The organism is Streptomyces vilmorinianum (assembly GCF_005517195.1).
In the GTDB taxonomy this organism is placed as follows: Bacteria; Actinomycetota; Actinomycetes; order Streptomycetales; family Streptomycetaceae; genus Streptomyces; species Streptomyces vilmorinianum.
In genome coordinates this window covers 337,820-453,162 of sequence record NZ_CP040244.1, presented here as the reverse complement: position 1 = coordinate 453,162, position 115,343 = coordinate 337,820, and the positions used below count along the sequence as shown (strand labels likewise).

Here is a 115,343-nt window from a genome sequence, read left to right as displayed (position 1 = left end):
AGAGCCGCGCCGGGATCGCCGCGCCGGCGAACTTGCCGGCCACCGCCGCCACCAGGACGACCAGCAGGGCGAACAGCCCATCCCGGCCGAGGCCGCCGATGTCGACGGAGAGACCGGTGATGACGAAGAAGACGGGCAGCAGCAGGGAGGACGCCTTCTCCAGCGGGACGGCGACCTGCCGGTGCAGCTCCGGCCCCGCCGCGCGCGGCATGACCAGGCCGAAGGCGAAGGCCCCGAAGATGGCGTGGATGCCGATCCAGGAGGTGGCGTACGAGGAGAGCAGCACCCCGGACACGATCAGGACCAGCCGTACGCCGGTCTCCTGCCGCCCCCCGGCGGCGGAGCGCAGCGCCCGGTGCAGCAGGGGCCGTACGACGAACAGCATGCCCGCCGCGTAGGCGACGGTCAGGGCGATCACCGTGAAGAACCCGCCCGTCCCGGCCCCCTTCCCGGCCCCCGCGCCCGCCAGCGCCACCACCAGGACCAGGACGCACCAGGCGACCACGTCCCCCGCCGCCGCGCAGGCCATCGCCGTCGAGCCGACCCGGGTGTGACCGAGCCGCCGGTCCCGGATGATCCGGGCCAGGACGGGGAACGCGGTGATCGAGAAGGCCGTCGCCATGTAGAGCACGAACATGTCGGCGCCGACCCCGTCGGGGGCCGTCGAGCGGTACAGCAGCGCCGCCGCCCCCGCACCCACCGCGAACGGCACCGCCATGGCCAGGAAGGCCGTCGAGCCCACCGACCGGGTCCGGCCGCGCAGCGCCCGCAGGTCCAGCTCCCAGCCCGCCGAAAACATGAAGAGCGCGAGGCCCAGTTGGGCGAGTGCCGACAGGCCGGGCCTGGCCTCGGGCGGGAAGATCAGCGCGGGCAGGTCGCCCGGCAGCAGCCCGAGCAGACTGGGGCCGAGCATCAGACCGGCCGCGATCTCGGCGACCACCGGCGGCTGGTGCAGCCGCCGGCCCAGTCTCACCATCACGGCGCCGACGACGAGGACGACCGCGACGTCGGCGAGGACGATCGCGTCCAGCGGCACACCTTCGGAGGCTGCCATCGTGTCCCAGCCCCTAGATCAGGACGCGGCCGGCGGCGGTGTCCCGGGTCTCCCGGGACTTGCGCAGATCGCGCGTGATGATCGCCTTCTGCAGCCACCGGTCGGTGCCGTCGTACCGGGCGGTGAACGCCTTGCGGCCATGCACGGCCAGGTAGTTGTCGACGACGAGCAGGGTCCCGGCCTCGACCACCACGTCGTGGGTCGCCGCCTCCAGCTCCCGTACGAGCTCCTTGAGTGCCTGCTCGGCCGCGGAGTCGCCCTCCACACAGCGCATGAAGAAGGGGTCGATCCGCAGATACGGCGAGTCGGGCGCGCCGAACAGGACGGCCACGGGCTCCGGGGTCTCGCGCATGGCCCGCATCCGCAGCAGGCCCGGGTGGTCGGGCTGCTGGGCGGCGAGCTGCCGCAGGTGTTCGTCGTCCGGAAGAATGTAGAACCGCGGTTCGCCGAGGATCTTGCGCGTTTCCGCACTCAGAGTCACATCGCGTATGGACGCGACCGTCGTCGGCACCCGGTCGTGGTTCCGTATTCCGAAGAGGGCGAGATAGTCACAGCGATAAGGGTGAAAGCCGTCCTCGGTGTGCCATTCGAGCAGGACGTCACTGCCGTGACCGCTCTGCTCGTTCTCCTCGCCGGCGATCGGCAGCACATTCTGGATCATTCTTCCGGATTGCAGCGTCGGCCAGCTGAACACCTCCCCGAGGCACTTGCCGATCAGGGAAAGGAAGAGTTCCTCACGCCGCGTACGCAGGGAGGCGGCGGCCTCCGCCCAGTTCCGCGGGGTCGGTCCCACGGCGGTGTCGTCGACCGTGAATCCCCTGATCTTGAACGCCGCGGCCGGGTCGTCGCGCCGGAACTCCGCGAGGAACTTGCGCAGCCCGGCCGGCAGCCGGGAGGCGAGGTCCCAGGCCTCGTCGTGGAAGAGCGGGTCGCCCGGGTCGTAGCCCGCGTCCTTCAGCCCGGCGATCAGCGCGTCCAGCTCGGCGACCTCGTCGGTGGACAAGTCGTAGTGGAGTACGCCCTGGTCAATGGTCACGGATTCGCCCTCTCTGGCGTTGGGGTGTGGGGGCCGCGGAGGGTCAGTCCCAGCCCCAGCTGTCGCCGTCGTCGTTGGTCGTGGCGCCGACGGTGGTGGTGACGGCCGTGTCGGCCTGCGCGGCGGGGGCCGCAAGGACCGCCATCGTCACGGCCGCGGCGCACGAGATCAGGTAGCCGAAAGCCTTGCTTCGCATTCGCGTCCCATTTCGTCGAAGTGGCGTGAGGGAATTACCCATTTCCGCAGGTGGGCCGGTGAACCGCCTTTGTTTTCCAGGCGCTTCACCGGCTGCCGCTGAGTAATCTGCCAGCGCTCGAACGGGCGCTACAAGAACTTCGCATGGCACCAAGGTGCAGTGGCTGCAAGTGGCCACGCCCCGCGGTCGGGGGCGGTGGCCGGGCCACCGTCAGAACGCCTTGCGGTGTTTCCCGCCGCGCTTGCGTTCGTACATCTCACGGCCGGCGGCCTCCCGGCGCCGCCACTCCCGGCCCAGTTCGGCCCGTAGCCGCGCGTCGGTGCGCGAGGCGATCCAGGCGGCTTCCCTGAGCAGCTTGCGGTAGCTCTCGAACCGGCGGTGCGAGAGCGTGCCGTCCTCGACGGCCGCGAGGACCGCGCAGCCCGGCTCGGCGTGGTGTTCGCAGTCGTGGAAACGGCAGTGCGTGGCCAGTTCCTCGATCTCCGCGAAGACCTGGGAGAGCCCTTCGTCGGCCTCCCACAGGCCCACCCCGCGCAGCCCGGGGGTGTCGATCAGCAGCCCGCCTCCCGGCAGGAGCAGCAGATCGCGGGTGGTGGTGGTGTGCCGCCCCTTGCCGTCGCTGCCCCGGACCGGTCCCGACTCCTGCTCCTCGACGCCCAACAGGGCGTTGAGGAGAGTGGACTTGCCCACGCCCGACTGTCCCAGGAGCGCGGAGGTACGGCCGGCCAGCTCGGCGGCGAGCGCGTCGAGGCCCTCGCCGCTGACCGCGCTGACGGGGAACACCGCGGCTCCCGGGCCGGCCCGCTCGACGTCGGTGACGAGATGGGTGATGTCGGGGACCAGGTCCGTCTTGGTCAGGGCGACGACCGGCTGGGCGCCGCTGGACCAGGCCAGGGAGAGGAAACGCTCCAGGCGGCCCAGGTCGAGCTCGACGGCCAGCGAGACGGCGATGACGGCGAGGTCGATGTTGGCGGCGAGGACCTGGCCCTCGGAGCGGGCGGAGGAGGTCGAGCGGGTGAAGCGGGTGCGGCGCGGCAGCAGGGCGCGTACGACGGGTCCGCTCGCGGGCGTGGTGTCCACGGCGGCCCAGTCGCCCGTACAGGGGGCGTCCCGGGGGTCCGCGGAGAGGACGGGCTCGGTGTCGGCCCGTAACGTACGCGTACGAGTTCCGGTACCGGCGCTGGCGCTGGCACCGGCACCGGCACCGGCACCGGCGCCGGTCGTCGTTCCGCCGTCCGCGACGACGAGTTCGCAGCGGCCGCGGTCCACCCGGACGATACGGCCGGGCACGAGACCCGCCCCCTCGTACGGGGCGAACGCGTCCGCCCAGTCGGAGTCCCAGCCATAGGCCATGAGCGTCATCGGCTTCCCCTCGGTCGTGCCGGTCGGGGGCCATTGTCGGCACCGGGGCCCGCGCGCACGGACCGGCTCACCGTCGTCGCCGTGAGCAGCAGCCCGTCCCTGACCAGAAATCCCCCCTCGAAGCCGGTCAGCCTGACGCCGTCGACCAGCGGTCCCTCGACGAGCAGCCGGGCCGTGAACGTCTCCGTACGCGGCCGGAAGGTGACCGTGGCCTCCGTGAAGTCCAGCCAGCGGCCGGTCAGCGGGGACCAGGCCTTGAACACGCTCTCCTTGGCGCTGAACAGCGCCCGGTCCCAGTGGACATCGGGCCGCAGCCGCGCCAGCTCGGCCAGGTGCGCCCGCTCCTGAGCGCCGGTGACCATGTGCAGGACGCCGTCGTGCTCCAGCGGGCCGTGCGGTTCGGCGTCGAAGCCGAGGGACGCCAGGTCGGTCGCCCGCGCCACGGCGGCGGCGCGGTAGCCGGTGCAGTGCGTGATGCTGCCGACGACACCGTCCGGCCACACGGGCGCGCGGTCGGCGTCGTACGGGATGGCCACCGGCGGGACGCCGAGCCGCCCGAGCGCACGCCGCGCGCACGCCCGCGCGGTGGTGAACTCCCGGCGCCGCGCGGGCACGGCGTGGGCGAGGAGATGCTCCTCCCCGGGGAAGGGCACGGGTGGCCCCGCCGGATCGCCGAACGCCTCCGCGGTCGTGACCGGCCGCGGCAGCAGTTCCTCGATCATCTCCCCCGCTACCCCGCCTTCTTCATCGCGCCGTCCCCGGCCTCCCACCAGGGGATGTGCCGGTCGATCGGCTCGATCGGCATGACGGACTTGAACATGTCGTTCTCGACGTTGGCGAGAGGGGCGTCGTACGGCCTGCCCACCGCCGTGAACGCCCGGTGGATGCGCTCCCTGCGCCTGTCGATCGCCTCCGCGTTCCGCTCGAAGGTGGAGGCCGGCTGGAGCAGGAAGTACGTGTGCGGGCTGCCGTGGTTGTGGCGCGGGGAGTGCTCGGGATAGCAGGGCGCGAAGGAGACGACGAAGAAGCGCTCGCCCTCGATCATCGCGTACCAGGTCTCGTCCGGCCGGGGAGAGTCCTGGATGTAGACGCCCGGGTACAGCGCGCAGAGCGTCTCGAAGAACCGCTTCGTCAGCCGTGTCAGGGAGTCCAGGCTCGCGCCGAGGGTCTCGTCCTCGAAGGTGATCACCATGCCGTCGAGCTCGTCCGCCCGGGCCGTACGGAAGAAGTCCGCGATGGCGGTGCGGTGTTCGCGCAGCTCCCGCTCGACGTCGGCCGACGCGACGGTGAGCGGCGGGCCCATCTTCGAGGTCCTGGCGAACGGGCAGAGGGTCTTCTGGACGATCTGGTCGAAGCTCATGGTCACCTCACGGATTCACTTTCTGCGCGTCGGTACCGACGGCGGTGGTGGTGGCGGGTGCGGGGGCGCGGCAGCCGAGGACGTAGAACCACCAGCCGGCGATCACCAGGGCGATCAGCGCGGCGAACATGGCGGTGGGCGAGGCGTGCACGAGCAGGAAGCCGCAGATCACCGGCCCGATGGCCACGCCGATGTGGACGAGGTTCTGGGCGCCGAAGTAGCTGCCGCGCAGGTTCTCGGGGGCGATGTTGTCGATGAACATGTACTCGGCGGGCACGACGATCACCTCGCCGAGGGTGAAGACGACGATCGCGGCGACGATGATCCAGGCCTCGGTGGACAGGGCCATGCCGATCAGTCCGAGGACGAACGCCCCCGTGCCCCAGGTCAGCCAGCGCAGCAGCGTCTTCTCCTTGAGCCTGCTGCCGATCACGTACTGGGTGGAGATGACGACGATCGCGTTGGCGGCGGAGATGTAGGCGACGAGCTGGTAGGCGGTGTCGCGGGACTCGACCGTGACCAGGTACTGCGACATGTAGGTGAGCAGCGGGCCGTAGACGACGATGCTGAGGATGCCGCCGAGGGTGAAGAGCCCGAGCCGCCGGTCGGCCCGCATGACCCGCAGTACCTCGCGGAAGTTCATCGACTCGGAGTCGTCCTGCGCGGCCTCGGCCTTCTCCTGGGCCTCCTTCTCCTGCGCGGTGGCGGCCCCGGTGAAGAGCCGGCGGAAGACCAGCAGCGGCAGCAGCGCGGCGAAGATGACGGCGGCGGAGAGCACGAACGGACCGCCCTGGCCGGCCTTGACCGTCCAGACGCCGAGGAACGGGCCGACGGCGGCGCCGATGTTCTGCAGCGAGTAGCGCAGCGAGAACACCTTGGCCCGGTTCTCCGAGGGCAGCAGGTCGGCGAGGAGCGCGTTGGCGGTGACGCTCATCGACGAGGAGGCGATGTTGGCGACGAGCAGGACGCCGATGACCAGGACGGGCGAGCCGATCAGCGGCAGCCCGCCGTACAGGACCGTGAGCACGACGTCCAGGGCGATCATGAAGTGGACCTTCACGAACCGGTCGGCGAGATAGCCGCCGTAGACGCTCACGACCGTGCCGACGATCAGGCAGCCGCCGAGCACATAGCCGATGGTCGCGCCGTTCATGTCGAGCGCGTCGTGCAGATAGATGGGCAGATAGGCCAGGATCGCGAAGAAGCTGACCGCGCGCGCCATCGCGCACAGCAGCAGGATCCGTACGGGGATGGGCAGTTCGCGGATCAACCGGAAGAAGCTCTTCATGCCGAGCCCTCCGCGGCGATCGCCTCGATGATCTCGATGAGGGATTCCTTGATGGTGTCGATCCGCCGCTGGTCGAACAGATCGGGGTGGTAGCCGAAGAGGATCTCCAGCCGGTCTCCGGGCAGGACGGTGATGCCCAGCGGATAGTGCGAGACGCCCTTGGCGCCCTCCGTCCGCTCGGTCGCCCTCAGCTCGCCGGTCCCGGCGGCCGGGTCCTCCTGGTCGGGGTAGTTCTGGAAGACGTAGTACGAGTCGAACAGCTCGCCCGCGCCCGCCAGGCGCTGGATCTCGGTCAGCCCGAGATGGCGGTGCGGGAACACCTCCAGCTGGGCGGACTGCACCCGGCGCAGGGTCGCCGCGAGCGGTTCGCCGGGCTCCGTCCGCACCCGTAGGGGCACGGTGTTGATGAGCAGGCCGACGACGGACTCGATGCCGTCGATCTCGGCCGGCCGCTCCGAGACGGTGGTGCCGAACACGACGTCTGCGCTGCCGGTGAGGCGCCCCAGCTGGAGTCCCCAGGCGGTCTGCAGCGCCGTGTTCAGGGTGATGCCGAGGCGGGCGGCGGCCCGCTCCAGGTCCCGGGTCAGGCCGGCCGGCAGGACGGCGGAGGCGGTGCGCGGCAGGACGTGCGGGGAGAGCCCCGGGCGCCCGATCCTGGTCGGCCCGCCGACGCCGGTCAGGTACGCCCGCCAGGCCTCGGCCGCCTCCTCCCTGTCCTGCTCGGCCAGCCAGGCCAGATAGTCCCGGAACGGGACGACGGGCGCCGGTTCCCGGCCCGCGTACAGGTCGAACAGGTCGCGCCAGACGACCGGCATGGACCAGCCGTCGAGCAGGATGTGGTGTTCCGCGACGAGCAGTTCGTGGCGGGTCTCGGAGAACCGCAGCAGCGAGAAGCGGAGCATCGGGCCGGTCGCCAGGTCGAAGCGGAGCGCCGCGTCCTCCGCGGCGATCCGCTCACGCTCCGCGGCCTGCTCCTCGGGACCGAGACCGGACAGGTCGTGGGTCCGCCACGGCACGTCGACGGAGTCCCGCACGATCTGGACGGGTGTCTCCAGGCCCCGGACCGCGAAGCACGCCCGCAGGTTGTCGTGGCGCATGAGCAGGCCCTGCGCGGCCCGCCGCAGCCGCTCCGCGTCCAGCGGCCCGGCCAGGTCGAAGACCGTCTGTCCCTGGTACGGGTCGGCGTCGGTCTCCGGGTCGGCGGCGCTGACGTGCAGCAGCAGGCCCTGCTGGAGCGGGGCGAGCGGCAGGACGTCCGTGAGGCCCGGGTAGGTCCGTTCGAGCTCGGTGAGCGTGGACTGCTTGAGGCTGAGCAGGCGTACGTCGGAAGGGGTGAGCCCGCCGAGCTCCGGGTGGCCGGTCAGGGCGGCGAGCCCGGCCAGGGTCTGGATCCACCGGTCGGCGAGCGCCGTGATGTCGTCCTCGTCGAAGAGGGCCGTGTCCCAGCGCCACACCGTCTCCGCCTTGCTCCCGTTCTGCCGCCGTACGTCGACCAGCAGCGGGTACGCCTGCTCCGGGGCCTCGGCGGTGTCGTGGCGGAAGCAGACCTGTGAGGGCGCGTACGCCGCCAGCTGCCGCCCCGCGTCGCCGCCGCCCTGCCGCAGTTCGCGGTAGTTGCGGCCCTCGGCCGGCAGGGACCGGATCTGCTCCTTCACCCGCTTGAGCGCGCGGGCCAGGCCGCGCGGGTCGGCGAGGCTCTTGTCCAGGTTCGCGAGGCCCGGTGTGAGCCGGACCGGCACCGGGTATCCGTCCGATCCCGCGGTCGCCAGGTCGACGCGGAGCGCGGACCGGTCGGACGGGATCCGCCGCCCGCGCCACTCGATGAGCGCCGGGGCGAGCGCGGCGAGCGCGATGTGCTCGGGACCGGCGTGGAACATCCGGGGCAGCGCGGTGAGCAGCGCCTCCGCGAGCTCCGCGGGCACCGGACGGACCAGCTCGGCGTGGACGCCGCCGGGTTCGCCGGGTTCGCCGGGTTCGCCGGGTTCGCCGTACGAGGGGTCGGGGGTCTCCAGCGTCTTCAGCCAGTGCGGCAGTTCGCCGGCGGCCACGACCGCGGGGTCGAGCGTCTCGGCCTGCTGGGCGGCGCGGACGATCAGCGCCTCGACGGTCTGGTACTGGAAGACGTCCCGAGGGGTGATCACGAAGCCCTCGGCGCGGGCGCGGCTGACCAGCTGGATCGAGCGGATGGAGTCGCCGCCGAGGTCGAAGAACTGGTCGTCGACGCCGACGGTGTCGAGACCGAGGACCTCGGCGAAGAGCCGGGCGAGGGTGATCTCCCGCTCGGTGCGCGGCGGGCGTACGGCACGGGAGGTGAAGTCCGGGGCCGGGAGCTGCCGGGTGTCGAGCTTTCCGTTCGGGGTGAGCGGCAGCCTGTCGAGCAGGACGACGGCCGCGGGCACCATGTGCTCGGGGAGGTGGCGGGCGGCGTGCCGGCGCAGTTCGAGCGCGAGCTTGCGGCCGTGGTCCTCGGCGCGCGGGTCGTTGCCGTGCTCGTACAGGGACTGTCCGGGCGCGGCCTTGTGCAGGAACAGGTCGGTCAGGAGCGGGTGCTCGGCCGCCGGGTCGCCCGCGTCGACGAGGAGGACGTCGAAGAGGTCGCCCTCCGAGGCGTCGGTCCAGGTCGCCCTGGCGCGGTAGCCGAGCTGTTCGGCCAGCGTGTGCACCGCCTCCGGGTCGACGCCCGGGCGTTCGCGGGCATCGAGCCCGAGGTCGCGTATCCGGGCCGCCGACTCCGTACGGACACGGTGGGCGGCCTCGATCTCGGCGGCGACGCGGTGGTTGGGGATGCCGGTGACGCGCAGCATCGCAGGGCGCTGCGCCTCCAGCCGGTCCCGCAGGGCGTCCAGGCCTCCCGATTCCTGCCAGATGAGCTCGGGCGCCTCCCGTACGGAGCGCAGCTCGGCGCCCCGCTTGTGGAGGACGACCTCGTAGCGGAAGTCCGTCAGCTCGTTGCGGTGGTGGCCGCGCTTGAGCTGGATGTCGACGCCCGCGACGTCCGTGATCTCCTCGCCGATCCGGCTGAAGAACGCGGGGTCGAGGAGGAGCTCGCTCTCCAGCTCCACGGTGTGGGCCACCAGGTCCCGGACGGCCGCGACAGGTTCGTCGGCGTGCGCGCCGCCGTGCAGGGCGGTCGCGGTGAGGAAGGGGTGCAGCAGCCGCAGATGGCGGATGTCGCCGAGGAAGATCCGGCCGCCGGGCTCCAGGAGCTCCATGGCCTGCTTCAGGACGTCGATCAGGTAGTGGACGCTCGGGAAGTACTGGGCGACCGAGTTGATGACGACGGTGTCGAAGCGCCGGCCCGCCAGGTCCCCGATCTCGTGCGCGGCGAGGCTGCGCAGCAGCACCCGGTCGCGCAGCTCCGACTCCTCGACGCGGGCGCCGAGCGTCTGGATCAGGGAGGGCGAGAAGTCGACGCCCGTGTACGTGTCGACGTGCGGGGCGACCTGCCACAGGATCAGGCCGGAGCCGACGCCGACCTCCAGGACGTGGCGCGGGCGCAGGTCGAGGATGCGGCCGACGGTCGCGGCCTGCCACTCGCGCATCTCCTCCAGCGGGATCGGCTGGTTGTCGTAGCTGCTGTTCCAGCCGGTGAAGTCCTGCTCGACGCCCAGGTCCTCCTGTTCGCTGTAGCCCTGCTCGTGGATCTCCTGCCACTTGTCGACGTGCTCGATGTCGTCGGCGAGGTCACGGGCGGCCGCGTCGCCGGCCTTGGGTACGACATAGCCGACGAGCTGCTTGTGGTCGGCGGTGTCCTCGCGGACGACGACGACGGACTGGGCGACGCCCTCGTGAGTGTCGAGCACGGCCTCGATCTCGCCGAGCTCGATCCGCATGCCGCGGATCTTGACCTGGTCGTCGGCGCGGCCGACGAAGTCGACGACCCCCTCGCCGCCGGGCAGTGTGCGCCACTTCGCGAGGTCGCCGGTGCGGTACATCCGGGTACCGGGCGGGCCGTACGGGCAGGCGACGAACCGTTCGGCGGTCAGACCGGGGCGGCCCAGATAGCCGCGGGCGAGGCCGTGGCCGGCGATGTACAGCTCGCCGGTGACGCCCGGGGCGACGGGCCGCAGCGCGGCGTCCAGGACGTAGACCCGGGTGTTGTGCAGGGGGCGGCCCACGGGCACCGAGTCGGCCTCGAACGCGGGGCCGGCGCTGCCGCACTCCCAGTACAGGGTGTCGACGGTCGCCTCGGTCGGCCCGTACGCGTTGATCATCGTGCGGCCCCGCGACCAGGTCGCGGCGAGTCCGGGCGGGCAGGCCTCGCCGGCCACCATCAGGTTCCGCACGCCGGCGAGCGCGTCCTCGGCCATGGAGCCGAGGATCGTCGGCGAGAAGGTGATGTGGGTGGGCCGGTGGCGGGCGGTCAGCGCGCGCTGGCGGTCCGGGGAGAGCAGCTCCTCGGGCGAGGTGAGGACGACGGCCGCGCCGGAGAGCAGGGTGCAGCACATCTCGCAGAACGTCGGATCGAAGTTGATCGAGGAGAACTGCAGGAAGCGGGAGTTCTCGTCGAGGCCGTACCGTTCGATGTAGCTGCGGGCCAGGTTGGGGATGCCGCGGTGGGTGACGGCGACACCCTTGGGCCGGCCGGTCGAGCCCGAGGTGTAGATGACGTACGCCAGGTCCTCGGGCCGCAGCGGGGCGAGCCGTTCGGCGTCGGTCGGGGCGTGGTCGGGCATCGCCGCCAGCTCGGCCCGCGCGTCCGGGTCGTCGACGTCGAGGCGGAGGACGCCGTGGGCCTCGGCGGGCAGCTTCGCGAGCACGTCGCCCGTGGTGAGCAGCACCTTGAGGCGGGTGTCCTCGACCATGAACGCGAGCCGCTCGGGCGGGTAGTCGGGGTCGAGCGGCAGATACACCCCGCCGGCCTTCAGGATGCCCAGGAGGCCCGCGAGGAGCTCGGGAGAGCGGCGCAGCGAGAGGCCCACGACGTCGTCGCGGCCGACGCCGCGCGCGATGAGCCAGTGGGCGATCCGGTTGGCGCGCCGGTCGAGTTCGGCGTAGCTCAGCTCGGTGTCCTCGTGGACGAGGGCGAGCCCGTCGGGGGTGCGGGCGACCTGCGCCTCGAAGAGGGCGGGGAAGCAGTCGCCGGGCAGGTCGAGGGCGGTCGCGTTCCAGGTGTCGAGGAGCGACGTGCGCTCGGGCCCGTCGAGGAGGTCGACGGAGTCCAGCGGGCGGGCGGGGTCGGCGACGACCGCGTCGAGGATCCGCAGCAGATAGCGGGCGAACCGTTCGACGGTCTCCCGGTCGAAGAGGTCGGTCGCGTACTCGATCTCGCCGCGCAGCCCGTCGGGCGCGCCGTGCTCGTCGAAGCGCTCGGTGAGCTCGATCGTCAGGTCGAACTTCGCGGTGTGCGTGGGCACGGTCTCGTGCGCGGCCGCGAGCCCGTCGAGCCGCCACTCGGGTTCGACGTTGTTCTGCAGCACCAGCATCACCTGGAACAGCGGGTGGTGGCTGGTGGTGCGGGCCGGGTTGAGGACCTCGACCAGGTACTCGAAGGGCAGGTCCTGGTGCTCGTACGCGGCGAGGTTCGAGGCGTTGACGCGGGCGAGCAGCTCGGTGAAGGCCGGGTTGCCCGAGGTGTCGGTGCGCAGCACGAGCGTGTTCACGAAGAAGCCGACGAGCTCGTCGAGCGCGCTGTCGGCGCGGCCGGCGAGGGGGGAGCCGAGCGGGATGTCGGTGCCCGCGCCGAGCTTGGTGAGCAGGGTCGCGGTGGCGGCCTGGAGCACCATGAAGAGGCTGGCCCGCTCCCGCTGGGCGAGGGACTGCAGCCGCTCGGTGAGCGCGGCGCCGACGTCGAAGCGGACGACGTCGCCGCGGAAGCCGGCGAGCGCCGGGCGCGGCCGGTCGGTGGGCAGGTCGAGCAGCTCGGGGGCGCCGGCGAGCCGCTCGCGCCAGTAGCCGAGCTGCCGGGACATCGGGGAGTCCGGGTCGTCCGTGGAGCCGAGCAGCTCGCGCTGCCACAGCGTGTAGTCCACGTACTGCACGCCGAGTTCGGCCGTCTCCGGTGCGGTGGCGGCGCGGTGGGCGTTGTAGGCCTCGCAGAGGTCCTTCACGAGCGGGGCGAGGGACCAGCCGTCGCTGGCGATGTGGTGGATGCACAGCAGCAGGACATGGTCCCGGGGGCCGGTACGGAAGAGGTCGACGCGGGTCGGGATCTCGGCGGCCAGGTCGAAGAGGTACCCGGCGGCCCGGTCGACCGCGGCCTGGAGCGCCTCCGCCCGCAGGTCGTGGACGGTCACCTCGACGCGCGCCTCGGCGGCGGGCACCACGATCTGCTCGGCGCCGTGCGGGCCCTCGGCGAAGTACGTCCGCAGGCTCTCGTGGCGGGCGAGCAGATGGTCCACGGCGGCGCGCAGCGCGGCCGGGTCGAGTTCGCCGGTGAGCCGTACGGCGATGGGCAGGTTGTAGGTGGTGCTCGGGCCTTCGAGGCGGTGCAGGAACCACAGGCGCTGCTGCGCGTACGAGACGGGGATGTGCTCCCCGCGTGCCATGACCCGGGGCGCGGGCCGGGCGGGGGCGCCCTCGTCGAGGCGGAGCGCGAGCGCGGCGGGGGTGCGGTCCTCGAAGACCGTACGGATGGGGAGTTCGACGGCAAGCGTGGCGCGGACCCGGGCCAGGAGGCGGGTGGCGAGCAGCGAGTTCCCGCCGAGGTCGAAGAAGCTGTCGTCGGCGCCGACCCGCTCGACCCGCAGGACCTCGCGGAAGAGCTCCACCAGGGCCCGCTCGCGCTCGCCCTCCGGTGCGCGGTACGGGGTGGAGTGCGCGAACTCCAGGGGCGGCAGCGCCGCGCGGTCGACCTTGCCCGCCGGGGTCAGCGGGAAGCGGTCGAGGACGGCGATGCCGGCCGGGACCATGTGGTCGGGCAGCCACGCGGTGAGCGCGGCACGCAGTGCGGCGGGCTCGGGGGCCTGACCGGGGGCGTGACCGGGGGTGGGCACGACATAGCCGGCGAGCCGCGTGAGGCCGTCGTCGTCGGCGCGGACGACGACCCGGGCCTGGGCGACCTCGGGCAGCCGGCGCAAGGCCTCCTCGATCTCGCCGAGTTCGATGCGGTAGCCGCGGATCTTGACCTGCTCGTCGACGCGGCCCAGGAAGTCCAGGGTGCCGTCGGGGCGGCGGCGCACGACGTCGCCGGTGCGGTACATGCGGGCGCCGGGCGGGCCGAAGGGGCAGGCGACGAACCGCTCGGCGGTCAGCGCGGCCCGGCCGTGGTAGCCGCGGGCCAGGCCGTCGCCGGAGAGGTACAGCTCGCCGGACTCGCCGGCCGGCACGGGCTCCAGGCGCTCGTCGAGGACGTGGGCGCCGGTGTTCCACATCGGGGTGCCGATGGAGACGGGCTCGCCCGCGCGCACCGGGGCCACCAGGGACCAGATGGTCGTCTCGGTGGGGCCGTACAGGTTCCACACCTCGGCGTGGCCGTCCGCGGAGAGGAAGTCGGCCAGGTCCTGCGGCAGCGCCTCGCCGCCGCACAGCACGCGTGTCCCGGCGGCCAGTTCGGCCGGGGTCCAGCCGGCCTCGCGCAGCAGCTGCCACAGGGCGGGCGTGCCCTGGATCAGGGTGGGGCGGGCCCCGGCGAGATGGCGGCGCAGCGCGGCGCCGTCGACGGTCGTGGCGCGCGGCACGAGGTGCAGCGTGGCCCCGTTGACCAGCGGGAGGTAGAGCTCCAGGCCCGCGATGTCGAAGGAGACCGGGGTCGTGGAGAGCACGACGTCACCCGCGTGCACCTGGTGGTGCGCGGACATGAACGCGAGGAAGTTCGCCAGCGAGCGGTGGGTGACGACGACGCCCTTGGGGCGGCCCGTCGAACCGGAGGTGTAGATCGTGTACGCGGCCTGGTCCGGGCCGGTGAACCGGCCGGCCGGGTTCGGGGCGTGGGCGTCCGGGGCGGACCCGGTGCCCTCCTCGCCGGCGTACAGCGTGGCGGCGTCGACGGGTCCGAGCCCCGCCTCCACCTCGGGGGTGGTGATCAGCGCGCGGGGGCGGGCGTCGGCCGTCATGTAGGCGAGGCGCTCGGCCGGATAGCCGGGGTCGAGCGGCAGATAGCGCGCACCGGACTTGAGTGTGCCGAGGAGGGCGGCCACCAGCTCGGGCGAGGACGGCAGGGCGACGGCGACGGTGTCCCCGGGTCCGACGCCCCGGGCGATCAGCCACCGCGCGATCCGGTTCGCCCGCTCGTTCAGCTCCCCGTACGAGAGTGTGGCGTCGCCCCACCGTACGGCGACGGCTCCGGGGGCCCGGCCGGCCTGTTCCTCGAACCGGGCGACGAGACCGGAGGTCCAGGTCCCGATGTCCTCGGCGTTCTCGAGCTGTGCGGTCATGAGCGGGGGTCCTGTCCCTGAGAACCGGCGGGGGCGAGCGCCGTCCAGTGCTCCTCGACGTAGCCGAGGCAGGCGGCCCGGACGTCGGGGCCGAAGGCGGTGTCCCAGCCGTCGGGGACGGGGACGAAGTCCGGCCACAGCGAGTGCTCGCCGGCCGCGTTGGTCAGGACGCGGTAGACGCCCGACTCGTTCTCGAAGGGGTTGGTGCCCTGCTGGTCCCTGCCGTTCACGTCAGCACCCTTCGCCCACGAAGTCGTCGATGCGTGCGGCGATGTGCGCCGCTTCGGTCACGCACAGCCGCAGGCCGTGCTCGTCGGAGTCCATGACCTCGGCCGTCAGCTCGCCGGTGATCGCCTCGCGCCAGTCAGGGAACGTCTCGTTGTCCTTCGCCAGGAGCATCAGCGCGTCCACGTCGAACGGCTCGGGCCGGTAGGTCTCCAGGGCCCGCGCGGTCGTACGGAAGGCCTTGTGCAGCCGCTCGGCGAAGCGCAGGGCGCCGTCGCCGTGGGCCTCCCAGCCGGCGCCGAACAGGGCGGCCGCGATCTCGCGGTAGACGCCGTCGGGGGTGGCGTCGGCCGGGGCGAGCGGCGGGTGCTCGGTGTGCGGGGCGGCGATCCGCAGGACGTCGTCGCGGTACTCGACGAGCCGCTCCGCCTCGTCCACCTCGGGGGCCGAGCCGTCGAGATAGCCGTCGACGATCACGAGCTTGCGCAGCCCGAGCCCGCGCTCCTCGGCGATGCGGGCGATCTCGTAGCCGATCACCCCGCCCGCGCAGGCGCCGACGAGATGGAAGTCGTCCTCGCCGAACTCGTCCTCGATCAGGTCCGCGTAGAGCTCCGCGAGCTCCCGCATGTCGTCGGGCACGTCCACAGCGCTGATGTGCGGGGACTGGAGTCCGTAGCAGCCCCGGTCGGTGCCGAGCAGCCGTACGAGGCGCGCGTAGCCGTCGACGAGACCGAGACCGGGGTGGATGAACAGCAGCGGGGTCCGTGAGCCCTGGTTGCTCATCCGGATGATGGCCCGCTCGGTGTTCGCGGCCTGCGCCGACGCCTTGTGGGCGCTGAGCGCGCCGATCGTCCGGTGGCGCAGCAGGTCGCCCATGTTGAGCGCCCAGCCCAGGCGCTGGTTGATCTGCTCGATGGTCACCAGGGCGAGGAGGGAGTCGCCCCCGATCGTGAAGAAGTCGTCGTCGAGGGCGACGGACGGCCGGTCGAGGGTGGTCTTCCAGATCTCGACGAGGGTCTGCTCCACCAGGCTCTGCCCCGGCGCGACCTCGGGCTCGTCCGTCTCGTCGGGCGCGATCTGCCGCGTAGTCACAGCGAACTCTCTTTCGCGTGGGTCGGGTTCGGGTCGAATGCGGGTCGAATGCGGGTCGGATGCGGGCCTGGGGCAGCAGGTGTGCCCTAGGGGGTGTCCGGTGGATCAGGGCCGGACAGGACGCGGCGTCTGGTGCGGTGCATCGCAAGGCGCCGGAATGACCTAATAGCGGAGCTATTCGGGCTTTTCGGCAACGCGGCCAGGTGCCGTGCCAGGCGTCGCGGCCCCGGCCAAGATCCGCCGGACACCCCCTAGGCCCAGCCGCCCGTGAAGTGGATGACGTCGCCGGTGAGGAAGTCGGCGGACCCGCTGCCGAGGAAGACCACCAGGTCGCCGATCTCCTCGGCGGTGCCGAGCCGGCCCGCGGGCAGCAGGCCGCGCAGCTTCTCCCGGCCCTCGTCCGTCTCCCACTGCTCCGGCGGGTAGTACGTCTCGCTCCGCAGGAAGTTGGGCGCGATCGCGTGCACGGTGACGCCGTACGGGGCGAGTTCGCGCGCCGCCGCCCGGGCGTAGGTGGAGGCCCCGGCGCGCAGCGAGCTGTACACCGAGAACCCGGTCTCGGGTCGCAGCGGGGCCGCCGAGGTCAGCACCACGATGTGCCCGCTCCCCCGGCGCTTCATGTGCGCGGCGGCCTTGGCGATCACCGTCGCCGGGGTGACGAGCAGCGCCTCGGCGGCGCGCCGCAGCTCGGCCGGGTCGGCCTGGTCCACCGGCAGGTAGCGGGCCGGGTGGACGTCGTTGCTGACGACCAGGTCGAGCCTGCCGTACCGCTTCACCGCCTGCCCGACCGCGCCGGGCGCGGTCCTGGCCGCGCAGGCCACCGCGCCGTCGCGGCCGTCCTCGAAGGCGGCCCTCGCGGTCTCGTCGAGGAAGCTCTCGTCGTGGCAGAGGACGGTGTAGCCGGCCTTGCGCAGTGCGTCGACGGAGCCGGGCCCGGCGTAGCGCGTCGCGTGGGTGACCACGGCGACGCGCTCGGCCGGGGCGGCCCCCGGGGTGTCGGCGCTCACGCCCGCCCACCGCCGATGAACGCGCGGATCATCGTGTAGATCTCCTGGTCGGGGATCAGGATGTCGTGATGGGTGCCGGACTCGCGCTCCGCGACCGTCACCTCGCCCGCCACGAGCGAGCCGAAGTGGTGCGCCGTCTCCGGGTGCGTCATCCGGTCCGTGCGGCTGGTGGCGATGAGCACCCGCTGGTGGATGCGGCGGGCCGCCTGGTTCGCGTCGTACGCCATGAGCGCGTAGTTCTGCTTGGCGTACCGGTGGAACAGCTCCACGTCGCCGTACGGGTAGAGGATGAACGGGGCGAGCCGCGGCTCGACGCCGAACAGCATGTTCGGGTCGAGGAACAGGTTCAGCGTCTCGCGGGCCCGGCCGGGGCCGGACGCGGCCCCGGCGAGCACGCTCTGGAACTGCTTCTGGAACGGGGTGCGCATGACCCCCTCGCCGAAGTTCAGATCGGGGTGGAGGACGGTCAGCGTCTCCACCCGGTCGCCGAACTCGGCGGCCGCGGCGAGCGCGACCGGCGCGCCGCCGCAGATTCCGACGAGGTGCGCCCGCCGCAGCCCGTACGCCGTGAGCAGCGCGCCGGCCAGGGCGGTCTCCTCGGCGAAGTCGCCCTCCGGGGTGTCCAGGGAGCGCCACGACCCGAAGAGGTACGGGTTCTCGTACGTGATGACGAGACGGTCCGTGGACAGCTCCTCCAGCCAAGGCCGGAACAGGGCGGCCGGCACCCCGGAGGGCAGGACGAGGACGATCGCCTCGTCACCGGCCGGCCCTGCGGGCTCCGCCGGCCCGGCCGAGAAGGCGTCGAAGGCGGGTACGCCCTCGGCCTCGATCCGGCGGCGGCCGGGGAGGGAGGCGAGCCCCGCCGGGCCGCCCGCCGACCTGACCCACTCCCCCGAGCTGTCGGCCACCGGCCGCCAACTGCCCATCTCCAGGTCGCAGTAGGTGCTGAGGGCGACCTCCAGGCTGGACGGCCGGTCCGGGGCGGGCGAGACGAAGCGGGGGACCGTCAGGCCGTACGAGGAGCCGATGGCGGCCAGGACCTCGTTGCACCGCGCGACGGCCTCCGGCCCGTACTCCTCGCCGGCCCGCTCGCCGACGGGGAAGACCCGCAGGGTCTGCGCGGCCGCGCCGAGCAGGGGCTGGCAGAGCTCCAGGACCTCGGCCACGCTCAGGGTTGTGGTGGTCATCTCAGAACTTCATCCCGCGGGTGGTCTCGGTGACCATGCGGTTGCCGGGGTTCCTGTTCTCGCCGCTGACCAGGACGCTGCCGTAGCGCTCCAGGCTGATCCGGCCGCCGTACTCCTCGATGTGGTCGCTGCCCGGGTAGACGGAGACCGAGGAGGGCACGTAGCGGGAGGCGAAGCCCATCCGCATCTCGTTGGTGAGACCGTCGTGCGGGTGCGAGGCGTGCATCAGCGTCGACCAGAAGATGATGAACTGGCCCGGCTCCATGATCTGCGAGACGGCGGCGTCCTCGTCCGGCTTCCAGTCCGGGTCGACCTGCAGCTCGCGGTAGTCGTAGCCGAAGAAGCCGCGGCGCACACCGTCCTTGTCGACCCCGTTGATCGAGTTCGGGTCGTAGTGCATCTTCTTGGTCTCGTCGTAGTTCATCTGCTGGTGCGTGCCGGGGATGAACTGCAGACAGCCGTTCTCCACCTTCGCCTCGGTGAAGGCGGACCAGACGGTGATGGTGCCGCCGAACTCGGCGTTGTCCGGCCACAGGATCTGCGGGGTGCCGGAGGCGTTGGCGAAGGTGTCCGCCTGGTGCCAGTCGGTGCCCTCGTCGCCGGGGTGCTTGGGGAAGAACTCCGTACGCCAGCAGATGACGTCCGGGCCCAGGATGGAGGCGACGCGGTCGACGATCTCGCGCCTGCCGATGTGGGCGGCGAGGAAGTCGTTGTCGAGGTGGCGGTCGTAGTTGGAGATGTTGGTGGCGCCGGAGAGCTCGTCGTCCGGGTAGACCGCGTGGCTGCGGTCGAGCATCTGCAGCCGGGTCCTGCGCCAGATCTCCCGCATCTCGTCGGGCTGGTAGAGCGTGAAGGGACCGATGAATCCCTGCCGGTGGAAGGTGGCTATCTCTTCCTCGGAAAGGGCGAACGACTTCTGGGCCTCGGTGGTCATTCCGCTACTCCTAGTGGGAGACGAGGGCGAGCTGGTTCTTGACGGCGGCCGCGAGGGCGGCGATGTTCGCGCCTTCCGCGAGGGTGCCGACATTCAGGCTGAGCTTGAATCGGTCGTTGACGACGCTGAGCATGTGAATCAGCGAGAACGACGTACCGCCGAGGTCGAAGAATTCGTCGGTGTCCGCGATGGCGTCGGTGCCGAGCACCTCCGCCCAGATGCCGCGCAGGGTCTCCTCGACCGACGTCGTCCGCTGCTGCTGGTGCTGGGCGCTGTGGGCGGTCTCGGCGAGCCTGAGCTCGAGCCGCTTGCGCAGCACCGACTCGTCGAGCTTGCCGTTCACGGTGACCGGAAGCTCGTCGATGGGCAGGTAGGCCGAGGGGGCCATGTAGGCGGGCAGCGCGGCGGCGACGGCGTCCTTCAGCTCCTCGGCGAGCCGCTCGCTCGCGGCGCCCGCCTCGGTGACGGGGTAGGCGACCAGGCGCGGGTCGCCGGGGCCGAAGTCGGCGGCGAGGACGACCGCGTCCCGTACGGCCGGGTGCTTCTTCAGTACGGTCTCGATCTCGCCGGGCTCGACGCGGTAGCCGCGGATCTTCAGCTGGCGGTCGGCGCGGCCGGCGTAGGCGAACACGCCGGGGGCGGTCTGCACCCCGCGGTCGCCGGAGTCGTACCAGCGTGACGTGGTGCCGTCGGGCTCGGTGCGCTCGAAGAAGCGCTCCGCGGTGAGCTCGGGGTGGTTCAGATAGCCGCGGGCGACACCCGCGCCCGCGACGTGGATCAGGCCTTCCTCGCCGAGCGGCAGGGAGTTGCCGTCCTCGTCGAGGATGTCGACCCGTAGGTCGGAGATCGGCTCGCCGATCGGGCTGAGGCCCTCGCCGGCCAAGTCGGCGGCCGAGATCCGCTTCCAGGTGACGTGCACGGTGGTCTCGGTGATGCCGTACATGTTGACCAGGGCGGGCGTGTCCAGGCCGTGCCGGTCGGTCCATGGCGTGAGCGCGCGGTAGTCCAGCTTCTCGCCGCCGAAGACGACGTACCGCAGGCTGAGCGCCCCGGCGTCCGTGTCCGCGTTCACGAGGTTGCGGAAGGCGGACGGCGTCTGGTTGAGGACGGTCACCCGCTCGCGGCGCAGCAGCGCGTGGAAGGCCCGCGGGTCCCGGGCGGTCTCGTTGTCGACGACGACCAGGCGGCCGCCGTGGAGCAGGGCGCCCCAGATCTCCCAGACGGAGAAGTCGAAGGCGGCGGAGTGGAAGTTCGACCAGACGTCGGTCTCGTCGAAGCCGAAGACGGGTGCGGTGGCGGTGAAGAGCCGGACCGCGTTGCGGTGCTCGACCAGGACGCCCTTGGGCTCGCCGGAGGAGCCCGAGGTGAAGATCACGTACGCGAGGCTCGACGCGTCCGCGGCGGTGTGGCCGGCGGGCGTGGCCTCCGGGGTGTCCTCCGGGGTGTCCGCGTCGGTCTCGGGCAGCGCGTCCACGAGGACGGCCGTCCGGCCGCCGGTCAGCGCGGCGGTCGCCGTGCTCGCGACGACCACACCGGCGTCGCAGCTGCCGAGGACGAAGTCCCGGCGCTCGGCGGGGTAGGCGGGGTCGACCGGGACGTACCCCGCGCCGGCCTTGAGGATGCCGAGCAGACCGACGACGAGATCCGTCCCGCGCTCCACGCAGAGTCCGACCCGCTGGTCCCGCCCGGCGCCGGCCGCGCGCAGGGCCCGGGCCAGCCGTCCGGCGCGCGCGTCGAGTTCGCGGTACGTCAGCTGCGACCGGCCGTCGGTGACGGCCACCGACTCCGGGAATCGCGCCGCGACCCGCTCGAAGTTTTCGTGCAGGGTGAGCGAATCGTCGAGCGATTCGCTGGAAATCGCACCAGGATTCATAGACGTGGAGCCTTTCCCAGTCATGGAGCGGAAGTTGTTCGGAATTCGCGGCAATCTCGGTATTCCCGACCGCCTGTCGCCCTCATGAATGTGTCAGCCGACGAAGGGGCCCTTCAAGGGAATCCCCTGGCACCAAGGTGCAGTGGCTGCAAGTGGCCACGTGGCTCACGGCCGGTGACGGTCGTCGACGACGGAGACGACGCCGTGGCAGAGCCCCACGTCCCGGCCCTCCCGTGGCACCCTCAGCTCGACCCTGACCCGGCCGGCCGGGGGCCGCAGCAGGAACCGGACGGCCGCGAGGACGCCCGTACCGGCCTCGGGGGCGGAGGCGGCGGAGACGAAGACGACGGAGCGCTGGTCCGGTTCCTCCGGCAGCCTGGGCCGGTAGACGTGCTCCACCTGACAGCTGGAGACCTGGGGGACCACTCTGGCCAGCTCACCGGGATCGATCCGCGCCTCCCCGAATTCGCCGGGCGGGACCTCGAGATGGATGGCGTACATGGCAGAGAGAATCCCAGCCGATTCCCCCGGTACGTCCTGAAGATCCGGGCAGCTTGGTGCCATGGCAGCAAAGGGCCCGCCGGACACGAAGCCGTGGGAAAGGCAGAGCCGTCAGAGCCAGCCGGCCCGTTCCGCGAGAACGCCCGTCTCGAAGCGGCTGCGCGCGCCGAGCCGGTGCGAGATGCCCGACATCATCCGGCGGGTGGTCCGCAGCGACAGACCGAGCTTGCGGGCCGCCACCTCGTCGGTGTGCCCCTTCTGCAACAGCCTGAGCAGCTCGATCTCCTGCTCCGACGGCGCGTCGGCGGCGGGCCTCGGCCGCCCGTGCAGCGGGGTGGCCCGCTCCCAGACCATCTCGAACAGGGCGAGCAGCGCGGTCACCACACCGGGCGCGCGCAGGATGACGGCGCCCGCCCGGGTGTCCTCGGGGCTCACCGGCAGCAGCGCCACGGACCGGTCGGCGATCAGCATGCGCAGCGGCAGCGAGGGCATCGTGCGTATCTCGCCGCCGAGTTCGGCCAGCCACCGGGCGTACTCGGTGGTGGCCCGGTCGTTGCGCACGGAGTCCAGATAGATCGTCCGCAGCTTCACCCCGGCGGAGAGCGTCTGCTCGTCGAGCGGACGGCTGGCCTCCAGCGCCTCGGGGCTCTGCGCGCCGCCGGGCATGAAGGCGAGGATCTCGGTGTCGGCGTGCCGGGCGAGTTCCGAGAGCCGGGCCCGTACCTCGTTGACGCCTTCGAGCTGCTCGAGACCGGCGTTGTGGTGCCGGGCGTGCTGCGAGGCGTAGATCGCGGTCAGTTCGGCGGTGGCCGCCCGCATGGCCGCCAACTCGAGTTGCCGGGAATGGATTTCGGTTTCCCGCCGGTGAATGTGAGCGGCGAGACCGACCTCGGGACTTATGGGCGCGACATCCGTGGCGTCCTTGGTGGGATAGAGCATCGAGAGCTCCGCCAGCTTGTCCAGACACTCCCGGACCGCCGCTTCCTCGACACGTAGCTCCTCGGCGATCTCCGCGAGCCCCCAGCGCGGCTCGCTGATCACCAGGCGGTAGACGTCGACACAGGTCTGGTCCTGCCCGATCAGCGCCGCCAACGACGAGAAGTCCGTGACCGGTCGCGTCCCGCGGCACGGGTCGGCGAAGCCCCCCATTGTCCCCATCCTCACTCAACGGGTCGATACGCGCTCGAATCCTTTAATCGCCCCGCATCATTCGGCGCCGGACGGTCGATTCCGGTACGGAGATCAGGGCACCCTTTCGGGTGAGTGACGTTACAGGACGGCAGCGGGAATGGGCACTGCACCAAATCAGGGTTTTGCAGGCGGACTTCTGGGAAACGCGGACACCTGATGGAGGGCGAAGGAAACGGGCCGGTCGGGGACGCCGAGGAGAGCGCCGGACCGGCCCGTGCTTCGACTTCGAATCCGTCAGGTCGTCACGGGGGCGGGCGTCGTGTTCGTCTCGCCCCCGGTGAGGACGAGCCCCGCGCGGTCGGCGACATGGGCCGGCGGTTCGATGCCCGCCGGCAGGACCGGGTCGGCGAGCGGGGTGCCGAAGGTGGTGACGACCGGCAGCACCCCGGCCCACAGCCCCAGTTCCGCGTCCGGGCTGTCGCCGTCGTCCGGCGGGCCGCCCGCGGTCTTCACTGAAGCCTCGGTGAGGTCGAGGGCGAGCAGCGAGGTCGCCGCCAGCTCCTTGCGGCTGGGCTGCCGGGCGTACTCCCACTGGCCCGGCGCACACTGCTCGGTGAGCGCCCGCAGCCCGCGCAGCTTCTCCTCCGGGTCGGTGACCAGGCGCGGGACGCCGTAGATCATCGCGCAGCGGTAGTTCACGCCGTGCTCGAAGACGGAGCGGGCGAGGACCAGTCCGTCGACGTGCGTCACCGTGACGCAGACCGTGGCGTCGGGGGCCTGGACCAGGCTGCGGCTGGCGACCGAACCGTGCAGATACAGCCGGTCGCCGTCGGTGCCGTACGCGGTCGGCACGACCATCGGCGTGCCGTCGACGGTGACGCCGAGGTGGCAGAGGAAACCGGCGGCGAGCACCGCCTCCAGATCGGCGCGCCGGTGGCTGCCCTTGTGACGCATCCGGCGCAGCCGGGTCCGCTCGGTGGGGGCCAGTTCGTCGGGGGCGGTGCTCATGGTGTCCTCTTCGTCGTGTGCTGAGTCTTCTTCCGGGTTCTACGGGCTTCAGCCGCGCATCGCCACCGGTGCCCGCCTGTCGGAACGCCGGCCCGCGGCGAGCGAGTCGCAGATCTCGCCCGCCCGTACGGCGGCCATCGACAGCAGGTTCGCCGTGATGCCGTGGCTGTGCTCGGTGCCGCCCATCAGATAGACGCCGGCCTCCAGCTCCGGTCCCGTCCGCACCCGGTAGTCGCGCCGCACCCGCAGGCGCCCGTCCTCGTCGCGCTCGCAGGCCGCGTTCAGTTCGCCGAGCAGCCGGGCCGGGTCGGGCTCGGTGTAGCCGGTGGCGTATACGACGGCGTCCGCGGTCATCGTCTCCGTCTCCCCCGTGGCGAGGTTGCGCACCTGGACGCGCACGCCGTCGGGGCCCTCCTCGACCTCGGTGAGCCGGGTGACGCCGAGGATCCGCAGGCGCTGCTCGCCGCGCACCTTCTCCTGGTACGAGCGGCGGTAGAGCTCCTCGATGAGGTCCATGTCGACCACGCCGTAGTTGGTGTTGCGGTGGTAGTCCATGAGCGTGCGGCGCACGGACGGCTCGGCCGCGTGGTAGAGGTCGACGGCCTCCGGGTCGAAGATGCGGTTCGCGTACGGGCTGTCGTCGGCGGGGCTGTAGCCGTACCGCGTGTGGACGGCGACGATCTCGGCGTTCTCGTACGTACGGTGCAGGTGGTCGGCGATCTCGGCGGCGCTCTGCCCGGCCCCGGCCACGACGAAGCGGCGCGGGCTCTCGGTGGGCAGCGCGGCGAGGCGGTGCAGGAACTCGCCGCTGTGCCAGAGGCGTTCGGAGGACTCGACCCCCTCGGGAAGCCGGGGCACGAGACCGGTTCCCAGGACCAGGTTGCGCGCCCGGTAGGTGACCGCCTCGGCCTCGCCGAACGCGGCGACGTCGACCTCGACGACCGGGCCGGCCTGGGCGGCGGGGCGGATGGCGGTGACCTCCAGGCCGTAACGGACCATGTGGTCCACGCCGTCGGCTGCCCACCCGAGGTAGTCGTGGAACTCCTCGCGGGTCGGGAACAGCACCTTGTGGTTGATGAAGTCGACCAGCCGGCCCCGGTCGTGGAGGTAGGGCACGAAACCGAAGCGGCTGCTCGGATTGCGCATCGTGGCCAGGTCCTTGAGGAAGGAGACCTGCATGGTGGCGTCCGGGATCAGCATGCCGCGGTGCCAGCCGAAGGACGGCTGCTTCTCCAGGAAGACGGCGGTGAGCTTCTCCTCCGGCGCGGCCTGCTCGTTGTACTCCTCGATGGCGATGGCCAGGGCGAGGTTGGCGGGGCCGAAGCCGACGCCGACGACGTCGTAGACGGGCGTGGTCTCGTTCATGGCGGTGGGCCTTTCGGGTCGGGTCAGCGGGTGGAGGTACGCCGGTGGGTGGCGGCGGCGCAGCCGGCGGCGAGGAGCAGCGCGAGGAGCAGGCCCGTACCGGCGAAGGAGAGGAAGACGGCGGCGATCACCAGCGTCACGACGGCGGTCGTGCGCAGGGCCCGCCCGGTGCCGCGGGCCCGCAGGGCGGCGCCCGCCGCGGCGACGTACAGCAGCAGGAACGCGCTGCTGGTGACGATGAGGACGAGCTCCTCACCGGTGCCGGTGAGGGTCAGCGCGCCGAGGACGCCGGTGTAGGCCAGGGCCAGGACGACGGTGGCGGGCACGGGCCGGTCGGCCAGGGCGCGGGGCAGGATGCGGTCGCGGGCGGCGGCCCGTACGACACGGGTGGCGCCGAGGACCCAGGCGTTGGTGGCGACGACGGCGAGGCCGAGGGCGAGGAGGTCACCGGCGACGGCGCCGGCCTCGCCGAGGGAGGCGCCCAACAGGGCGGTGATGACGACGGGTTCGTCGCCGGGCACGGCGAGGTAGGCGGCGGTCACCGCCGCGTAGAGCAGTCCGACGATGGGCACGGCCCAGCGGATCGCGCGGCGGTAGCTGCGGGCGGGGTCGTCGACCTGCTCGGCGAGGGTGGAGACGTTCTCCCAGCCGAGGAAGGAGAAGAACGCGGTGACGACGGCGATGCCGACGCCGCCCCAGCCGTGTGTCAGGAACGGGGTGTACTCCCCGGTGTCGAACCGCGGCACGGCGAGCGCCACGGCCCCGCCGAGCCCGAGCAGCAGCACGACCAGCGACGCGGCCTGCACGCGGGCCCCGGCGGTGAGGCCGATCAGCGTGAACGCGGCGGACAGGGCCATGAACCCCATGGCGACCGGATACACGGGTCCGTCGGGCTGCCCGAGCAGGCCGAGCAGACAGCGGGCGGAGACGATGCCCATGACCGGGTTGCCGATCACGTACGTGGCGACGAGCAGCAACGAGGCGGCCCGCCCCGGCCGCGGCCCGAACCCGGCGCTCACCATGGCGGCGAGACCGGAGGCGTCGGGCCGCCAGGCGGACATCTCGGCGAAGAACCGCGCGAACGGATACGAACTGAGCGCGAGCACGACCCAGGCGACCAACGAAGCCGGCCCGGCCTGCCGCTCGGTCAGCCCCGGCACCAACAGGATGCCGGTCCCGACGAGACTGCTGACATAGAACACGACCAGGGCCCGTACCCCGAGGGGTCGGGCACCGGCGACGCCGGCCGCGGAAGGCGCTGACGCGGATGGGGCGGGGCGGGCCATGAGGTCCGTCATGGGTGTCACCTCCGGTGGGAAGGGGGTGGGCGGGGGGGCAGGGGTGCTAGGCGGTGCGGGTCGGCCGGCGCCGGCCGGAGGCCGGTGGTGGCCGGAGGCCGGTGGTGGCCGGAGGCCGGTGGTGGCCGGAGGCCGGTGGCCGGTGATGGCCGGAGGCCGGTGGTGGCCGGAGGCCGGTGGTGGCCGGAGGCCGGAGGCCGGTGGCCGGAGGTGGCCGGAGGCCGGTGGCCGGAGGTGGCCGGAGGCCGGAGGCCGGTGGCCGGAGGTGGCCGGAGGCCGGTGGCCGGACGTGGCCGGAGGCCGGTGGCCGGAGGTGGCCGGAGGCCGGTGGTGGCCGGAGGCCGGTGGTGGCCGGAGGCCGGTGATGGCCGGAGGCCGTGGCGCCCGAGCGTCCCGGGGCCGCCGGGCCGACGGCCCGCGCGGTTCCCGGCACGGCCGGGGTGGTCACGGTGCGGTGGTTCCGACGCGGACCGTGGCCGTGACGCCCCGGCGTCACGGGGTCGCCGGGCGGCAGCCCAGGCAGGCGCACGGTGGGGTTTCAGGTGCCCGCCAGGGCGTCCAGGGCTTCTGCCGCGGCGAGTTCGGCTGCCGCCGGGGCCGTTTTGAAGCCCGCGCCGGACCAGCCGGTGGCGAGGACGATGCGGCTGCCGGAGCGTTCGCGGCCGAGGTGGGGCAGGGAGTGCGGGGTGTACAGGTCGACGCCCTGGCGGCCGCCCAGGAAGCGGGTCGCCGGGTCCGCGAGCCAGGGCCAGCGGGTGGACGCCCCTTCGCGGATGTACGCCACGTGCTCGTCGGTGAGGGTGTCCTCGCCGCCCGCGGGTACGTCCCACTCGTCGACGGGGCGCCCCGCCATGTACCCGCCGGCCGCCTCCCCGGTGACCTGGGGCCGCCCCCAGACGCCGGTCACCATGTCGACTACGGTCGGCAGTCCGGCCGTGTCGGGGTGGTGGAAGAACCCGTACCGGATGCTCTTGGTGCGCCCCGCGTCCGAGCCGCTCAGCCGGTGCCCGGCGATCGCCCCGGTGCCGCTGCCGGCTGCCAGGACGACGGCCAGGGCATCGACGGGCCCGCCGGGTTCCAGCAGGACCCGTACCCGGTCGGCCCCGGGCGGCGCGACCAGTTCCCGTACGCGCGCCGGCAGCAGGACGGCCCCGTGGGCGAGGGCGCGGTCCCGGTAGACGCGGGCGGTGCGCGGCGGATCGGCGTAGCCGCCCTCCGGTTCCCACACGGCCGCGGTCACCCCGTCGACCGCGAGCCCCGGGAACCGTTCCCTGAGCGTCCCCGGCGCCAGCAACTCGGCCGGGACACCGGCCCCGTTGAGCTCGGCGACCCCCTTCTCCGCCTGGTCCAGGTCGGCGTCGCCGCAGAGCACGAGCGACCCGGTCGGCACGAAGCCGTACGGTCCCGGCACGAGCGCGGCCGGCCCCCAGGCCAGCTGGTGGCTGCGCAGGGCGAGCCCGCGCAGGTACGGGTCGGCCTCGAAGGCCCGTACGAGCCCCCCGGACCAGGCGGTCGCATGGTCCCGGCGCCCGTCCATCGGCGCGACGAGCGCCACCCGCGCGCCCTGCCGGGCGAGTGCGGCGGCGGTCGCGGCGCCGACGACTCCGGCGCCGACGACGAGCACGTCATAGGCCCGGCCCTGGTGACCGCCACCCCCGCTCGGGGCGCGCGGCGGGGGCGGGACGGGGCTGATGTCCCAGCCGACGCTTCCCTCGACGGGCTCCCCGAGCGCGGTGAACCCGCGGTCGGCGTGGGCGCGTACGGCGGCGAGCAGCGCGCGGCCGGTCCGCTCCGGGTCCTCGGCGAGGGCGCGGGTGGCCGCGGCGAAGGCGGCGGTGACATGGACCTCCGGCCCGCCGCGCATCCGGGCCACCTTGGCGGCCCGGCTCGCGTCCCCGAGGAGCTCGGAGAACTCCTCGACCGCGCAGTCGTCGGTGAAGTACAACTCCCCACCGAACCCGCCCGCCCGCCACTCCCGCCCGACCCGCGCGGCCCCACCATGGGTCCCGCACACGACGAGCGCGCTGAGGCCGGTGAGGTCGGTGAGGTCGGCTGCGTCCTGCGGCCCGTCGACGATCTCCGGCACCGGCGCTGGCGCCGACGCCCGTACCGCTCCGACCGGTCCCCCGCGCACGACGAGGGCCGACTCGGCCGGCACGGGCACCGGGCCCTCGACGCCGCTGGAGGCGGCGGTGACGTCCGGGCGGCCGCCGCCGTACGAGACGACCGGCACCCTGTCACCACCCGCCGATCCGGCCGGGTCGGCCTGGGCATCCCGCGGCCCCGCGAGGCTCGCCGCGAGGCCGGTCACGAGGCCGGTCACGACACCGTCCGGCACGGCGCCCGTCGCCGGGCCGCTGCCGTCCGAGACCACCGGCCCCTTCGGCAGCGCCACCGCACCGGCCGCGAGGCCGGAGCCCGGGCCCGCACCGGCGGTGGGCCCCGGCGCCCGGCCGCCATCAGAGCCCGGGCCCGCACCGGCGGTGGGCCCCGGCGCCCGGCCGCCATCAGAGCCCGGGCCCGCACCGGCGGCAGCCGCCACCCGTGCCCCGGCGTCCCCGGGCCAGGCCTCCCGGACCAGTCGCGCCAGGCCCTCCCCGTACGCCGTGCCGTCGTGGGTCACGGCGATCCGGGTGTGGCCCGCCGAGCGGACCGCCGCCAGCAGGGAGGTCGCCTGGGCGCGGTCGTCCGGGCACCAGCGCAGGACCGTGCCCGCGCTGTCGGTGAGCAGGTCCGGCGTCGTGGCCAGGGGCAGCAGGACGGGCAGTCCGCCCGCCCGGTAGACGGGCAGCGCCGCCCGCGCGCCCGCGCTGTTGAAGTGGCCGATCACCAGCGCGTGCCGGCCCTCGGCGACCACGGCCTCGGCGATCCGGCGGGCCGTCTCCGCCTCCCCGCGGTCGTCGTACAGCTCCCAGTCGACGGCCCCGTGCACCGCGGCGGCCCGCTCCAGGTGTTCGCCCCAGGCGGCCCGGGGGCCCGAGAAGGGCCCCACGACCGCCCCGCGCGGGCGGGACTCAGCCACTGAAGACCGCCCCGGGCCAGGCCGCCACCCGCGCGCCCGCCGCCATCGGCGTCAGGGACGCCGCGTCCACGGGCCGTACCGCCGGGAGGCCGAGGAGTTCCGCGAGCCGGGCGGAGCCGTACGGCAGCGCGGGTGCGGCCCACGCCGACAGGGCCGACGCGACGGCGAGCTGGGCCGCGAGCGCGGCACGGTACGCCGGCGCGCCTCCCGGACGCTCCTGCTCGAAGCCGTTGACGTGGCCGAAGTCCTCGGCTAGCGCGACGACTTCGTCGAGCAGCGCGACCGCGCGCCGCGCGTCGTAGCCCTCGACGCCGTACGCCTCCCGCAGCTGGCCGACGGTCTCGGTGAGCCGGGCGCGCAGCCGCTCCCAGGCCGCCCCCCGCGGCGCCTCCGCCGGGACCACGCCCCCCTCCTCGGCGACGGCGGTGAACAGCCGGCCGAGCCAGCCGTCCCACCGGTCCGCGAGCCGGGCGCGGCTGATCTCCAGGGCGGCCGAACCGAAGCTGGTCTGACGGCCGTTGGGCCGGTCCGACAGGACGTGGTAGCGCAGCACGTCCGCGCTCGTCCGGGCCAGCTCCTCGTGTGCCCAGATGGCGTGCCGCCGGCTCGTGGAGAACTTCAGCCCTTCGAGCCGGTAGAACTCGTTGACCACGAACGCCTTCGGCAGCGCGATCTCCGCGTCGTACGCCCGGAACGCCGCCGGGAACAGCAGGGCGTGGAAGTAGCCGTTGTCGAAGCCGAAGAACTGCACGGGCGCGGGCGCGGGGCCGGTCTCGCCTGCGCCGGTCCACTCCAGCAGATAGCCGGGGGCCATCTCGAACCACACGTAGATCCGCTGCTCGGTGAAGCCCGCGACCGGCACCGGCACGCCCCACTCGGAGGGGTGGCTGACGGCGATCTCCGGCAGCCCTTCCTCCCGCATCCGCTCGCACAGCGCCCGCAGGTGCGGCGGCATGTCCACGTCCTGCCAGAAGGCGTCGAGCCGCTCCTCCCACGGCGCGAGGGGGAAGTAGAGCCGTTCGCAGTCGCGGAGTTCGGGGGTGGCGCCGCAGGCGGTGCAGACCGGGTCGGTCAGGTCGGCGCAGTCGTTGGGGCGGCCGCAGGGCTCGCAGGCGTTGCCGTTGGAGCCGGAGCCGCAGTGCGGGCAGTCGCCCTTGAGGTACGCCTCGTACAGCCAGCGCTCGCAGCCGGTGCAGTACGGCAGCGGCCGCGTCCGGGCGACGATGTGCCCGGCGTCGTACAGCCGCTGGAAGAACTCCTGCACGGCCGACCGGTACCCGACGTCACGGCGCGGGCGGACGATCGCGTCGAAGTCGGCGCCGGCCTGCCGCCAGACGGACTCGATGGACGCGCCGTAGCCGTCGGCGACCTCCTCGCCCTTGCGCCCGCCGTCGCCCAGGCCGCGGACGGGGACATAGCTCTGGTGGTCGTCGAGGCCGGTGGTGTACCGGACGGTGCCGGTCCCCTCGGCCGCCAGGAAGCGGCGCAGCACGTCACCGGCGAGGTACGGGCCGGCGAGGTGGCCGATGTGCAGGTCGCCGTTGGGCGTGGGCGGGGTGGCGGTGATCCAGTGTGTCGCGCTCACGCGGCGACCTCCTCGTTCTCGGTTGCGGTACGGACGGCGGGCTCGCGCAGGGGCCAGTAGAGGGAGACCCAGCTCAGCTCCTCGTCGCCGGTGTTGTGGACGACGTGCTCCTGGTTACGGGGCAGGACGACGATGTCGCCCGCGCGGAACGGCGGTTCGAGCGTGCCGTCGAGGGTCACGCTGCCGGTCCCGGAGAGGACGATCATGACCTCGTCCTGGTTGTGGCAGTCGGGGTCGGAGTCGCCGCCGGGCGCGAGGAAGCAGGCCATGGCGCCGACCGGCGGCTCCTTGTCGCCGCCGGGCCACGGGATGAGCCGCTGGCAGGCGAGGCCGAACTCCTCCTGGGCGGAACTGCGGTCGATGCGGAAGCGGTTGGCCATGGCGGCTCCTGTGCGGTGGACCCGCCGGGCCGGCGGGGTGGCGGGGGTGGCGGGAGTGGCGGCGGTGGTGGTGCCGTACGGAGTGACGGCGGCGGCCGGCTCACCCGGGGGCAGGATCGGTGCGGTGAAGGGCATACGGGTCTCCTGGTCAGGGCGACGGGTACGGCGACGGGTACGGGTTTGCCTCAGCCGGCGTCGGCGTGGGGGTCGAGCCCCCGGACCGCCGCCAGCGGGATCCGGGACAGACCGGCCATGACCTGGCGCGGCCCGGCGCCCCAGCCGTATCGCCGCTTCAGCGGGGCGACGTGCGTGGCGATGAGTTCGAGGAGCGGGCCGAGGTCGGCCGGCGCGGTGCCGAGCAGGGCGAGGAGCTGCTCGGTGCGGGTCATCCCCGCCCCCGGGCCGATCCCGTGCACGGCGGCGTCCTGCCAGGTGGCGCCGGCGCTGCGGGCCACCACGGTGTTGTGCAGGGCGAAGCCCTGGTTGTCGTGGGCGTGGACGCCGACGGGGGCGGGCACCGCGGCGCGGGTGGACTGGACGAGCTCGATCACCCGCTCGGGGCGGAACGAGCCGAGCGAGTCGACGAGGAAGACGGCGTCGAGCGGCCCGAGTGCCGCCGTCTCGCCGAGACAGCGGTCGAGCTCCGGGTACGAGGCGAGGTCGATCTCGGTGAGGAGCAGACAGACACCGAACCCGGCGTCGCGCAGCCGCCCCAACGGAACGGCGGCGCCCGCCACTTGGTCGTAGCGGACGGCGACGCGCACCAGGCCGACGGGCAGCGGGATGCCGGCGATCCGATCGGCGATCCGGTCGGCCGCCGCCGCGGCGGCGCCGTCGCCCGCCGGGAGTTCGGCCGCGTCGAGCAGGACCGCGAACCGCGGCCCGTACCGCGCGACCGGGGTGGCCGGGGCGGGCGGGACGACGGGGAAGACGTCGGGCGGCAGTTCGGCGCAGGGCGGCCGGCCGGCCGGATCGTGGACGCGCCCCAGCTCGATCACGTCGATGCCGAGCCGTGCGCAGACCGCGAGGTAGTCCACGACCAGCCGCGGTGACGGTCTGCCGCCGGTGAGCTGCCCGGCGGTGCGCAGGGTGCAGTCGAGCAGCGTCATACGGTCATCCCCAGCCGGTGTCGTTCGTGGCGTTCGTGCCCGCGCCGGGGGCCGGAGCGCCCCAGCCCGTGTCGTAGGTGCCGCTGACGACCGAGGCGCCCCAGCCGGTGTCGTCCGTACCGGCGGCGCCGTTGCCGGCGAGCTGCGCCGCGGCGACGGTGGCCAGGCCCGCGAGGGCGGTGGTCAGGGTGGCGAGCACGGTGTTACGGATCCGCCGCTTCATGTCGTCTGCTCTCTCTTCCGCGATGAGTAAGTCCGGGTGACTTCAGGCAATTTCAAGGGATTTCAAGCGTGATGCGCGGCTCGCGTGCTTCACGAGCTCTGTGAGCTTTGACCTTGTGGGCGGTGAGATGAACGTATCCGCGTTCGCATGCCTATGGGGATCGCCGTATGGATCATTAGGCTGCATGGCAGGAAGAGGACGGCGTCGCAAACAGGGGGATCCATGGATGCACCGGACATAACGCAGAGGGGGGAGGGCCTCGCGCCCGAGGATCCGCTGGCCCGCGTGTACATCTGCGCGCTGGGCCGCGATCCCGCGCACCCCGCGCACCCGGCGGAGCTCGCCGAGGAACTCGAACTGCCCCTCGCCCGCATGGAGTCCGCGGTGGCGGCCCTGCTCGACATGGGCCTCCTGCGCCGCACCCCGGAGCGGGCGCTGCTCCCCGTACCGCCGGACGAGGCGGTGCAGCGCACCCTCGGCCCCCTGGAGCGGGAGATGCGGGCCCGGCGGCTGCACCTGGAGCGCACCCGGGAGCAGCTCATGGCCTTCATGCCGCTCTTCGAGTCCCGTCTCGCGCAGCTGACGCACCTGCGGCAGGCGGAGTACATCGAGGTCCTCACCGACCTGCGGGCCGTGCGCGAGGCCATCACCGAACTGGGCCGCACCTGCGAGCGCGAGGTGATGACCGCCCAGCCGGGCGGCGGCCGGCGGGCCGAGGTCCTCGAAGAGGCCGTCGCCCGCGACGAGGAACTCCTGCGCCGGGGCGTCCGGATGCGCGTCCTCTACCAGCACACGGCCCGCTTCTCCCCCGGAACCTGCGCCTACGTCGAGCGGGTCGGCAGACTGGGGGCGCAGGTGCGCACCCTGGACGACGAGTTCATGCGCATGCTGGTCTTCGACCGCAGCACCGCCGTCATCCCGGTCCCCGACGACCCGCACGCGGCCGTCCTCGTCCGCGAGCCGAACCTGGTGTCGTTCATGACCGGGGCCTACGAACGGCTCTGGCTGGAGGCGCTGCCGTTCGAGACCGAATGGGACCGGCAGACCATCATGGACATCTCCGACGAGCTCAAGCAGACCATCGTCCGCCTCCTCACGGAGGGCCTGACCGATGCCGCCATCGCCCGCCGCCTGGGCCTCTCGGTCCGCAGCTGCCGCCGCCACGTCGCCGACGTGATGGCCGCGCTGGGCGCCGAGAGCCGCTTCCAGGCCGGCTACCTCCTGGCCCAGCAGGAACGGGATGTGCCCCCGGCCACGGCCACGCCCGCCAAGGCCGCGACCGCGACCTAGACCACCGAGACCTAGGCCTAGACCGCGACCTAGACCGCGACCGCGACCGAGACCGAGACCGAACGGTGACCCGGCCTCCGCGACGGACCGGCGACCCCGCCCCGTAGAGCCGGTGACAGACCGCCGCACCGCCATCCCGGTGCGGCGGAGGTGTGACCGGGAGGGGGCCGACGGATGGTGTGGCAGTTCGCGGGACGGATGCGCAGGGGCGTGACGGGTACGGCGGTCGCTGCGGCGGCCATGGCGGCGCTCACCGCGTCGCAGGCACCGGGCGCCGTGGGGCGGGCCGCCGCCCCGCACGCCGAGAGGCCCGACACGCCGCCGGGGCAGGCGATTTCAGGCGATACGACCTACTTCACCGCGCTGCCTCCGCTGAGGACGGCGGCCGGTGGGCCGGGCGCGCCGGCGCCCCGGGCTTCGCGTGACACCGCGGTGGCGAGCGGCGGGGCCGTTCCGGCCACGGTCCTGGACGCGTACAGGAAGGCGGAGACGGCGCAGGGCAGAAGCGCGCCGCGCTGTCGTCTGTCCTGGCAGCTGCTCGCCGCGATCGGTCAGGTGGAGTCCGCCCAGGCCCGGGGCGGGCGCGTGGACGCCGAGGGCACGACGTACACGCCGATCCTGGGCCCGCAGCTGAACGGCAGGGGGTTCGCCATGATCCGCGACACCGACGGCGGCGCGTACGACGGCGACACCGTCTACGACCGGGCCGTCGGTCCGATGCAGTTCATCCCCTCCACGTGGGCCGTCTGGGGCGCCGACGGCAACGGAGACGGCCGCGCCGACCCCCACAACGTCTACGACGCGGCCCTCGCGGCGGGGCGCTATCTGTGCGCGGGCGGGCGCGATCTCTCCGATCCGTACGACCTCGACCGCGCGATCCTCGGCTACAACCACTCCCGGGAGTACCTCCACGTCGTCATGTCGTGGTTCGCGTACTTCCGGAGCGGCCACCACGTGGTGCCGGACGGCGGCGGCACAGCTCCCCGTACGGAACCGAGGCCGTCTCGCAGCTCCTCCCCAGCCGCTCCGTCGCCTTCGCCCTCGCCCACACCCACGTCGTCGCCTGCCCCCTCGGCCTCACCGTCACCGTCATCCTCACCGTCGCCGACGGCCGAACGACCGGGCGGCGCAACGGAGTCCGGCCCGCCCCTGGTCACCGGGCCCGGCACCGGCGTCGAGCTGCCGGACGGCGGGCTCCTGCCGACCGCCGGACCCCTCACCGGCAACGGTTAGGACTCACTGGACTCCACCCCCTCCACACACCGGATACCGGGCGGTAATGTCGCCGCCGCCCTGCAATCGGGTGTGAGCGCAAAGGGGCCCTCATGGCGACAGACAGCTACCCGGCCCACGAGGCCGGGCCGGGTGACGAATCGGCCCAGGTGCGATGGCAGCGCATGTGGAGCCACCGCGAGCAGCTGCTCAAGGTGGCCCGCCGGCGGTCCATGAGCGCCGAGGACGCCGAGGACGCCGTCCAGGAAGCGATGCTGCGTGCCGCGGAGAACCCGCACCTCGACGACGCGCGCCTCGGCGCGTGGCTGACGACGGTGACCATGCGCCTGTGCGTCGACCGGTACCGGCAGGTCAACCGCGATGCCGAGGTACGCGTCCTCCCGAAGCTCAACCCCCCTGGCCCGGTCCCCGTCGAGGAGGCGGTGTGCGACCGGGCGGAGGCGAAGTGGCTGGCGTTCCGGAGCCGGGAGCTGCCCGCACGCCAGGCGGAGGCGCTCCGGCTGAAGGCGCAGGACCGGGACGTGGAGCAGGTCGCCCAGGAGATGGGCCTCAGCTACCGGGCGGTCGAGTCGCTGCTCGCCAGGGCCCGGCGCACGCTGCGCGACTCGCTCGCCGCCACGCTGGGGCTCGCCCTGTGGCTGGCCGGGCGCGGTGGCCGTACCCCCTCGGGCGGCCATGTCCAGGCCGTGGCCGCGACCTCCGCGGCGGTCACGCTGGCCGTGGTGGGCCTCGCGCTTCCCTTCTCGTACGAGCCGGACCGGGGCGGGGCGCCGCGGCCCGCGCTGTCCGAGGAGGTGGACGGGGCGAACGCGGCCGGTTACGAGATACCCCCGGCCACGCGCCCCGGTCCCGGCCCCAGCGCCGGACCCGTCGACGCGGACGTCGACGCCGACGGTCGTACCCCCGGCTCCGCCGCCCCGACGGCCGACCCCACGTCGCCCATCGCCGTCCCGACGGTCCTGCCCGAGCTGCCGGCCGTACCCGAGGTGCCGGAGGTGCCGGAGACGATCAAGCTGCCGTCCGTACCGGCACTGGTACCGGAACTGCCGGTCGCCACGGAAACGCCTCTGCCCGAGCTCCCGTCCCTACAGGTCCCCGTTTCGGCACCCGTTTCGGCACCCGTTTCGGCTCCGTAAAAAATCTCGCGTTCTCCGCGACGGACGCGCCGCCCTTCCCCGTAGAGCAGATGTCGGAGCTGCTCCCCGCTGAAGGGTGAACCGGATGGGTGTCGAGATCTGTGTGGAAGGGTTGACCAAATCCTTCGGCCACCAGGTCATCTGGCAGGACGTCTCGCTGACGCTGCCCGCCGGGGAAGTGTCCGTCATGCTCGGCCCCTCCGGCACGGGCAAGTCGGTCTTCCTCAAGACCCTCGTCGGCCTGCTGAAGCCGGACCGCGGGTCGATCCGGATCGCCGGGACGGACATCACCACACTCCGCGAACACGACCTGTACGAGGTGCGCAAGCTCTTCGGCGTGCTGTTCCAGGACGGCGCGCTGTTCGGGTCGATGAGTCTGTACGACAACATCGCCTTCCCGCTGCGCGAGCACACGCGCAAGCCGGAGAGCGAGGTCCGGCGCATCGTCCTCGAGAAGATGGACATGGTCGGCCTGATCGGCGCCGAGGAGAAGCTCCCCGGCGAGATATCCGGCGGCATGCGCAAGCGCGCCGGTCTCGCCCGCGCCCTGGTCCTCGACCCCGAGATCATTCTGTTCGACGAACCCGACTCGGGGCTCGACCCGGTACGGGTGGCCTACCTCAACCAGCTCATCGTGGATCTGAACGCGCAGATCGACGCGACGTTCCTGATCGTCACGCACGACATCGCCTCGGCCCGGCAGGTCCCGGACAACATCGGACTGCTCTTCCGGCGCGAGCTCGTGATGTTCGGCCCCCGCGAGGAGCTGCTCGCCAGTGACGAACCGGTCGTACGGCAGTTCCTCAACGGCCGGATGCAGGGACCGATCGGCATGGCCGAGGAGAAGGACGCCGCCCAGGTCGAGGAGGAGCTCGCCGGCCTCGACGGCGGGGACGACACCGTTCCCGACCTGACCCCGCGCCTGCTGCCGAGCCCCGGGGTGACCCGGCCGCCCCGCTGGCAGGCGATCGCCGACCGCGAGAAGCGCCCCAAGGACGCGGAACCCGCAGCCGAGGCGCCCGAGACGGCCGCGGCACCTAAGGCGGCGGAGGTGGCGGAGGTGGCGGACGCATGAGTCTCTCCCCCACCGGAGCGCTCCGGCACTCCGGCAGCCTCTTCGCGATGGCCCTCGACGTCCTCCGCACCCTCCCCCGACGCCCCTTCCAGGTACGGGAGTTCATCCAGCAGGCCTGGTTCATCGCCGGCGTCACCATCCTGCCCACGGCCCTGGTCTCGATCCCCTTCGGCGCGGTCATCGCGCTCCAGATCGGCGGCCTGACGCGGCAGCTGGGCGCCCAGTCGTTCTCCGGCGCCGCCTCGGTCCTCGCGGTGCTGCGCGAGGCCTCCCCCATCGTCACGGCGCTGCTCATCGCCGGGGCCGGCGGCACCGCGATCTGCGCCGACCTCGGGGCGCGCAAGATCCGCGAGGAGATCGACGCGATGCAGGTCCTCGGCATCGACCCGATCCACCGGCTCGTCGTCCCCCGCGTCCTGGCCACGATGGTCGTCGCGGTGCTGCTCAACGGCCTGGTGTCGGTGGTCGGCGTGGCCGGCGGCTACTTCTTCAACGTGGTGCTGCAGAACGGCACCCCCGGCGCGTACCTGGCCTCCTTCACCACGCTCGCCCAGCTGTCCGACCTGTGGGCGGCCGAGGTGAAGGCGCTGGTCTTCGGCGCCATCGCCGCGATCGTCGCCTCGTACAAGGGACTGACCGCGAAGGGCGGCCCGAAGGGCGTCGGCGACGCCGTGAACCAGTCCGTGGTCATCACCTTCATGTTGCTCTTCGTGACCAACTTCGTGATGACGGCCGTCTACTTCCAGCTCGTTCCGCAGAGGGGATGACGAGGATGACGATGGCTCCGCTCAACCGATTGAACCGATCCCTCGAAGAGCTTGGCGGCCAGCTCGTCTTCTACGGACGCTCGCTGGCCTGGACCGGCCGCACCCTGCGCCGCTACAAGAAGGAAGTCCTGCGCCTGCTGGCCGAGGTGAGCTTCGGCCGCGGCGCGCTGGCCGTGGTCGGCGGCACCGTCGGCGTCATCGCCTTCCTCTCCTTCTTCACCGGCACCGAGGTCGGCCTCCAGGGCTACGCCGCGCTCAACCAGCTCGGCACCTCCAACTTCGTGGCGTTCCTGTCCGCGTACTTCAACACCCGCGAGATCGCCCCGCTGGTCGCCGGACTCGCCCTGTCCGCGACGGTCGGGGCGGGGTTCACCGCCCAGCTCGGGGCCATGCGGATCAGCGAGGAGACCGACGCGCTGGAGGTGATGGGCGTCCCGTCGCTGCCGTTCCTGGTCACGACCCGGATGATCGCCGGATTCGTCGCCGTGATCCCGCTGTACGTGGTCGGGCTGCTGTCCTCGTACTTCGCGGCCCGGACCATCACCACCGGCTACTACGGGCAGTCCGCCGGCACGTACGACCACTACTTCCAGCAGTACCTGCCCCCGGTCGACGTGCTGTGGTCCTTCGGCAAGGTGATCGTCTTCGCCGTCGTCATCATCCTCGTCCACTGCTACTACGGCTACTACGCGAGCGGCGGCCCCGCAGGGGTCGGTGTCGCGGTCGGCCGCGGGGTCCGTACCTCGATCGTCGCCATCAACATTCTCGACTTCTTCCTCAGCCTGGCGATCTGGGGCGCCCACACGACCGTACGGATAGCGGGGTAACGCGCCGATGCGAACCACGACCACGCGCCCGCACCTCCGCCCGCACCTGCGCCTGCGTCTCTACGGCGTCGTCTTCATCGCCGTGATCGCCCTGCTGCTCTCCCTGACCGTCGCCGTCTACCAGCAGGTGTTCACCCCGGTCGTACGGATCACCCTGGAGGCGGACGCGCTCGGCAACCAGCTGGAGCCGCGGGCCGACGTCAAGCTGCGGGGCCTGCTCGTCGGCGAGGTCCGCGAGGTGCGGGCCGACGGCGAGAAGGCGACGCTCTCCCTCGCGCTCAAGCCGGAGCACGTCGCCCTGATCCCGGCCGGCGTCCACGCGCGGCTGCTGCCCAAGACCCTGTTCGGCGAGAAGTACGTCGACCTGGTCGCCCCGAAGGGCGCCCCGGGCGGCGGTCGCCACATCCGCGCCGGTGACGTGATCACCCAGGACCGCACCACCGTCGGCATCGAGGTCCAGCAGCTGCTGAACGACCTGCTGCCGCTGCTGCGCACGGTGCAACCCGCGAAGCTGAACGCGACCCTCTCCGCGTTCGCCACCGCCCTCGAAGGGCGCGGGGAGGCGATCGGCGACAACCTCGTACGCCTGGAGGGCTATCTGCGGCAGCTCAACCCGCACATGCCCGCCCTCCAGGAGGACATCGCGCGGTTCGCCGACGTGGCCGAGGTGTACGCCGACGCCGCCCCCGACCTGATGCGGATCCTCGACAACACGCTCACCACCAGCCGCACCCTCGTCGAGAAGCAGGCGCGGCTGGCCTCGGTCCTGACCTGGACCGCGACCGCCGCGGACACCGCGGAAGGCGTCCTCGACGAGAACGCCGACCGGTTGATCACCCTGGGCCGCGTCTCCCGTCCCACGCTGGCCCTCTTCGCCCGCTACTCCCCCGAGTACCCCTGCCTCCTCGACGGTCTGGTGCGGCAGGAGGAGGCGTCCGAAGAGGCCTTCAGGGGCGGGGAGATGCGCATCACCCTCGAACTCGTCCGCTCCAGGCCCGCTTACGAACCCGGCGAGGAACCGCGCTATGCCGACCGCTCAGGACCCGACTGCAGAGGACTGCCCCACCCCCATGTCCCCGCGCCGGCGACCAAGCTCGACGACGGCACCCGGCAGACACCCGCGTCCGGTACGGCCGCCGAGCAGCAGGCCGTCGCCGCCCTCGTGGCCCCGGCGATGGGCGTACCCGTCGACGCGGTGCCCGCGGTCGCGACCCTGCTCTTCGGCCCGATGGCACGGGGGACGGCGGTGAGCGTCGCATGAGCAGCCGTACGCATGCGCGGACGACGACGCCCCAGCTGATCAAGTTCAGCGTCTTCGCGGTGGTGACCGTCCTGGCCACGGCCGTCCTCGCGGCCACCATCGTCAATGTCTCCTTCAGCCCCCAGGACACGTACACCGCCGTCTTCAGCGATGTCACGAGCCTGGAGGAGGGCGACGACATCAGGGTCGCGGGCGTCCGGGTCGGTGAGGTCGAGAGCATCTCGCTGAGGAAGCAGAAGGACGGCACCCGGGCCGAGGTCACCTTCAGCGTCTCCCGCGACCGGCCGCTGCTGACCAGCACCCGCGCCGTCATCCGGTACCGCAGCCTGGTCGGCACGCGGTACATCGCGCTGACGGAAGGCGCCGGGGACGGCACACGGCTGCCGCCCGGCGGCCGGATCCCGCTCTCCCGTACCGAGCCGGCGCTCGATCTCAACGCGCTCCTGAACGGCTTCAAGCCGCTGTTCGCCGCGCTGAGCCCCGAGGACATGAACCGGCTCGCCGACGAGATCATCAAGACCCTGCAGGGCGAGGGCGGCACGGTGAACAGCCTGCTCGCGCACACCGCCTCGCTCACCACGACGCTCGGCGAGCGCGACAAGCTGATCGGTTCGGTGATCGACAACCTCAACACCGTACTGACCACCGTGAACACGCGCAGCGCCCGTTTCTCGGAGCTGATCGAGCAGCTGCAGCGGGTCATCTCGGGCCTGTCCGCCGACCGCAAGCCCATCGGCGAGTCGCTCGCGGGCATCAACGGCCTCACCGAGGCCACGGCCGGCCTGCTCAAGGACGCCCGCCCGCCGCTGAAGACCGACATCGCGGAGCTGGCGAAGCTCGCCGGAACGCTGAAGGACAACGAGAAGACCGTGGAGGGCGTCCTGAAGCGACTGCCGAACAAGCTCGAGAAGTTGACCGGCACCGCGTCGTACGGCTCCTGGTTCAACTTCTACCTCTGCGACTTCGACGGCCGGATCGTCCTCCCGGCGACCGTCGCCGGCCGGCCGCCGCAGACGATCACCCCCGAACTCCACGTCGCCCGGGCGAGGTGCGGCGCATGAAGCAACGCATGAAGCAGCGCATGAGACAAGGGATGATCCCCTTCCGTGACCGCAACCCCGTCGTCATCGGCGCCATCGGCCTCACCCTCATCGCGGCGCTCATCGCCACGGCCTTCAACGCCGACAGACTGCCCCTGATCGGCAACGGCGATTCGTACAGCGCGGCGTTCTCCGAGGCGGGCGGGCTCAAGCCCGGCGACGAGGTCCGTATCGCCGGCGTCAAGGTCGGCAAGGTCGACGACGTCGACCTGGACGGCGACCACGTCAAGGTGACCTTCCGGATCAAGGGCGAGCCGCGGTTGGGCACCCGCACCGGCGCGTTGATCCGGATCAAGACGATCCTGGGCGCCAAGTACCTCGCGCTGGAACCGAAAGGGCCCGGGCAGATGAAGCCGGGCAGCGAGATCCCGCTGAGCCGGACCGTACCCGCGTACGACGTGGTCCAGGCGTTCAGCGACCTGACGACCACCACCGAGCAGGTCGACACCCAGCGCCTCGCCACGGCCCTCGACACCGTCTCCACGACGTTCAAGGACTCGCCGGCCGAGGTCAGGGCGTCCATCGAGGGGCTGTCGAAGATCTCCCGCACCGTGGCCTCCCGCGACCAGGCGCTGCGCGAACTCCTCGACCACGCCAACGGCGTCACGGGCGTGCTCTCCGCGCGGACGGGCGAGTTCAGGAAGCTGGTCAAGGACGGCGACAAGCTCTTCAAGGAGATCACCGAGCGGCGCGAGATCATCCACGCCCTGCTCACGAGCTCCGCGGCCCTCGGCGTCCAGCTCTCCGGCCTGGTCCGGGACAACCGCGCCCAGATCGGTCCGGCGCTGACCAACCTGAACGCGGTGGTGCGGATGCTGGAACGCAATCAGAGCAGCCTCGACCGGAGCATCGCGCTCCTCGCCCCGTACGTCCGGGTCTTCACCAACACCCTGGGCAACGGCCGCTGGTTCGACAGCTACATCCAGAACCTGGTCGTGCCGGCCCCGGTGACCCCCCGGACGGGAGGCTCGCGATGAAGCACCTCCTGAGGCGCAGGCTGAAGCACCTCCTGCGGCGCCGCCTCGTCCGCCGTATCGCCCCCGTCGTGGCGCTCGCGCTCCTCGCGGGGTCAGCCGTGGCGCTCTGGCCGCGATCGGACGGCCCGGTCCGGATCACCGCCTACTTCCCCCGTACGGTCGGCATCTACCCCGGCTCCGACGTGCGCGTCCTCGGCGTCCGCATCGGCGAGGTCAGGTCGATCACGCCGGAGGGCACGCGCGTACGGGTCGAGATCGAGTACGAGAGCGAGCGCAAGGTCCCGGCGGACGCCCAGGCCGCGATCATCAACTCCTCGGTGGTCAGCGACCGTTACGTCCAGCTCCTGCCCGTGTACCGCGAGGGTCCCGCGATGAGGAGCGGCGCCGTCATCCCCGAGCACCGGACGGCCGTGCCCGTCGAGCTCGACCGCGTCTTCGACAGCCTCCGTACGACCGCCGACGCGCTCGGCCCGCGCGGAGCCAACAAGGACGGCGCGCTGTCCCGGCTCCTCGCGGTGAGCTCGGACAACCTCCAGGGCCAGGGCGCGCGCCTGCACCAGACGGTCGAGGACCTCTCGCAGGCCGTCACCACGCTCTCCGGCGGCCGGCAGGACCTGTTCGGGACCGTGAGGAACCTGCAGGTCTTCACGGCCGCGCTGGCGGCCGACGACGCGAGCGTCCGGTCGTTCAACACCAGCCTGGCCACGGTGGCCGATCAGCTGGCCGGGGAGCGCAAGGACCTCGCGAAGGCGGTGAAGTACCTGGCGGCGGCCCTCGCCGACGTGGCCGAGTTCGTACGGACGAACAAGAAGGCGCTGACCGCCGACGTGAAGGGCCTCGCCAACGTGACCCGGGTGCTGGTCACCCAGCGCGCGGCGCTCGAAGAGCTGCTGGCCGTGGCCCCGGCCGGACTGTCCAACCTGCAGAACGCGTACAACCCGTCGTCCGGCACGCTCGACACCCGCGGCAACCCCGAGCAGCTCCAGGACCCGGCAGCGATGCTGTGCTCGCTGCTCAGGACGACCGGGGAGAAGGCCGACTGCGGGGAGCTGAAGGCCCTGTTCGACTCCCTTCCCGCTCATACACCCACCTCGGTCGACCCGACCCTCGGCGGAATCCTGGAGGCCGGCGCATGACAGCAACGACCAGGAGGACGGCGGCGCGGACGCCGGTGCGGACCGGGATGCGGACCCCGGCGCGGACCGGGATGCGGACGCCGGTGCGGACCGCGGTGTGGGCGGCCACCGCCTCCCTACTGCTGACCGGCTGTGAGTTCAACGGTCTCTACGACGTCCCGCTGCCCGGCGGCGCGGCCGCGGACGGGCATGCCTTCCGGGTCACGGTCGAGTTCAGGGACGTACTCGATCTGGTGCCGCAGTCCACGGTGAAGGTCGGCAACGTCACGGTCGGCGCGGTCGAGGAGGTCGAACTGGCCGGCTGGCACGCGCGCGTGCGGCTGCGCGTCTCCGACGACGTGAAGCTGCCCGCCAACGCGGTGGCCGAGCTGCACCAGACCAGCATGCTCGGGGAGAAGTACGTGGCGCTGGCGGCGCCAACCGACGTCGCACCGGTCGGCAGGCTCACCGACGGGGCGAAGATCCCGCTCTCGCGCAGCGGGCGCAACCCCGAGATCGAGGAAGTGCTCTCGGCCCTCTCGGCGCTGCTCAACGGCGGCGGGGTGGCCCAGCTCAAGACCATCACCACGGAGTTGAACAAGGCCCTGGCGGGACGCGAGAACCGGGTGAAGGCCCTGCTCGCCGAGTTGGACACCTTCATCGGCGGCCTCGACCGGCAGCGCGGGGAGATCGTCCGCGCGCTGCGCGGGATCGACAAGCTGGCCGCGACGCTGAGGAAGGAGAAGGCGACGATCGGCGCGTCCCTCCAGACCCTGCCGCCCGCGCTGAAGGTGCTGGCGGACCAGCGCGCCAAGCTGACCGCGATGCTGACCTCCCTGTCGCAGCTCGGGAAGACGGGCGGTGCGGTGATCCAGGCGTCGCGGAACGACGTGGTCGCCAATCTGCGGAGCCTGCAGCCGATCCTGCGCCAGCTGAACGCGGCGGGCGCCGATCTGCCCAACGCGCTGGAGATCCTCACGACGTATCCCTTCCCCCGCAATGTCGTGGACGCGATCAAGGGCGACTACGTCAACCTCAAGGTCACCGCCGATCTCGACTTCGCCGGCCTCTACGGCAACCTCGCCGGCAGCCCGAAGCAGCCGGCGCCGCCGGCCGTGCCGGGCCTGCCGGGAGTGCCCGGACTGCCGGGGGTGCCGGTCGTGCCGGGGGTCCCGGGAGTGCCGGCCCCCACGCCCCTGCCGAGCGACGCGCCGCCCCTGCCGGACTCCCCCACCGCCCCGTCCGCCCCGCCGACGAACGGCGGCACGCTCTGTCCCCCGGTCTGCACCGGCAGCCCCGTCTCGTACGGCGGCACGCGAGCCACAGGCTTCGACGTCGCGCTCGCGGAGCTCATGCTGAAGGGGATGGGGCTGTGATCACCCGTACGGTCAAGGCCCAACTGGTCGCCTTCGCCACCGTCACCGCACTCGGGGTGTCCTACGTCGGCAGCGAGTACACCGGGCTCGCCGACCGTGTCCTGGACCGCGGCTACACCGTCCTGGCGGACTTCTCCGACTCCGGAGGCATCTACACCGGCGCGGAGGTCACCTACCGCGGGGTGCCCGTGGGCCGCGTGGGCGAGCTGCGGCTCTCCGGCGCCGAGGGCGTCTCCGTGGAACTGCTCGTCAAGGACGGTCCGCGCATCCCCGCGGACACGGTGGCCGTGGTGGCGAACCGCTCGGCGGTCGGCGAGCAGTACGTCGACCTGCAGCCGCGCGCCGCGAAAGGGCCGTATCTGCGGGACGGCAGCACCATCGCCCGCCACAACACCCGGGTCCCGCTGCCCACCACCGAGCTGATCCTCAGCCTGGACCGGCTGGTCGAGTCGGTGGACAAGGGGGACCTGCGGGTCACGGTCGACGAACTGGGCCAGGCGTTCGCCGGCACCGGACCGCATCTGACCCGTCTCGTGGACTCGGGCAACGCCCTGGTCGAGTCGGCGACCGAGTCCCTCCCGCAGACGATCGCGCTGATCGAGGACTCGCGGAAGGTCCTGCGGACCCAGGCCGAACAGGGTTCGTCGATCACCTCCTTCTCCCGCGATCTGGCGGCCCTCACCGCCCAGTTGAAGGCGAGCGACAGTGACCTGCGCGCCCTGATGGACAACGGCACCACCGCCGCCCATGAGGTGAACGCCCTCCTCCAGGACAACCGGCCCCATCTGCCCGTCCTGCTGGGCAACCTGATCACCGGCGGCCAGATCACGCTCGCCCGGCTGCCCGGCGTGGAACAGGCCCTGGTCACCCTCCCGTTGACGGTCGCGGGCAGCTACACGGTGATCCCGGGCGACGGCACGACCCACTTCGGCCTGGTCGTCAACGCCGACGACCCGCCGCCCTGCCGCCAGGGCTACGGGACCCGGCACCGCGACCCCGCCGACACCACCGACCGCCCGGTGAACACCGACGCCCGCTGCACGGCCCCGCGCGGCGGCGACACCTCGGTCCGCGGCGCCCAGAACGTCCCGGGCGCGCGCGGGCCGGTAGAGATCCGCTCGACGGGCGGAGCACAGAGCACGTTCGGAAAGGACTCCTGGCAATGGCTGCTCGTGGGACCCATGGCATGACCCGCGCACTTGTGATCCGCGCGTCCCTCGCCGTCGCGGCGGCCGCGCTGACGGCTTCGACCGCCTGGCTGGGCACGCTGCTCCACGGCCACCACGCGACGGAGCAGCGGCACCAGGACATCCTGGCCGCGGCACGCCAGTCGGCGCTCAACTTCACGTCGCTGGACTACCGCCACTACGACCGGGACAGCAAGAACGTGCTGACGGGCGCGACGGGCGACTTCAAGAAGCAGTTCTCGGCGCAGACGGCGGAGCTGACGAAGCTGGTCGCCGAGAACAAGTCCGTCTCCGAGGGCCAGATCCTGGACGCGGGCATCGCCCGGGCCGACGAGCGCACCGCCCGCGTCCTCGTGGTCGCCGACAGCAAGGTGAACAACACCGCCGCGCCCGAGGGCACGGCCCGTACCTACCGGCTCCAGCTGGACCTCGTGTTCGAGGACGGCCGATGGCTGACCTCCGACGTCGAGTTCGTCGGCTGACCACCCCCGCAAGGAGAACCATCGTGGCGAACCAGAACGTCCGAGTGGCAGCGGCCGCCCGCGCCGCGTCCAAGCGAGCCGCGAAGGCCCGCCGCCCGATCTCGTCCCCGACCCTGACGGTGCCGGTCGAGAGCGACGGGCCGGAGCCGAAGCCGGAGTCGAAGCCGGAGTCGAAGCCGAATGCGCAGCCGAATGCGCAGCCGCAGCCGAAGCCGAAGTCCGGGACCCCACCCCACTTCCGCCGGCCGGCCCTGCTCACCGCCGCCCTCGCGACCCTCGTCCTCGCGGGCCTGACCGCGACCACCGCACTCGGCCTGCAGTACCGCGACTCCACCCGCACCACCGAGGCCCGCACGTCCGCCGCGGCGGCCGCCCGCAAGGCGGCGCCGGCGATCCTGTCGTACGACTACCGCCACCTGGACACCGACTTCGCGACGGCCCGTACGCACCTCACACCCCCGTTCCTCGACGAGTACACGAAGACGACCACCACGGTGGTGGCGCCGACGGCCCGCCAGTACCAGGGCGTGGTCAAGGCCACGATCGCCAAGCCCCCGGGCGCCGACGCCTCGGCCTCCGTGTCGGTGGTCTCCGCCTCCCCGGACAAGGCCGTGATCCTCCTCTTCATGAACCAGGTCACGACCAGCACCCGCATCTCCGGCCCCCGCGTCGACCTCAACCGCGTACGGATGACACTGGTCCGCACACCTCAGGGCTGGAAGGTGAGCGCCGTCGACGCGCTGTAGTCGAGGACGAGCCGTGACCGCCGCGCCACCTGCCTCCGTCCCCGAACCGGCACGTGAGTAGGCTCGACCTCGCTCATCACAGCCCCGGGGGGAGATCGCGCGTGGAACGGCTGCGCCATGACGACCCCCCACGGACCGGGCCCCACATCACCCTGGCCCGGCTCGACCCGGAGTCCGAACAGGCCGTTCCCGAAGGCCGCTTCATCGCCCGCGGCGCCGACGGCGACCGCACGTTCCTCGCCCGCCTCCCGCGCCCCGGCGCCGACCCGACCCGCTGGCCATCGAGGCAGAGGGCGCCCGTCGGCTCTCGATACCGGGGTTCCTGCCGGTCGAGGAGGTCGGCGGCACGGCGGCCCAACCCTGGTGCACGACGCCGTACGTCCCCGCCCTCCCGCTCCCCACGGCCCTGCGGGCCCACGGCGGTCCCCTGCCCGAGCCGGTCGTCCGGGCCCTGGGCGCCGCCCTCGCCCAGACGCTGGCCACCGCCCATGCCCACGGCGTGACGCACGCGGGCGTGTCCCCCGCCGCCGTGCTGCTCACCACCGCCGGCCTTATCTGGCAGCAGGCCGGGGCCCCCACGAGAAGACCGGCTTCCACAAGGACCAGACGTGGTTCCTGCCGGCCGTCGGCGCCCGTTCGGGCAGGAAGCTCTGGGAGATCCAGCAGGTCCTCGGCCGGCGCGTCGGCCCGCCGGCCGACGTCTTCTCCCTGGGCGCCGTCCTCGTGTACGCGGCGAGCGGCCGGCACGCGTACGAGGGTTCGTACGTCGCCGCCGTGCAGTACGAGGTCGTCCACGGCGCGCCGCGCCTGGACCGCGTGCCGCCCCCGCTCCAGCCGCTGATCGGCGCGTGCCTCGCCCCGGACCCGGCGTCGCGGCCCCTGCCGGACCAGATCATCCAGTCGTCCGCCCCGCCCCGGGGCGCCGAACGCGCCTGGCGGCACGGACTGATCGCGCACGACATCACCACCCGCGAGCACAGCCTCGGTTTCCCCTTCCGTCTCGACCTCCGCAACGGCAAGCCGACCGACTGGCCCTACACCGGCCTCTTCGAATGCGACCCGCCCAGCCCCCTCGTGGTCCAGGGCAACGGCCTCTGGTCGGTGGCGGTCAACGAGAAGCAAGGCGGCATCGACGTCATCGACCTCTCCCCGCAGGGCCGCCCGCCGTGGGTCTTCCCGATCACCAAGACCCCCGACCTCTACTGGATCACGGGCGACGCGAACCGCGTCTTCCTCCTGGACGGCCCGTCACTCACGGCCCTGCCCGTGTTCTGACCAACCCCGCGGAGCCCAAAGCGGCCGGCGGCCGGCCGGACGCTCCCCCCACCCGCCGGCGCGCGCGAAACCGGTCAGCCCGCTTCGACTTCGAGGCCGGCCTCGACCCAGTCCTGGATGCCCTCACGGTACTTGCGCACGTTGCCGTAGCCGAGGGCGGCGAGCCGCTCGGCGACCTGACTGCTGTTGGAGCACGCCGGGTTGGAGCAGTAGGTGACGATCGCGGCGTCGCGGTCAGGGAGCAGGACGGACGCCTGGGTGTCGACGTCGGCCGGGGCCAGGGCGAGCGCGCCGGGCAGGTGCTGCTGGGTGTAGTAGGCCCCGCCGAGCGTGTCGACGACGGTCACGGCGCCGGCTGCGATCGCAGCCTTCAGCTCGTCGCGGGTGATGAGTGCGGTCATGTCACTACCTCCGAGAGAATCGGACTACAGTCCTCTTGTGACTCAAGACAGTAACGGACCGCAGTCCGGTTCTGCAATGCCGTTGGAGCTACTGCGGACGACGCCCCCCAAAGAACGCGCGGACGCGGCACGCAATCGGGCCGCCGTACTGGAGGCGGCGGCTCGGCTCTTCGCCGAACACGGCGTTGAGGCGGTAACCATGGATCAGGTGGCCGCGGCGGCCGGCGTCGGCAAAGGAACCCTCTTCCGCCGCTTCGGCGACAAGTCCGGACTGGGCTCAGCACTGCTGGACGCCCGCGAGCAGACGCTGCAGGAGGCGATCCTGCACGGACCGCCTCCCCTGGGCCCCGGAGCACCGCCCGATGAGCGCCTCGCCGCTTTCCTCAACGCCTACTTCGACTACCTGCTCGGGCATCTCGCCCTGGTCCGCATGTCGGAGACCGCCACTCCCGGCGCCCGATACCGGATCGGGGCCTACCGGTTCTGGCACCGCCACATGGCGATCCTGCTCGCGACCACACCCGACCCGGACCACGCCGCCCACGCCCTGCTCGCTCCGCTGGCCGCCGACCACGTGGCCGCGCTCCTGCCCGAACTCGGCGAACAGCGCATGCGAACGGGCCTCCTCCGCCTCGCCCACTCGGCGCTACGAGAACCCCGCCCCGAGAGCCGGCGCTGAACCCGCCTCGCGACACCCTGCGCATCTGCGCCAGAGCCGTTCGTCCGGCAGGCCCGTGGCCGCCGGTCCACGAGAAGTCGGCCCGGCCCCTCGCACGATCGACCGGAGTGGGGCCGTCCGCCGACATCTCCACCGAGGAGTCGACCCCACAGCCCGAAAACGAAGAAAGCGCACGTCACTTGGAGTGACCTGCGCTTTCCTGTGGAGCCGCCTTCGGGATTCGAACCCGAGACCTACGCATTACGAGTGCGTTGCTCTGGCCAACTGAGCTAAGGCGGCACGCCGTGCTTCCCCATGGTGGGTGCAGCAGCGACGCCAAGTCTACACAGTTTCCCGGGGTGCTCCCGACCACCCTCCGCGTGGCCCACGCCACCCCTCACGTGCAGCGCTTGCCGTCCTTCGGGACGGTGCCGTCGAGCAGGTAGGTGTTGATCGCGGTGTCGATGCAGTCGCTGCCGCGGCCGTACGCCGTGTGGCCGTCGCCCTCGTACGTGAGCAGGGAGCCGGAGGACAGCTGGTCCGCGAGGGACTGGGCCCACTTGTAGGGGGTGGCCGGGTCGCGGGTCGTGCCGACGACGACGATCGGGGCCGCGCCGTCGGCGGTGATGCGGTGGGGGCGGCCGGTCGCGGGGGTGGGCCAGTAGGTGCAGTTCAGGGCGGCCCAGGCGAGGCCCTCGCCGAAGACGGGGGACGCCTTCTCGAAGGACGGGACCGCCTTCGCGGCGTCCGCGGGGCCGGCGAAGGACGCCGGGAGGTCCAGGCAGTTCACGGCGGCGTTGGCGAACATCAGGTTCGCGTACGAGCCGTCCGGCTCGCGCTCGTAGTAGCTGTCGGCCAGGGCGAGCAGGCCCGAGCCCTCGCCGCCGATCGCCCGGGTCAGCGCCTCGCGCAGCTGCGGCCAGGCCCCCTCGTCGTACATCGCGGCGATCACCCCGGTCGTGGCCAGGGACTCTCCCAGCGCGCGGCTCTCGCCCGTCGGCACGGGATCGGCGTCGACCGCGCGGAAGAAGGCCTTCAGGTTGTCGGAGGCCGCGGCGACGGACTTCGTGCCGAGCGGGCAGTCGGGCTTCGTGACGCAGTCGGCCGCGAACGCCCGGAAGGCGGTCTCGAAGCCGGCGGTCTGGTCACGGTTGAGGTCGACCGCGGGCAGCGAGGGGTCCATCGCCCCGTCCAGGACCAGCCGGCCGACTCGGGCGGGGAACAGCTCGGCGTAGGTCGCGCCGAGGAAGGTGCCGTACGAGGCCCCGACGTACGTCAGCTTCTCGTCGCCGAGCACGGCCCGCACGATGTCCATGTCCCGGGCCGTGTCCACCGTCGAGACATGGGGAAGGATCGCGCCGGATCGCTTCTCGCAGCCGGCCGCGAAGCTCATGAAGGAGGCGGCGAGGGCGCCGGTCTCGGCGGCGTCGTCGGGCGTCTGGTCGACCTGGGTGTACGTGTCCATCTGCGGGCCCGTCAGACAGTCGACGGGCTCGCTGCGGGCCACCCCGCGCGGGTCGACGGCGACCATGTCGTACTGGGCGCGCACGGGGGCGGGGTAGCCGATGCCCGCGTACCCCTGGAGGTAGCCGACGGCGGAGCCGCCGGGGCCGCCGGGGTTGACCAGGAGCGAGCCGAGGCGCTTGCCCGGGCCGGTGGCCGCGACCCGGGAGACGGCCAGCTTGATCTCCCCGGCCTCCGGCTTCGCGTAGTCGAGCGGGGCGCGGAGCGTGGCGCACTGGAACCTCGGCACGCCGCAGTCGCGCCAGGCCGGCTTCTGCCCGTAGTAGGTCCGCAGCGCGGGATCGGGCGTCGCGGCCGTCGCGGCCCCCGACGGCGACGTCGCGGAGGAGGGCCCGGCAGGGGCGGCGGCGTCGCTCCCGCCCGTGCAGCCGGAGAGGATCAGCCCGGCGACCGCGAGGGCCGTGGCGGACGTACGGAGCAAGCGCCTGGAGTCCATGTCCGGAGGGTATCCGTACGGGTACGGACCGTGTCCAATCAGTCTCGTAGGGCCATGGTCATCGCCTCCACGGCGAGCAGCGGGGCGACGTTGCGGTCCAGCGCTTCCCGGCAGGCGAGCACCGCCTCTATCCGGCGCAGGGTCCGCTCCGGGGCGGTGTCCCGGGCGATCCGCTCGACGGCGTCCCGTACGTCCTCGTTGGCGATCGGCGTCCGCGCCCGCAGCTGCAGGGCCAGCACATCGCGGTAGAACCCGGTGAGGTCGGTGAGCGCGAGGTCCAGGCTGTCGCGCTGCGTACGCGTCTTGCGGCGCTTCTGCCGCTCCTCGAGCTCCTTCATCGCGCCGGCCGTGCCGCGCGGCATCCGCGAGCCCTGGCCCCCGCCGAGCGCGGCCCTGAGCTCGTCGGTCTCCTTGGTGTCGATCTCCTCGGCGACCTGCTTGGCGTCCTCGCCCGCCGCGTCGATCAGCTCCTGGGCCGCCTTGAGGCAGCCGCCGATGTCCCCGACCCGCAGCGGCAGCTTGAGGACGACGTCCCGGCGGGCCCGGGCCCGCTCGTCGGTGGCCAGCCGGCGGGCGCGGTCGATGTGGCCCTGGGTGGCCCGGGCGGCCGCCGCGGCGACCTGGGGCTCGATGCCGTCCCGGCGTACGAGCACGTCGGCGACGGCGTCGACCGGGGGCGTGCGCAGCGTCAGGTGGCGGCAGCGGGAGCGGATGGTGGGCAGCACGTCCTCCAGGGACGGCGCGCACAGCAGCCACACCGTGCGCGGCGCGGGCTCCTCGACCGCCTTCAGGAGGACGTTCCCCGCGCCCTCGGTGAGCCGGTCGGCGTCCTCCAGGACGATCACCTGCCAGCGGCCGCCGGCGGGCGACAGCTGGGCGCGCCGTACGAGCTCACGGGTCTCCTTCACACCGATGGAGAGCAGGTCCGTGCGGACGACCTCCACATCGGCGTGCGTCCCGACGAGCGCGGTGTGACAGCCGTCGCAGAACCCGCACCCCGGCGCCCCGCCCAGCGCCCGGTCCGGGCTCACGCACTGCAGCGCGGCGGCGAACGCCCGCGCCGCCGTCGCCCGGCCGGAGCCCGGAGGGCCGGTGAACAGCCAGGCGTGGGTCATCTTGGACCCCTCGGGGTCCGGCCGGCCGGCGGCATGGTCGGTCACGAGCGCGTCGGCGTCCCGCGCCGCGGCGGCGAGCTGCTCCTCGACGCGGGCCTGTCCGACCAGGTCGTCCCATACGGCCATGTCTGCCCCTCCTCAGGTACGCCCTCCATTGTGGGGCAGCCCACCGACAAGCAGCCGCCAGGAGGTCCTGTCACCGGCGGCGGCGGCGCCCGTCGTCCTCGTCGTCGTGCGGGCCGAGCAGCTCGTCCGCGAGGGTGGGGAGGTCGTCGAGCGGGGTCTCCTCCGCCCAGTCGGAGCGGCGCTTCGGGCGGCCCTGCTCGTCGACCTGGGGCAGCTCGCGGGTCCGGTCGTCGGCGCCCGCGGGCTGCTCGTCGCGGAAGATGCCCCGCGGCACCCGGTCGACCGGATCGGCATCCCGTACGGGCGGCAGCACCGCCGTCTCGTCCGCGTCACGCACCGGCGGCAGGACGGTCGTCTCCTCCTCGGGCCGGACGGCCTCCGGCTTGACGATCGGAGTGGGGACGGTGACCTCGTTCGCCGACACGGTCGGCACGGTCTGCGTCACGTCGTCGGGCATGGCCTCCGGCTTCACCAGGGGCGTCGCGATCGTGATCTCGTTCGCCGACATCTCCGCGGCCCTGGCAGCCTCCGCGGCCTTCGCGGCCTTCGCGGCCTCCGCCGCCTTCGCGGCCTCGGCAGCCCTCGCCGCGGCAGCCTTCTCGGCCGCCGCCTTGTCCGCCGCCACCTTCTCCGCGGCCGCCTTCTCCGCCGCTTCCGCCGCCGCCTTCCGCGCCGCCTCCTCGGCGGCCTTCGCCGCGGCGGCCTCGGCCAGGCGCCGGGCCTCCTCCGCCCTCAGCAGGGCCTCCTCGGCCTTGCGCTGCTTCTCGAGGCGGCGCTCCTCCGCCTCCGCGCGCAGCCGGGCCTCTTCCTCGGCCTGCTTGTGGCGCCGCTCCTCCTCCTCGAGGCGGGCCTTCTCCTCGGCCGCGCGGCGCTTGCGCTCCTCCTCGGCGGCCAGCCGGGCCTCCTCGGCCCGCCGACGGGCCTCCTCAGCCTGCCGTTCGGCCTCGCGGCGCCGCGCCTCTTCCTCCTCCTGGCGCTTGCGCTCCTCCTCCTCGGCACGGAGCCGGGCGAGCTGCTCCTGGCGCTCGCGCTCCAGCCGCTCCTCCTCGGCCTTGCGGGCGGCCTCTTCCTCCGCCCGGCGCCGGGCGTCCTCCTCGGCCTTCTTCCGCGCCTCCTCCTGGGCCTTCACCTCGGCCTCGGACAGCGGCAGCATCCGGTCGAGCCGGTGGCGTACGACGGTGGTGACGGCCTCCGGCTCCTGGCCGGCGTCGACGACCAGGTAGCGGCCTGGGTCACCGGCGGCCAGGGCGAGGAAACCGGCCCGCACGCGCGCGTGGAACTCCGGCGGCTCGGACTCGAGACGGTCCGGGGCCTCGGTGAACCGCTCCCGCGCGGTCTCCGGCGAGACGTCGAGCAGCACGGTCAGGTGCGGGACGAGCCCGCCGGTCGCCCAGCGGTTGATGCGGGCGATCTCGGTCGGCGACAGGTCGCGCCCGGCGCCCTGGTAGGCCACGGAGGAGTCGATGTACCGGTCCGTGATCACCACCGCGCCCCGTTCCAGGGCGGGCTTGACCAGCGAGTCGACGTGCTCGGCGCGGTCGGCGGCGTACAGCAGCGCCTCGGCGCGGTGGGAGAGCCCGGCCGAGGACACGTCGAGCAGGATCGAGCGCAGCCGCTTGCCGATCGGGGTCGCCCCCGGCTCGCGGGTGACGACGACCTCGTGCCCCTTGGCGCGGATCCACTCGGCGAGCGCCTCGGCCTGGGTGGACTTGCCGGCGCCGTCGCCGCCCTCCAGGGCGATGAAGAAGCCGGTCGGGGCGGGTGCCTGGACGGGGTCGGCGCCGCGCAGCGCGTCGCGCAGATCGCGGCGCAGCGGCACGCCGGCCCGGTCGTCGGTCTTGGCGAGGACGAGCGCGGCGACGGGCAGCAGCAGCGCGCCGACCAGCATCAGCGTGAAGGCGGCGCCGCCGTGTGCGAAGACGAAGCTGCCGGAGGCCAGGCGGTGCGGACCGATGGCGGCGGCGAGCAGCGGCGCGGCGAGCGCGCCGACCGCCATGGCGACCCGGGCGACGGCCTGGAGGTGTGCGGTGACCCGGGGACGCCGGGCCTCCTCGGTCTCCTGGTCGATGAGGGTGTGGCCGGTGTTGGCGGCGACACCGGCGGCGTACCCGGCGAGTACGGCGAGGAACAGGACCGTGGCTGTGTCCGGCACGAGGCCCATCGCGAGCAGCGCGACGCCGGTGAGGGCGATCGCGAGGGCGAGGAGCCGGCGGCGGGAGAGCACGGTGAGTACGGAGCCGGCCGTCCGGATGCCGACGCCGGTGGCTCCGCTCAGCGCGAGGACCAGCAGCGCGAAGGTGACCGGGCCGCCCTCGAGGTCGTACGCGTGCAGGACGGAGACCGCCGCGGCGGCCGCGACGGCTCCGGCGACGGTGGCGCAGGCGAACACGAGGAGCGGGACCGCTCCGGTGCGCCCCTTCTCGGCCGCGGGGCGGCGCAGGCCCTCCAGGGGCGAGCGCGGCCGCGGGGTCTGTCCGCCGGGCAGCTCGATGGCGGACAGGACGGAGACGGAGGCGGCGAACAGGCCGGCGGCGACGTACGAGCCGAGGGCGGCCTGGTGCAGCGAGAACCACTCGATGCCCGTGCCGAGCAGGTTGCCGACGAGCGTGGCGACGAGCAGCACGGCGGCCGCGGTCGGAACCGCGAGGAATCCGGTCCGCAGCGAGAGCCGGCGCAGCGCGTCGAGGTGGTCGGGCAGGGGCCGCACGGCGGCGCCCTCCAGCGGCGGCGCGGGCAGCAGCGCGGGGGCCGCGCCCTCGCGGGCGACGGTCCACAGCCGCTCGGCGGCGCCGACGACGAAGGCGGTGCCGAGGAGGAAGCCCAGGGCCTTGTCCGGGGTCCAGTCGATCCACAGGGGCGCGATCACGAGGAGCGCGATCCGCAGCCCGTCGGCCCCGATCATGGTCCAGCGCCGGTCGAGCGGGCCGCTCGGACCGGTCAGCGTGGTGAGCGGTCCGAGGAGGACGGCCCCGAACAGCACCGAGGCCAGCAGCCGGGCGCCGATCACGGCGGCGACGGCGAACGCGGCTCCGCGGACTCCGCCTCCGAGGGCTCCCCCGATCACGGCGGCCTGGAATCCGAGGAGCAGCAGGACCAGCAGGGCGAGGGCGTCCCCGGTCCCGCCGACGAACTGCGCGCTCCACAGCCGTCGCAGCGGTTGATGGCGCAACAACGCCCGTACGGCACGCTCCCGGGAGTCTGCGACAAGCGCGACGTCGGAGTCTGGCTGCTCTGCTCGCGTCATCCGTCCACCCTATCCGGACCCCTTCACTCCCCGTGGCCTCCGTCCGAACAAACGTCGGGCAGAGCGCGAACACGTCAGGGGCGGGGGTCCATGGACCATGGACCCCCGCCCCTGCCACGGCACGCGCTGTTACTCGGGCTTCGCGCCGATACTCGGGCTTCGCCGCGTTGCTCGGGCTTCGCCGCGTTACTCGGGCTTCGCCGCCGCCGTCTTCTTGGCGGCGGTCTTCTTCGCCGCGGCGGTCTTGGCCGTCGTCGTCTTCTTCGCGGCGGTCTTCTTGGCCGCCGTCTTCTTCGCCGGCGTCGCCTTCTTGGCCGCCGCCTTCTTCGCGGGCGCCTTCTTGGCCGCCTTCTTCGCCGGCGCCTTGGCCCGCTTCTCGGCGAGCAGCTCGAAACCGCGCTCCGGCGTGATCGTCTCCACGCTGTCCCCGGTCCGCAGGGTCGCGTTGGTCTCACCGTCCGTCACGTACGGACCGAAGCGGCCGTCCTTGACGACCACCGGCTTCTCGCTGACCGGGTCGACGCCCAGCTCCTTCAGCGGCGGCTTGGCGGCCGCCCGGCCCCGCTGCTTGGGCTGCGCGTAGATCGCGAGCGCCTCCTCCAGCGTGATCGTGAAGAGCTGCTCCTCGTCCGTCAGGGAGCGCGAGTCCGTGCCCTTCTTCAGGTACGGGCCGTAGCGGCCGTTCTGCGCCGTGATCTCGACGCCCTCCGCGTCCGTGCCCACCACGCGCGGCAGGGACATCAGCTTGAGCGCGTCCTCCAGCGTCACCGTGTCGAGGGACATCGACTTGAAGAGCGAGGCCGTCCGCGGCTTCACCGCGTTCTTGCCGGTCTTCGGGGTGCCCTCGGGCAGGATCTCGGTGACGTACGGGCCGTACCGGCCGTCCTTGGCGACGATCTGGTGCCCGGTGGCCGGGTCGGTGCCCAGCTCGAAGTCGCCGCTCGGCTTGGCCAGCAGCTCCTCCGCGAGCTCGACCGTCAGCTCGTCGGGCGCGAGGTCGTCGGGGACGTCCGCCCGCTGGTGGCCCTCGGCCTCCTTCTCACCGCGCTCGACGTACGGGCCGTAGCGCCCGACGCGCAGCATGATGCCCTCGCCCACCGGGAAGGAGGAGATCTCCCGGGCGTCGATCGCGCCGAGGTCGGTGACCAGCTCCTTCAGACCGCCGAGGTGGTCGCCGTCGCCGTTCCCGGCGTCGGCGGCGCCGCCCGAGGCACCCTCCGGGCCGCCCTCGCCGAAGTAGAAACGCTTCAGCCACGGCACGGCCTGGGCCTCGCCCCGCGCGATGCGGTCGAGGTCGTCCTCCATCTTGGCGGTGAAGCCGTAGTCGACGAGCCGGCCGAAGTGCTTCTCCAGCAGGTTGACCACGGCGAAGCTCAGGAACGACGGCACGAGCGCCGTCCCCTTCTTGAAGACGTAGCCGCGGTCCAGGATCGTGCCGATGATCGACGCGTACGTCGACGGGCGGCCGATCTCGCGCTCTTCCAGCTCCTTGACCAGCGAGGCCTCGGTGTAGCGGGCCGGGGGCTTGGTCGCGTGGCCGTCGGCGGTGATCTCCTGGGCGGACAGCGCGTCGCCCTCGGCGACTTGCGGCAGCCGGCGCTCACGGTCGTCCAGCTCGGCGTTCGGGTCGTCGGCCCCCTCCACGTACGCCTTCATGAAGCCGTGGAAGGTGATCGTCTTGCCGGACGCGCTGAACTCGGCGTCCCGGCCGTCCGCGGAGCGGCCACCGATCTTCACGGTGACCGAGTTTCCGGTCGCGTCCTTCATCTGGGAGGCGACGGTCCGCTTCCAGATCAGCTCGTAGAGCCGGAACTGGTCGCCGGTCAGGCCGGTCTCCGCCGGGGTGCGGAAACGATCACCCGAAGGGCGAATCGCCTCGTGCGCCTCCTGCGCGTTCTTGACCTTGCCCGCGTAGACGCGCGGCTTCTCCGGCAGGTAGTCGGCGCCGTACAGCTGCGTGACCTGCGCCCGGGCCGCCGCGACGGCGGTGTCGGACAGGGTCGTGGAGTCCGTACGCATGTACGTGATGAAGCCGTTCTCGTACAGCTTCTGCGCGACCTGCATGGTCGCCTTCGCCCCGAAGCCCAGCTTGCGGCTCGCCTCCTGCTGGAGGGTCGTCGTACGGAAGGGGGCGTACGGGGAGCGGCGGTACGGCTTCGACTCGACGGACCGGACCGCGAACGAGGTCTCGGCGAGCGCGGCGGCGAGCGCCCGGGCGTTCGCCTCGTCCAGGTGGAGGACCTGCTCGGACTTGAGCCGGCCGTCCGCGCCGAAGTCACGGCCCTGCGCGACACGCCGGCCGTCGACCGACGCCAGGCGCGCCACCAGGGACGACGGGTCCGAGGAGTCACCGGCGCGGCCGGTGGAGAAGGTGCCGGTCAGGTCCCAGTACTCGGCGGAGCGGAACGCGATGCGCTCGCGCTCCCGCTCGACGACGAGGCGGGTGGCGACGGACTGGACGCGGCCCGCCGACAGCTTCGGCATGACCTTCTTCCACAGGACCGGCGAGACCTCGTAGCCGTAGAGGCGGTCGAGGATACGGCGGGTCTCCTGGGCGTCGACCATGCGCTTGTTCAGCTCGCGCGGGTTGGCGACGGCCTCGCGGATCGCGTCCTTGGTGATCTCGTGGAAGACCATCCGGTGGACCGGGACCTTGGGCTTCAGGACCTCGAGGAGGTGCCACGCGATGGCCTCGCCCTCGCGGTCCTCATCGGTGGCGAGGAAGAGCTCGTCGACCCCGGCCAGCTGCTCCTTGAGCTTCCTGACCTGGGCCTTCTTGTCAGCGTTGACGACGTAGATCGGCTGGAAGTCGTGCTCGACGTCGACGCCGAGACGGCGCACCTCGCCGGTGTACTTCTCCGGCACCTCGGCGGCGCCGCTGGGGAGGTCGCGGATGTGCCCGACGCTCGCCTCGACGACGTAGCCGGGGCCGAGGTAGCCCTTGATCGTCTTCGCCTTGGCAGGCGACTCGACGATGACGAGTCGGCGGCCGCCCTGTGCGGTCTCGCTGGTCGGGGACAACTTCGCTCTTCTCTCCGGTCGACGCTCGGTGGCACGTACGGCGCTGGCACGTACGGCGGCGGCACGTGCGGTGACGCTGCCGTCGCTGCGGAGTGTGACGGTACAACCCGCCCCCGTGTCAAACGGCAAAAGCCCGCAACGGCCACTCGAACGGTAACCCGACTCCTGGCATTCCTGCCGCCCGGACTCCCGGTCCGGTGCGGCGGGGCCGCGCGGAACGACCTCGTCACAGCCGTCCTCACAGCCGTCCGAAGCACCACATCCCGAGAAGAAGGAAGGCGATTCCGAAGATCGTCGTCAGCGTGGCGGCGGCCCGCGTGTCCACCCCGTGCGCGACCGGCTCGCGGTGCGCCACCCGCACCCCTGTCCACAGCAGCAGCGCGGCTCCGAACAGCGCGAACGCCGTTCCGGCGAAGATCGCAGGCCCGCTCTCCATGCCCGTACCCCGTTCCCATCACAGGGCCCCCGTGGTCCCTGAAGGCCGAGGCTGGCACCTCCCGGCGTCCTCGGCGCGAATTCCGGGTGAACGACGCGGACGCTCCCGTACGGGTTCACGAATATGGCCGGTAGTGCCCCCACCTTCTTTCTTCTCGTTCGTCACATCACATCGAGCGTGGCCCGTCGCCTGCTGCCCCGCTCGAAGAGGGCGAGCAGCGTCACGGCCAGGACCGCGTACCCGGCCCCCACCGCCAGCTCGGCGCCGAGCAGCGCCCCGTCGAGCCCGCCGCCCGCGGTCAGCCGGCGCGCCGCGTCCGCCGCGTGCGTCAGCGGCAGCAGCTCGCCGGCCGTCCGCATCCACTCCGGCAGCGTCTGACGGGGGACGGCGGCGCCCGTCATCAGGAGCAGGACCGAACTGGCCACGTTGGACACCAGGAACACGTCCCGGAACCGGAGTCCGAGCGCGCCGAGCGCGAGCCCGAACGCCGCACAGGCACCGGCCGCGACGAGCAGCACCAGGGCGAGCCCCGGCAGCGCGCCCGCGGGCACCGGCAGTCCCAGCACCAGGGCGGCGGCGGCGAGGACGAAGGCGCTGACGAGCAGCCCGTTCAGGACGTACGGGAGGGCGCGTCCGGCCCACAGGGGGACGCGGCGGCGCGGCGAGAGCAGGACGGCCCCGAGGGTGCCGAACCGGCGCTCGTTCGCGATCGCCATGGTGCCGCCGTACACGCAGGAGGCGGAAGCCGCGAGCACGGCGTTGCCGACCAGATGGAACCGGTCGTCGGCGACACCGAGTTCTCTGCCCAGGAAGACGAAGAAGAAAACCTGGAGCAGCGGCCCGACCAGCAGGGTTCCGATGAACATGGGCGGGGTCGTCCAGTTGAACAGCGCCCGGTAGGAGAGCGCTCCGCCGACGAGGACGAGCCGCGCGGAGGACGCGGAGGAGAGGAAACGGAACATCTCTGGTGGCCTTTCAGGCGAGGGCGAGCGTGGCCGCGGCGCGCGCCCGCCGCTCCACCCGGCCGAGGACGAGGACGGCGGCCAGCGCGTATCCGGCGCCGAGCGCGACGGCGGCGAGCAGCGGTGTGAGGACGTCCCCGCCGGAGGTCGCGGCGTGCACGGCCCGCGCTCCCCAGGTGGTCGGCAGCGCCCAGGAGAGCGGGTGCGTCCAGGCGGGCAGCACGCCGATCGGCACGAGCAGCCCGGACAGCAGCCAGACGGGGGTGTCGAGCGGGTTGGCCAGCGCGTTGGCGTTGCGCAGCAGGACGAAGGTGGCGGCGAGCAGCAGCCCCATCATGCCGAGCGCGAGCACGCACACCGGGACGGCGACGAGAAAGAGCAGCGGGTGCGCGAAGTCCAGCGGCACGCCGAAGAGCAGCATGCCCCACAGGACGGTCGCGCCCATGGCGTACGTGCCGATGACGGCGGTCGCGAGCGTGATCGGGAGCAGGACGAGGGCGAGCGGCGCGGGCGCCACGACGAGCGTCTCCAGGGTCCCGAGCCAGCGCTGGTTCTGCACGGCGCCGCCCGAACCGAACAGCACCGAGCCCCAGATGCCCATCAGTCCGGCGCCGACGGAGGCGGTGAGGAGACGGTCGGGGTCCCCGGCGGCGCGGAACAGGTAGACGGCCAGGGTCGCGTACACCAGCGGGACGAGGACGGCGAAGGTGATCTCGATGGGCGAGCGGGACATGTACGAGACATGGGTGCGCACACCGACCCCGATCAGCCGCAGGACGCGCGTCACGCCGGCACCTCCTGGGGGGCGTCCTCGGTCGCGGCCTCTTCCACGATCGCGATGTAGGCGTCCTCCAGGGAGGGTTCGCGGCTGGCGACCCGCCCGATCCGTACGCCGTCGACGGCCGCGAGGACCCGGGCGTGCGGGACGGCGCCGCGGTCGCTCTGCACGGTCACGGTCTGCGCCGCGCCCCGCTCCTCCACCGACGCGCCCCGGACACCGGGCAGTTCGCGGATCCGGGCCAGGTGGTCCTCGCCCACGCCGTACGCCTCGATCTCCAGCACGTCCCGTTCCCGGACGCGGGACTTGAGGCTCTCGGGGGTGCCGAGCGCCCGGATCCTGCCACCGGCGATGACGGCGAGGCGGTCGCAGAGCTCGTCCGCCTCGGCCATGTAGTGGGTGGTGAGCAGCACGGTGGTGCCGGCGGCGGCGAGGTCGGCGACGGTACGGCGCAGGTCGCGGGCGGCGACCGGGTCGACGCCGATGGACGGCTCGTCGAGGAAGAGGACGTCGGGGTGGTGGAGGAGACCGCGGGCGATGTGGAGGCGCTGCCGCATCCCGCGCGAGTACCCCTCGACCCGCTCCTTCTCGCGGCCCGTGAGGCCGACCAGGTCGAGGAGTTCGGCGATCCTCCGCTTCTGGGCGCGGGCCTCGACGCCGTACAGCTCGGCGAAGTAGCGGAGGTTGTCGAGCGCGGACAGCCGGTCGTACAGGCCGCGGTCGCCGCCGAAGACGTAGCCGATCCGGCGGCGTACGGCGACGGGGTCGCGGGCCACGTCGTGCCCGAACACCCGGGCCGTGCCGGAGGTCGGCAGCAGCAGGGTGTTGAGCATCTTGATGGTGGTGGTCTTCCCGGCGCCGTTGGGGCCGAGCAGCCCGAACAGCTCCCCGGGCGCCACGTCGAAGGTGACCCCGCGCACGGCCTCGGTCTCGGTCCGCCGGGGCCGCAGCCACCCGGTCCTGCTGGTGTAGGTGCGGCGCAGCGCGTCCGCCTCGATTGCGAGCATGGGCGGGACGGTAGGAGGGCGGGGAGGGCCCCGGCCATCGATTCGGAAGCCCCCGAATCCTCAGGCCACGGCGCTCAGCACGCCCTCCCCGGCGAGCAGCGCGAGCAGGGAACGGCCGGTGTCCGTGAGCTGGTAGTAGACGGAGCGGCCGACCCGGTGCCGGGTCACCACGCCCGCGTCCGCGAGCAGCGACAGATGCTCGGAGACCGTGCTGGGCGCGAGCCCGAGCCGGTCGGCGAGCCCGGCCGTGGTCAGGGGGCCGGCCAGCTCCCGCAGCACCGCTGCCCGGCCGCGGCCGAGCATCAGCCCGAGCCGGTCCTCGGCGACGGGCTCGGCCGGTTCGCGCAGGGCGGCGGCCCCGCGGGCCTGGAAGGAGACGGCGACCACCTCGGGGTCGTCGGTCGAGTAGAGCCGGCAGCCCTCCGCGAAGACGAGCGGTACGAGGACGAGCCGCCGCTCCCCCGCCGCGTACTGCGCGTCGACGTACTTCGTCAGTTCGAGCACCGGACGCTCCCAGCGGCCGCGCGACTCGAGGCCGCTGAACAGCGCGTCGACGCCCTCGGTGGCGAACGTCCGCGCCCGCACCAGCACTTCGTCCTCGACGAGCCGGCGCATGGTCGGCCAGTACGGCTCGATCGCCCCCTCCCAGTACGCCGCGTACGCGTCGGCGAGCGCGGCGCAGGCGGCGGCCGGATCTCTCAGATACGGCTGTACGGAGGGGTGGTCGGCCAGGCCCGGGTAGCAGTCGGACACCTGCTCGCGGACGAACTCCGGGTCGGTGGCTCGCAGCAGATCGAGCTCCTCGTGGACGTGGACCGTACCGATCGGGCGGGGCAGCAGAAAGTCGGAGACGTTCGGCGGCAGTTCCTCCACCAGGGCGCGCAGGGGCGCGATCCGCTCGTCCTCCCGCCACACCTCACGTGCCAGGCCCACCCACTCCTGGTACGGCCAGGAGGGGTGCCGGTGCGGCATCGCGAGATGGATGGAGCAGAAGGCGTCCCGCAGCGGGCTGATCGCGATGCGGGTCGCCCCGAGCGCGGCCTCGTCCAGCTCGATCCGTATCAACCCTGCTGTGCCTCTCGGGCCGGGAGGAGGAACCCCTCCTCGACGAGGAGCCGGATGGCCTGCGGGGTGCGGTCGCGCAGCAGCACGGGGTCCTCGCCCATCAGCTGTCCGATCGCGTCGAGGATCCGCCCGGCGCTGAGCGAGCCGTCGCAGACGCCCGCGAAGCCGGCCCCGACGTGGTCCACCTTGGTGGCGCGCCGCATGCCCCGGTTCTGTCGCAGCACCACGTGCTCGGGGTCCTCGGCACCCGGCAGCCCGACCTGCTCCTGCACGACCTCGGGCGCGAGGGTGAAGTGGTCGGCGAGCAGGGCCGCGTCGTCGTGCGTGCGCAGATAGTCCTGCCGCTCGAAGTGCGCCCGTACGGTGTCGCCCAGCGGCTGTTCGACGGGGTGCGGCCACTCCTCGATCACGATCGACGGCTCGGCCTCGCCGGAGGCCACGGCCGCGTTCTTGCGCAGGGTGATCCAGCCGAAGCCGACCGCCTTGGTCTTGCGGGCCTCGAACTCGTCCAGCCAGGCCTCGTACCGCTCGGTGTAACGCTCCTGGTCCTCGCGGTGGTCTCCGCTGTCCCGCAGCCACAGCTCGGCGTACTGGGTGATGTCCTGGACCTCGCGCTGCACGATCCAGGCGTCGCAGCCGCGCGGCACCCAGGAGCGCAGCCGGTCCTGCCACTCCTCGCCCTCGACGTGCTGCCAGTTGGCGAGGAACTGGGCGTAGCCGCCGTCGTTGAGCCGCTCCCCGGCCTGCTGCACGAGCGTGCGGCACAGGTCGTCGCCGCCCATCCCGCCGTCGCGGTAGGTGAGCCGGGCGCCGGGGGAGATGACGAACGGCGGGTTGGAGACGATCAGGTCGTACGTGTCGCCGTCGACCGGCTCGAAGAGCGAGCCCTGGAGCAGCTCGGCCTCCCGGGCCCCGGAGAGGGCGAGCGTGAGCCGGGTGAAGTCCAGGGCGCGCGGGTTCAGGTCGGTCGCGGTCACGAGCGTGGCGTGCTGCGCGGCGTGCAGGGCCTGGATGCCGGAGCCGGTGCCGAGGTCGAGCGCGGAGGACACCGGCGTACGGACGGTGATGCCGGCGAGTGTGGTGGAGGCCCCGCCGACGCCGAGGACGACGCCTTCGTCCTTGCGCCCGATGCCTCCGGCCCCGCCGACGGCGCAGCCCAGGTCGGAGACGATGAACCAGTCCTGGCCCTCGGGCCCGCCGTACGGCCGTACGTCGACGGTGGCGCGGATCTCGTCGCCGTCGCGCTCCAGCCAGCCGTCCGCGAGGCACTCCTCCAGCGGGAGCGCGGCGGCGGCCCGCTCGGCGGGGACGGCTCCCTGGAGCAGGAAGAGCCGCACGAGGGTCTCCAGCGGGGAGTCCCCCCGGGTGGCCCGCAGCGCGGGCACGGTCTCACTGCGCGCGAGCGCGGCGTAGGCGGGGGCGCCGAGCAGGTCGAGCAGTCCGTCGGCGGTGAAGGCGGCGGCGAGCAGGGCCTCGCGCAGCGGGGCGGCGTGCGCGGGCACCGGGAGGCGGGAGGTCAGGCTGGTGGTACTCACCCCACCATTGTGGCGGCCGCCACCGACAATGCCTCGCCTGCCCCGCCCGGCGCCTTGCGGTCGGCCCGTCTCGCACGAGGGCCCCGGGGCGAGCCGTGCGCGCCCCGGGGCCCTCCGTCCCACGTCGCCGCGCGCTACTCGGCGCTCTTGCTCGCCGAGCCGGACGGCTTGGCGGACGCCTTGCCCGACGGCGTGGAGCCCGCCTTCGGGGAGGCGGTGGCGGTCGGGGGCGTCGACGGCGTGGCCTTCTGGCAGCCGGGCTGCTTGGCCATCGCCGTGCCCAGCTCGCCGGACTGCAGCTTGGCCAGCGCGTCCTGGTCCATCTTCTCGATCTTCTTCAGGCCGTCGGCGACACCCTGCAGACCGTCCGCGAACTTCTGCTGGTTGGTGGGGTCGAGCGCGTCGACCTGCTTCTTCAGGTTGTCGTAGGCCACCGCCGTGGCGTTGAGCTCCTTCACGGCGTCCTGCTGGAGCTTCTCGCCGTTGTCGACGGGCGGCGCGCCGGCGCCCTCGATGGCCTTGGCGAGCGCCCGGTCCGCGTCGGCAATGTCCTGGAACGCCTTCGAGTCGGCGGCCTGGATGTCGGCCGGCTTTCCGTCCGCGGCCGTCGAGATGATCAGCTGCTGGGCGTCGGCCCGCTTCTGGATCTGGGGCTTCGCCTGGTCGCAGACCGTCTTGGCCCAGTCGTTCACCTCGTCGCCGTCGTCGCTGCAGCCGGACAGCGTGAGTACCAGTACCGCGGCGCCGGACAGTGCGACAGCAAGCTTCTTGTTCACCGGATCGGTCCCTTCCAAGGCTCTCGGCCCCGGAACATACACGCCGAGCGGGCGACATCCACCTTTCGTGGGACTGGTTCATCCTTCATTGCAGCCTTTTGCACCAAGGGAGACACGCCTCACGCACCCCCGAACAGGAGGCGGACGGCACGTCAGCACGTGCCGCCCGCCTCCTTCCTGACCTGGTGTTACGAAATCACCGGCGCGTCCGGGGAGGCGGCCGTCCGTTCGGCGGCGTTGTCTTCGTCACCCACGGCCACCGAGCGCCGCTTGGAGACGTAGACCGCCCCGATGATGACGACGATCGAGAGGACGGCGATCAGCGCCCGCAGTCCGGCACTCGAGTCGTCGCCGTAGCTGAACTGCACGACCGCCGGCGCGATCAGCAGGGCGACCAGGTTCATCACCTTCAGCAGCGGGTTGATGGCCGGTCCCGCGGTGTCCTTGAACGGGTCGCCGACGGTGTCGCCGATGACGGTCGCGGCATGCGCCTCGCTGCCCTTTCCGCCGTGGTGGCCGTCCTCGACGAGCTTCTTGGCGTTGTCCCATGCGCCGCCGGAGTTGGCGAGGAAGACCGCCATCAGCGCGCCCGTGCCGATGGCCCCGGCGAGATACGAGCCGAGGGCGCCCACGCCGAGGGAGAAGCCGACCGCGATCGGCGCCATCACGGCGAGCAGCCCGGGCGTGGCGAGTTCGCGCAGCGCGTCCTTGGTGCAGATGTCGACGACGCGCCCGTACTCCGGCTTCTCGGTGTACGTCATGATCCCGGGGTGCTCGCGGAACTGGCGCCGCACCTCGTAGACCACCGCTCCGGCCGAGCGCGAGACCGCGTTGATCGCCAGCCCCGAGAAGAGGAAGACGACCGCCGCGCCGAGGATCAGCCCGACGAGGTTGTTGGGCTGCGAGATGTCCATCGAGAGGTTCATCTCACTGGCTCTGGCCCCGACTTCGCCGACCGCCGTGGCGATCGCGTCGCGGTACGAGCCGAACAGCGCCGCAGCCGCCAGGACGGCGGTGGCGATGGCGATGCCCTTGGTGATGGCCTTGGTGGTGTTGCCGACGGCGTCGAGGTCGGTGAGGACCTGGGCGCCCGCGCCCTGGACGTCGCCGGACATCTCGGCGATGCCCTGGGCGTTGTCGGAGACGGGGCCGAAGGTGTCCATGGCGACGATCACACCGACGGTGGTGAGCAGACCGGTGCCGGCCAGGGCGACCGCGAACAGCGCCAGCATGATGGAGGCGCCGCCGAGCAGGAACGCCCCGTAGACGGCGAGCCCGATCAGCAGGGCGGTGTAGACGGCGGACTCCAGGCCGATGGAGATCCCGGCGAGGACGACGGTGGCGGGGCCGGTGAGCGAGGACTTTCCGATGTCCTTGACCGGGCGCCGGCCGGTCTCGGTGAAGTAGCCGGTGAGCTGCTGGATCAGCGCGGCCAGGACGATGCCGATGGCGACGGCCACCAGGGCGAGGATCCGCGGGTCGCCGGGGTGGGCCTGGATGCCGGGCTCGGTGACGCCCTTGAGGTCGGCGTAGGAGGACGGCAGGTAGGCGAAGACGGCGACGGCGACCAGGCCGAGCGAGATCACCGCGGAGATGAAGAAGCCGCGGTTGATGGCGGTCATTCCGCTGCGGTCGGCGCGCCGCGGGGCGACCGCGAAGATGCCGATCATCGCGGTGACCACGCCGATCGCCGGGACGATCAGCGGAAAGGCGAGGCCGAGGTCGCCGAAGGCCGCCTTGCCCAGGATGAGCGCGGCGACGAGCGTGACGGCGTACGACTCGAAGAGGTCGGCGGCCATGCCCGCGCAGTCGCCGACGTTGTCGCCCACGTTGTCGGCGATGGTGGCGGCGTTGCGCGGGTCGTCCTCGGGGATGCCCTGCTCGACCTTGCCGACGAGGTCGGCGCCGACGTCGGCGGCCTTGGTGAAGATGCCGCCGCCGACACGCATGAACATCGCGATGAGCGCGGCGCCGAGGCCGAAGCCCTCCAGGACCTTGGGCGCGTCGGCGGCGTAGACGAGGACGACGCAGGCGGCACCGAGCAGGCCGAGGCCCACGGTGAACATGCCGACCACTCCGCCCGTACGGAAAGCGATCTTCATGGCCTTGTGCGCGACGGTCGTCAGATCCTTTTCCGGTTCGCCCGGCGCCGGGGTCGCCTCCCGTGCGGCCGCGGCCACCCGCACATTCGCCCGAACGGCGAGTCGCATGCCGATGTATCCGGTGGCCGCCGAGAAAAGCGCACCCACCAGGAAGAACAGGGAACGCCCTGCGCGCTGCGACCAGTTGTCGGCGGGAAGCAGCATCAGCAGGAAGAACACGACGACGGCGAAGATCCCGAGCGTCCGCAACTGCCGTGCGAGATAGGCGTTCGCGCCTTCCTGCACGGCCGCGGCGATCTTCTTCATCGAGTCCGTGCCCTCACCGGCCGCGAGCACCTGGCGCACCAGGAGCTGGGCGACGAGCAGCGCCGCGAGCGCCACGACCGCGATGACGATCACGATGGTTCGGTTCTCGTCGGTGAGTACCGCCGCGGCGAGAGAAGTGGGGTGTCCGGTCAGTTCTGGGTTGAAGAGCCCCGCCATTCGTCCTCCTTGACGTTGCGAGCTCAAGATGTGGACGGATTGTAGGGAGCGGAACCTGATCAAAACAGGGCGCCGCAAATGGAATTCCGCATTGACTCGATCTTCCCACCGAAAGCGGTAATGCGCCAAAAGCATTAACACATGATCGACGATCTAGAGAAATGAAAAGAGGCCCTGCTCGGCAGGGCCTCTTTTCGTGATCTCGATGGATCAGGGAAGTTCGATCACCGGGGTCGTCGGCCAGCTCATCCTGATGACGCCACCCTCCTCGCCGGCTCTCACCTCGACGTCGTCGACGAGCCCGCGGATCACCGCGAGGCCCATCTCGTCCTCACCGTCGGCGTCGTCGAACTCCTCGGCCGGAGCCTCGCCCCGCGCGCCGGGAACACCGGCGGCATCGGCCGCCGCCACCCCCGCGCCCGGCACCTCGTCGCCGACCTCGATGGAGAAGGTCTTCTCCTCCTCGGTCAGCACGACCCGGACGGGGGTGGTGACACCGTTGCTGCGGTGCAGCCCGACCGCACGGGAGCACGCCTCGCCGACGGCGAGCCTGACCTCGTCGAGGACCGCCTCGTCGACCCCGGCCCTGCGCGCCACCGCGGCCGCCACGAGGCGAGCCGTGCGGACGTGCTCGGGCTGGGCGCTGAAGCGGAGTTCAACGGTGGCCATGCGGTCCCCCTAGGAACGTATGGGCGGGCAACTCGGAGGACCGGGCGTGTCGGCCCGGCACTCCACTGCTTCTTCCGACGCCGGCCGGCCGTCAGTCGGTGGCGTTGACGGCCTCGTCGACCGTGGTGTGGATGGGGAACACCTTGGTCAGACCAGTGATCCGGAAGATCTTGAGAATGCGCTCCTGGTTGCAGACCAGGCGCAGCGAGCCCTCATGCGCGCGCACGCGCTTCAGGCCGCCCACCAGCACGCCGAGGCCGGTCGAGTCGAGGAAGTCCACGCCCTCCATGTCGACAACCAGGTGGTAGCTGCCGTCGTTCACCAACTCGACCAACTGCTCGCGCAGCTTGGGCGCGGTATACACATCAATCTCGCCACCGACCTCGACGACCGTACGGTCGCCACTCGGGCCGGACACATTGCGAGTCGACAGGGACAGGTCCACGGATCCTCCAGCACCTTGCTATCGAGCGGTCGCCCCTCGTTTCTCCCCGGCGGAGTCGGGGGACGGATCGCCAGCCGCGATGGCATTCAATCACTTACCAGCAGCCATGCACGACGCCTTGGGAGCATTGTCCGTCACGCCAGTGACACACTCGGTGCCGATGGCCAAGAATCACCGCCCCAGTCGGCCTGCCGGGGACACGGGCAGTCGCCCCTCCCCCGGCATGGTCCTCGACCGGCTCTCCTCGGGCGAGAGCCGGGCCGCGCGCATCACTCATACGGAGCACTTGCCCGCCCGAGAGGGCCGGCATGCCGTCTGGCCGCATCGCATCCGGCCGGAGGTCATCAGCGCGATCCAGGCGGCGGGCATCGAGCACCCCTGGGCCCACCAGGCCGAGGCCGCCGAGCACGCCCTGGACGGCGAATCCGTGGTGATCGCGACCGGCACCGCCTCGGGCAAGTCGCTGGCCTATCTCGCCCCGGTCCTGACCACGCTCCTGGACGGCTCGGAGGCCGCCAACGGGCGGGGCGCCACCGCCCTGTACCTCGCCCCCACCAAGGCCCTCGCCGCCGACCAGCGCCGTGCCGTGCGCGAGCTGGCCGCCCCGCTCGGCAACCGGATCCGGCCCGCCGTCTACGACGGCGACACGCCCGTCGAGGAACGCGAATGGGTCCGCCAGTACGCGAACTACGTGCTGACCAACCCCGACATGCTGCACCGGGGCATACTCCCCTCCCACCCCAGGTGGTCCTCCTTCCTGCGCTCCCTGCGCTTCGTCGTGATCGACGAGTGCCACACCTACCGGGGCGTCTTCGGCTCCCACGTCGCCCAGGTGCTGCGCCGGCTGCGCCGCGTCTGCGCCCGGTACGGCGCGGATCCCGTCTTCCTGCTCGCCTCGGCCACCTCCGCCGAGCCCGCCCTCTCCGCCGGCCGCCTGACCGGCCTGCCGGTCGCGGAGGTCTCCGACGACGCCTCACCGCGCGGCGAGCTGGTCTTCGCCCTCTGGGAGCCGCCGCTGACCGAGCTCCACGGCGAGCAGGGCGCCCCGGTGCGCCGCACGGCGACCGCCGAGACCGCCGACCTGCTGACCGACCTGACCCTCCAGGGCGTCCGGTCGGTCGCCTTCGTCCGCTCCCGGCGCGGCGCCGAGCTGATCTCGGTCATCGCCCAGGAACGCCTCGCCGAGGTCGACCGCTCCCTGGCGCGCCGGGTCGCCGCCTACCGGGGCGGCTACCTGCCCGAGGAGCGCCGCGCCCTGGAGCGCGCCCTGCACTCGGGCGAGCTGCTCGGTCTGGCCGCCACGACCGCCCTGGAGCTGGGCGTGGACGTCTCGGGCCTCGACGCCGTCGTGATCGCCGGCTACCCGGGCACGCGCGCCTCCTTGTGGCAGCAGGCGGGCCGGGCGGGCCGCTCGGGCGAGGGCGCCCTGGCGATCCTGGTGGCCCGCGACGACCCGCTGGACACCTTCCTCGTCCACCACCCCGAGGCGCTCTTCCGGCAGCCGGTCGAGTCGACCGTCCTGGACCCCGACAACCCCTACGTCCTCGCCCCCCATCTGTGCGCCGCCGCCGCGGAGCTCCCGCTGACCGAGGCCGACCTGGCCCTCTTCGGCCCGGCTGTCCCCGAACTGCTGCCCCAGCTGGAAGCCGCCGGCCTCCTGCGCAAGCGCTCCACCGGCTGGTACTGGACGCGCCGCGAGCGGGCCGCCGACCTGACCGACATCCGGGGCGGGGGCGGCAGCCCCGTCCAGATCGTGGAGGCCGGCACCGGCCGCCTTCTCGGCACGGTCGACGAGGCCGCCTCCCACACCGCCGTCCACGAGGGCGCCGTCCACCTCCACCAGGGCCGCACGTATCTGGTGAAGACCCTCGATCTGAAGGACTCCGTGGCCCTGGTCGAGGAGGCCAGTCCGCCGTACTCCACCACCGCCCGTGACACCACCTCCATCTCCGTCCTCGACACCGACACCGAGATCCCGTGGGGAGCCGGCCGCCTCTGCTACGGCTCCGTCGAGGTCACCAACCAGGTCGTCTCCTTCCTGCGCCGTCGTCTGATCACCGGCGAGGTGCTCGGCGAGACCAAGCTCGACCTGCCGCCCCGCACCCTGCGCACCCGGGCGGTCTGGTGGACGGTCACCGAGGACCAGCTGGACGCCGCCCGGATCAACCCGGAGATCCTCGGGGGCGCCCTGCACGCCGCCGAACACGCCTCGATCGGCATGCTGCCGCTCTTCGCCACCTGCGACCGCTGGGACATCGGCGGGGTCTCCGTCCCGCTCCACCCCGACACCCTGCTGCCCACCGTCTTCGTCTACGACGGGCATCCGGGCGGCGCCGGCTTCGCCGAGCGGGCCTTCCACACCGCCCGCGCCTGGCTCACGGCCACCCGCGAGGCGATCGCCTCCTGCGAGTGCGAGGCGGGCTGCCCCTCCTGCATCCAGTCCCCCAAGTGCGGCAACGGCAACGACCCGCTCCACAAGCGCGGCGCCGTCCGCCTCCTCACGGAACTGCTGCGGGAAGCCCCGGAAGAGCCTCCGGAGGCCCCGCCCGCGCCCTGACCGCCGGCGCGTACGGCCCCAGGCGCACCGCCGCGGTCACGTCCGCGACGTCGCCCCGCACCGAGCACCGCACCACCGAGGCTCCCTGGGCGTCCGCCACGCGGGCCGCCGCCGCGCAGGCCGTCTCCTCGCCCCACAGGGCCCGGTCGGCGGCGGCGAGCGCGGCCAGGTCCGCCGCGCCGCCCGCCCGGTGCCGGGCCGCCACCGCCTGCCCCAGCGCGAGGACCGCCCCGAACACCACGCACAGCACGCAGGCCGCGAACGCGGTCCACACCGTCGCCATCCCCCGGTCGCCGCGCGCCCCGGCCGGCTTGCCCGTGCTCATGGCGCCGCCACCCCCACCGCGTCCTCGGCGAGCGCCGCCGCTCCGGCGCGCAGGGTGAGCCCCATCCCGCCGGGCCCGGGCGCCGGCGCCTCCACCGTCACCCGCCACAGCTCGCCCGAACGGGTGACGGAGACCGTGGCCCCCTCGGGCGCGGCGGCCCGGGCGGCGGCCTCGGCGCCGGCCACCGGCTCCGACCGGGCGGCCGCCCGCGCCCCGGCCCGTGCCGCGTCGACGCACTGGATCTGCGCCGCCGCCGCGGCGAGCGCCCAGACCAGCGCCATGGTGAACACCACCAGGGCCGGCAGGGCCATCGCCGCCTCCACGGTCACTGCGCCCCGGTCCTCAGAACGGCGCATCGAGCGCCTTGCCGATCACGGACTCCAGCGCGCCGGAGACCGAACCACTGGTCACGATCTTGTACAGCACGGCGGCGAAGGCCGCGGCCGCGATCGTCCCCATCGCGTACTCGGACGTGGTCATCCCCGCGTCCCGCCGGGCGGTGACACGGTCCCACCGGGCCCGCCACCATGTGCTCACGCTCTTCATGCTCATCCCCATGTGTCGTCGTCGAGTTCGATGTCCGTCATGGCCGCAGCAGCCCGCTCGCCAGGCCGATCACGACCGGGGCCACCCCCACCGCCAGGAAGGCGGGCAGGAAGCAGAGGCCCACGGGCGCGGTGATCAGCACCTGCGCCCGCTGTGCCCGGGCCGCGTTCTTCCGCGCCCGGTCCGCCCGCAGATCGGCCGCGTGTTTCGAGACGGCCTCCGCGGCGGGCGCCCCGGAGGAGCCGGCCCGTTCCAGGCAGCGGGCCAGGCCCTCGGCGCCGGGTATCGCGCCGAACCTCCGCCACACCTCGGCCGGTTCGCCGCCCAGCCGCAGCTCCGCGGCCGTCCGCGCCAGCCGCTCGCCGACCGGTCCGCCCAGGGACCGTCCCACGGCCTCCGCGGCCTCACCGGGCCCCGCCCCGGCCGACGCGCAGGCCGCCAGCAGGTCGGCCGCGAGCGGGAGCTGCCGTACGGCCTCCCCCTCGTCGCCGGCCGCCGGGGCACGGCGCGCGCTCCACCGCCGCACACCCCAACCTGCCGCGATCCCCGCCAGGAGGCCGACCGCCCCGCCGATCAGGGCCCAGGCGACGGCGGCCGCCGTGAGCGGCCCGGCCCAGCTCCACAGCCAGGGCGGAAACACCCTCCGGCGCTGTCCGGCGCGCTCGAACCCGGCCTCCAGCAGGGCCGCGATCCGCTTCCGTGTCCGCCGCTCGCGCCGCCCGGCAGCCACGGTCCAGACCGCCCAGGCGGCCGAGCCGGCCAGCGCGCCCACCACCCCCAGCCTGTGGACGAACTCCCCCAAGAGCCCTTCCGGGCCCGCCAGTCCGCTCATGCCCGCTCCCCTCCTCGGACGATCCGGGCGGCCCACCACAGCCCGGCCGCCTCCAGGACCCCGCCGACGGCCAGACACGCCAGGCCCACCGGCGTGTGCAGCAGCACGTGCAGCGGCCGTGCGCCCAGCGCCGTCCCGAGGGCGAGCCCCACCGCCGGGAGCACCGCGAGGACGGTCACCGTCGCCCAGGCCCCGGCCAGTTGGGCCCTCAGCCGCTCCCGCTGGTCGCGGTGCTCCCGCAGCGCGGCCTCCAGCCGGTCGATCCCGGCGGCCAGTCCCGCGCCTCCGTCCACCGCGACCTGCCAGCAGGCGGCGAGACCGGCCAGACCGTCGGCCCCGTCCTGGCGTGCCGCGCGCCGCAGCGCCTGGGCCACGTCCCCGCCGAACCGGGCCGCCGCAAGCACCTCCGCCTCCTCACCAGGGCCCAGCGCCCCGGTCGTCCTGACCGCGAAGAGCAGTGCCTGCGCGGGCTGGCGGCCCGCTCTCAACTCACCGGCCACCGCGCCGCACAGGGCCACGACCGCGTCGGCCCGCGCCTCCCGCTCCTTGCGAAGCCCGGCCGCCCGCAGCCTCCGCCCCACCAACGGCACCGCGAGCACCCCCGCCACCAGCGGCAGCGGCGACTCCCCGAGGAACGCGAGCACCACCGCCACCGGCAGACACAGCCAGGCACGCCGCCCCCGCACCACGGCCCACCACCGCTCGCCCAGTGCCCGCACCGACGGCCACCCGCGCCCCGGTGCCCCCAGGTCCCCCGGAGCCCCCGGAACCCCCGCACCCGCCACGACCGCCCGGGCCCTGCGCAGTCCCCGCTCCCGCTCGGCCACCCGCCACATCACGGCCCCGGCGCACAGGGCCGCCGCGCCCTGGGCCAGCGCCTGCTCCCTCACCACGACACACCCCCGATCAGCGACCGCAGCCGCTCCCAGCCCCGCTCCCGCTCGAACCCGTCCGCGCCCCAGCGCAGCGCGGGCACGGTCACCACCAGCCCCTCCCGGTTCCGTTCGAGGACATGGATCTCGGCGATCCGACGACGGCCCGCCCGGTCCCGTACGAGATGCAGCACCGCCGAGAGCCCGGCCCCCAACTGGCTGTGCAGCGCCGCCCGGTCGAGCCCCGCGGCCGTCCCGAGGGCTTCGAGGCGGGCCGGTACATCCGCCGCCGTGTTCGCGTGGACCGTTCCCGAGCCGCCCTCATGGCCCGTATTGAGAGCTGCGAGGAGATCGACCGCCTCCCCTCCCCGGACCTCGCCGACCACGAGCCGGTCCGGCCGCATCCGCAGCGCCTGGCGGACCAGGTCCCGCAGCGTCACGAGACCCGCGCCCTCCTGGTTCGCCGGCCGCGCCTCCAGGCGCACCACATGCGGATGGTCGGGCCGCAGCTCGGCCGAGTCCTCGGCCAGGACGATCCGCTCGCGCTCGCCGACCAGACCGAGCAGGGTGGACAGCAGCGTCGTCTTCCCCGAACCCGTACCGCCGCTGATCAGATACGAGACCCGGGCCTCGATCAGCGCACGCAGGATCCGCTCCCCGCCCGGCGGGACCGTGCCCGCCGCGGTCAACTCCCCCACGGAGAAGGCGCGTGGCCGCACCACCCGCAGCGACAGACAGGTCGAGCCGACCGCCACGGGCGGCAGTACGGCATGCATCCGGGTCCCGTCCGGCAGTCGGGCGTCCACCCAGGGCCGGGCGTCGTCCAGCCGCCTGCCGGCCACCGCCGCGAGCCGCTGCGCGAGGCGGCGCACGGCGGGCGCGTCCGGGAAGCGGACCCCGGTGCGTTCGAGACCGGCGCCGCGGTCGACCCAGACCTCGTCGGGCGCCGAGACCAGCACGTCGGTGACCGCGGGATCGGCGAGCAGCGGTTCCAGCGGCCCGGTGCCGATCAGCTCGCTGCGCAACGCCTCGGCCGCGCCCAGGACTTCCGCGTCGCCCAGGAGCCGCCCCTGGGCCCGCAGCGCCGCGGCGACCCTCGCCGGTGTCGGCTCGGCCCCGCTCTCCGCGAGCCGCTGCCGTACGGCCTCCAGAAGCCCCGCGCCACCCGCGGGCACCCCGGCGTTCACGACGCCCCGTCCGGGGTCAGGGCACGCTCCCAGAACTGCGCGCAGAACCGGCCCAGGGGCGCCCGTGCCTCGCCGCCCGGCGGGGCACCGGTGTCGAGAGCGGCCACGAGGCCCGGATCATGCGGGAGTTCACCGGCGAGCGGCAGCCGCAGTGCGTCCGCGACCCACTGCTCGTCGAGCCCGGGTGCGTAAGGGCCGCGTACCACCGCGCGGAGATCGCGCAGCACCGTGCCCGCGAGGGTGGCGACCCGCTGGGCCGCGGCGACGGCGCGCAACTCGCCGGGGACGACGAGGAGTCCGAGGTCGAGCTGGGCCAGCGCCTCCGTCACCGCCCCGTCGACCCGGCGGGGCAGGTCCACGACGACGATCCCGCCGCGCCTGCGCGCCGCGGCGAGCACCGCGCGCATGGCATCGGGCGGCACGAGGACCGAGTCGCCCCGGTCCCAGCTGAGCACTCGCAGCCCGCGCACCGACGGCAGGGACTCCTCGAGCGCGCCGCCGGCCACCCGCCCCTTGGAGGCGGCGAAGTCGGGCCAGCGCCTGCCCTCCGCCCGCTCGCCGCCCAGCAGGACGTCGAGTCCACCGCCGAGCGGGTCGCCGTCCACGAGCAGGGTGCGCCGGCCGGTCCTGGCGGCGGCCAGCGCGAGGGCACAGGCCAGCGTCGAGGCGCCGGCGCCGCCCCGCCCGCCGATGACACCGACGGTCAGCGCCTGCCGGCCCGCGCCTTCGGCGGCGTCGGCGATCCGGTCGACGAGCCAGCTCTCGGCGTCCGGCAGCCGCAGCACACAGTCGGCGCCGATCTCGACGGCCCGCCGCCACACGCCGGGGTCGTCGAGCTCGCCAGATTCCCGGCCGACGAGGATCACCCCCTGCCTGCGCGCGGCCCCGCGGCAGCGGGCCGCGGCGTCGTCGCCGACCAGGACGAGCGGGGCGTCGGCCCAGCTCGCGCGGCGTTCCGGCACCGTGTGGTGCACCTCGGGCTCGGCGCCCGCAGCGGCGCACAGCCGCAGCAGGTCGTCGAGGAGCGCGAGGTCCTCGGTCACGATCAGCGGTCCGGCCCGGCGTCCGGCACCGGCCGTCTCCGCCCCCGAGGCCCTCAACGCCGCCGGAGTTCTGAAAGTCATGGTTCCCGCCACAGCACACGCCCCCTGTCCACGTGATCCCGCCCGCGCCCGTCGCGCGGCCGAGATCGGTGATTCCTTCCGTCCGCGGAGTTCGCGGCGGAATCACCGTGCCGCCATCTCGGAAATCGTGTGGATCTTGCTCAAAAACTGTGGATAACTCACCGGTTGTGAATATCCCCGTGCCCCATACCGGGGATGTCCGGAGAGCACTCCATCCACTACGCTGAGTGACGAAACAGGGGCATCACGCAGCCGCGGCCACACGGCCGACGAGAGGGGGACACATGAGGATCCGGCGGACGAAAAGGCGTCCGGACATGCGACGACCCCCGCCGGGGGGGAGAGCGGGGGTCGTCTCTCCGGCCGACTCGGGGGGGGAGGAGCCGGACCGGGTTAGCACGGTCGCGAACGATCCGTGACTTCCATGGTGTACCCGAGAGCCTTCTCAGGCAAACCCACACGCGCCAGCGTACGCCGAATGGCGGGCACCTATGCTCGGCTCGTGAAAAACCACTCGTTGCCGCGCACAGCCGCCTTCTTTGACCTGGACAAGACGGTCATTGCGAAGTCGTCGACGCTGACCTTCAGCAAGTCCTTCTACCAAGGCGGACTGATCAACCGCCGTGCCGTCCTGCGGACGGCCTACATCCAGTTCGTCTTCCTCGTGGGCGGCGCCGACCACGATCAGATGGAGCGGATGCGCGAATATCTTTCCGCGCTCTGCAAAGGCTGGAACGTCTCGCAGGTCAAGGAGCTTGTCGCCGAGACTCTGCACGATCTGATCGACCCGATCATCTACGACGAGGCTGCCTCCCTCATCGAGGAGCACCACGCCGCCGGCCGCGATGTCGTGATCGTCTCCACCTCGGGCGCCGAGGTGGTGGAGCCGATCGGCGAGATGCTCGGCGCCGACCGGGTCGTCGCGACCCGGATGGTCGTCGGCGACGACGGCTGCTTCACCGGAGAGGTGGAGTACTACGCCTATGGGCCCACCAAGGCGGAGGCGGTCCGGGAGCTCGCGGAGTCGGAGGGCTACGACCTCTCGCGCTGTTACGCGTACAGCGACTCGGCGACCGACGTGCCGATGCTGGAGGCCGTGGGCCACCCCTACGCGGTCAATCCCGACCGGACGCTCCGCCGCGAGGCCACCGCACGGGACTGGCCGATCCTGGTCTTCGAGAAGCCGGTGCGGCTCAAGCAGCGGCTGCCGGAGTTCCGGATGCCGCCGCGCCCCGCTCTCGTGGCCGCGGCCGCGGTGGGCGCGGCAGCGGCGACCGCCGGACTCGTCTGGTACGCCAACCGTCGGCGTCGCACCGCTCTCGCCGATCGCTTTGCCCGGATTTGATGCGAAAGCAAAGAAGCGGAACCAGGACTTTCGCATCCCATCCGACAGGAGTAGAAAGGAATCAGGCCCGCGAGACCTAGGACATCCGAGAGGATCACCTGTTGAGCAAGAAGGCCCCACGGACCATGCACAGAAACTGAGCACCCACGCGACGTCGACCCGTCGATTACGGGCCAGCCGCACCAGGCGACGGGCAAAGAATCCCCGCCTGATGGGCACATATCGAGGACGCTTGGTAACTCGGCGGACGTGCCAGCGGCGGTACCAATCGGTACCGCCGCAACCCTTTGCGCAGGGGATCGATCAAGCGGCGCCGCGCTGGAGCGCCTCGCAGACCGCCGTCGACTCCCGGACGCCCAGCACGACCGCCCGCCCGCAGTGGGCGATCCAGGCGGCCATGCCCTCCGGGGTCCCCGACAGATATGCCTCGAACGCCGCGACGTACGCGGCACGCCCCTGCTCCGCATGGCCGACCTCGGCCGGGCAGATCGACTTGGGGTCGAGGCCGCTGCCGATCAGCACGATCCGCTCGGCAGCCCGCGCGATCAGCCCGTTGTACGAGGTGAAGGGGCGCAGCGCGAGGAGTTCGCCGTGCACCACGGCGGCCGTCACGAGCGCCGGAGCCGTACCACCCGCGATGATCAGCTCCGAGAGCCCGTCGAGCCGCCCCGCGACCTCCGCCGGGTCCGGCAGCGGCGCCTCGATCAGCGGCTCGTCGACCGCCTCGCCGGCCTGGCGCGGCCTGCCGACCGAGTCGCCGAAGTCGGCCGAGTCACCCGCGGCCACCAGATGGAGCCGGGCGAGCACCCGCAGGGGCGACTGGCGCCAGATGGAGAGCAGCTGGCCGGCCTCGGCGCCCAGCCTCAGGGCCGCGCCCACCGTGCGTGCCTCGGCGTCCCCGCCGAAGTCGGTGCGGCGGCGGACCTCCTCAAGGGCCCAGTCGGCGCCGGAGAGCGCGGCCGAGGCACGCGCTCCGCGCAGGGCGGCCTCGGAGGTGATCTCGTTGCTGCGGCGCCGCATCACGCGGTGCCCGTAGACCCGGTCGACGGCCTTGCGTACGGAGTCCACCGATTCGGCGACGCCCGGCAGGGAGCCGAGGGCGGCCAGGGGGTCAGAGGCGTGCGTACTCATAAGTAGGGAGGCTACGCGCCCCGGGCCAGGACCCCACCTTGGAGTGGTCTTCTTCACGCACCTTGACCACGGGCAGCGCATGTGCCACTACCCTACGTGAACATGAAGATCGCTTTCGTAGGGAAGGGCGGCAGCGGGAAGACGACGCTGTCCTCCCTCTTCATCCGCCATCTCGCCGCCAACGAGGCCTCTGTCATCGCGGTGGACGCCGACATCAACCAGCATCTCGGGGCCGCGCTCGGCCTGGACGAGACCGAGGCGGCGGCGCTGCCCGCGATGGGCGCGCATCTGCCGCTGATCAAGGAGTACCTGCGGGGCTCCAATCCGAGGATCGCCTCGGCCGACACGATGATCAAGACGACCCCGCCCGGGGAGGGTTCGCGGCTTCTGCGGGTCCGCGAGGACAACCCGGTGTACGAGGCGTGCGCGCGGACCGTGCGCCTCGACGACGGCGACATCCGGCTGATGGCGACGGGTCCGTTCACCGAGTCGGATCTGGGGGTGGCCTGCTATCACTCCAAGGTCGGGGCGGTGGAGCTGTGCCTGAACCACCTGGTCGACGGGGAGGACGAGTACGTCGTCGTCGACATGACGGCGGGCTCGGACTCCTTCGCCTCCGGGATGTTCACCCGCTTCGACATGACCTTCCTGGTCGCCGAGCCGACCCGCAAGGGCGTCTCGGTCTACCGCCAGTACAAGGAGTACGCGCGGGACTTCGGCGTCGCGCTCAAGGTCGTCGGCAACAAGGTGCAGGGCCGGGACGACATGGACTTCCTGCGCGCCGAGATCGGGGACGACCTGCTGGTGACGGTGGGCCACTCGGACTGGGTCCGCGCGATGGAGAAGGGCCGCCCGGCCCGCTTCGAGCTCCTGGAGGCGGACAACCGGATGGCGCTGCAGGCCCTGCAGGACGCGGCGGACGACTCGTACGCCCACCGCGACTGGGAGCGGTACACGCGCCAGATGGTCCACTTCCACCTGCGGAACGCGGAGAGCTGGGGCAACGCCAAAACCGGGGCGGACCTGGCTGCGCAGGTCGACCCCGGCTTCGTGCTCGGCGAGGCGCTCGCCGTCCCCCAGCCCAGCTGACGGCGCCCACGACCGACGGCCGAAGGCCGGCGCAGCACACCGAAGCCCGCAAGGCGCCCCCGGCGCCGCGCGGTGCGAGGGGCGCAGAAGGAAGAGGGGCCCGGGGCGGACCTGGCTGCGCAGGTCGACCCCGGCTTCGTGCTCGGCGAGGCGCTCGCCGTCCCCCAGCCCAGCTGACGGCGCCCACGACCGACGGCCGAAGGCCGGCGCAGCACACCGAAGCCCGCAAGGCGCCGAGGGTGCGAGGGCGGTGCGAGGGGCTCAGGGGCGCTCGGCCTGTGTGACGTCGGGTTGCGCGGGGGCCGCCGCCGGCTGGGGGGCCAGGAAGGCCGCCCAGCCGTCCTGCGGGGCCTCGCCGACCTTCAGGGTCCGCATCTTCTCGATCACCGCCGGGTCCTGGGCGTCCAGCCAGTCCGCGAGCTGCCGGAAGGACACGCACTTCACGTCCTTCTGGACGCAGACCGTGGCGATGGTCTCCTCGATGGCGCGCATGTACGTGCCGCCGTTCCAGGACTCGAAATGGTTGCCGATGATCAGCGGCGCCCGGTTGCCGTGGTACGAGCGGTTGAAGGCCTGCACCAGGCCGTCACGCATCTGGTTGCCCCAGAACTCGTGCATGGACGGGTCGCCCTTGGTCGTACCGGACTGGTTGACCAGGAAGTTGTAGTCCATGGAGAGCGTCTGGAACGCGCGGCCCGGGACCGGGACGAGCTGCATCGACAGGTCCCACAGGCCGTGGTCCTTCTTGGGCCAGATCTGGTCGTTGACGCCACTGGTGTCGTAGCGGAAGCCCATCTGGGACGCCGCCTTGACGAAGTTCTTGCGTCCCTCCAGGCACGGGGTGCGGGCGCCGATCAACTCCTTGTCGTAGTCGAACGGAAGCGGCTGCTCCGCGGTGAGGCCGGAGTTCGTCTTCCAGTTCTTCACGAAGGACTTGGCCTGGCTGATCTCGCTCTTCCACTCCTCGACCGACCAGGTGCCGACGCCGCCGTCCTTGCCGCAGAAGTGCCCGTTGAAGTGCGTGCCGACCTCGTTGCCCTCCTGCCAGGCGCCGCGCAGCTCGCGGACGGTGTCGCGGATGCCCTGGACGTCGTTGAAGCCGATGTCCGAGCGGCCTGGGGCGTGTTGCGGCGGGTTGTAGAGCTTCCGCTTGTCCTCGGGCAGCAGGTACACGCCGCTGAGGAAGTACGTCATCGTCGCGCCGTACGTCTTGCCCACCTTGCGGAAGTGGGAGAAGAGCTTCTGGCTGTCCTCGCCGGCGCCGTCCCAGGAGAACACCACGAACTGCGGGGGCTGCTCACCCGGCTTCAGGCGCTGCCAGACGGGCTGGTGGGGCTGGGCGCCCGTGAAGGCGGTGGAGCCGTCGCCGATGAGGCGTACCGCGCTCTGCGGAGCCGCGGCCGGGCCCTTCTTCGCCGCCGGGGCACCCGGCGCCGGGGCCGCCCCTTCGGAGCCCGAGCAGCCGGCGAGGCCGGTGGCCAGGGCGACGGCGAGGGCGCCGGCGGCAAGTGTCCTCCTGCGGACGGTGTTCCTTCTCCCGGCGGCAGTCATCCGCCCACCTCTCCTCGGTTCCGTACGGCGTGCGAGCGGCGCCAACGTCGCACCACGGCCACCGGGGAGATGAAACGACAAGCGGCGCTGCACCCACTTATCACCGGAACCGGTGAACCATTGCCCTGTTTGCCCCGAAAATATTGCCGCAGACTTTACTCTCCATTACGATCCGTTTACTGAGCGTTGATACTCGCCCTGAGGATCCGCGCTCGGAATCCCGCCACTGCACGCCGTGCCCCACGGCCGCGACCCCCCTGTTCGTCCCGCACGAGCCGCGACCGCGCCGCCCCGGAGGAGACGGGAACATGACTGTCTGCACACCCACCCGACGCACCACCAGCCGCTCACGCTTCCAGCGCCCCCACAGCCCGCCGGGCGGCGGGCGCCGCATCCGTATCGCGGGCGCCGACCTGTCCGCATCGATCTCCGTCTTCCTGATCGCGCTGCCGCTCTCCCTCGGCATCGCCCTCGCCACCGGAGCCCCGCTCCAGGCCGGTCTGGTCGCCGCCGCCGTCGGCGGCATCGTCGCCGGCCGGCTGGGCGGTGCGCCGCTCCAGGTGAGCGGACCCGCCGCGGGACTCACCGTGGTCACCGCCGAACTGATCCAGCGCTACGGCTGGCGCACCACCTGCGCCATCACCGTCCTCGCCGGACTCGCCCAACTCGGCCTGGCCGCCCTGCGGGTGGCCCGCTCCGCCCTCGCCGTCTCCCCCGCGATCGTGCACGGCATGCTCGCCGGCATCGGCGTGACCATCGCCCTCGCCCAACTCCATATCGTGCTCGGCGGCACCCCGCAGAGCTCCGCCGTGGACAACGTCCTCGGCCTGCCCGCCCAGTTGGCCGACCTCCACCCGGCGGCGCTGACCATCAGCGCCCTCACGGTCGCCGTCCTGCTGCTCTGGCCCCGTCTGCCCGGACGCGCCGGACGGATGCTGCGGACGATCCCGGCCGCGCTCGCCGCGGTGGCCGCCGCCACCGCCGTCGCGGCGCTCGCGGGAATCGGCCTGCCCAGGGTCGACCTGCCCTCCTGGCGCGGTCACGCCCTGCCCGAGCTGCCCGAGGGGCCGGTCCTCGGCCTGCTCGCCGCCGTTCTGACCATCACCCTCGTCGGCAGCGTCGAGTCGCTGCTGTCCGCCGTCGCCGTCGACAAGCTGGTGGCGGCCCGCACGGCACACGCCACCAGCCCCAGTCCCCCCGTTCCCCGGGCGCGCCTCGACCGCGAACTGGCGGGCCAGGGCGCGGCGAACGCGCTCTCCGGAGCGCTCGGCGGGCTGCCCGTCACCGGCGTCGCGGTGCGCAGCGCCGCCAACGTCTCGGCGGGCGCGGTCAGTCGCAACGCGGCGATCCTGCACGGCGTGTGGGTGGTGCTCGCCGCCCTCTTCCTGGTCCCGGTGCTCGACCTGATCCCGCTTGCCTCCCTCGCCGCACTGGTCACCGTGGTCGGCGTCCAGATGGTCAACATCACGCACCTGCGCAGCGTCCACCGCAACCGCGAGATGCTCGTGTACGCGGCGACCCTGACCGCCGTCGTCCTCACCGGCGTCCTCGAAGGGGTGGTGATCGGCATCGCGGTCGCCGTGGCGGTGGCGCTGCACCGGCTGACCAGGACCCGGATCACCGTCGAGGAGACCGAGTACGGCCACCGGGTGCGGGCCCGCGGCCAGTTGACCTTCCTCGCCGTGCCCCGCCTGAGCCGGGTACTGCACCAGGTGCCGCACGACTCCCCTTGCGTGGTGGAACTGGACGGCTCGTTCATGGACCACGCGGCGTACGAGGCGCTGCACGACTGGCAGGCCTCGCACGGCGGGGAGGTGGAGATGACCGGGCCGTCCGGCGCCCGGATCACCGAGCCCCCCTCCGAGTCCCACGCCTGCTGCCGCCCCTGGACGCCCTGGCGCAACCACCACTGCGGCGAGCACCCGTCCGACGAGACCCGGCGGACGACCGGGCATCAACTGGCGAGCGGCATCGGCAAGTTCCAGCGCAACACGGCCCCGCTGGTGCGCGACGAGCTCGCGCGCCTCGCCCGCGAGGGCCAGCGCCCCTCGCAGCTCTTCCTCACCTGCGCCGACTCCCGCCTGGTCACCAGCATGATCACCTCCAGCGGGCCCGGTGACCTGTTCACCGTACGGAACGTGGGCAATCTCGTTCCGCTGCCGGGCGAGGAGAGCGGGGACGACTCGGTGGCGGCGGCGATCGAGTACGCGGTGGAGGTCCTGCGGGTGCAGTCGATCACCGTCTGCGGCCACTCCGGCTGCGGGGCGATGCAGGCCCTGCTCGGCAGCGGCGCGGAAGGCCCGCCGTCCCCGTCGACCCCGCTGTGGCGCTGGCTGCGCCACGGGCTGCCCAGCCTGGAGCGGATGTCGAGCCGCAGACACGCCTGGGCCCGGATCTCCGGGAGACTGCCGGCCGACGCGGTCGAGCAGCTCTGTCTGACCAACGTGGTCCAGCAGCTGGAGCATCTGCGGGCCTACGAGCCGGTGGCGCGGCGGCTGGCCGAGGGCACACTGACCCTGCACGGGATGTACTTCCACGTCGGCGAGGCCCAGGCGTACCTGCTCGCGGACACGGACGCGCCGAACCGCTACGAGGACGTCTTCGACCGGGTCCCGCCGATGGCCCTGGGCGGCACGCTGCACAGCATGCCGGGCGGAGCCCTGGCCGAGGCGCGCGCATCCTGAACCTTCCGGCCCGGGCGTCCGTGAGACTGTGTGGCCCCTTCTTCCCACCGCCCGGGAGGGAGGGGCCACCGCACCCCGTCACCTCATAGGTCTAAACCAATTTCCTGGAGACTCTTGTCACCCGGGCATCTGACTGATGAGCTATGACGCGGGACACATAGGCACATGGGACGCCCTGAGAAAGGGAGATGTCGTGAGCAACGAAAGCCTGGCCAACCTGCTCAAGGAAGAGCGGCGGTTCGCGCCGCCTGCCGAGCTGGCCGCGCACGCCAACGTGACGGCGGAGGCGTACGAGCAGGCCGCGGCGGACAGGCTTGGCTTCTGGGCCGAGCAGGCGAGGCGGCTCACCTGGGCCACCGAACCGACCGAGACCCTCGACTGGTCGAACCCGCCGTTCGCCAAGTGGTTCGCCGACGGCGAGCTCAACGTGGCGTACAACTGCGTCGACCGCCACGTCGAGGCCGGAAACGGCGACCGGGTCGCCATCCACTTCGAGGGAGAGCCGGGCGACAGCCGCGCCCTCACCTACGCCGAGCTCAAGGACGAGGTCTCCAAGGCCGCCAACGCCCTGACCGAGCTGGGTGTCACCAAGGGCGACCGGGTCGCGATCTACCTCCCGATGATCCCCGAGGCCGTCGTCTCGATGCTGGCCTGCGCCCGTATCGGCGCCGCGCACTCCGTGGTCTTCGGCGGCTTCTCCGCCGACGCCATCGCCACGCGCATCGAGGACGCCGACGCCAAGCTCGTCATCACCGCCGACGGCGGCTACCGCCGCGGCAAGCCGAGCGCCCTCAAGCCCGCCGTCGACGAGGCCATCAACCGGGTCGACCGGGTCCAGCACGTGCTGGTCGTGCGCCGCACCGGCCAGGACGTGGCCTGGACCGAGGGCCGGGACGTGTGGTGGGACGACATCGTCGCCCGCCAGTCCGCCGAGCACACCCCCGAGGCGTTCGAGGCCGAGCACCCGCTCTTCATCCTCTACACCTCCGGTACGACGGGTAAGCCCAAGGGCATCCTGCACACCTCCGGCGGCTACCTCACCCAGGCCGCGTACACCCACCACGCCGTCTTCGACCTCAAGCCGGAGACCGACGTCTACTGGTGCACCGCCGACATCGGCTGGGTGACGGGCCACTCGTACATCACGTACGGACCGCTGGCCAACGGCGCGACGCAGGTCATGTACGAGGGCACCCCGGACACCCCGCACCAGGGCCGGTTCTGGGAGATCGTCCAGAAGTACGGCGTCACGATCCTCTACACGGCGCCGACCGCGATCCGTACGTTCATGAAGTGGGGCGACGACATCCCCGCGAAGTTCGACCTGTCGAGCCTGCGCGTGCTGGGCTCGGTCGGCGAGCCGATCAACCCCGAGGCGTGGATCTGGTACCGCGAGCACATCGGCGCGAACAAGACCCCGATCGTGGACACCTGGTGGCAGACGGAGACCGGCGCGATGATGATCTCGCCGCTGCCGGGCGTCACGGAGACCAAGCCGGGCTCCGCCCAGCGCCCGCTCCCGGGCATCTCCGCCACCGTCGTCGACGACGAGGCGAACGAGGTCCCGAACGGGGGCGGCGGCTACCTGGTCCTCACCGAGCCGTGGCCGTCGATGCTGCGCACCATCTGGGGCGACGACCAGCGGTTCATCGACACGTACTGGTCGCGCTTCGAGGGCAAGTACTTCGCCGGCGACGGCGCGAAGAAGGACGAGGACGGCGACATCTGGCTGCTCGGCCGGGTCGACGACGTCATGCTCGTCTCCGGGCACAACATCTCCACCACCGAGGTCGAGTCGGCGCTCGTCTCACACCCGTCCGTCGCCGAGGCGGCGGTGGTCGGCGCGGCCGACGAGACGACCGGGCAGGCGATCGTCGCCTTCGTCATCCTGCGGGGTACGGCGAACGAGGACGACGGCCTGGTCACCGAGCTGCGCAACCACGTCGGCGCGACGCTCGGCCCGATCGCGAAGCCGAAGCGGGTCCTGCCGGTGGCGGAGCTGCCGAAGACGCGCTCCGGGAAGATCATGCGGCGACTGCTGCGGGACGTCGCGGAGAACCGTGAGCTCGGTGACGTCACGACGCTGACGGACTCCTCCGTCATGGCCCTCATCCAGACGAAGCTGCCGACGGCCTCCAGCGAGGACTGAGCCCTCAGCCCTGAGGGCTGACGATTCCCGTGCGCCCGCCCCGGATCCCGGGGCGGGCGCACGCGCGCTCCGGCCGGCCCACGAAGCACTCCGGCGGCCCACGCACGCATGCCCGATGCCCGTTATGCACTTAAAGTACGGATTGCCGGGCACGATCCGCGCTCGTTAGGTAGGGTAAAGATCGCGTCAGCGACGCGACAAGAAAACCTAGGTGCGCCGGGAAGTCTGGTCGGCATGCGCTTTGCCCTGCCCGACCGACCGGAGGTTGCCCACCGTGCCCGCGCCCGCGCCCACCCGTACCGACCGTAAGTTCCTCGGCCGACTGTCGCTGCCCGAGCGGCAGTTCGTCGCCGACGCGCTGCGCGCCGAGACCGTCGGTGGCGTGCTCCTGCTCGTGGCCGCCATCACCGCACTCGTCTGGGCCAACACGGGCCTCAGTGAGAGTTACGAGTCGGTACGGGACTTCCACATAGGCCCCAGCGCCCTCGGACTCGACCTCTCCATCCAGCACTGGGCCGCCGACGGCCTCCTCGCGATCTTCTTCTTCGTCGCCGGCATCGAGCTCAAGCGTGAGCTCGTCGCGGGCGAGCTGCGCGACCCCAAGGCCGCCGCGCTCCCCGTGATCGCCGCCCTCTGCGGCATGATCGCGCCCGCCCTCGTCTACATCCTGACCAACGTCGTCGGCGACGGCTCCCTGGACGGCTGGGCCGTGCCCACCGCGACGGACATCGCCTTCGCGCTCGCGGTCCTCGCCGTCATCGGCACCTCGCTGCCGTCCGCGCTCCGCGCGTTCCTGCTCACGCTCGCCGTCGTCGACGACCTCTTCGCGATCCTGATCATCGCGGTCTTCTTCACGAGCGACCTGAACTTCGCCGCACTCGGCGGCGCCGTCGCCGGCCTCGTCGTCTTCGGGCTGCTGCTGCACAAGGGCGTCCGCGGCTGGTACATCTACGTCCCGCTCGCCCTGGTCATCTGGGGTCTGATGTACAACAGCGGCATCCACGCCACCATCGCCGGCGTCGCGATGGGCCTGATGCTGCGCTGCCACCACGAGGGCGACGAGGAGCACTCCCCCGGCGAGCACATCGAGCACCTGGTACGCCCGTTCTCCGCCGGCCTGGCCGTGCCGCTGTTCGCCCTCCTCTCGGCCGGTGTCACCATCTCCGGGAAGTCGATGGGCGAGGTGTTCACCCAGCCCGTCACCCTCGGTGTCGTGCTCGGCCTCGTGGTCGGCAAGGCGGTCGGCATCTTCGGCGGCACCTGGCTGGCCGCCCGCTTCACCAAGGCGGAGCTCAACGAGGACCTCGCCTGGCCGGACGTCTTCGCCGTCGCCACCCTCGCCGGCATCGGCTTCACCGTCTCGCTCCTCATCGGCGAACTGGCCTTCGCGGACGACCCGGCCCTCATGGACGAGGTCAAGGCGGCCGTCCTGGTCGGCTCGCTGATCGCGGCCGTACTCGCCTCCATCCTGCTCAAGCTGCGGGTGCGCAAGTACCAGGCGCTGTGCGCCGAGGAGGACCGCGACGAGGACCACGACGGCATCCCGGACGTGTACGAGCAGGACAACCCGGCGTACCACCTGCGGATGGCCGAGATCTACGAGAAGAAGGCCGCCGAACATCGCGAGCTGGCCCAACTGGCGGGGGCATCGCGCGGTAACGGCGACGGTCCGGCATGATCTGAGGTCGGACCGTAGAAGAGAAGAGGGAGCAGCGATGAGCGACCCGGTCAACGGAGCCGAGCGCAGCCTCGGTCAGCTGGTCGCCTCGGCGACCGCCGAGATGTCCGCGCTGGTGCACGACGAGATCGCCCTGGCGAAGGCCGAGATCCGGGAGGACGTCAAGCGCGGGGCCATGGGCAGCGCGGCCGGTGTGGCCGCCGCCACGGTGCTCCTCTTCTCGCTGCCGATGCTGAGCTTCGCGCTCGCGTACGGCATCCAGGCCTGGAGCCACTGGCACATCTCCGTCTGCTTCCTGCTCTCCTTCGCGGCGAACGTGCTGCTCGCGGGGCTGCTCGGGCTGATGGCGTACGCCAAGTTCAAGAAGGTCAAGCCGCCGGAGAAGTCCATCGCCTCGGCCAAGCAGACCGCCGCGGTCATCTCCACCGTCAAGCCCCATCCGCGCCCGGTTCAGGACAAGGCCGCCGCTGTGGGACGCTCGTCTGCATGACGGTCCCTGAGAGCAGCAACGCCGGCGGCGGTCCCGTACGGATCGACGGCCCCTGGACCCATCGCGACGTGGCGGCCAACGGTGCGCGCTTCCACATCGCCGAGATGGGTGACGGGCCGCTCGTGCTGCTGCTGCACGGCTTCCCGCAGTTCTGGTGGACCTGGCGCCACCAGCTGCCCGCTCTCGCCGACGCCGGGTTCCGGGCCGTGGCGATGGACCTGCGGGGCGTGGGCGGCAGCGACCGTACGCCCCGGGGTTACGACCCCGCCAACCTGGCGCTCGACATCACCGGCGTCATCCGCTCCCTCGGGGAGCCGGACGCGGCGCTCGTCGGACACGACCTGGGCGGCTATCTCGCCTGGACGGCGGCGGTCATGCGGCCGAAGCTGGTGCGTCGGCTCGCGGTCTCCTCGATGCCGCATCCGCGCCGCTGGCGCTCGGCGATGCTCTCCGACTTCTCGCAGTCGCGCGCCGGTTCGTACGTCTGGGGCTTCCAGCGCCCGTGGCTGCCGGAGCGTCAGCTCGTCGCCGACGAGGCGGCGCTGGTGGGGCGGCTGATCGAGGACTGGTCGGGCCCGGGGCTGCCGGACGAGGCGGCGATCGCGGTGTACCGGCGGGCGATGTGCATCCCGTCCACGGCGCACTGCTCGATCGAGCCGTACCGGTGGATGGTGCGGTCCATGGCCCGCCCGGACGGAATCCAGTTCAACCGGCGCATGAAGCGCCCGGTGCGGGTGCCGACGCTGCATCTGCACGGCTCGATGGACCCGGCGATGCGTACGCGCAGCGCGGCGGGCTCGGGCGAGTACGTGGAGGCGCCGTACCGCTGGCGGCTCTTCGACGGCCTCGGCCACTTCCCGCACGAGGAGGACCCGGTGGCCTTCTCGACGGAGCTCATCAACTGGCTCAAGGACCCCGAGCCCGACCGCTGAGCGGACTGCCGTTCTACGAACGGCCATGTGCCCGGCGCATACTCCAATTGGCGGGCCCCCGGGCGGTTACCGACCATGGGGCACGGGCAGACGTCGGGGTATGGGCTGGACGCACGACTACGGTGACACAGCACGCAACCGCCGCTCGACCGCTGGGCCGGGCTCGCACGAGAGGGGTGGTCCGCAGGAGCAGGGCCGCTCGCATCCCGTGCAGGGGATCGGGATCCCGCGCATCCTGCGCCGCCGGGCCCGCTGGGTCTCGGCCAGGCTCAGGCACACCCGGGACTGACCCCGGGACCCGCCGCACTCGCCGCACGCGCCGCCCGTTCGGCTACAGCGCACACCCCTGGCTGTCGACCTGCTGGTTGGCCGCGCGTCCCTGGGCGATGTCGTCCCGGATCTCGTCGGCCGTCAGCGCGTAGCCGGTGTTCACGTCGTCGAGCGAGCGGGCGAAGATCACGCCGTACACCTTGCCGTCCGCGGTGAGGAGCGGGCCGCCGGAGTTGCCCTGACGGACCGTCGCGTACAGGGAGTAGACGTCCCTGCGCACCTCGCCGCGGTGGTAGATGTCCGGGCCGTTGGCGTTGATACGGCCCCGGACACGCGCCGAACGGACGTCGTACGAGCCGTTCTCGGGGAAGCCCGCGACGATCGCGCTGTCGCCGCTGCGGGCGTCCGCGTCCGTGAACTCCAGGGGCTGGGCGTCGAGGTCCGGCACGTCCAGTACGGCGATGTCGCGCTTCCAGTCGTAGAGGACGACCTTCGCGTCGTACAGCTTGCCCTCGCCGCCGATCTGGACGGTCGGCTCGTCGACGCCCCCGACGACATGGGCGTTGGTCATGACCCGGCGGTCGTCGAACACGAAGCCGGTGCCTTCGAGGACCTTGCCGCAGCTCGGCGCCGTACCGACGACCTTGACGATGGAGCGCTGGGCGCGGGCGGCGACGGGGCTGCCGGCGAGCGCCGGGTCCGGCGGCCGGACCTCGGTGATGGGCTCGTTGTCGAACGGGCTGAAGACCTGCGGGAAGCCGTTCTGGGCGAGGGTCGAGGTGAAGTTCGAGAACCAGGTGGACGCCTGATCGGGCATCACCCGCTCCACCCCGAGCAGCACCTTGGAGCTGCGCACCTCCTTGCCCAGGGTGGGCAGCGAGGTGCCGGCGAGGGCGGAGCCGATCAGCCAGGCGACCAGGAGCATCGCCACCACGTTCACCAGCGCGCCACCGGTCGCGTCGAGGGCGCGCGCGGGTGACCAGGTGATGTGCCGGCGCAGCTTGTTGCCGAGATGGGTGGTGAACGCCTGGCCGACCGAGGCGCAGACGATCACCACGATCACGAAGACGACCGTCGCCGTCGTCGAGACCTGCGAGTTGTTCGTCAGCCAGTCCCAGGCGATCGGCAGCAGGAAGACGGCGACGAGGCCGCCGCCGAGAAAGCCGATGACCGACAGGATGCCGACCACGAATCCCTGGCGATAACCGATGATCGCGAACCACACGGCGGCGAGCAGCAACAGGATGTCCAGCACGTTCACCGTCAATAGCCTCGCAGATTCGTCTTCGGTCGCCGAGGTCAGCCTGTCATGAGCGCCAGTCCAGCGGGACCTGCTTGGCCCGGTCCCATGGTCTCTCCCAGCCCGCGAAGTGGAGCAGCCGGTCGATCACACCGGCCGTAAAACCCCAGACCAGAGCAGATGCGACAAGGAAAGCAGGTCCGCGGTGGCCGCTGGGATGGACGGTCGTCGCGCGATTGGCGGGGTCCGTGAGATCCGCCACGGGGACGGTGAAGACGCGGGCGGTCTCGGCGGGATCGACCACGCCGACCGGGGTGGGGGTGCGCCACCAGCCGAGGACGGGCGTGACGACGAAGCCGCTGACCGGGATGTAGAGCTGGGGGAGCACACCGAACAGCTGGACGCCGGAGGGGTCGAGCCCGGTCTCCTCCTCGGCCTCGCGCAGCGCCGCCCGCAGCAGACCGCCGTCGGCCGGGGCGCCGTCCTCGGGGTCCAGGGCGCCGCCGGGGAAGGAGGGCTGTCCGGCGTGCGAGCGCAGAGAACCGGAGCGCTCCATGAGCAGCAGTTCGGGGCCGCGCTCGCCCTCACCGAAGAGGATGAGCACCGCGGACTGGCGTCCGGCGCCGTTCGCGGGCGGCAGGAAGCGGCTGAGCTGCTCGGGCTCGACGGTGCGGGCCGCCCGGTCGACGGGGCCCAGCCAGTCGGGCAGCCCGGCGCGCCGGAGCAGTCCGCCGGTCCCGACTCCGTACGCGGCCTCGTCGGTCTCTTCAGTGCGCGTCATAGGCACCCCCGTGTTTCACAACGCGATCGCCGAACGGATTCGTTCCCTCATGCTGCGCCTCCCTCGACTCCCTCGGCTCCCTCGGCTCCGGGGGCCACGCCGGGGGCGGGGGCGGCCGGGCGGCCCGGATAGTCCGGCGGCGGGTTCAGGCGCTGGCCCGGAAAGCCGCCCTTCTCGTACTTCAGGAGCTTCCTGGCCTTCTCGGGGTCCGTCTCGCCCTCCCCGTACGCCGGGCAGAGCGGCGCGATCGGGCAGGCGCCGCAGGCGGGCTTGCGGGCGTGGCAGATCCGGCGGCCGTGGAAGATCACCCGGTGCGAGAGCATCGTCCACTCGCTCTTGGGGAAGATCTCGGCGACCTCGGCCTCGATCTTGACCGGGTCGTCGCTCTCGGTCCACTTCCAGCGGCGGGCCAGCCGCATGAAGTGCGTGTCGACGGTGATGCCGGGCACCCCGTAGGCGTTGCCGAGGACGACGAAGGCGGTCTTGCGGCCCACTCCTGGGAGTTTCACCAGGTCGTCGAGGCGGGCGGGCACCTCGCCCCCGAAGTCGTCCCGCAGGGCCGCCGCCAGGCCCATGATCGACTTGGTCTTGGCGCGGAAGAAGCCGGTGGGCCGGATCAGCTCCTCGACCTCCTCGGGGACGGCGGCGGCGAGGTCCTCGGGCGTCGGGTACTTCGCGAAGAGCGCGGGGGTGGTCTGGTTGACCCGCAGGTCGGTGGTCTGGGCGGAGAGGACCGTGGCGACGAGCAGCTCGAAGGGATTCCGGAAGTCCAGTTCGGGATGGGCGTACGGGTAGACCTCGGCCAGCTCCCGGTTGATCTTCCGGGCCCGGCGGACCATGGCGAGCCGGGATTCCGGTTTCGCGGACTTCGGGGTCGCCTTGGCCGTCTTCGCGGTCGCCCTGGCCGTCCTCGCCGCAGCCTTCGCCGTCTTCGCCGCAGGCTTCGAGGTGCCCTTCGACACGGCCTTCCCAGCGGCTTCCCCAGCGACCTTCACAGGAGCCTTCGCTGGTCGTTTTGCCGCATTTGTTCGCTTCGGCGCACCCTGTTCGCCCACAGCGGAATTACCCTTGGCCGACACTCTTCCAGCCCCCTTGGCCTGCGCTCTCACCGGCGAGTTGGACACCCGGCCAGCCTAAGCGCCCCCACCGACATCCGCCCCGGGCACGGCCTATCACGACCCAATCGGGCCCCTGACGTACGGACGGGCGGTTCGGTACGTCAAACTTGTTGTGATTGATCGCACTGTTTTGTGCGTCCGGCATCATGGGATCAAGGTCCCCTGAGCAGGTCGACATAGGAGAGAACTCGTGGACGACGTTCTGCGGCGCGCCCCGCTCTTCGCGGCGCTCGATGACGAGCAGGCCGCGGAGCTGCGCGCCTCGATGAGTGAAGCGACGCTCGCCCGTGGCGACGCGCTCTTCCACGAGGGAGACCCGGGCGACCGCCTGTACGTGGTCACCGAGGGCAAGGTGAAGCTCCACCGCACCTCCCCCGACGGCCGCGAGAACATGCTGGCCGTCCTCGGCCCCGGCGAGCTCATCGGCGAGCTGTCCCTCTTCGACCCGGGCCCGCGCACCGCGACCGCGACCGCGCTGACCGAGGTCAAGCTGCTCGGCCTGGGCCACGGCGACCTCCAGCCCTGGCTGAACGCCCGCCCCGAGGTGGCCACCGCCCTGCTGCGCGCGGTCGCCCGCCGGCTGCGCAAGACCAACGACCAGATGTCCGACCTGGTCTTCTCCGACGTGCCGGGCCGTGTCGCCCGCGCGCTCCTCGACCTGTCGCGCCGCTTCGGTGTGCAGTCGGAGGAGGGCATCCACGTCGTCCACGACCTCACCCAGGAGGAGCTCGCCCAGCTGGTCGGCGCCTCCCGCGAGACGGTCAACAAGGCTCTGGCGGACTTCGCCCAGCGCGGCTGGCTGCGCCTGGAGGCCCGCGCCGTGATCCTGCTCGACGTGGAGCGCCTCGCGAAGCGCTCGCGGTAGGCACCGGCGTACCGCTGACGTACGTACGAGAAGGCCGCCCCGGTCCATGACCGGGGCGGCCTTCCTCGTTGCCCGCGCGACGCCGACTAGCGCTTCGTACCGTCCACGATCAGCGGGTTCCCGCTGCCGCTGCCGCACGGAACCGCGTACACCGGGTTCTTCGCCGCGGCCTCCTTGTACGCGTCGATGCACTGGTTCATCAGGACCTTGTCGGTCAGCGAGTCGTTGAGGATCTTGTTGGCGCGGGCGATGCCCTCGGCCTCGATACGGCGCCGGTCGGCCTCGGCCTTGGCGGTACGGGAGGCCTCGGTGGCGCGCTCGGTCGCCTGCTGCTGCTGGATCTTGCGGTCGATCTGGTCCTGGAGCGCCGCGGACGGCTTCACATTGCGCAGGTTGACGGTGGTCACGTCGATACCGCGCGGGGCCAGCCGCTCCTTGATCAGCGCGCCGATCTCGGCGTTGATCTTCTCGCGGGCGGAGCTGTAGCCCTCCTCGCTGGTGTGGCGGGCGAAGACGTTACGGATGATCTCCCGGCTGTCGGGGAAGACCAGCCGCTGCTGGATGGCGGCCTCGCTGCCGGCGAGCCGGTACAGCTCCACGGCCTTGGTCGGCGCGACGGCCCACTTCACCGTCACCTCGACCTCCATCACGCCGCCCTGCGAGGAGCGGACCTCGACCACGTCCTTGTCGGAGAGGTTCAGGTCCACCGGGCGGGTGGAGAAGGAGGTGACCGTGGTGAACGGCGAGATCACCGTCACGCCGGGCGTCATGGGCGAGCCCACCTTGCCGAAGGTCACCGGCACGCCGACCTCGTACGCGCCGACCACGTGGACACAGCTGGCGATGCCGGCGAAGAGGCCGGCGATCAGCGCGCCCGCCGCGCCGAGGCGGAAGGAGGCGCGGCCCATGGACCGCCCGACGAAGAAGAGCGCCACCGCTGCTATGAGCAGGAGCACAGCCAGAACGAACACGAAGATCCCCCCGATGGAGCGACTGCAGTTGTAAAGGGACCGTAAAGCATCGCGGTTCCTCAGGACCATGCCGGGTACCAGCAATTCCGCCCCGGAGCTCGCTGCCGGACCCGCTCCCCCCTCCTCCCCCCCAGGGGTTCGTCACGGTCCCGCGAGCGGTCAGATCAGCCCGTGCTCCCGCAGATAGTCCAGCTGCGCCCGCACGGACAGCTCGGCGGCGGGCCACAGCGAGCGGTCCACGTCCGCGTACACATGGGCGACGACCTCGGGGGCGGTCAGGTGGCCGCTCTCGACGGCCGTCTCGACCTGGGCGAGACGGTGGGCGCGGTGCGCGAGATAGAACTCCACGGCGCCCTGCGCGTCCTCCAGGACCGGACCGTGGCCCGGCAGCACCGTGTGGACGCCGTCGTCGACCGTGAGCGAGCGCAGCCGGCGCAGCGAGTCCAGATAGTCGCCGAGCCGCCCGTCGGGGTGGGCGACCATCGTCGTGCCGCGCCCGAGGATCGTGTCGCCCGTCAGGACGGCCCGGTCGGCGGGCAGATGGAAGCAGAGCGAGTCCGAGGTGTGGCCGGGCGTCGGCACCACCCGCAGCTCCAGACCACCGTGCGCGATCACGTCCCCAGCGGCCAGCCCCTCGTCGCCGAGCCGCAGCGCCGGGTCCAGGGCCCGCACATGAGTGCCCGTCAGCTCGGCGAACCGACCCGCGCCCTCGGCGTGGTCGGGATGGCCGTGCGTGAGCAGGGTGAGCGCGACCCGCTTGCCGAGCTTCTCGGCGGTGTCGACGACATGCCGGAGGTGGCCGTCGTCGAGCGGACCCGGGTCGATGACGACCGCGAGCTCGGAGTCCGGCTCGGAGACGATCCAGGTGTTGGTGCCGTCGAGGGTCATCGCGGACGGATTCGGCGCGAGGACGTTGACGGCACGGGCGGTCGCGGGCCCGGAGACCACGCTCCCGCGCGGCTGCCCGGGCAGTGCGGCGGCGTCGGTCATCCCGCACCTCCGGTGGGAATGTGCTTGGTGAACTCGTCGTGCCCCGGCCAGCTCAGGATCAGCTCGTCGCCGTCCAGGCGCGCCTGCGCGAGTACGGGAGTCAGGTCCTGGTCCCTGGCCGCGGCGAGCGCCTCGGCGGCCGTGCCGAAGCGCGTGAGGCCCCGCAGGGTCGAGATCGTCGGCGGCATCATGGTCAGCTCGCCCCTGTCGTAGCCGGCCGCGGCGTCCTCAGGGCGGATCCACACCGTACGGTCGGCCTCCGTGGAGGCGTTACGGGTGCGCTGGCCGGCCGGGAGCGCGGCCACGAAGAACCAGGTGTCGTACCGCCGGGGCTCGAACTCCGGCGTGATCCAGCGCGCCCACGCGCCGAGCAGGTCGGAGCGCAGCACGAGCCCGCGCCGGTCGAGGAAGTCGGCGAAGGACAGCTCGCGGGCGACCAGCGCCTCCCGGTCCTTCTCCCAGTCCTCGCCGGTCGTGTCGCCCACCACCGAGTGCGCGGTCTCCCCGGCGAGCAGCACGCCCGCCTCCTCGTACGTCTCGCGCACGGCCGCGCAGACGATCGCCTGGGCCTGTGCCGTACCCGCGACACCGAGCCGCTCGGCCCAGGACTCCAGGGAGGGCCCGGCCCAGCGCACGGGGTGCTCGTCGCGCGGATCGACCCCGCCGCCGGGATACGCGTACGCACCGCCCGCGAAGGCCATGGAGGCGCGCCGCCGCAGCATGTGCACGCTGGGGCCCTGCGCGCCGTCCCTCAGGAGCAGGACGGTGGCGGCCCGCTTGGGGGTGGCCGGGACGAGCTCTCCGGCCGCGAGGGCACGGATGCGGTCGGGCCATTCCGGTGGGTACCACTGACCATTCGCCATGGCCGGATGCTATGCGCAACGGTCCGGATGTTCGAGAGCCGACCGCGCGAGAGCCGGTGGCGCGAGGCCCGGTCGCGCGCGAGGGGGTCGCGCGCGAGCTGATGGCGCGAGGCCGACCGCACGAGCCCGGTCACGCGAGAGGCGGCCGCGCGCGAGCTGATGGCGCGAGGCCGACCGCACGAGCCCGGTCACGCGAGAGGCGGCCGCGCGAGAGCTGATGGCGCGAGGCCGACCGCACGAGCCCGGTCACGCGAGAGGCGGCCGCGCGAGAGCCGGTCACGCGAGAGGCGGCCGCGCAAGGCCGGCCGCACGAGAGGCGGTCGCACGAGCCCGGTCGCAAGAGGCCCGACCGCACGAGCCCGGTCGCAAGAGGCCCGAACCGCACGAGCCCGGTCGCACGAGAGGCGGTCGCGCAAGGCCGGCCGCACGAGAGGCGGTCGCACGAGCCCGGTCGGCCTCGCTCGGTCGCACGAGAGCCGGCTCCCCCGTCCCGGGGGAACCGGCTCTTCGTCACAGCACCGACGACCGTCAGGCCTCGACGAGCTCCACCTGGACCTCGACCTCGACCGGGGCGTCCAGCGGCAGCACCGCCACGCCCACGGCGCTGCGGGCGTGCACGCCCTTGTCGCCGAGGACCGCGCCGAGCAGCTCGCTGGCGCCGTTGATGACGCCCGGCTGCCCGGTGAAGTCGGAGGCCGACGCGACGAAGCCGACGACCTTCACGACCCGCTTGATCCGGTCCAGGTCACCGGCGACCGACTTCACGGCCGCCAGCGCGTTCAGCGCACAGGTCGCCGCGAGCTGCTTGGCCTCCTCGGCCGTCACCTCGCCGCCGACCTTGCCGGTCAACGGAAGCTTGCCCTCCACCATCGGGAGCTGGCCCGAGGTGTAGACGTACACGCCCGACTGCACGGCCGGCTGGTAGGCGGCCAGCGGCGGCACGACCTCCGGCAGGGTCAGGCCGAGTTCGGCGAGCTTCGCCTCGACGGCCCCGCTCACGAGGTCTTCTCCCGCTTCAGGTAGGCCACGAGCTGCTCGGGGTTGTTCGGGCCGGGAACGACCTGGACGAGCTCCCACCCGTCCTCGCCCCAGGTGTCCAGAATCTGCTTCGTCGCGTGCACGAGAAGGGGCACGGTCGCGTATTCCCACTTGGTCATGGAGCCGACTGTATCCGCTGCCACAGGCAGCCTCCTGCTTAGGCCGGTGCGCCAGTGGTTAGGCTCGAAGACGTGAGCAGGCTCCAGGTCGTCAGCGGCAAGGGCGGTACCGGTAAGACGACGGTCGCCGCCGCCCTCGCGCTCGCCCTCGCGACGGAGGGCAAGCGGACCCTCCTCGTCGAGGTCGAAGGCAGACAGGGCATCGCACAGCTCTTCGAGACGGAGGCCCTTCCGTACGAGGAGCGCAAGATCGCCGTCGCCCCTGGCGGCGGCGAGGTCTTCGCGCTGGCCATCGACGCCGAGCGCGCACTCCTCGACTACCTCCAGATGTTCTACAAGCTCGGCAGCGCGGGCCGGGCCCTGAAGAAGCTCGGCGCGATCGACTTCGCGACGACGATCGCGCCCGGCGTACGGGACGTGCTGCTGACCGGCAAGGCGTGCGAGGCGGTCCGCCGGCGCGAGAAGCACGGCGGCTACACCTACGACCACGTGGTCATGGACGCGCCCCCGACCGGCCGGATCACCCGCTTCCTCAACGTCAACGACGAGGTGGCGGGCCTGGCCCGGATCGGCCCGATACACAATCAGGCGCAGGCGGTCATGCGGGTCCTCAAGTCCCCGGAGACGGCGGTGCACCTGGTGACGCTGCTCGAGGAGATGCCGGTCCAGGAGACCGCGGACGGCATCGCGGAGCTGCGCGACGCCGAACTGCCCGTGGGCAACGTCATCGTGAACATGGTCCGCCCGCACGTCCTCGACGAGGCGGCGGTACGGGCGGCCTCCGGCGACCACCGGGACGCGGTCGCGAAGACCCTGGCGGCCGCGGGGGTCACGGGCGGTACGAAGCTGGTCGAGCCGCTCCTGGAGCAGGCCGCGGAGCACGCGCAGCGCGTGGAGCTGGAGCGCGAGCAGCGGGCGGTCCTCGCCGGCCTCGGCGTACCGGCGTACGAACTCCCCTTCCTGGGGGACGGGGCGGACATCGCGGGCCTGTACCGGCTGGCGAAGGAACTGCGGAAGCTTGGGGTGGGCGCGTGACGGAGAAGGCAGCCGCCGTGAACGGTCTCGACTCCGTACCCACGCTCGAACTCGACCCGCTGATCGACGACCCGGGCACCCGGATCATCGTCTGCTGCGGCGCGGGCGGGGTCGGCAAGACGACGACCGCGGCGGCCCTCGGCGTACGGGCGGCGGAGCGCGGCCGGCGCGTGGTCGTCCTCACCATCGACCCGGCACGCCGGCTGGCGCAGTCGATGGGGATCGACTCGCTCGACAACGTTCCGCGGAAAGTCGAGGGCATCAAGGGCTCCGACGGCGGAGAACTGCACGCCATGATGCTCGACATGAAGCGGACCTTCGACGAGATCGTCGAGGCGCACGCGGACGGCGAGCGGGCCCGGGCGATTCTGGAGAACCCCTTCTACCAGTCCCTGTCGGCCGGTTTCGCCGGTACGCAGGAGTACATGGCGATGGAGAAGCTCGGGCAGCTGCGGGCCCGCGACGAGTGGGACCTGATCGTCGTCGACACTCCCCCGTCCCGCTCCGCGCTCGACTTCCTGGACGCGCCGAAGCGGCTCGGGTCCTTCCTGGACGGGAAGTTCATCAAGCTGCTCATGGCCCCGGCGAAGATGGGCGGCCGGGCGGGGATGAAGTTCCTCAACGTCGGCATGTCGATGATGACGGGGACGCTGGGGAAGCTGCTGGGGGGTCAGTTCCTGAAGGACGTACAGACCTTCGTGGCCGCGATGGACACGATGTTCGGCGGCTTCCGGACCCGGGCGGACGCGACGTACAAGCTGCTCCAGGCCCCGGGCACGGCGTTTCTCGTGGTCGCCACCCCGGAGCGGGACGCGCTGCGCGAGGCGGCGTACTTCGTGGAGCGGCTGGCCGACGAGGAGATGCCGCTGGCCGGCCTCGTCCTCAACCGCGTCCACGGCAGCGGCGCCGCCCGGCTGTCGGCCGAGCGGGCGCGGGCCGCCGCGGAAAATCTTGAGGAGGGGCGCATTGTGGATCAGGGGGGCGGGAAGACTGGTGTTCGTGGCTCCCACGCCACATCCTCCGAGCCGTCAGACCCCGCCACCGCCGCCACCGCACCCCTTGCACACGAGGCTGCCCCCACAGCCGGCAACGACAGCAGTGACATCCAGCAGCTGACCGCGGGCCTGCTCCGTCTCCATGCCGAGCGGATGCAGGTGCTCGCGCGCGAGCAGCACACGCGCGACCGCTTCACGGCGCTCCACCCGGAGGTGGCGGTCGCCGAAGTGGCCGCTCTGCCCGGCGACGTACACGATCTCGCGGGGCTGCGGGCCATCGGTGATCGGCTCACGGCCGGACGCATGCCATCGGCCTGAGCGCCACGCGGGGCATGGCCCACGTGTGATGCGTACGCGCGTGATGCGTACGCGCGTGAGGCTTACGCGCGTGAGGCTTACGCGCGTGATGCGTACGCGCGTGATGCGTTACGCGTGTCTCGCGCGGGCCGGTGAGGAGTTACCCCACCGCCGCGTACGCCTCGTACGTCGCGTCGTCCTCCATCGCCACGGGCAGCAGGCCCGCACCCCGCTCGTACTCCGTGCGCGCGGTCTCGAGCAGGCGCCGCCACGACGTGACGGTCGGCCGCCGGCGCAGCAGTGCGCGGCGCTCGCGCTCTGTCATGCCGCCCCACACACCGAACTCCACACGGTTGTCCAGGGCGTCGGCCAGGCACTCGGTCCGCACCGGGCATCCGGTGCACACCGCCTTCGCCCTGTTCTGCGCCGCTCCCTGCACGAAAAGTTCATCCGGATCGGTAGTGCGGCAGGCCGCCTGCGCACTCCAGTCAGCTACCCAGCCCATACCGGCGCCGTCCTCTCCCGAATCGAGGCTCCCCCACGGCGGTAGCGGCATATTCACCGCTGCCAGTTGGTGACGTTACGGAAGGTGGGCACAGCGCAACACCCCCTTCGGGCCCAATCTTGAATGGCCCGAACGGACTATGCGTACGCGGCAGATCACCCAGGGGAGTGACCGGAGGACATGCGTGTCATACCCGGCGAACCGGTACAGTTCGCCCTGATGTGACGGAGTCACTTGGGGCGTCGAGTGACGCATGGGGCGGAATCGGGCATGGCTTCCCAGGCTTCGGGATCAAGGGATTTCATGCCGATGTCACGCCCGGGTCTTGATGCAGAACCACACTGCTGTGACAGTTGAGAGCAGCTTAGGCCAAGGCATATACGTGTGTCCGGCGAATGAGAACGTAGGCTGCCCCCATGGCAAACAAGCGCTCGGGCGGAGGTCTGACCGGGACCCAGCAGGCCGCCAAGTTCCTCGGTGTCAGCGTGCTCTCCGGAGCCGTGCTGGCAGGCATCGCCCTGCCCGCGGCAGGAGCGCTCGGACTGGCCGCCAAGGGCACGGTCGAGGGATTCGACGAAATCCCGTCCAATCTGAAGACGCCGCCGCTGAGTCAGCGCACCACCATCCTCGACTCGCAGGGCGGCCACATCGCCACCGTGTACTCGCGCGACCGGACGGTCGTGCCGCTGGAGAAGATCTCCCCGTACATGCAGAAGGCGATCGTCGCGATCGAGGACTCCCGCTTCTACGAGCACGGGGCGATCGACCTCAAGGGCGTGCTGCGCGCGATCAACCGCAACGCCCAGTCGGGCGGCGTGGCCCAGGGCGCGTCCACGCTCACCCAGCAGTACGTGAAGAACGTCTTCGTCGAGGAGGCCGGTGACGACCCCGAGAAGGTCGCCCAGGCCACCCAGCAGACCATCGGCCGCAAGGTGCGCGAACTGAAGTACGCGATCCAGGTCGAGGAGGAGCTGGGGAAGAACAAGATCCTCGAGAACTACCTCAACATCACCTTCTTCGGTCAGCAGGCGTACGGCATCGAGGCGGCGTCCCAGCGCTACTTCTCCAAGTCCGCCGCCGACCTGAAGCTGGAGGAGGCCGCGATGATGGCCGGCCTCGTCCAGTCGCCGAGCCGCTACGACCCGGTCAACGACCTCCAGGAGGCCACCAAGCGGCGCAACGTGGTGCTGCAGCGCATGGCCGATGTGAAGGACATCAGCCAGGCGGAGGCCGACCGGGCGAAGGCCAAGCCGGTCAAGCTGAAGGTGAAGGCCCCGAAGAACGGCTGCATCACCGCCGTCGACGGCGCCGGCTTCTTCTGCGACTACGTGCGCAAGACGATCCTCTCCGACCCGGTCTTCGGCAAGACGGTCGAGGAGCGGCAGAAGCTGTGGAACCTGGGCGGCCTGACCGTCCGGACGACGCTCGACCCGCGCGCTCAGGCGGCGGCCGACGAGGCCGCCGTCGCCAAGGTCAACAAGGACGACAAGGTCGCCGCGTCGGTGGTCCAGGTCCAGCCGGGCAGCGGCAAGATCCTCTCGATGGGCCAGTCCCGCCCGTACGGCCTGGACATGAAGAAGCACGAGACCACGCTCAACCTCGCCGTCGGCGGCAAGATGGGCGGCACGACGTACGGCTTCCAGGTCGGTTCGACGTTCAAGCCGATCACGGCCGCGGCGGCGCTGGAGAAGGGCATCAGCCCGGCCCAGTCGTTCTCCACGCCGTGGAAGATCAACCTTCCGGAGAGCTCGTACACGCGCTGCGACGGCAAGCAGGCGGGCTACGCCAACTGGGAGATCGGCAACGAGCTGAAGTCCGAGGCCGGCACCTGGGACATGACCAGTGCCCTCGGCAAGTCCATCAACACGTACTTCGCACAGCTGGAGCAGATGGCCGGCCTCTGCGAGACGGTCACGATGGCCCAGAAGGTCGGGTACGAGCGCGAGCTCGGCAAGAAGCTTCAGGAGCTCCCGTCCATCACCCTCGGCAGCCAGGAGTCGACCCCGCTCGACATGGCGTCGGTGTACGCCACGTTCGCCAACCGCGGCACGTACTGCACCCCGATCGCCATCGAGTCGATCAAGACGGCCGGCGGCGAGAGGCTGAAGGTGCCGCAGACCGAGTGCTCGCGGGCGATGAGCGAGCGGACGGCCGACACCATCAACCAGATGCTGAAGGGCGTCGTCGAGGACGGTACGGGTACGCGCGCGGGTCTGAGCGACCGTGACAACGCCGGTAAGACCGGTACGACGAACGATCGCAAGGACGCCTGGTTCGTGGGCTACACCCCGAACCTGTCGACGGCGGTCTGGGTCGGCGACGACGTCGGCGAGAAGACGCCGATGTACGACATGACCATCGGCGGCGAGTACTACGACAAGGTCTGCGGTGGCTGCCTGCCCGGACCGATCTGGAAGATCGCGATGACCGGGGCGCTGAACGCCTCCGAGACGCCGAGCTTCGCCCCCATCTCCGTACCGCGCGGCGAGAAGCCGGAGGACAAGGAGAAGGACCGGGACAAGAACCGTCCGGGCGACAACAAGCCGGGCGACGGGGACGCGGACGGCACCAACCCGTTCCCGGGGATCACGATCCCGCCGGACCTGATCGGCGGGAACACCCGCGGCCAGGGCAACGGCGGCGCGGACGGCCGCTAGCCGGGACCTGGGCAGGACATGAGTGAGGGCGCCCCCCGATGTGGGGGGCGCCCTCACTCATGTCGGGTCAGCCCGCGAGGAGCTTCTTCACGACGGCGGCGACACGGCCGCCCTCGGCCTGGCCGGCGACCTTCGGGTTCACGATCTTCATGACGGCACCCATGGCCCGCGGGCCCTCGGCGCCCGCGCCCTTGGCCTCGGCGACGGCCGCCGCGACGATCTGTTCCAGCTCGTCGTCGCTCAACTGCTTCGGCAGGTACGCGTCGAGGATGACGCCCTCGGCCTTCTCCCGCTCGGCCGACTCGGCGCGACCACCCTGGGCGAAGGCGTCCGCGGCCTCGCGGCGCTTCTTCGCCTCCTTGGCGATCACCTTCTGCACCTCGTCGTCGGAGAGTTCGCGCTTGGTCTTGCCCGCGACCTCCTCCTTGGTGATCGCGGCGAGGGTGAGCCGCAGCGTGGAGGAGCGGAGCTCGTCGCGCTCCTTGATGGCGGCGTTGAGGTCGTCCTGAAGCTTGGCCTTGAGCGTGGTCATGTCCCCAAGTGTGTCAGGTGCCGGGCCCGACCCGCCCGCGCATTTCCGCTCATCGGGTCTGCGACGATGGGGGGATGCGCGCACGGTACGGGATCCCCCTGAAGATCACGGCAGGTCTCACGGCGACGGCCGCGGCCGGACTCGTCTACGCGGCGGGCTTCGAGGCCCGCTCGTTCCGCCTGCGCCGGGTGACGATCCCGGTGCTCCCGCGCGGGATGCGGGATCTGCGGGTCCTTCAGGTCTCCGACGTCCACATGGTGTGCGGCCAGCGCAAGAAGCGGGCGTGGCTGCAGTCGCTGGCGGGGCTGCGTCCGGACTTCGTCGTCAACACGGGTGACAACCTGTCGGACACGGACGCCGTCCCGGAGCTCCTGGACGCGCTCGGCCCGCTGATGGACTTCCCCGGCGTGTACGTCTTCGGCTCCAACGACTACTACGGGCCGCGGCTGCGCAACCCCGCCCGCTACCTGATGGAGAAGGCCCAGGGCCGCCACGGCCTGAACGGCAACGCGCCGGTGGTCGGCGCCGTGCACAACCCGTGGGAGGGGATGCGGGACGCCTTCGACGAGGCGGGCTGGGTGAACCTGACCAACACCCGCGGCCGGCTGAAGCTGCCCGGCCTGGAGCTGGCCTTCACGGGGCTGGACGACCCGCACATCAAGCGGGACCGGTACGAGAAGGTGGCGGGCGGCCCGGACCAGTCGGCGGACTTCTCGATGGGCGTGGTCCACGCCCCGTATCTGCGGACGCTCGACGCGTTCACGGCGGACGGCTACGGGCTGATCCTGGCGGGCCACACCCACGGCGGCCAGCTGTGCGTCCCCTTCTACGGGGCCCTGGTGACCAACTGCGACCTGGACACGGACCGGGTCAAGGGCCTGTCCACGCACACCGCCGACGGCCGGACCTCATTCCTGCACGTCTCGGCGGGCTGCGGCACGAACCGCTTCACCCCGGTCCGCTTCGCCTGCCCGCCGGAGGCGACGCTCCTGACGCTGACCGCGCGCCGCTGAGCGCCACGATGCTGACGGCTCGGCTCTGACGGCTCGGCTCTGAACGCGCGACGCTGAGCGGCTCCCCCTCTACGGTGGGAGTCATGCTCACGCCCAACGCCGCGACCACGCCCGCCGCCCCCGGCTCCGCCTCCGCCTCCGCAGTCGTGGCCCCCGTCCGCCGGCCGTTCGCGGCGGCCTTTCGCGGGCTGATCGCGCTGGCGGCGGCGACGGGCGTGGTGATCGAGTGCGTGTACGGGAGCGTGCCGGTCGTCCTCAGCTTCTTCACGATCTGGTCGAACATCCTGGTCGCGATCGTCTTCGCACTCTCGGCCCACCGGGCCTGGACGCGACGGCCACCGCTGCCGGCGCTGTGGACGGGCGGTGTCCTGCTGTGCATCTCGGTGGTCGGCCTCGTCTTCCACTTCGTGCTGGCGAACGGATCGAGCGAGTTCAACCAGGCCGCGGAGATCGCCGCCCTCACGGGCCCGAAGGCGGTCGCCAACCAGCTCCTGCACACCGTGACCCCCATCGGCACGGTCCTGGACTGGCTCCTCCTCACCGCCCCCGGCGCCCTGCGCCCACGCCACGCGGCCCAGTGGCTCGCCGCCCCGGCCACGTACCTCACCTTCGCCCTGATCCGCGGCGCCCTCCTCTCCCCGGACGTCCCGACCCGGTACACGTACCCCTTCATCGACGTCACCGCGTACGGCTACGGGGGCGTCGCCGTGAACGCTCTGGTCCTGGGGATCGCCTTCTCCGCGCTGGGCCTGGTGATCGTCGGCCTGGACCGCGTCCGACCTGCGGTGAGGGGCCGCGAAAACCGGATTTCGTCTCCGGGCGCCGGTGGGCTAAAGTAATCGATGTCGCCGCGACGTGAAGAACTGAGCAGTGACATCGGGGTGTAGCGCAGCTTGGCAGCGCGCTTCGTTCGGGACGAAGAGGTCGTGGGTTCAAATCCCGCCACCCCGACAGAGTAAGACCAGGTCAGGGGCCTGATTCGAGAGATCGAATCAGGCCCCTGACTGGCTTTGTAGATCGTTTGGGAGAAATCTGGGAGACGATCTTGGTCGGGGTCTCCCAGGAGGGTGCACTGTGAGGAGTGGGTGGCAAAGCCGTGACCTTCGATCCTCCTGTGCGTTCGTGAATCGCCACCTCTCACCGACCGGAAACGTGCTTCGCCTCCAGGACGGCAAGACGACATGGATCGCACCCCGTTAGGATCACCGCCCATGGCCGCTCGACTCTCCGCGAACAGCTCCGACCACGCCTCCCGGGCCCGAGCGCTCGCACGGCGGATCCGGTCCTTGCGCGAAGAGCGCGGATGGTCGGTGGAGCGTCTCGCCAAAGAGTCCGGTGTCGGCATGAGTACCCTCCGGCGGCTGGAGAGCGAGGGAGCGATCCAGCCGAGTTTCTTCACGGTGGGCGACATCGCGGAAGCGCTGAACGTGCCGCTGGAGGAGCTCTTCCGGCAGGCGCGGCCAGCACCCGGGCTCTGGTCCGCGGGGTACGAGGGGCGCGACATCGATTCGTTCGTCTCCTCCCTGCTGAACTGCGACATCCAGGTGGTGGCCGATGTCCGGCTCACCCCGATCAGCCGTAAGCCGGGCTTCAGCAAGACCCGCCTGGGGCAGGCGCTCGCCGAGGCCGGCATCGCGTACACCCACCTGCGTGCGCTGGGAAACCCCAAGGAGAACCGGGCTCCGTTCTGGGACGGTCGCGTCAGCGTGGGCCGGGCCCGGTTCCGCAGCGTGCTGCGGTCGGACCAGGCGCAGACGGATCTCGATCGCCTGGCCGAGCACGCCGCGCAGTCCCGTGTCGCTGTGCTGTGCTTCGAGAAGGACGAGGAGCGCTGCCACCGCAAGGTCGTCCTGGACACGGTCCGCAAGCGGGCCGCGGTGGACGTGCGGCCGCTGGCCTGATCCGGGCGATCCTTCATGTCGTCGGTCTTGACCGCCGACGGTCCCTCCCTTCCCATCTGAACCGGGGCGATTCAGCGGAGGGGGACAGGATGGCCGACGACCGGCAGCGCGCCAGGATCATGATCACGGTCAAGACGTATCCGGAGCTGTCATCGAAGTACCGCGAGACGAGCTGTGTCGCCGGGATCCGGCTCGACCAGGGGCGTCCGCAGCACGTACGGCTCTTTCCGGTCCCGTTCCGGCTGCTGGAGCAGGGCGCGCAGTTCGCGAAGTACTCGATCGTCGAGGTGGACGTCCGCCCTCACCACAGAGACAGGCGTCCCGAGAGCCTGCGGCCCGACCTCGACACGCTGGAGGTCATCGAGCAGGTCCCGACTTCTGACGGCTGGAAGCAGCGGTACTCGTACGTCGAGCCGCTCGTCGCTCGATCGCTCTGCGCCATCAAGCGGGACCAGGAGACCCACGGGACCTCGCTCGGCATCTTCCGGCCGGCGGAGATCACCGACTTCCGGCTGACGAAGGCGGAGCCGTGGCCGGCTGGGAAGGCCGCCCTCGCGGACCAGTTGGACCTGTTCGACCAGGACCTGCGGCGGCTGGAGTGGGTGCCGTTCGAATTCCGGTACCGGTTCCGCTGCGCGGACGACGCGTGCACGGGGCACGACATGGGGCTGAAGGACTGGGAGGCCGGTGAGTCCTACCGGAAGTTCCGGCGCACCTACGGCGAGCAGGCCGTCCTGGACAAGCTGCGCGAGCGGTGGTTCGAGCGCATGATCACCCCGGATCGGGCGGTCCACTGCTTCGTCGGCAACATCGCGGCGCATCCACGGACGTTCATGCTGCTGGGGCTCTTCTATCCCCAGCGGAAGGTCGTCGACTTCGTCCAGGACGACCTGTTCTCCGTATAGACGGTGCGGTGTCAGGCGGATGCGAGGAGGCGGTCCAGCACGCGTACCGGCGAGCGAGGACACATCGCGCGGCGGGCGACCAGGGCCATCTCCCACTGCTCAGTGAGACCGAGCATGAGGCGCTTGCGCATGCCCGGGGTCACGTGGGCGTAGCGGGCCGAGATCGAGCCGTCGAGGTGGCCCATGCGCTCGTCCATGAGGACCTTCTCCGTGCCGAGGTCCTCCATGAGGGTGCGGTGGGTGTGGCGCAGGCCGTGCGGGGTGAGGCCCTTGGCGATCGGGAGCCAGCAGGCGTCGGCCCGGTGGCTCGCGCCACGGCCACGGGCGGGGACGCCGGGCCAGGGGTCGCCGAGGAGCGGGACGGGGCGTGGCTCCTGAGGCGCCTTCTTCGGGTACCAGCCGGTGGCGGCAGGCTGGAAGAGCCAGGTGGCGAAGCCGTTGCGGCGCCAGTGGGCGGCCTCGTGGGACGGGGCCGCGTTGCGTACGAAGCCGAGTTCGGCGACGGCGAGTTCGACGCGGGCGCGTGTCTCCTCCCGTACGCGCTCAGGGTGGTTGAGCACGTTGGAGACCGTGCCGGTGGACACGCCTGCACGGCGGGCGACGTCGACGAGCTTCGCGCCGCCGTGTCCGCTGGTGCGGGCGGCACCCTGGCCTCGGAAGACGTAGGTCTTGCCGTGGCAGGGGCAGGGGGTCGGCTTCGTACGGGCGATGTGGTCGGCGACCAGGGCGGAGAGCCAGTCCGTGGCGTCGATGGTGCGGTAGCTGTCGTCCTTCGGCGGCACGCGCACCAGCTCGCCGGAGTCGAGCTCGTACAGCTGCCATTCGACGCGGACGGTGCCGGGGCGCGCGTACTCGGTCTCCAGGCCGACGATCTCGCCCCACCGCATGCCGGTGTACGTCTTGAGGGTGACGGCCACGAACTCGTCGTCCCGTCCGGAGAGCAGGGCCGCACGCTCGGCTATCAGCAGGGCGCCGAGCGGGTCGGTGATGACCTTCTCGGGGCGGCGGTCGCGGGAGCGACCGGCACGCTTGCCGCGTCCGCGCCGTCGGGCGGCCGGGTTGGAGGTGATCAGGCCCTCGTCGATCGCGTCCTCGAGGATGAGGTGCAGGGTCGAGCGCCAGGTCTTCACGCTGGAGGCCGCGTACACGGCCTTCTCCGCCTTCTCCCAACGCTCCACGTCCGAGCGGAGGATCCCGGCGAGGGCCTTGTCCGCGAAGGTGGGGAGGAGGTGCTCCTCGATGTGGCGGCGGTAGTTCTGCATGGTGGACGCGGCGAGGTCCTGGACGGCGTACCAGCGGCTGGCGTACTCGCCGAAGGTCTCCTGGCCGGCGGACGGGTCCCGCCACTCGCCACGGCGGACGGCGACCTCTTCGGCGTCGGCCGCCTGTTTGGCGTCCCGCTTGGTGGCGAACTTGACCACGGCACCCGTCGGGTCGGAGACGGTGCCGTACTTGCCGTCGGCGAGCTTGTACCGGGCTCGCCAGTAGGTGGCGCGCTTCTCCGCGTACCCCAAGTGTTCCCTCCCTTCTGTTGCTGAGGCTGTCTAGGCGGTGATGTCGTACTGAGACTGAACCTGGGGCTGGGCCTTGAGCAGGCGGCGCGGGGGGCGAGCGGTGAGCGCGGGCCCGGGCGGGACGGCGCGGGACTCTCGGTGGGACGGCGCGGGGGCGGGAGGTGCAGGTCGCTGCGGCGCCCGCGCGGGGAATTCCTCGTGAAGCCGCACGATTTCCGCCACGTGTTCCGCGGTGAAGCGATAGGCCCCGCCCACGTAAGCGAAGGGAACGAGACGGCGCCGGGCACGCTCTTTGACCCACCAGACAGAGCAGCCGAGGGCCTCGGCGACTTCTCGGGCGGTGTGGAGGCGGGGAAGCTCGGAGGATATTCGAGGAGCGGGCAACGGGGGATTTCCAATCCGGGGCCTCGACAGAGAGGCCCCATGCAGGCAGACAGGTTCGGTGGCGGGATAATTCTCCGCAGAATTCCCGGTTTGGCTAACCGGCGATCGTCGGCTATGTTTCGCCCGCCCCGGCCACCCTTGGGGGTGTGAGGGCGCCGGCGAGAAGGGCCTGCGGGGCGATTCCGAGGGCCGTGGCGATGGCGACGAGGTCGTCGATGTCGCAGCGCCTGACCGTGCGTTCGATGCGGGAGAGCGCGGTGAACGTCATGGGCCGGCCGAGGGCGGTGACGCGGACGGCGAGCTGGCGCTGGGAGTAACCGCGGGCGGTGCGGGTGCGTTCGATGGCGTGGGCGGCGGCTCGTCCGGCGGGTCCGATTTCGAGGGGGCGTGGCGGCATGGGTGGTGTTGTAGCTTGCGCACTGGCCCTTCCGGAAGGGCATTCCTGTCTGCCGTGAGCGATGCGGATCACACGGCGATTTCCGGCGGTGATTTCGCCAACCGGGTTTTCTGGTCTACGGTCACCGGGCCACGGGCGAGACGACTTGTGAGTGGGTCTAGAACCAAGTCTGGACTTTCACGCATCGGGTGTGGCTGTGTTGTCCACGCACCCGGCGCCGCCGGATTCCCTGCCCCCGATTTCGAATGGTGGTCGATCGACATCGCCCGTATCCGCACCATCAAGCCCGAGGCGTTCGCGTCGGAGTCCCTCGCGTCCGTGTCGCTGTCCGCCGAGCGGACCTTCTTCGGCCTGCTCACCCAGGCCGACGACCAAGGCCGCCTCCGCGACCAGGCTGCCGTCATCGCCGGCCAGTTGTGGTCACTGCGCCGCGAGCACGGCCCGGTGGAGGTCGAGGACGATCTCACCCAGCTCGATGGGGCCGGGCTGATCTGCCGTTACGAGGGAGGCGACGGCAAGCGGTACCTGCACATCGTCACCTTCGCCAAGCACCAGAAGATCAACCGCCCGAGTGGGGTCCGCAATCCGCCGTGCCCGCACCACGACCTCGGCGTTCCGCGTGAGTCCTCACCGCAGGTGCCCGGAGCGGTCACGGAGTCCTCCGTGACTCGGCCGGGAGGACTCACGGAGATGTCCGTGAACGTCGAATCCGCAGGTCAGGGCGGATTCCGTGAGCCCTCACCGCAGACGCAGGGAGGGCTCACGGGGCCTGCTGTGAGCCCTCACGGTCCGGATCTAGGATCTAGGAACAGGGATCTAGGAACTACCCCGTTGGGGGGCGCGAGCGCCCCCGCGCCGCAGACGGTCTCGACGAAGGACCTCATCGGCGAGTACGCCGCCGCGTGCACGCACCGACCGCCCCGAGACGTCCTCAGCCATCTCGGCGGGCAGGTGCGCAAGCTCCTCGACGAGGGCATCGACCCCGTCCACGTACGAGCGGGTCTCGCACGCCACCGCACCAAGGGCCTGCACCCGAGCACCCTGCCCAGCCTCGTCCACGAGGCCATGAACGCCTCCACGCCCACGCCCGCCACCCACCGGCCGTGGACCAACCCCGCCGACGTCGCCGCCGCCTACGGAGGTGACCTGTGACCACCACCCTCACCCGGGACCCGCACCAGGTCGGCCGGATCGCCGACCGCCTCGGCGCCATCCTGACCCAGCGGGGCATCGGCCCCACCGCCACCACGCACGAGCCGCCGGCGGAGCCCGTCACCGCGCTCGAGCTGGCCGACGCCCGCATCCCCGCCCGCTACCGGCGCGCCCTGACCGACCACCCCCACGTCACCGCCTGGGTGGACGAGATCGCCCGCGCCGGCCGCCCCGGACCGGCAGGCGCACCAGGAATCTCAGAGGGCGCCTCCCTGCTGATCGCCGGCCCCACCGGCACCGGCAAGACCCACCAGGCGTACGCCGCCATCCGCGCACTCCTCGCCGCCGGGGTCCGCCTGCGCTGGGAAGCCGTCACCGCCGCCGACCTGTACGCCCGCCTGCGTCCACGCTCCGGCTTCGACAGCGAACGCGAGCTGCAAGCCCTGGCCAAGTGCCCGCTGCTGCTCCTGGACGACCTCGGAGCGGCCAAGACCAGCGAGTGGACCGAGGAGCTCACCTACCGGCTGATCAACCACCGGTACGAGCACCTTCGCCCCACCCTGATCACCACCAACCTCCCCACCGCCGAACTACGAACCGCCCTCGGAGACCGCGTCGCCTCCCGCCTCGCCGAGATGACCGAACGCGTCATCCTCAACGGCCCCGACCGCAGACGCCACCCCGCACCCTGACCTCCCTCCCGGGGCACCGGAACACCGCGCTGGTCCCCGGTCCCCGACCTGCGGGGATCCCGACAGGGCCAGCGGAGACCGTACGCGGGGACCGTCCCCTGCCTCGGGGACCGTCCCCCTGACGACCCGTCGGTCCCCGGTCCCACCGGATACACGGGACCGGTCCCCAACGCTCGCGGTCCCCGGTCCCGGTCCCCAGCCAGAGGCCGCGGCAGAAGCGGGATCGGGGACCGTGAGGACCTGCGCCAGGGGACCGACGAGGCCGGCGGGAACGGGGCGTAACCCGCCGCCACAGGCACGAAGCCGCTGCTCAGGGTGCCACGACGCCGGTCCCCGCACCTGTCCCCTGCGGCATGCGGAGCCGGTCGGGGGACCTCGCATGCCGGGACCGTCCCCGCTCGGTCCCCGACAGAGCGAGGTGTCACCGAGACAGGGACCGGCCGAGGCGGAGACGGTCCCCAATACGGGACCGACCGCCAAGGACCGAAGCCTCACGGGACCGGTCCCCAGGGGACCGGGGACCGGGGTGGAGACCGGGCCAAGGGGCCAGGAACGGGGACCGAGCACGGCGGCCCGCACACCGCCGACCACGGAGCTCGCAGCCGTCCAGCCCGTCCGCACCCGTCACCGCAGCACGCCCTCACCAGCCGTCCGCACAACGACGAGGAACACGGAGACCAGACCGTGCACGACCCGCACCACGAACTTCCCACCACCCAGCACTCGACCACCACCCCAGCCCCGGGCGGAGCAAGGTATGGCGCTGGACCGTCCAAGGGCCGGTCCCACGCGGAAGCCTCCGCCCGGGGGTGGCGGAGGCAGCACCCCGGCGCGAGGGCGCACCGGAGACAGGGGGTGCGCGTGCCGCCGACGAGGCCGCGCTGCGCCGAGTCGCCCGCCGTCGCGCCCGCCAGGACGTGCAGCGCAAGGAGCGTGTCGACGTCCGCTACAGCGTCGACGAGAAGCAGGCGATCCTCGCCGAGGCCCGCCGCCACAACCTGGCCGGCGCGCATCTTGTCGGCGCCATCGTCATGGCCCACCTGAACGGCGACCTCGCCCTGCCCGAGCAGCGCACCGCCACCGATGACCTGATCGACGAGTACGCGGCCCTGCGCGAGCAGGTCGCCATTATCGGCCGGAACGTGAACCAGATCGCCAAGCGCCTCAACTCCGGTGACGTGGCACACCCGGTGGACATCGCCATGCTCGCCGAGGCCGGACGGCTCTTGTCCCTGGTCCAGGAGACGGTCACGGCGGTCGACGCCGCCGCCATCGTGGCCGCCACGAACCGTTGGGCGGCCTGATTGATCGCGAACATCGTCAAGCCCGGCCACAAGACCCGGGGCGTCCTGAACTACCTCTACGGGCCCGGCCGCGCCAACGAGCACACCGACCCTCACCTCGTCGCCGCGTGGGACGACTTCGTGCCCGACCCCGGCCGCAACCCCGACGCCAGCCTTGCCCAGCTCGCCGACGTCCTTGACCTGCGGGTCAAGCAGGCCGGCCACAAGGCGCCGAAGAACCACGTCTGGCACTGCTCGATCCGCGCCGCGCCCGAAGACCGCCACCTGTCCGACGACGAGTGGGCCACCATCGCCCGCCGCGTGCTGAACGCCACCGGCATCGCCCCGGCCAGCGACCCCGATGCCTGCCGCTGGGTCGCCGTCCGCCACGCCGACGACCACATCCACATCGTCGCCACCAAGGTTCGAGGCGACCTCCGCCCACCCCGGAACTGGAACGACTTCCTGCGCGCCGACAAAAAACTCGTCGCCATCGAGAAGGAATACGGGCTCCGCCAGGTCCCACGCGGCGACCGCACCGCCGCCAAGCGCCCCACCCGAGCCGAACAGGAGAAGGCCCGCCGCACGGGGAAAGCCCGGACCTCCCGCGAGCACCTCCGCACCATCACCCGGACCGCCGTCTCGGCCGCCACAACCACCGAGGAGTTCTTCCGGCTCATCGAGGGAGCCGGCGCGCTCGTCGATGTCCAGTACTTCCCTTCGGGGGACGTCCGCGGCTACAGGGTCGCCCTCGCCGGCGACACCAACGCCCAGGGCGGGCCTGTCTGGTTCTCCGGCTCCACCCTCGCCCCCGACCTCTCCTACCCCAAGATCACCGAACGCCTCGCGACCACGGAAGCACACCCTGCCAACCAGACCGAAACACCGGCCTGGCGACGACTCTCCATCGCCATCGACCGGACGCCCGACCACCTCGCCCACAGCGAGGACGAGGCCGGACAGGCCCACATCGCCGTCCTCGCCGAAGCCCTCGACGCACTCCCCCTGGTCGCACCCGTCAGCCTCCAGGCCCAGCTGATGCAGGCAGCCACAGCGTTCGAGCGCGCCGGACGCTCCGGCATACGAGCCCATCACCAGCAGGCCCAGGCCACACGACGGGCGGTGAAGGCCGTCCTGCGCGTGCCCCCACCCAGGGACGGAGCCCTCCTCACGATCGTCCTCGACGCCCTCCTGCTTGCGGTCATCGCCGCCCAGCACTGGCACCGCGCCCACGACCACACCCAGCAGGCCCAAGCCGCCCGACAAGCAGCCGAGCACCTCCGTGTCGCCTACCGTGCCGCAGCCGCCGAGCCTCTGGCCGTCATCCACCACCAGGGTCGGCACCTCGCCCGGCCGCTCTTGGAGCGGCAGGCCGCCGTGGTGCGCCATGCGCTCCCCGACCTGGCCGAGCAGATCCTCGCCGAACCCGCCTGGCCCACCCTCGCCACCGCTCTCAACGACGCCACGGCAGCCGGTCACGGCGACCCCGCCGCGCTCCTCGCCCAAGCCGCGCGCCACCGCGAACTCGACACTGCCGCCGACCTCGCCGAAGTCCTCACGTGGCGCCTGAAGCGCCTTCCGAATGTGGCAGTCGGGGAGCCTTCACATGACAGGACGGCGGGCAGAGTTCAGCCTGGTCCTGCCACACCCACGCCAAGGGCGACGCGGCCAGGCTCCCTTCCCAGGAACCGTTGACGCAGACCCCGCCACGAGCGGCATATCCACACGTTCACTGAGTGAACGGCCGGGGCGTTCACCCAGTGAACACCCGCGATGTTCACTGGGTGAACAGGCCGCGGCTCGCAGCGATGCCGTTCCGCCCCGGAACACCAACATCATTCCGGCGCGGAACGCACCCCTTGTTCCGCCCCGGAGCACCGGCGGACCGCTGTTCAGTTACTGAACGGCGGTGGCGTTCAGAAACTGAACGGCCGTCCTGTTCAGTTACTGAACAAGGTGGCCACTCCTCGTTCCACAGCACGTTCCCCAGTACTGGCGTACGGAGGCGGGGCCCGTTCCTTCAGGGAACACCGAACGCGTTCCCTGAAGGAACGGGCCCCGTGTTCCCCGAGGGAACAGCGCTCGCGTTCCGATTCGGAACACCCGCGCCGTTCCGTTTCGGAACAACGAACCTGTTCCGATTCGGAACACGC

97 protein-coding genes and 2 tRNA genes (1 of these 99 cut by a window edge) are annotated in these 115,343 nt (G+C 72.1%); 38 read left to right on the top strand and 61 right to left on the bottom strand.

Annotated features, from left to right (window positions below):
- The 24 genes from FDM97_RS02235 to FDM97_RS02125 all read right to left on the bottom strand — a co-directional run.
- Window positions 1–1,054, bottom strand: partial view of a cation:proton antiporter gene (locus FDM97_RS02235; RefSeq protein WP_137988583.1) — the 5' portion only. The gene continues 269 nt to the left of window position 1, outside the view; 1,054 of the gene's 1,323 nt are visible here — the first part of the coding sequence; the start codon lies at window positions 1,052–1,054; its stop codon lies off the left edge, out of view.
- Window positions 1,055–1,067: 13 nt separating this feature from the next.
- Window positions 1,068–2,090, bottom strand: coding sequence for a guanitoxin biosynthesis L-enduracididine beta-hydroxylase GntD (gntD, locus tag FDM97_RS02230; RefSeq protein ID WP_137988582.1), 1,023 nt, complete (start codon window positions 2,088–2,090; stop codon window positions 1,068–1,070).
- Window positions 2,091–2,133: 43 nt separating this feature from the next.
- The gene (locus tag FDM97_RS35660) at window positions 2,134–2,286 is read right to left on the bottom strand and encodes a hypothetical protein (protein ID WP_175439015.1); all 153 of its coding nucleotides are present in this window, start codon (window positions 2,284–2,286) and stop codon (window positions 2,134–2,136) included.
- A gap of 210 nt (window positions 2,287–2,496) precedes the next feature.
- Entirely contained in the window at window positions 2,497–3,648 is a 1,152-nt protein-coding gene (rsgA, locus tag FDM97_RS02225; protein WP_137988581.1) for a ribosome small subunit-dependent GTPase A, read from the bottom strand.
- Window positions 3,645–4,370 carry a 4'-phosphopantetheinyl transferase family protein gene (locus tag FDM97_RS02220; RefSeq protein WP_137988580.1) on the bottom strand — a complete coding sequence of 242 codons (726 nt, stop codon included), beginning with the start codon at window positions 4,368–4,370 and terminating at the stop codon, window positions 3,645–3,647. Before FDM97_RS02220 ends, rsgA begins: the two co-directional genes overlap by 4 nt.
- An 8-nt stretch (window positions 4,371–4,378) precedes the next feature.
- Window positions 4,379–5,008 (bottom strand): YqcI/YcgG family protein, encoded by a 630-nt coding sequence (locus FDM97_RS02215; RefSeq protein ID WP_137988579.1) that lies wholly within the window; start codon window positions 5,006–5,008, stop codon window positions 4,379–4,381.
- A 7-nt stretch (window positions 5,009–5,015) separates the two neighbouring features.
- Window positions 5,016–6,296 (bottom strand): MFS transporter, encoded by a 1,281-nt coding sequence (locus tag FDM97_RS02210; protein WP_137988578.1) that lies wholly within the window; start codon window positions 6,294–6,296, stop codon window positions 5,016–5,018.
- Entirely contained in the window at window positions 6,293–14,611 is an 8,319-nt protein-coding gene (locus FDM97_RS02205; RefSeq protein WP_137988577.1) for a non-ribosomal peptide synthetase, read from the bottom strand. Before FDM97_RS02205 ends, FDM97_RS02210 begins: the two co-directional genes overlap by 4 nt.
- Window positions 14,608–14,841: an MbtH family protein gene (locus FDM97_RS02200; RefSeq protein WP_137988576.1), complete on the bottom strand. Its 234-nt coding sequence runs from the start codon at window positions 14,839–14,841 to the stop codon at window positions 14,608–14,610. Before FDM97_RS02200 ends, FDM97_RS02205 begins: the two co-directional genes overlap by 4 nt.
- Window position 14,842: 1 nt before the next feature.
- On the bottom strand, window positions 14,843–15,928 hold the full coding sequence (locus tag FDM97_RS02195; RefSeq protein ID WP_137988575.1) for a thioesterase domain-containing protein: 1,086 nt from the start codon (window positions 15,926–15,928) through the stop codon (window positions 14,843–14,845).
- A 251-nt stretch (window positions 15,929–16,179) separates the two neighbouring features.
- Window positions 16,180–16,935: an SDR family oxidoreductase gene (locus tag FDM97_RS35655; protein ID WP_175439014.1), complete on the bottom strand. Its 756-nt coding sequence runs from the start codon at window positions 16,933–16,935 to the stop codon at window positions 16,180–16,182.
- On the bottom strand, window positions 16,932–18,122 hold the full coding sequence (locus FDM97_RS35650; RefSeq protein ID WP_175439013.1) for an alpha/beta fold hydrolase: 1,191 nt from the start codon (window positions 18,120–18,122) through the stop codon (window positions 16,932–16,934). The genes FDM97_RS35655 and FDM97_RS35650 overlap by 4 nt, the downstream gene beginning before the upstream one ends.
- Before the next feature lies 1 nt (window position 18,123).
- The gene (locus FDM97_RS02180) at window positions 18,124–19,056 is read right to left on the bottom strand and encodes a chlorinating enzyme (RefSeq protein WP_137988574.1); all 933 of its coding nucleotides are present in this window, start codon (window positions 19,054–19,056) and stop codon (window positions 18,124–18,126) included.
- A 10-nt stretch (window positions 19,057–19,066) separates the two neighbouring features.
- Window positions 19,067–20,929, bottom strand: a complete 1,863-nt coding sequence (locus FDM97_RS02175) for an amino acid adenylation domain-containing protein (protein ID WP_137988573.1) — start codon at window positions 20,927–20,929, stop codon at window positions 19,067–19,069.
- Between the two features lie 165 nt (window positions 20,930–21,094).
- On the bottom strand, window positions 21,095–21,430 hold the full coding sequence (locus FDM97_RS02170) for a hypothetical protein (protein ID WP_137988572.1): 336 nt from the start codon (window positions 21,428–21,430) through the stop codon (window positions 21,095–21,097).
- A gap of 111 nt (window positions 21,431–21,541) precedes the next feature.
- A complete protein-coding gene (locus tag FDM97_RS02165) occupies window positions 21,542–22,579 on the bottom strand; it encodes a helix-turn-helix transcriptional regulator (RefSeq protein ID WP_137988571.1) in 1,038 nt (345 codons plus the stop codon).
- Window positions 22,580–22,855: 276 nt separating this feature from the next.
- Window positions 22,856–23,569, bottom strand: a complete 714-nt coding sequence (locus tag FDM97_RS02160) for a pyridoxamine 5'-phosphate oxidase family protein (RefSeq protein WP_137988570.1) — start codon at window positions 23,567–23,569, stop codon at window positions 22,856–22,858.
- Window positions 23,570–23,617: 48 nt separating this feature from the next.
- Complete coding sequence (locus FDM97_RS02155) at window positions 23,618–24,934, bottom strand: lysine N(6)-hydroxylase/L-ornithine N(5)-oxygenase family protein (protein WP_137988569.1); 1,317 nt, start codon at window positions 24,932–24,934, stop codon at window positions 23,618–23,620.
- A gap of 23 nt (window positions 24,935–24,957) precedes the next feature.
- The gene (locus FDM97_RS02150; protein ID WP_137988568.1) at window positions 24,958–26,232 is read right to left on the bottom strand and encodes an APC family permease; all 1,275 of its coding nucleotides are present in this window, start codon (window positions 26,230–26,232) and stop codon (window positions 24,958–24,960) included.
- Between the two features lie 538 nt (window positions 26,233–26,770).
- Window positions 26,771–29,254, bottom strand: a complete 2,484-nt coding sequence (locus tag FDM97_RS02145) for an FAD-dependent oxidoreductase (protein ID WP_137988567.1) — start codon at window positions 29,252–29,254, stop codon at window positions 26,771–26,773.
- Window positions 29,247–30,839 carry a class I tRNA ligase family protein gene (locus FDM97_RS02140; RefSeq protein ID WP_137988566.1) on the bottom strand — a complete coding sequence of 531 codons (1,593 nt, stop codon included), beginning with the start codon at window positions 30,837–30,839 and terminating at the stop codon, window positions 29,247–29,249. Before FDM97_RS02140 ends, FDM97_RS02145 begins: the two co-directional genes overlap by 8 nt.
- Complete coding sequence (locus FDM97_RS02135; RefSeq protein WP_137988565.1) at window positions 30,836–31,354, bottom strand: cupin domain-containing protein; 519 nt, start codon at window positions 31,352–31,354, stop codon at window positions 30,836–30,838. The genes FDM97_RS02140 and FDM97_RS02135 overlap by 4 nt, the downstream gene beginning before the upstream one ends.
- 50 nt (window positions 31,355–31,404) lie before the next feature.
- Window positions 31,405–32,328 (bottom strand): beta/alpha barrel domain-containing protein, encoded by a 924-nt coding sequence (locus FDM97_RS02130; RefSeq protein ID WP_137988564.1) that lies wholly within the window; start codon window positions 32,326–32,328, stop codon window positions 31,405–31,407.
- Window positions 32,329–32,332: 4 nt separating this feature from the next.
- Window positions 32,333–32,551, bottom strand: coding sequence for a hypothetical protein (locus tag FDM97_RS02125; RefSeq protein WP_137988563.1), 219 nt, complete (start codon window positions 32,549–32,551; stop codon window positions 32,333–32,335).
- 222 nt (window positions 32,552–32,773) lie between these two features.
- Between FDM97_RS02125 and FDM97_RS02120 the strand changes: the two genes are divergently transcribed.
- From FDM97_RS02120 to FDM97_RS36965, 15 genes are all read left to right on the top strand, one after another.
- Window positions 32,774–33,841, top strand: coding sequence for a helix-turn-helix domain-containing protein (locus FDM97_RS02120; protein ID WP_137988562.1), 1,068 nt, complete (start codon window positions 32,774–32,776; stop codon window positions 33,839–33,841).
- A 174-nt stretch (window positions 33,842–34,015) separates the two neighbouring features.
- Entirely contained in the window at window positions 34,016–35,074 is a 1,059-nt protein-coding gene (locus tag FDM97_RS02110; protein WP_254705467.1) for a lytic transglycosylase domain-containing protein, read from the top strand.
- A gap of 92 nt (window positions 35,075–35,166) precedes the next feature.
- On the top strand, window positions 35,167–36,210 hold the full coding sequence (locus FDM97_RS02105; RefSeq protein WP_137988560.1) for a sigma-70 family RNA polymerase sigma factor: 1,044 nt from the start codon (window positions 35,167–35,169) through the stop codon (window positions 36,208–36,210).
- Window positions 36,211–36,295: 85 nt separating this feature from the next.
- Window positions 36,296–37,285 (top strand): ABC transporter ATP-binding protein, encoded by a 990-nt coding sequence (locus FDM97_RS02100; RefSeq protein ID WP_254705466.1) that lies wholly within the window; start codon window positions 36,296–36,298, stop codon window positions 37,283–37,285.
- Window positions 37,282–38,052, top strand: coding sequence for an MlaE family ABC transporter permease (locus tag FDM97_RS02095; RefSeq protein WP_137988559.1), 771 nt, complete (start codon window positions 37,282–37,284; stop codon window positions 38,050–38,052). Before FDM97_RS02100 ends, FDM97_RS02095 begins: the two co-directional genes overlap by 4 nt.
- 11 nt (window positions 38,053–38,063) lie before the next feature.
- Entirely contained in the window at window positions 38,064–38,879 is an 816-nt protein-coding gene (locus FDM97_RS02090; RefSeq protein WP_137994610.1) for an MlaE family ABC transporter permease, read from the top strand.
- A gap of 7 nt (window positions 38,880–38,886) precedes the next feature.
- Window positions 38,887–40,140, top strand: a complete 1,254-nt coding sequence (locus FDM97_RS02085) for an MCE family protein (protein ID WP_137988558.1) — start codon at window positions 38,887–38,889, stop codon at window positions 40,138–40,140.
- On the top strand, window positions 40,137–41,201 hold the full coding sequence (locus FDM97_RS02080) for an MCE family protein (protein ID WP_137988557.1): 1,065 nt from the start codon (window positions 40,137–40,139) through the stop codon (window positions 41,199–41,201). The genes FDM97_RS02085 and FDM97_RS02080 overlap by 4 nt, the downstream gene beginning before the upstream one ends.
- A 32-nt stretch (window positions 41,202–41,233) precedes the next feature.
- Entirely contained in the window at window positions 41,234–42,217 is a 984-nt protein-coding gene (locus FDM97_RS02075; protein ID WP_137994609.1) for an MCE family protein, read from the top strand.
- A complete protein-coding gene (locus tag FDM97_RS02070) occupies window positions 42,214–43,353 on the top strand; it encodes an MCE family protein (protein ID WP_175439012.1) in 1,140 nt (379 codons plus the stop codon). Before FDM97_RS02075 ends, FDM97_RS02070 begins: the two co-directional genes overlap by 4 nt.
- A gap of 71 nt (window positions 43,354–43,424) precedes the next feature.
- Window positions 43,425–44,708, top strand: a complete 1,284-nt coding sequence (locus tag FDM97_RS02065; protein ID WP_137994608.1) for an MCE family protein — start codon at window positions 43,425–43,427, stop codon at window positions 44,706–44,708.
- On the top strand, window positions 44,705–45,898 hold the full coding sequence (locus tag FDM97_RS02060) for an MCE family protein (protein ID WP_137988556.1): 1,194 nt from the start codon (window positions 44,705–44,707) through the stop codon (window positions 45,896–45,898). The genes FDM97_RS02065 and FDM97_RS02060 overlap by 4 nt, the downstream gene beginning before the upstream one ends.
- Window positions 45,895–46,377 (top strand): hypothetical protein, encoded by a 483-nt coding sequence (locus FDM97_RS02055; protein WP_254705465.1) that lies wholly within the window; start codon window positions 45,895–45,897, stop codon window positions 46,375–46,377. Before FDM97_RS02060 ends, FDM97_RS02055 begins: the two co-directional genes overlap by 4 nt.
- A 23-nt stretch (window positions 46,378–46,400) precedes the next feature.
- Entirely contained in the window at window positions 46,401–47,123 is a 723-nt protein-coding gene (locus FDM97_RS02050; RefSeq protein WP_137988554.1) for a hypothetical protein, read from the top strand.
- Between the two features lie 723 nt (window positions 47,124–47,846).
- A complete protein-coding gene (locus tag FDM97_RS36965) occupies window positions 47,847–48,398 on the top strand; it encodes a hypothetical protein (RefSeq protein WP_137988553.1) in 552 nt (183 codons plus the stop codon).
- Between the two features lie 74 nt (window positions 48,399–48,472).
- On the opposite strand, the gene FDM97_RS02040 is transcribed toward FDM97_RS36965, so the two are convergent.
- Window positions 48,473–48,799 (bottom strand): rhodanese-like domain-containing protein, encoded by a 327-nt coding sequence (locus tag FDM97_RS02040; protein WP_137988552.1) that lies wholly within the window; start codon window positions 48,797–48,799, stop codon window positions 48,473–48,475.
- Window positions 48,800–48,875: 76 nt separating this feature from the next.
- Here FDM97_RS02040 and FDM97_RS02035 point away from each other — a divergent pair, with 76 nt between their 5' ends.
- Window positions 48,876–49,478, top strand: coding sequence for a TetR/AcrR family transcriptional regulator (locus tag FDM97_RS02035; RefSeq protein WP_175439010.1), 603 nt, complete (start codon window positions 48,876–48,878; stop codon window positions 49,476–49,478).
- Window positions 49,479–49,680: 202 nt separating this feature from the next.
- Here FDM97_RS02035 and FDM97_RS02030 read toward each other — a convergent pair.
- The 15 genes from FDM97_RS02030 to FDM97_RS01960 all read right to left on the bottom strand — a co-directional run bounded on the left by FDM97_RS02030 (window position 49,681) and on the right by FDM97_RS01960 (window position 69,181).
- Window positions 49,681–49,757 (bottom strand) — tRNA-Thr (locus tag FDM97_RS02030).
- Between the two features lie 97 nt (window positions 49,758–49,854).
- Window positions 49,855–51,417, bottom strand: coding sequence for an alpha/beta hydrolase (locus FDM97_RS02025; protein ID WP_137988551.1), 1,563 nt, complete (start codon window positions 51,415–51,417; stop codon window positions 49,855–49,857).
- A 38-nt stretch (window positions 51,418–51,455) separates the two neighbouring features.
- Window positions 51,456–52,658 (bottom strand): DNA polymerase III subunit delta', encoded by a 1,203-nt coding sequence (locus tag FDM97_RS02020; RefSeq protein WP_137988550.1) that lies wholly within the window; start codon window positions 52,656–52,658, stop codon window positions 51,456–51,458.
- A 70-nt stretch (window positions 52,659–52,728) separates the two neighbouring features.
- The gene (gene tmk, locus FDM97_RS02015; protein ID WP_137988549.1) at window positions 52,729–55,902 is read right to left on the bottom strand and encodes a dTMP kinase; all 3,174 of its coding nucleotides are present in this window, start codon (window positions 55,900–55,902) and stop codon (window positions 52,729–52,731) included.
- Window positions 55,903–56,088: 186 nt separating this feature from the next.
- Window positions 56,089–58,923, bottom strand: a complete 2,835-nt coding sequence (gene topA / locus FDM97_RS02010) for a type I DNA topoisomerase (RefSeq protein ID WP_137988548.1) — start codon at window positions 58,921–58,923, stop codon at window positions 56,089–56,091.
- 238 nt (window positions 58,924–59,161) lie between these two features.
- Window positions 59,162–59,359 carry a hypothetical protein gene (locus tag FDM97_RS02005; protein ID WP_137988547.1) on the bottom strand — a complete coding sequence of 66 codons (198 nt, stop codon included), beginning with the start codon at window positions 59,357–59,359 and terminating at the stop codon, window positions 59,162–59,164.
- A gap of 161 nt (window positions 59,360–59,520) precedes the next feature.
- Window positions 59,521–60,321, bottom strand: coding sequence for an ABC transporter permease (locus tag FDM97_RS02000; protein WP_137988546.1), 801 nt, complete (start codon window positions 60,319–60,321; stop codon window positions 59,521–59,523).
- A 13-nt stretch (window positions 60,322–60,334) separates the two neighbouring features.
- Entirely contained in the window at window positions 60,335–61,108 is a 774-nt protein-coding gene (locus FDM97_RS01995; RefSeq protein WP_137988545.1) for an ABC transporter permease, read from the bottom strand.
- Window positions 61,105–62,106 carry an ABC transporter ATP-binding protein gene (locus FDM97_RS01990; RefSeq protein WP_137988544.1) on the bottom strand — a complete coding sequence of 334 codons (1,002 nt, stop codon included), beginning with the start codon at window positions 62,104–62,106 and terminating at the stop codon, window positions 61,105–61,107. The genes FDM97_RS01995 and FDM97_RS01990 overlap by 4 nt, the downstream gene beginning before the upstream one ends.
- A 60-nt stretch (window positions 62,107–62,166) precedes the next feature.
- Window positions 62,167–63,171 carry an ArsR/SmtB family transcription factor gene (locus tag FDM97_RS01985; RefSeq protein WP_137988543.1) on the bottom strand — a complete coding sequence of 335 codons (1,005 nt, stop codon included), beginning with the start codon at window positions 63,169–63,171 and terminating at the stop codon, window positions 62,167–62,169.
- Entirely contained in the window at window positions 63,168–64,706 is a 1,539-nt protein-coding gene (locus tag FDM97_RS01980) for a N5-glutamine methyltransferase family protein (RefSeq protein WP_137988542.1), read from the bottom strand. The genes FDM97_RS01985 and FDM97_RS01980 overlap by 4 nt, the downstream gene beginning before the upstream one ends.
- A 134-nt stretch (window positions 64,707–64,840) precedes the next feature.
- Window positions 64,841–65,482 carry a small secreted protein gene (locus tag FDM97_RS01975; RefSeq protein WP_137988541.1) on the bottom strand — a complete coding sequence of 214 codons (642 nt, stop codon included), beginning with the start codon at window positions 65,480–65,482 and terminating at the stop codon, window positions 64,841–64,843.
- Window positions 65,483–65,670: 188 nt separating this feature from the next.
- Complete coding sequence (locus tag FDM97_RS01970) at window positions 65,671–68,067, bottom strand: sodium-translocating pyrophosphatase (RefSeq protein ID WP_137988540.1); 2,397 nt, start codon at window positions 68,065–68,067, stop codon at window positions 65,671–65,673.
- A 210-nt stretch (window positions 68,068–68,277) separates the two neighbouring features.
- Window positions 68,278–68,736 carry an ATP-binding protein gene (locus FDM97_RS01965; RefSeq protein WP_137988539.1) on the bottom strand — a complete coding sequence of 153 codons (459 nt, stop codon included), beginning with the start codon at window positions 68,734–68,736 and terminating at the stop codon, window positions 68,278–68,280.
- Window positions 68,737–68,827: 91 nt separating this feature from the next.
- Window positions 68,828–69,181: an STAS domain-containing protein gene (locus FDM97_RS01960; RefSeq protein WP_137988538.1), complete on the bottom strand. Its 354-nt coding sequence runs from the start codon at window positions 69,179–69,181 to the stop codon at window positions 68,828–68,830.
- 79 nt (window positions 69,182–69,260) lie between these two features.
- Between FDM97_RS01960 and FDM97_RS01955 the strand changes: the two genes are divergently transcribed.
- On the top strand, window positions 69,261–71,738 hold the full coding sequence (locus FDM97_RS01955) for a DEAD/DEAH box helicase (RefSeq protein ID WP_137988537.1): 2,478 nt from the start codon (window positions 69,261–69,263) through the stop codon (window positions 71,736–71,738).
- Here the strand turns inward: FDM97_RS01955 and FDM97_RS01950 are convergent.
- The 7 genes from FDM97_RS01950 to ssd are packed head-to-tail and all read right to left on the bottom strand — an operon-like array spanning window position 71,680 to window position 76,624.
- A complete protein-coding gene (locus FDM97_RS01950) occupies window positions 71,680–72,063 on the bottom strand; it encodes an Rv3654c family TadE-like protein (RefSeq protein ID WP_137988536.1) in 384 nt (127 codons plus the stop codon). The genes FDM97_RS01955 and FDM97_RS01950 overlap by 59 nt on opposite strands.
- Window positions 72,060–72,419 carry a TadE family type IV pilus minor pilin gene (locus FDM97_RS01945; protein WP_137988535.1) on the bottom strand — a complete coding sequence of 120 codons (360 nt, stop codon included), beginning with the start codon at window positions 72,417–72,419 and terminating at the stop codon, window positions 72,060–72,062. Before FDM97_RS01945 ends, FDM97_RS01950 begins: the two co-directional genes overlap by 4 nt.
- On the bottom strand, window positions 72,406–72,609 hold the full coding sequence (locus FDM97_RS01940) for a DUF4244 domain-containing protein (protein WP_254705463.1): 204 nt from the start codon (window positions 72,607–72,609) through the stop codon (window positions 72,406–72,408). Before FDM97_RS01940 ends, FDM97_RS01945 begins: the two co-directional genes overlap by 14 nt.
- Before the next feature lie 37 nt (window positions 72,610–72,646).
- Entirely contained in the window at window positions 72,647–73,441 is a 795-nt protein-coding gene (locus FDM97_RS01935) for a type II secretion system F family protein (protein WP_137988533.1), read from the bottom strand.
- On the bottom strand, window positions 73,438–74,277 hold the full coding sequence (locus tag FDM97_RS01930) for a type II secretion system F family protein (RefSeq protein WP_137994605.1): 840 nt from the start codon (window positions 74,275–74,277) through the stop codon (window positions 73,438–73,440). Before FDM97_RS01930 ends, FDM97_RS01935 begins: the two co-directional genes overlap by 4 nt.
- A gap of 50 nt (window positions 74,278–74,327) precedes the next feature.
- Window positions 74,328–75,500, bottom strand: coding sequence for a TadA family conjugal transfer-associated ATPase (locus FDM97_RS01925; RefSeq protein WP_175439009.1), 1,173 nt, complete (start codon window positions 75,498–75,500; stop codon window positions 74,328–74,330).
- A complete protein-coding gene (gene ssd, locus FDM97_RS01920; protein WP_137988532.1) occupies window positions 75,497–76,624 on the bottom strand; it encodes a septum site-determining protein Ssd in 1,128 nt (375 codons plus the stop codon). Before ssd ends, FDM97_RS01925 begins: the two co-directional genes overlap by 4 nt.
- 478 nt (window positions 76,625–77,102) lie before the next feature.
- Here ssd and FDM97_RS01915 point away from each other — a divergent pair, with 478 nt between their 5' ends.
- On the top strand, window positions 77,103–77,969 hold the full coding sequence (locus FDM97_RS01915; RefSeq protein WP_137988531.1) for an HAD family hydrolase: 867 nt from the start codon (window positions 77,103–77,105) through the stop codon (window positions 77,967–77,969).
- A gap of 303 nt (window positions 77,970–78,272) precedes the next feature.
- On the opposite strand, the gene FDM97_RS01910 is transcribed toward FDM97_RS01915, so the two are convergent.
- Window positions 78,273–79,100: a Fic family protein gene (locus tag FDM97_RS01910; protein ID WP_137988530.1), complete on the bottom strand. Its 828-nt coding sequence runs from the start codon at window positions 79,098–79,100 to the stop codon at window positions 78,273–78,275.
- 102 nt (window positions 79,101–79,202) lie between these two features.
- On the opposite strand from FDM97_RS01910, the gene FDM97_RS01905 reads away from it, so the two are divergent.
- Window positions 79,203–80,189: an ATP-binding protein gene (locus tag FDM97_RS01905; RefSeq protein WP_137988529.1), complete on the top strand. Its 987-nt coding sequence runs from the start codon at window positions 79,203–79,205 to the stop codon at window positions 80,187–80,189.
- Between the two features lie 261 nt (window positions 80,190–80,450).
- On the opposite strand, the gene FDM97_RS01900 is transcribed toward FDM97_RS01905, so the two are convergent.
- Window positions 80,451–81,740 (bottom strand): polysaccharide deacetylase family protein, encoded by a 1,290-nt coding sequence (locus FDM97_RS01900; protein ID WP_137988528.1) that lies wholly within the window; start codon window positions 81,738–81,740, stop codon window positions 80,451–80,453.
- 308 nt (window positions 81,741–82,048) lie between these two features.
- On the opposite strand from FDM97_RS01900, the gene FDM97_RS01895 reads away from it, so the two are divergent.
- The 6 genes from FDM97_RS01895 (at window position 82,049) to FDM97_RS36270 (ending at window position 89,962) form a co-directional block, all read left to right on the top strand.
- The gene (locus FDM97_RS01895) at window positions 82,049–84,424 is read left to right on the top strand and encodes a bifunctional SulP family inorganic anion transporter/carbonic anhydrase (RefSeq protein ID WP_137988527.1); all 2,376 of its coding nucleotides are present in this window, start codon (window positions 82,049–82,051) and stop codon (window positions 84,422–84,424) included.
- 136 nt (window positions 84,425–84,560) lie between these two features.
- Window positions 84,561–86,573 carry an acetate--CoA ligase gene (gene acs / locus FDM97_RS01890; RefSeq protein ID WP_175439008.1) on the top strand — a complete coding sequence of 671 codons (2,013 nt, stop codon included), beginning with the start codon at window positions 84,561–84,563 and terminating at the stop codon, window positions 86,571–86,573.
- 274 nt (window positions 86,574–86,847) lie between these two features.
- Window positions 86,848–88,251, top strand: coding sequence for a Na+/H+ antiporter NhaA (gene nhaA, locus FDM97_RS01885; protein WP_254705462.1), 1,404 nt, complete (start codon window positions 86,848–86,850; stop codon window positions 88,249–88,251).
- 37 nt (window positions 88,252–88,288) lie between these two features.
- On the top strand, window positions 88,289–88,741 hold the full coding sequence (locus tag FDM97_RS01880; RefSeq protein ID WP_137988524.1) for a phage holin family protein: 453 nt from the start codon (window positions 88,289–88,291) through the stop codon (window positions 88,739–88,741).
- A complete protein-coding gene (locus FDM97_RS01875) occupies window positions 88,738–89,673 on the top strand; it encodes an alpha/beta fold hydrolase (protein ID WP_137988523.1) in 936 nt (311 codons plus the stop codon). The genes FDM97_RS01880 and FDM97_RS01875 overlap by 4 nt, the downstream gene beginning before the upstream one ends.
- 100 nt (window positions 89,674–89,773) lie before the next feature.
- Complete coding sequence (locus FDM97_RS36270) at window positions 89,774–89,962, top strand: hypothetical protein (protein WP_137988522.1); 189 nt, start codon at window positions 89,774–89,776, stop codon at window positions 89,960–89,962.
- Window positions 89,963–90,004: 42 nt separating this feature from the next.
- Here the strand turns inward: FDM97_RS36270 and FDM97_RS01865 are convergent, their stop codons facing one another.
- From FDM97_RS01865 to nth, 3 genes are read right to left on the bottom strand one after another with little or no spacing between them, the layout of a single operon-like run.
- On the bottom strand, window positions 90,005–91,204 hold the full coding sequence (locus FDM97_RS01865; protein WP_137988521.1) for a MarP family serine protease: 1,200 nt from the start codon (window positions 91,202–91,204) through the stop codon (window positions 90,005–90,007).
- 46 nt (window positions 91,205–91,250) lie between these two features.
- A complete protein-coding gene (locus FDM97_RS01860; protein ID WP_137988520.1) occupies window positions 91,251–91,964 on the bottom strand; it encodes an NUDIX hydrolase in 714 nt (237 codons plus the stop codon).
- A gap of 47 nt (window positions 91,965–92,011) precedes the next feature.
- Window positions 92,012–93,088, bottom strand: a complete 1,077-nt coding sequence (gene nth / locus FDM97_RS01855; protein ID WP_432816188.1) for an endonuclease III — start codon at window positions 93,086–93,088, stop codon at window positions 92,012–92,014.
- 184 nt (window positions 93,089–93,272) lie between these two features.
- Here nth and FDM97_RS01850 point away from each other — a divergent pair, with 184 nt between their 5' ends.
- Window positions 93,273–93,947 (top strand): Crp/Fnr family transcriptional regulator, encoded by a 675-nt coding sequence (locus tag FDM97_RS01850; RefSeq protein ID WP_015034542.1) that lies wholly within the window; start codon window positions 93,273–93,275, stop codon window positions 93,945–93,947.
- Between the two features lie 86 nt (window positions 93,948–94,033).
- Here the strand turns inward: FDM97_RS01850 and FDM97_RS01845 are convergent, their stop codons facing one another.
- From FDM97_RS01845 to FDM97_RS01825, 5 genes are all read right to left on the bottom strand, one after another.
- Window positions 94,034–94,918 carry a prohibitin family protein gene (locus FDM97_RS01845; protein ID WP_137988518.1) on the bottom strand — a complete coding sequence of 295 codons (885 nt, stop codon included), beginning with the start codon at window positions 94,916–94,918 and terminating at the stop codon, window positions 94,034–94,036.
- 159 nt (window positions 94,919–95,077) lie between these two features.
- Window positions 95,078–95,908 carry an MBL fold metallo-hydrolase gene (locus FDM97_RS01840; RefSeq protein ID WP_137988517.1) on the bottom strand — a complete coding sequence of 277 codons (831 nt, stop codon included), beginning with the start codon at window positions 95,906–95,908 and terminating at the stop codon, window positions 95,078–95,080.
- On the bottom strand, window positions 95,905–96,771 hold the full coding sequence (locus FDM97_RS01835) for an NUDIX hydrolase (protein ID WP_137988516.1): 867 nt from the start codon (window positions 96,769–96,771) through the stop codon (window positions 95,905–95,907). The genes FDM97_RS01840 and FDM97_RS01835 overlap by 4 nt, the downstream gene beginning before the upstream one ends.
- A gap of 528 nt (window positions 96,772–97,299) precedes the next feature.
- Complete coding sequence (locus FDM97_RS01830; protein ID WP_137988515.1) at window positions 97,300–97,770, bottom strand: RidA family protein; 471 nt, start codon at window positions 97,768–97,770, stop codon at window positions 97,300–97,302.
- The gene (locus FDM97_RS01825; RefSeq protein ID WP_137988514.1) at window positions 97,767–97,928 is read right to left on the bottom strand and encodes a DUF4177 domain-containing protein; all 162 of its coding nucleotides are present in this window, start codon (window positions 97,926–97,928) and stop codon (window positions 97,767–97,769) included. The genes FDM97_RS01830 and FDM97_RS01825 overlap by 4 nt, the downstream gene beginning before the upstream one ends.
- Window positions 97,929–98,000: 72 nt before the next feature.
- On the opposite strand from FDM97_RS01825, the gene FDM97_RS01820 reads away from it, so the two are divergent.
- A complete protein-coding gene (locus FDM97_RS01820) occupies window positions 98,001–98,963 on the top strand; it encodes an ArsA family ATPase (protein WP_175439006.1) in 963 nt (320 codons plus the stop codon).
- On the top strand, window positions 98,960–100,276 hold the full coding sequence (locus FDM97_RS01815) for an ArsA family ATPase (RefSeq protein ID WP_137988512.1): 1,317 nt from the start codon (window positions 98,960–98,962) through the stop codon (window positions 100,274–100,276). Before FDM97_RS01820 ends, FDM97_RS01815 begins: the two co-directional genes overlap by 4 nt.
- 139 nt (window positions 100,277–100,415) lie before the next feature.
- Here FDM97_RS01815 and FDM97_RS01810 read toward each other — a convergent pair whose 3' ends face one another.
- Complete coding sequence (locus FDM97_RS01810; protein ID WP_026058363.1) at window positions 100,416–100,760, bottom strand: WhiB family transcriptional regulator; 345 nt, start codon at window positions 100,758–100,760, stop codon at window positions 100,416–100,418.
- A gap of 416 nt (window positions 100,761–101,176) precedes the next feature.
- On the opposite strand from FDM97_RS01810, the gene FDM97_RS01800 reads away from it, so the two are divergent.
- Window positions 101,177–103,417, top strand: coding sequence for a transglycosylase domain-containing protein (locus tag FDM97_RS01800; RefSeq protein ID WP_137988511.1), 2,241 nt, complete (start codon window positions 101,177–101,179; stop codon window positions 103,415–103,417).
- Window positions 103,418–103,484: 67 nt separating this feature from the next.
- Here FDM97_RS01800 and FDM97_RS01795 read toward each other — a convergent pair whose 3' ends face one another.
- Entirely contained in the window at window positions 103,485–103,949 is a 465-nt protein-coding gene (locus tag FDM97_RS01795; protein WP_137988510.1) for a GatB/YqeY domain-containing protein, read from the bottom strand.
- Window positions 103,950–104,023: 74 nt separating this feature from the next.
- Here FDM97_RS01795 and FDM97_RS01790 point away from each other — a divergent pair, with 74 nt between their 5' ends.
- The 5 genes from FDM97_RS01790 (at window position 104,024) to FDM97_RS01770 (ending at window position 107,768) form a co-directional block, all read left to right on the top strand.
- Window positions 104,024–104,962, top strand: a complete 939-nt coding sequence (locus FDM97_RS01790; protein ID WP_137988509.1) for a metallophosphoesterase — start codon at window positions 104,024–104,026, stop codon at window positions 104,960–104,962.
- 83 nt (window positions 104,963–105,045) lie between these two features.
- The gene (locus FDM97_RS01785) at window positions 105,046–105,801 is read left to right on the top strand and encodes a Pr6Pr family membrane protein (protein WP_137988508.1); all 756 of its coding nucleotides are present in this window, start codon (window positions 105,046–105,048) and stop codon (window positions 105,799–105,801) included.
- Window positions 105,802–105,839: 38 nt separating this feature from the next.
- Window positions 105,840–105,913, top strand: a tRNA-Pro gene (locus FDM97_RS01780).
- Window positions 105,914–106,173: 260 nt separating this feature from the next.
- Window positions 106,174–106,863, top strand: coding sequence for a DUF488 family protein, N3 subclade (locus FDM97_RS01775; RefSeq protein ID WP_137988507.1), 690 nt, complete (start codon window positions 106,174–106,176; stop codon window positions 106,861–106,863).
- An 89-nt stretch (window positions 106,864–106,952) separates the two neighbouring features.
- A complete protein-coding gene (locus FDM97_RS01770) occupies window positions 106,953–107,768 on the top strand; it encodes a hypothetical protein (RefSeq protein WP_254705461.1) in 816 nt (271 codons plus the stop codon).
- Between the two features lie 11 nt (window positions 107,769–107,779).
- Here the strand turns inward: FDM97_RS01770 and FDM97_RS01765 are convergent, their stop codons facing one another.
- Together FDM97_RS01765 and FDM97_RS01755 are read right to left on the bottom strand one after the other, a co-directional pair.
- A complete protein-coding gene (locus tag FDM97_RS01765) occupies window positions 107,780–109,282 on the bottom strand; it encodes a LacI family DNA-binding transcriptional regulator (protein WP_137988506.1) in 1,503 nt (500 codons plus the stop codon).
- A gap of 496 nt (window positions 109,283–109,778) precedes the next feature.
- Window positions 109,779–110,063 (bottom strand): helix-turn-helix domain-containing protein, encoded by a 285-nt coding sequence (locus FDM97_RS01755; RefSeq protein WP_137988505.1) that lies wholly within the window; start codon window positions 110,061–110,063, stop codon window positions 109,779–109,781.
- Between the two features lie 261 nt (window positions 110,064–110,324).
- Here FDM97_RS01755 and FDM97_RS01750 point away from each other — a divergent pair, with 261 nt between their 5' ends.
- The 4 genes from FDM97_RS01750 to FDM97_RS01735 all read left to right on the top strand — a co-directional run bounded on the left by FDM97_RS01750 (window position 110,325) and on the right by FDM97_RS01735 (window position 114,885).
- The gene (locus FDM97_RS01750) at window positions 110,325–111,215 is read left to right on the top strand and encodes a hypothetical protein (RefSeq protein ID WP_137994600.1); all 891 of its coding nucleotides are present in this window, start codon (window positions 110,325–110,327) and stop codon (window positions 111,213–111,215) included.
- Window positions 111,212–111,907, top strand: a complete 696-nt coding sequence (locus FDM97_RS01745; RefSeq protein ID WP_137988504.1) for an ATP-binding protein — start codon at window positions 111,212–111,214, stop codon at window positions 111,905–111,907. The genes FDM97_RS01750 and FDM97_RS01745 overlap by 4 nt, the downstream gene beginning before the upstream one ends.
- Before the next feature lie 809 nt (window positions 111,908–112,716).
- On the top strand, window positions 112,717–113,211 hold the full coding sequence (mobC, locus tag FDM97_RS01740) for a plasmid mobilization relaxosome protein MobC (RefSeq protein ID WP_349775366.1): 495 nt from the start codon (window positions 112,717–112,719) through the stop codon (window positions 113,209–113,211).
- Window positions 113,212–114,885 carry a relaxase/mobilization nuclease domain-containing protein gene (locus tag FDM97_RS01735; protein WP_254705459.1) on the top strand — a complete coding sequence of 558 codons (1,674 nt, stop codon included), beginning with the start codon at window positions 113,212–113,214 and terminating at the stop codon, window positions 114,883–114,885.
- Window positions 114,886–115,343 lie beyond the last annotated feature (458 nt).

What these genes read in the sequence shown, in the direction of transcription:
- FDM97_RS35660 (WP_175439015.1), bottom strand. Translation starts at nt 2,286, where the DNA reads ATGCGAAGCAAGGCTTTCGGCTACCTGATCTCGTGCGCCGCGGCCGTG.
- rsgA (WP_137988581.1), bottom strand. Translation starts at nt 3,648, where the DNA reads ATGACGCTCATGGCCTATGGCTGGGACTCCGACTGGGCGGACGCGTTC.
- FDM97_RS02220 (WP_137988580.1), bottom strand. Translation starts at nt 4,370, where the DNA reads ATGATCGAGGAACTGCTGCCGCGGCCGGTCACGACCGCGGAGGCGTTC.
- FDM97_RS02215 (WP_137988579.1), bottom strand. Translation starts at nt 5,008, where the DNA reads ATGAGCTTCGACCAGATCGTCCAGAAGACCCTCTGCCCGTTCGCCAGG.
- FDM97_RS02210 (WP_137988578.1), bottom strand. Translation starts at nt 6,296, where the DNA reads ATGAAGAGCTTCTTCCGGTTGATCCGCGAACTGCCCATCCCCGTACGG.
- FDM97_RS02205 (WP_137988577.1), bottom strand. Translation starts at nt 14,611, where the DNA reads ATGACCGCACAGCTCGAGAACGCCGAGGACATCGGGACCTGGACCTCC.
- FDM97_RS35650 (WP_175439013.1), bottom strand. Translation starts at nt 18,122, where the DNA reads ATGACCACCACAACCCTGAGCGTGGCCGAGGTCCTGGAGCTCTGCCAG.
- FDM97_RS02180 (WP_137988574.1), bottom strand. Translation starts at nt 19,056, where the DNA reads ATGACCACCGAGGCCCAGAAGTCGTTCGCCCTTTCCGAGGAAGAGATA.
- FDM97_RS02175 (WP_137988573.1), bottom strand. Translation starts at nt 20,929, where the DNA reads ATGAATCCTGGTGCGATTTCCAGCGAATCGCTCGACGATTCGCTCACC.
- FDM97_RS02170 (WP_137988572.1), bottom strand. Translation starts at nt 21,430, where the DNA reads ATGTACGCCATCCATCTCGAGGTCCCGCCCGGCGAATTCGGGGAGGCG.
- FDM97_RS02165 (WP_137988571.1), bottom strand. Translation starts at nt 22,579, where the DNA reads ATGGGGGGCTTCGCCGACCCGTGCCGCGGGACGCGACCGGTCACGGAC.
- FDM97_RS02160 (WP_137988570.1), bottom strand. Translation starts at nt 23,569, where the DNA reads ATGAGCACCGCCCCCGACGAACTGGCCCCCACCGAGCGGACCCGGCTG.
- FDM97_RS02155 (WP_137988569.1), bottom strand. Translation starts at nt 24,934, where the DNA reads ATGAACGAGACCACGCCCGTCTACGACGTCGTCGGCGTCGGCTTCGGC.
- FDM97_RS02150 (WP_137988568.1), bottom strand. Translation starts at nt 26,232, where the DNA reads ATGACGGACCTCATGGCCCGCCCCGCCCCATCCGCGTCAGCGCCTTCC.
- FDM97_RS02135 (WP_137988565.1), bottom strand. Translation starts at nt 31,354, where the DNA reads ATGCCCTTCACCGCACCGATCCTGCCCCCGGGTGAGCCGGCCGCCGCC.
- FDM97_RS02130 (WP_137988564.1), bottom strand. Translation starts at nt 32,328, where the DNA reads ATGACGCTGCTCGACTGCACCCTGCGCACCGCCGGGCAGCTCACCGGC.
- FDM97_RS02125 (WP_137988563.1), bottom strand. Translation starts at nt 32,551, where the DNA reads ATGAAGCGGCGGATCCGTAACACCGTGCTCGCCACCCTGACCACCGCC.
- FDM97_RS02120 (WP_137988562.1), top strand. Translation starts at nt 32,774, where the DNA reads ATGGATGCACCGGACATAACGCAGAGGGGGGAGGGCCTCGCGCCCGAG.
- FDM97_RS02110 (WP_254705467.1), top strand. Translation starts at nt 34,016, where the DNA reads ATGGTGTGGCAGTTCGCGGGACGGATGCGCAGGGGCGTGACGGGTACG.
- FDM97_RS02105 (WP_137988560.1), top strand. Translation starts at nt 35,167, where the DNA reads ATGGCGACAGACAGCTACCCGGCCCACGAGGCCGGGCCGGGTGACGAA.
- FDM97_RS02100 (WP_254705466.1), top strand. Translation starts at nt 36,296, where the DNA reads ATGGGTGTCGAGATCTGTGTGGAAGGGTTGACCAAATCCTTCGGCCAC.
- FDM97_RS02095 (WP_137988559.1), top strand. Translation starts at nt 37,282, where the DNA reads ATGAGTCTCTCCCCCACCGGAGCGCTCCGGCACTCCGGCAGCCTCTTC.
- FDM97_RS02090 (WP_137994610.1), top strand. Translation starts at nt 38,064, where the DNA reads ATGGCTCCGCTCAACCGATTGAACCGATCCCTCGAAGAGCTTGGCGGC.
- FDM97_RS02085 (WP_137988558.1), top strand. Translation starts at nt 38,887, where the DNA reads ATGCGAACCACGACCACGCGCCCGCACCTCCGCCCGCACCTGCGCCTG.
- FDM97_RS02080 (WP_137988557.1), top strand. Translation starts at nt 40,137, where the DNA reads ATGAGCAGCCGTACGCATGCGCGGACGACGACGCCCCAGCTGATCAAG.
- FDM97_RS02075 (WP_137994609.1), top strand. Translation starts at nt 41,234, where the DNA reads ATGATCCCCTTCCGTGACCGCAACCCCGTCGTCATCGGCGCCATCGGC.
- FDM97_RS02070 (WP_175439012.1), top strand. Translation starts at nt 42,214, where the DNA reads ATGAAGCACCTCCTGAGGCGCAGGCTGAAGCACCTCCTGCGGCGCCGC.
- FDM97_RS02065 (WP_137994608.1), top strand. Translation starts at nt 43,425, where the DNA reads ATGCGGACGCCGGTGCGGACCGCGGTGTGGGCGGCCACCGCCTCCCTA.
- FDM97_RS02055 (WP_254705465.1), top strand. Translation starts at nt 45,895, where the DNA reads ATGACCCGCGCACTTGTGATCCGCGCGTCCCTCGCCGTCGCGGCGGCC.
- FDM97_RS02040 (WP_137988552.1), bottom strand. Translation starts at nt 48,799, where the DNA reads ATGACCGCACTCATCACCCGCGACGAGCTGAAGGCTGCGATCGCAGCC.
- FDM97_RS02035 (WP_175439010.1), top strand. Translation starts at nt 48,876, where the DNA reads ATGCCGTTGGAGCTACTGCGGACGACGCCCCCCAAAGAACGCGCGGAC.
- FDM97_RS02025 (WP_137988551.1), bottom strand. Translation starts at nt 51,417, where the DNA reads ATGGACTCCAGGCGCTTGCTCCGTACGTCCGCCACGGCCCTCGCGGTC.
- FDM97_RS02020 (WP_137988550.1), bottom strand. Translation starts at nt 52,658, where the DNA reads ATGGCCGTATGGGACGACCTGGTCGGACAGGCCCGCGTCGAGGAGCAG.
- tmk (WP_137988549.1), bottom strand. Translation starts at nt 55,902, where the DNA reads ATGACGCGAGCAGAGCAGCCAGACTCCGACGTCGCGCTTGTCGCAGAC.
- FDM97_RS02005 (WP_137988547.1), bottom strand. Translation starts at nt 59,359, where the DNA reads ATGGAGAGCGGGCCTGCGATCTTCGCCGGAACGGCGTTCGCGCTGTTC.
- FDM97_RS02000 (WP_137988546.1), bottom strand. Translation starts at nt 60,321, where the DNA reads ATGTTCCGTTTCCTCTCCTCCGCGTCCTCCGCGCGGCTCGTCCTCGTC.
- FDM97_RS01990 (WP_137988544.1), bottom strand. Translation starts at nt 62,106, where the DNA reads ATGCTCGCAATCGAGGCGGACGCGCTGCGCCGCACCTACACCAGCAGG.
- FDM97_RS01970 (WP_137988540.1), bottom strand. Translation starts at nt 68,067, where the DNA reads ATGGCGGGGCTCTTCAACCCAGAACTGACCGGACACCCCACTTCTCTC.
- FDM97_RS01965 (WP_137988539.1), bottom strand. Translation starts at nt 68,736, where the DNA reads ATGGCCACCGTTGAACTCCGCTTCAGCGCCCAGCCCGAGCACGTCCGC.
- FDM97_RS01955 (WP_137988537.1), top strand. Translation starts at nt 69,261, where the DNA reads ATGGCATTCAATCACTTACCAGCAGCCATGCACGACGCCTTGGGAGCA.
- FDM97_RS01950 (WP_137988536.1), bottom strand. Translation starts at nt 72,063, where the DNA reads ATGAGCACGGGCAAGCCGGCCGGGGCGCGCGGCGACCGGGGGATGGCG.
- FDM97_RS01945 (WP_137988535.1), bottom strand. Translation starts at nt 72,419, where the DNA reads ATGCGCCGTTCTGAGGACCGGGGCGCAGTGACCGTGGAGGCGGCGATG.
- FDM97_RS01940 (WP_254705463.1), bottom strand. Translation starts at nt 72,609, where the DNA reads ATGAAGAGCGTGAGCACATGGTGGCGGGCCCGGTGGGACCGTGTCACC.
- FDM97_RS01935 (WP_137988533.1), bottom strand. Translation starts at nt 73,441, where the DNA reads ATGAGCGGACTGGCGGGCCCGGAAGGGCTCTTGGGGGAGTTCGTCCAC.
- FDM97_RS01930 (WP_137994605.1), bottom strand. Translation starts at nt 74,277, where the DNA reads ATGTGGCGGGTGGCCGAGCGGGAGCGGGGACTGCGCAGGGCCCGGGCG.
- ssd (WP_137988532.1), bottom strand. Translation starts at nt 76,624, where the DNA reads ATGACTTTCAGAACTCCGGCGGCGTTGAGGGCCTCGGGGGCGGAGACG.
- FDM97_RS01915 (WP_137988531.1), top strand. Translation starts at nt 77,103, where the DNA reads ATGGCGGGCACCTATGCTCGGCTCGTGAAAAACCACTCGTTGCCGCGC.
- FDM97_RS01910 (WP_137988530.1), bottom strand. Translation starts at nt 79,100, where the DNA reads ATGAGTACGCACGCCTCTGACCCCCTGGCCGCCCTCGGCTCCCTGCCG.
- FDM97_RS01905 (WP_137988529.1), top strand. Translation starts at nt 79,203, where the DNA reads ATGAAGATCGCTTTCGTAGGGAAGGGCGGCAGCGGGAAGACGACGCTG.
- FDM97_RS01900 (WP_137988528.1), bottom strand. Translation starts at nt 81,740, where the DNA reads ATGACTGCCGCCGGGAGAAGGAACACCGTCCGCAGGAGGACACTTGCC.
- FDM97_RS01895 (WP_137988527.1), top strand. Translation starts at nt 82,049, where the DNA reads ATGACTGTCTGCACACCCACCCGACGCACCACCAGCCGCTCACGCTTC.
- acs (WP_175439008.1), top strand. Translation starts at nt 84,561, where the DNA reads ATGAGCTATGACGCGGGACACATAGGCACATGGGACGCCCTGAGAAAG.
- FDM97_RS01880 (WP_137988524.1), top strand. Translation starts at nt 88,289, where the DNA reads ATGAGCGACCCGGTCAACGGAGCCGAGCGCAGCCTCGGTCAGCTGGTC.
- FDM97_RS01875 (WP_137988523.1), top strand. Translation starts at nt 88,738, where the DNA reads ATGACGGTCCCTGAGAGCAGCAACGCCGGCGGCGGTCCCGTACGGATC.
- FDM97_RS36270 (WP_137988522.1), top strand. Translation starts at nt 89,774, where the DNA reads ATGGGCTGGACGCACGACTACGGTGACACAGCACGCAACCGCCGCTCG.
- FDM97_RS01860 (WP_137988520.1), bottom strand. Translation starts at nt 91,964, where the DNA reads ATGACGCGCACTGAAGAGACCGACGAGGCCGCGTACGGAGTCGGGACC.
- FDM97_RS01840 (WP_137988517.1), bottom strand. Translation starts at nt 95,908, where the DNA reads ATGACCGACGCCGCCGCACTGCCCGGGCAGCCGCGCGGGAGCGTGGTC.
- FDM97_RS01835 (WP_137988516.1), bottom strand. Translation starts at nt 96,771, where the DNA reads ATGGCGAATGGTCAGTGGTACCCACCGGAATGGCCCGACCGCATCCGT.
- FDM97_RS01825 (WP_137988514.1), bottom strand. Translation starts at nt 97,928, where the DNA reads ATGACCAAGTGGGAATACGCGACCGTGCCCCTTCTCGTGCACGCGACG.
- FDM97_RS01810 (WP_026058363.1), bottom strand. Translation starts at nt 100,760, where the DNA reads ATGGGCTGGGTAGCTGACTGGAGTGCGCAGGCGGCCTGCCGCACTACC.
- FDM97_RS01800 (WP_137988511.1), top strand. Translation starts at nt 101,177, where the DNA reads ATGGCAAACAAGCGCTCGGGCGGAGGTCTGACCGGGACCCAGCAGGCC.
- FDM97_RS01795 (WP_137988510.1), bottom strand. Translation starts at nt 103,949, where the DNA reads ATGACCACGCTCAAGGCCAAGCTTCAGGACGACCTCAACGCCGCCATC.
- FDM97_RS01790 (WP_137988509.1), top strand. Translation starts at nt 104,024, where the DNA reads ATGCGCGCACGGTACGGGATCCCCCTGAAGATCACGGCAGGTCTCACG.
- FDM97_RS01785 (WP_137988508.1), top strand. Translation starts at nt 105,046, where the DNA reads ATGCTCACGCCCAACGCCGCGACCACGCCCGCCGCCCCCGGCTCCGCC.
- FDM97_RS01775 (WP_137988507.1), top strand. Translation starts at nt 106,174, where the DNA reads ATGGCCGCTCGACTCTCCGCGAACAGCTCCGACCACGCCTCCCGGGCC.
- FDM97_RS01770 (WP_254705461.1), top strand. Translation starts at nt 106,953, where the DNA reads ATGGCCGACGACCGGCAGCGCGCCAGGATCATGATCACGGTCAAGACG.
- FDM97_RS01755 (WP_137988505.1), bottom strand. Translation starts at nt 110,063, where the DNA reads ATGCCGCCACGCCCCCTCGAAATCGGACCCGCCGGACGAGCCGCCGCC.